100 protein-coding genes and 4 tRNA genes (2 of these 104 only partly in view) are annotated in these 115,343 nt (G+C 53.2%); 65 read left to right on the forward strand and 39 right to left on the reverse strand.

Translation table 11 applies throughout. The features are described from left to right. Both creC and creD read left to right on the forward strand, forming a co-directional pair. On the forward strand, nt 1-406 hold the end of the coding sequence (creC, locus tag AC2FC2_RS14365) for a two-component system sensor histidine kinase CreC (RefSeq protein WP_490659434.1). 1,013 nt of this gene lie to the left of the window's left edge; 406 of the gene's 1,419 nt are visible here — the last part of the coding sequence; the start codon falls outside the window, past its left edge; the stop codon is at nt 404-406. 84 nt (nt 407-490) lie between these two features. Further along, nucleotides 491-1,855 carry a cell envelope integrity protein CreD gene (creD, locus tag AC2FC2_RS14370; protein ID WP_209639634.1) on the forward strand — a complete coding sequence of 455 codons (1,365 nt, stop codon included), beginning with the start codon at nt 491-493 and terminating at the stop codon, nt 1,853-1,855. Between the two features lie 35 nt (nt 1,856-1,890). Here the strand turns inward: creD and fldB are convergent, their stop codons facing one another. Then, nucleotides 1,891-2,409: a flavodoxin FldB gene (fldB, locus tag AC2FC2_RS14375; RefSeq protein WP_265557021.1), complete on the reverse strand. Its 519-nt coding sequence runs from the start codon at nt 2,407-2,409 to the stop codon at nt 1,891-1,893. A 106-nt stretch (nt 2,410-2,515) separates the two neighbouring features. On the opposite strand from fldB, the gene xerD reads away from it, so the two are divergent. The 6 genes from xerD (at nt 2,516) to AC2FC2_RS14405 (ending at nt 8,997) form a co-directional block, all read left to right on the forward strand. After that, nucleotides 2,516-3,415, forward strand: a complete 900-nt coding sequence (gene xerD / locus AC2FC2_RS14380; RefSeq protein WP_490659435.1) for a site-specific tyrosine recombinase XerD — start codon at nt 2,516-2,518, stop codon at nt 3,413-3,415. Nucleotides 3,416-3,442: 27 nt separating this feature from the next. Then, on the forward strand, nt 3,443-4,159 hold the full coding sequence (gene dsbC / locus AC2FC2_RS14385; protein ID WP_209639641.1) for a bifunctional protein-disulfide isomerase/oxidoreductase DsbC: 717 nt from the start codon (nt 3,443-3,445) through the stop codon (nt 4,157-4,159). Between the two features lie 6 nt (nt 4,160-4,165). Beyond that, nucleotides 4,166-5,899 carry a single-stranded-DNA-specific exonuclease RecJ gene (gene recJ, locus AC2FC2_RS14390; protein WP_209639644.1) on the forward strand — a complete coding sequence of 578 codons (1,734 nt, stop codon included), beginning with the start codon at nt 4,166-4,168 and terminating at the stop codon, nt 5,897-5,899. Nucleotides 5,900-6,066: 167 nt separating this feature from the next. Beyond that, nucleotides 6,067-7,165, forward strand: a protein-coding gene (gene prfB, locus AC2FC2_RS14395) for a peptide chain release factor 2 (protein WP_115185178.1) whose coding sequence is annotated in 2 segments (ribosomal slippage) — nt 6,067-6,141 and nt 6,143-7,165 — 1,098 coding nt in all. Because the reading frame shifts where the segments join, the coding sequence is not laid out codon by codon here. A 9-nt stretch (nt 7,166-7,174) separates the two neighbouring features. Next, nucleotides 7,175-8,692 carry a lysine--tRNA ligase gene (gene lysS / locus AC2FC2_RS14400; RefSeq protein ID WP_209639646.1) on the forward strand — a complete coding sequence of 506 codons (1,518 nt, stop codon included), beginning with the start codon at nt 7,175-7,177 and terminating at the stop codon, nt 8,690-8,692. Nucleotides 8,693-8,923: 231 nt separating this feature from the next. Then, nucleotides 8,924-8,997: transfer RNA gene (locus tag AC2FC2_RS14405), tRNA-Gly, on the forward strand. Nucleotides 8,998-9,216: 219 nt separating this feature from the next. On the opposite strand, the gene AC2FC2_RS14410 is transcribed toward AC2FC2_RS14405, so the two are convergent. Continuing rightward, entirely contained in the window at nt 9,217-10,386 is a 1,170-nt protein-coding gene (locus AC2FC2_RS14410; protein WP_209639649.1) for an MFS transporter, read from the reverse strand. 732 nt (nt 10,387-11,118) lie between these two features. On the opposite strand from AC2FC2_RS14410, the gene AC2FC2_RS14415 reads away from it, so the two are divergent. The 4 genes from AC2FC2_RS14415 to AC2FC2_RS14430 all read left to right on the forward strand — a co-directional run bounded on the left by AC2FC2_RS14415 (nt 11,119) and on the right by AC2FC2_RS14430 (nt 15,151). Beyond that, entirely contained in the window at nt 11,119-12,132 is a 1,014-nt protein-coding gene (locus AC2FC2_RS14415; protein ID WP_265556527.1) for a TauD/TfdA family dioxygenase, read from the forward strand. 17 nt (nt 12,133-12,149) lie between these two features. Then, a complete protein-coding gene (locus AC2FC2_RS14420) occupies nt 12,150-13,373 on the forward strand; it encodes an aminotransferase class III-fold pyridoxal phosphate-dependent enzyme (RefSeq protein WP_265556526.1) in 1,224 nt (407 codons plus the stop codon). A 149-nt stretch (nt 13,374-13,522) separates the two neighbouring features. After that, nucleotides 13,523-14,065 (forward strand): NUDIX hydrolase, encoded by a 543-nt coding sequence (locus tag AC2FC2_RS14425; protein ID WP_209639658.1) that lies wholly within the window; start codon nt 13,523-13,525, stop codon nt 14,063-14,065. 264 nt (nt 14,066-14,329) lie between these two features. Continuing rightward, nucleotides 14,330-15,151 carry an inositol monophosphatase family protein gene (locus tag AC2FC2_RS14430; RefSeq protein WP_490659436.1) on the forward strand — a complete coding sequence of 274 codons (822 nt, stop codon included), beginning with the start codon at nt 14,330-14,332 and terminating at the stop codon, nt 15,149-15,151. Nucleotides 15,152-15,351: 200 nt separating this feature from the next. Here the strand turns inward: AC2FC2_RS14430 and AC2FC2_RS14435 are convergent, their stop codons facing one another. Both AC2FC2_RS14435 and AC2FC2_RS14440 read right to left on the reverse strand, forming a co-directional pair. Further along, nucleotides 15,352-16,581 (reverse strand): cysteine desulfurase-like protein, encoded by a 1,230-nt coding sequence (locus AC2FC2_RS14435; protein WP_490659437.1) that lies wholly within the window; start codon nt 16,579-16,581, stop codon nt 15,352-15,354. Further along, nucleotides 16,578-17,192 (reverse strand): 2OG-Fe dioxygenase family protein, encoded by a 615-nt coding sequence (locus AC2FC2_RS14440; RefSeq protein ID WP_490308780.1) that lies wholly within the window; start codon nt 17,190-17,192, stop codon nt 16,578-16,580. Before AC2FC2_RS14440 ends, AC2FC2_RS14435 begins: the two co-directional genes overlap by 4 nt. A 246-nt stretch (nt 17,193-17,438) precedes the next feature. Between AC2FC2_RS14440 and AC2FC2_RS14445 the strand changes: the two genes are divergently transcribed. Next, nucleotides 17,439-17,888, forward strand: a complete 450-nt coding sequence (locus AC2FC2_RS14445; RefSeq protein WP_265556521.1) for a GNAT family N-acetyltransferase — start codon at nt 17,439-17,441, stop codon at nt 17,886-17,888. Between the two features lie 142 nt (nt 17,889-18,030). On the opposite strand, the gene AC2FC2_RS14450 is transcribed toward AC2FC2_RS14445, so the two are convergent. After that, nucleotides 18,031-18,864 carry an oxidoreductase gene (locus tag AC2FC2_RS14450; protein ID WP_209639669.1) on the reverse strand — a complete coding sequence of 278 codons (834 nt, stop codon included), beginning with the start codon at nt 18,862-18,864 and terminating at the stop codon, nt 18,031-18,033. A 161-nt stretch (nt 18,865-19,025) separates the two neighbouring features. Here AC2FC2_RS14450 and AC2FC2_RS14455 point away from each other — a divergent pair, with 161 nt between their 5' ends. Together AC2FC2_RS14455 and AC2FC2_RS14460 are read left to right on the forward strand one after the other, a co-directional pair. Then, a complete protein-coding gene (locus AC2FC2_RS14455) occupies nt 19,026-19,967 on the forward strand; it encodes an AraC family transcriptional regulator (RefSeq protein ID WP_490659438.1) in 942 nt (313 codons plus the stop codon). Nucleotides 19,968-20,758: 791 nt separating this feature from the next. Continuing rightward, on the forward strand, nt 20,759-22,099 hold the full coding sequence (locus AC2FC2_RS14460; protein WP_265556519.1) for an anaerobic C4-dicarboxylate transporter: 1,341 nt from the start codon (nt 20,759-20,761) through the stop codon (nt 22,097-22,099). A gap of 974 nt (nt 22,100-23,073) precedes the next feature. Here the strand turns inward: AC2FC2_RS14460 and cbpM are convergent. The 3 genes from cbpM to AC2FC2_RS14475 form a co-directional block, all read right to left on the reverse strand. Next, the gene (cbpM, locus tag AC2FC2_RS14465) at nt 23,074-23,379 is read right to left on the reverse strand and encodes a chaperone modulator CbpM (protein WP_404760884.1); all 306 of its coding nucleotides are present in this window, start codon (nt 23,377-23,379) and stop codon (nt 23,074-23,076) included. Beyond that, complete coding sequence (gene cbpA / locus AC2FC2_RS14470) at nt 23,372-24,307, reverse strand: curved DNA-binding protein (protein WP_209639680.1); 936 nt, start codon at nt 24,305-24,307, stop codon at nt 23,372-23,374. Before cbpA ends, cbpM begins: the two co-directional genes overlap by 8 nt. 165 nt (nt 24,308-24,472) lie before the next feature. Then, nucleotides 24,473-25,042 (reverse strand): HdeD family acid-resistance protein, encoded by a 570-nt coding sequence (locus AC2FC2_RS14475; protein ID WP_490659439.1) that lies wholly within the window; start codon nt 25,040-25,042, stop codon nt 24,473-24,475. 212 nt (nt 25,043-25,254) lie between these two features. Between AC2FC2_RS14475 and AC2FC2_RS14480 the strand changes: the two genes are divergently transcribed. Beyond that, nucleotides 25,255-27,021 (forward strand): ABCB family ABC transporter ATP-binding protein/permease, encoded by a 1,767-nt coding sequence (locus tag AC2FC2_RS14480; protein WP_490659464.1) that lies wholly within the window; start codon nt 25,255-25,257, stop codon nt 27,019-27,021. A gap of 43 nt (nt 27,022-27,064) precedes the next feature. Here the strand turns inward: AC2FC2_RS14480 and AC2FC2_RS14485 are convergent, their stop codons facing one another. Further along, nucleotides 27,065-27,454, reverse strand: coding sequence for a tautomerase family protein (locus AC2FC2_RS14485; protein WP_490659440.1), 390 nt, complete (start codon nt 27,452-27,454; stop codon nt 27,065-27,067). Between the two features lie 147 nt (nt 27,455-27,601). On the opposite strand from AC2FC2_RS14485, the gene AC2FC2_RS14490 reads away from it, so the two are divergent. The 3 genes from AC2FC2_RS14490 to AC2FC2_RS14500 all read left to right on the forward strand — a co-directional run bounded on the left by AC2FC2_RS14490 (nt 27,602) and on the right by AC2FC2_RS14500 (nt 31,228). Next, the gene (locus AC2FC2_RS14490; protein WP_490659441.1) at nt 27,602-28,546 is read left to right on the forward strand and encodes a LysR family transcriptional regulator; all 945 of its coding nucleotides are present in this window, start codon (nt 27,602-27,604) and stop codon (nt 28,544-28,546) included. Between the two features lie 569 nt (nt 28,547-29,115). After that, on the forward strand, nt 29,116-30,381 hold the full coding sequence (locus tag AC2FC2_RS14495; protein ID WP_404760881.1) for an MFS transporter: 1,266 nt from the start codon (nt 29,116-29,118) through the stop codon (nt 30,379-30,381). Nucleotides 30,382-30,418: 37 nt separating this feature from the next. Beyond that, nucleotides 30,419-31,228: a MoaF C-terminal domain-containing protein gene (locus AC2FC2_RS14500; protein ID WP_404760880.1), complete on the forward strand. Its 810-nt coding sequence runs from the start codon at nt 30,419-30,421 to the stop codon at nt 31,226-31,228. Here the strand turns inward: AC2FC2_RS14500 and lldD are convergent, their stop codons facing one another. From lldD to AC2FC2_RS14515, 3 genes are all read right to left on the reverse strand, one after another. Then, entirely contained in the window at nt 31,229-32,368 is a 1,140-nt protein-coding gene (gene lldD / locus AC2FC2_RS14505) for an FMN-dependent L-lactate dehydrogenase LldD (RefSeq protein WP_209639701.1), read from the reverse strand. 34 nt (nt 32,369-32,402) lie between these two features. Further along, entirely contained in the window at nt 32,403-33,983 is a 1,581-nt protein-coding gene (locus AC2FC2_RS14510; protein ID WP_209639703.1) for an L-lactate permease, read from the reverse strand. A 334-nt stretch (nt 33,984-34,317) separates the two neighbouring features. Beyond that, entirely contained in the window at nt 34,318-35,238 is a 921-nt protein-coding gene (locus tag AC2FC2_RS14515; RefSeq protein ID WP_490659442.1) for a LysR family transcriptional regulator, read from the reverse strand. Between the two features lie 250 nt (nt 35,239-35,488). Here AC2FC2_RS14515 and AC2FC2_RS14520 point away from each other — a divergent pair, with 250 nt between their 5' ends. The 3 genes from AC2FC2_RS14520 (at nt 35,489) to AC2FC2_RS14530 (ending at nt 37,851) form a co-directional block, all read left to right on the forward strand. Next, a complete protein-coding gene (locus AC2FC2_RS14520; RefSeq protein ID WP_209639709.1) occupies nt 35,489-37,141 on the forward strand; it encodes a multidrug ABC transporter permease/ATP-binding protein in 1,653 nt (550 codons plus the stop codon). A 411-nt stretch (nt 37,142-37,552) separates the two neighbouring features. Continuing rightward, on the forward strand, nt 37,553-37,666 hold the full coding sequence (locus tag AC2FC2_RS14525) for a YmiA family putative membrane protein (protein WP_209639711.1): 114 nt from the start codon (nt 37,553-37,555) through the stop codon (nt 37,664-37,666). A gap of 11 nt (nt 37,667-37,677) precedes the next feature. After that, the gene (locus tag AC2FC2_RS14530) at nt 37,678-37,851 is read left to right on the forward strand and encodes a hypothetical protein (RefSeq protein ID WP_209639713.1); all 174 of its coding nucleotides are present in this window, start codon (nt 37,678-37,680) and stop codon (nt 37,849-37,851) included. Here AC2FC2_RS14530 and AC2FC2_RS14535 read toward each other — a convergent pair. Beyond that, nucleotides 37,841-39,061: a CynX/NimT family MFS transporter gene (locus tag AC2FC2_RS14535; protein ID WP_490659443.1), complete on the reverse strand. Its 1,221-nt coding sequence runs from the start codon at nt 39,059-39,061 to the stop codon at nt 37,841-37,843. The two genes, AC2FC2_RS14530 and AC2FC2_RS14535, sit on opposite strands and share 11 nt — an antisense overlap. Before the next feature lie 515 nt (nt 39,062-39,576). On the opposite strand from AC2FC2_RS14535, the gene agaR reads away from it, so the two are divergent. Genes agaR through agaF form a run of 6 tightly spaced genes read left to right on the forward strand, consistent with a single transcriptional unit; the run spans nt 39,577 to nt 44,257 of the window. Then, nucleotides 39,577-40,350, forward strand: coding sequence for a transcriptional repressor AgaR (gene agaR, locus AC2FC2_RS14540; RefSeq protein WP_037418365.1), 774 nt, complete (start codon nt 39,577-39,579; stop codon nt 40,348-40,350). A gap of 23 nt (nt 40,351-40,373) precedes the next feature. Next, nucleotides 40,374-41,657, forward strand: coding sequence for a D-tagatose-bisphosphate aldolase, class II, non-catalytic subunit (locus AC2FC2_RS14545; protein ID WP_209639719.1), 1,284 nt, complete (start codon nt 40,374-40,376; stop codon nt 41,655-41,657). Between the two features lies 1 nt (nt 41,658). After that, nucleotides 41,659-42,135 (forward strand): PTS N-acetylgalactosamine transporter subunit IIB, encoded by a 477-nt coding sequence (gene agaV, locus AC2FC2_RS14550; RefSeq protein ID WP_037418370.1) that lies wholly within the window; start codon nt 41,659-41,661, stop codon nt 42,133-42,135. 14 nt (nt 42,136-42,149) lie between these two features. Then, on the forward strand, nt 42,150-42,929 hold the full coding sequence (gene agaW / locus AC2FC2_RS14555) for a PTS N-acetylgalactosamine transporter subunit IIC (RefSeq protein WP_490659444.1): 780 nt from the start codon (nt 42,150-42,152) through the stop codon (nt 42,927-42,929). Next, complete coding sequence (locus tag AC2FC2_RS14560) at nt 42,919-43,812, forward strand: PTS system mannose/fructose/sorbose family transporter subunit IID (protein ID WP_490308774.1); 894 nt, start codon at nt 42,919-42,921, stop codon at nt 43,810-43,812. The genes agaW and AC2FC2_RS14560 overlap by 11 nt, the downstream gene beginning before the upstream one ends. A gap of 10 nt (nt 43,813-43,822) precedes the next feature. After that, the gene (gene agaF, locus AC2FC2_RS14565; protein WP_209639728.1) at nt 43,823-44,257 is read left to right on the forward strand and encodes a PTS galactosamine/N-acetylgalactosamine transporter subunit IIA; all 435 of its coding nucleotides are present in this window, start codon (nt 43,823-43,825) and stop codon (nt 44,255-44,257) included. A gap of 44 nt (nt 44,258-44,301) precedes the next feature. Here the strand turns inward: agaF and AC2FC2_RS14570 are convergent, their stop codons facing one another. Next, nucleotides 44,302-46,038 carry an ABC transporter ATP-binding protein/permease gene (locus AC2FC2_RS14570; protein ID WP_265556501.1) on the reverse strand — a complete coding sequence of 579 codons (1,737 nt, stop codon included), beginning with the start codon at nt 46,036-46,038 and terminating at the stop codon, nt 44,302-44,304. 191 nt (nt 46,039-46,229) lie between these two features. On the opposite strand from AC2FC2_RS14570, the gene AC2FC2_RS14575 reads away from it, so the two are divergent. After that, nucleotides 46,230-46,937: a tetratricopeptide repeat protein gene (locus AC2FC2_RS14575; protein WP_209639734.1), complete on the forward strand. Its 708-nt coding sequence runs from the start codon at nt 46,230-46,232 to the stop codon at nt 46,935-46,937. Between the two features lie 47 nt (nt 46,938-46,984). Here AC2FC2_RS14575 and AC2FC2_RS14580 read toward each other — a convergent pair whose 3' ends face one another. After that, nucleotides 46,985-47,635, reverse strand: coding sequence for a DsbA family protein (locus AC2FC2_RS14580; protein ID WP_265556499.1), 651 nt, complete (start codon nt 47,633-47,635; stop codon nt 46,985-46,987). A gap of 112 nt (nt 47,636-47,747) precedes the next feature. Further along, a complete protein-coding gene (locus AC2FC2_RS14585; RefSeq protein ID WP_404760877.1) occupies nt 47,748-48,632 on the reverse strand; it encodes an MBL fold metallo-hydrolase in 885 nt (294 codons plus the stop codon). Between the two features lie 108 nt (nt 48,633-48,740). On the opposite strand from AC2FC2_RS14585, the gene AC2FC2_RS14590 reads away from it, so the two are divergent. Next, on the forward strand, nt 48,741-49,649 hold the full coding sequence (locus AC2FC2_RS14590) for a LysR family transcriptional regulator (protein WP_209639743.1): 909 nt from the start codon (nt 48,741-48,743) through the stop codon (nt 49,647-49,649). A gap of 314 nt (nt 49,650-49,963) precedes the next feature. Continuing rightward, nucleotides 49,964-51,118 carry an MFS transporter gene (locus AC2FC2_RS14595; protein ID WP_209639745.1) on the forward strand — a complete coding sequence of 385 codons (1,155 nt, stop codon included), beginning with the start codon at nt 49,964-49,966 and terminating at the stop codon, nt 51,116-51,118. Here the strand turns inward: AC2FC2_RS14595 and AC2FC2_RS14600 are convergent. Continuing rightward, the gene (locus tag AC2FC2_RS14600; RefSeq protein ID WP_209639748.1) at nt 51,108-52,031 is read right to left on the reverse strand and encodes a LysR family transcriptional regulator; all 924 of its coding nucleotides are present in this window, start codon (nt 52,029-52,031) and stop codon (nt 51,108-51,110) included. The genes AC2FC2_RS14595 and AC2FC2_RS14600 overlap by 11 nt on opposite strands. Before the next feature lie 189 nt (nt 52,032-52,220). On the opposite strand from AC2FC2_RS14600, the gene lysA reads away from it, so the two are divergent. Next, nucleotides 52,221-53,483, forward strand: coding sequence for a diaminopimelate decarboxylase (lysA, locus tag AC2FC2_RS14605; protein WP_490659445.1), 1,263 nt, complete (start codon nt 52,221-52,223; stop codon nt 53,481-53,483). Nucleotides 53,484-53,513: 30 nt separating this feature from the next. Here the strand turns inward: lysA and AC2FC2_RS14610 are convergent, their stop codons facing one another. From AC2FC2_RS14610 to AC2FC2_RS14620, 3 genes are all read right to left on the reverse strand, one after another. Further along, complete coding sequence (locus AC2FC2_RS14610) at nt 53,514-53,816, reverse strand: helix-turn-helix domain-containing protein (protein ID WP_209639754.1); 303 nt, start codon at nt 53,814-53,816, stop codon at nt 53,514-53,516. A gap of 5 nt (nt 53,817-53,821) precedes the next feature. Further along, nucleotides 53,822-54,166: a type II toxin-antitoxin system RelE/ParE family toxin gene (locus AC2FC2_RS14615; protein WP_490659446.1), complete on the reverse strand. Its 345-nt coding sequence runs from the start codon at nt 54,164-54,166 to the stop codon at nt 53,822-53,824. Between the two features lie 139 nt (nt 54,167-54,305). Beyond that, on the reverse strand, nt 54,306-55,316 hold the full coding sequence (locus AC2FC2_RS14620) for a LacI family DNA-binding transcriptional regulator (RefSeq protein WP_265556489.1): 1,011 nt from the start codon (nt 55,314-55,316) through the stop codon (nt 54,306-54,308). Nucleotides 55,317-55,468: 152 nt separating this feature from the next. Between AC2FC2_RS14620 and AC2FC2_RS14625 the strand changes: the two genes are divergently transcribed. Then, on the forward strand, nt 55,469-55,924 hold the full coding sequence (locus AC2FC2_RS14625; RefSeq protein WP_209639763.1) for a GNAT family N-acetyltransferase: 456 nt from the start codon (nt 55,469-55,471) through the stop codon (nt 55,922-55,924). On the opposite strand, the gene galR is transcribed toward AC2FC2_RS14625, so the two are convergent. Beyond that, on the reverse strand, nt 55,921-56,940 hold the full coding sequence (gene galR / locus AC2FC2_RS14630) for an HTH-type transcriptional regulator GalR (RefSeq protein WP_265556487.1): 1,020 nt from the start codon (nt 56,938-56,940) through the stop codon (nt 55,921-55,923). The genes AC2FC2_RS14625 and galR overlap by 4 nt on opposite strands. A 219-nt stretch (nt 56,941-57,159) precedes the next feature. Between galR and AC2FC2_RS14635 the strand changes: the two genes are divergently transcribed. The 3 genes from AC2FC2_RS14635 (at nt 57,160) to lplT (ending at nt 63,402) form a co-directional block, all read left to right on the forward strand. Beyond that, a complete protein-coding gene (locus tag AC2FC2_RS14635; protein WP_265556486.1) occupies nt 57,160-59,418 on the forward strand; it encodes a molybdopterin guanine dinucleotide-containing S/N-oxide reductase in 2,259 nt (752 codons plus the stop codon). 634 nt (nt 59,419-60,052) lie between these two features. After that, nucleotides 60,053-62,206, forward strand: a complete 2,154-nt coding sequence (gene aas / locus AC2FC2_RS14640; protein WP_490659447.1) for a bifunctional acyl-ACP--phospholipid O-acyltransferase/long-chain-fatty-acid--ACP ligase — start codon at nt 60,053-60,055, stop codon at nt 62,204-62,206. Next, the gene (gene lplT / locus AC2FC2_RS14645; protein ID WP_490659448.1) at nt 62,206-63,402 is read left to right on the forward strand and encodes a lysophospholipid transporter LplT; all 1,197 of its coding nucleotides are present in this window, start codon (nt 62,206-62,208) and stop codon (nt 63,400-63,402) included. Before aas ends, lplT begins: the two co-directional genes overlap by 1 nt. 37 nt (nt 63,403-63,439) lie before the next feature. Here lplT and AC2FC2_RS14650 read toward each other — a convergent pair whose 3' ends face one another. From AC2FC2_RS14650 to mutH, 4 genes are all read right to left on the reverse strand, one after another. After that, the gene (locus AC2FC2_RS14650) at nt 63,440-64,480 is read right to left on the reverse strand and encodes an NADP(H)-dependent aldo-keto reductase (protein WP_130381893.1); all 1,041 of its coding nucleotides are present in this window, start codon (nt 64,478-64,480) and stop codon (nt 63,440-63,442) included. 336 nt (nt 64,481-64,816) lie between these two features. After that, nucleotides 64,817-65,035 (reverse strand): YgdI/YgdR family lipoprotein, encoded by a 219-nt coding sequence (locus AC2FC2_RS14655; RefSeq protein ID WP_135317776.1) that lies wholly within the window; start codon nt 65,033-65,035, stop codon nt 64,817-64,819. Between the two features lie 174 nt (nt 65,036-65,209). Beyond that, entirely contained in the window at nt 65,210-65,926 is a 717-nt protein-coding gene (locus tag AC2FC2_RS14660; RefSeq protein ID WP_209639780.1) for a TerC family protein, read from the reverse strand. Nucleotides 65,927-66,020: 94 nt separating this feature from the next. After that, the gene (gene mutH / locus AC2FC2_RS14665; protein ID WP_209639783.1) at nt 66,021-66,707 is read right to left on the reverse strand and encodes a DNA mismatch repair endonuclease MutH; all 687 of its coding nucleotides are present in this window, start codon (nt 66,705-66,707) and stop codon (nt 66,021-66,023) included. Between the two features lie 696 nt (nt 66,708-67,403). Between mutH and rppH the strand changes: the two genes are divergently transcribed. The 12 genes from rppH to recD all read left to right on the forward strand — a co-directional run bounded on the left by rppH (nt 67,404) and on the right by recD (nt 86,117). Next, the gene (rppH, locus tag AC2FC2_RS14670; protein ID WP_209639786.1) at nt 67,404-67,931 is read left to right on the forward strand and encodes an RNA pyrophosphohydrolase; all 528 of its coding nucleotides are present in this window, start codon (nt 67,404-67,406) and stop codon (nt 67,929-67,931) included. Between the two features lie 12 nt (nt 67,932-67,943). Further along, entirely contained in the window at nt 67,944-70,190 is a 2,247-nt protein-coding gene (gene ptsP, locus AC2FC2_RS14675) for a phosphoenolpyruvate--protein phosphotransferase (RefSeq protein ID WP_209639789.1), read from the forward strand. Between the two features lie 193 nt (nt 70,191-70,383). Then, nucleotides 70,384-71,256: a prolipoprotein diacylglyceryl transferase gene (gene lgt / locus AC2FC2_RS14680; protein WP_209639792.1), complete on the forward strand. Its 873-nt coding sequence runs from the start codon at nt 70,384-70,386 to the stop codon at nt 71,254-71,256. A gap of 7 nt (nt 71,257-71,263) precedes the next feature. Further along, nucleotides 71,264-72,058: a thymidylate synthase gene (thyA, locus tag AC2FC2_RS14685; RefSeq protein ID WP_490659449.1), complete on the forward strand. Its 795-nt coding sequence runs from the start codon at nt 71,264-71,266 to the stop codon at nt 72,056-72,058. A gap of 269 nt (nt 72,059-72,327) precedes the next feature. Further along, nucleotides 72,328-72,834, forward strand: a complete 507-nt coding sequence (locus AC2FC2_RS14690; protein ID WP_265556482.1) for a prepilin peptidase-dependent protein — start codon at nt 72,328-72,330, stop codon at nt 72,832-72,834. After that, nucleotides 72,822-73,400, forward strand: coding sequence for a prepilin peptidase-dependent protein (locus tag AC2FC2_RS14695; RefSeq protein ID WP_265556480.1), 579 nt, complete (start codon nt 72,822-72,824; stop codon nt 73,398-73,400). The genes AC2FC2_RS14690 and AC2FC2_RS14695 overlap by 13 nt, the downstream gene beginning before the upstream one ends. After that, on the forward strand, nt 73,397-73,843 hold the full coding sequence (locus tag AC2FC2_RS14700; protein WP_490659450.1) for a YgdB family protein: 447 nt from the start codon (nt 73,397-73,399) through the stop codon (nt 73,841-73,843). Before AC2FC2_RS14695 ends, AC2FC2_RS14700 begins: the two co-directional genes overlap by 4 nt. Nucleotides 73,844-73,871: 28 nt before the next feature. Next, entirely contained in the window at nt 73,872-74,174 is a 303-nt protein-coding gene (locus AC2FC2_RS14705; RefSeq protein WP_490659465.1) for a prepilin-type N-terminal cleavage/methylation domain-containing protein, read from the forward strand. A gap of 33 nt (nt 74,175-74,207) precedes the next feature. Then, complete coding sequence (gene recC / locus AC2FC2_RS14710) at nt 74,208-77,579, forward strand: exodeoxyribonuclease V subunit gamma (RefSeq protein WP_490659451.1); 3,372 nt, start codon at nt 74,208-74,210, stop codon at nt 77,577-77,579. A gap of 245 nt (nt 77,580-77,824) precedes the next feature. Beyond that, nucleotides 77,825-80,713, forward strand: a complete 2,889-nt coding sequence (gene ptrA / locus AC2FC2_RS14715; protein WP_404760917.1) for a pitrilysin — start codon at nt 77,825-77,827, stop codon at nt 80,711-80,713. Further along, entirely contained in the window at nt 80,710-84,270 is a 3,561-nt protein-coding gene (gene recB / locus AC2FC2_RS14720; protein ID WP_490659452.1) for an exodeoxyribonuclease V subunit beta, read from the forward strand. The genes ptrA and recB overlap by 4 nt, the downstream gene beginning before the upstream one ends. Then, nucleotides 84,267-86,117 (forward strand): exodeoxyribonuclease V subunit alpha, encoded by a 1,851-nt coding sequence (gene recD, locus AC2FC2_RS14725; RefSeq protein WP_404760867.1) that lies wholly within the window; start codon nt 84,267-84,269, stop codon nt 86,115-86,117. Before recB ends, recD begins: the two co-directional genes overlap by 4 nt. Nucleotides 86,118-86,148: 31 nt before the next feature. On the opposite strand, the gene argA is transcribed toward recD, so the two are convergent. Beyond that, the gene (gene argA / locus AC2FC2_RS14730) at nt 86,149-87,474 is read right to left on the reverse strand and encodes an amino-acid N-acetyltransferase (protein WP_209639819.1); all 1,326 of its coding nucleotides are present in this window, start codon (nt 87,472-87,474) and stop codon (nt 86,149-86,151) included. A gap of 240 nt (nt 87,475-87,714) precedes the next feature. Here argA and amiC point away from each other — a divergent pair, with 240 nt between their 5' ends. Next, nucleotides 87,715-88,968 carry an N-acetylmuramoyl-L-alanine amidase AmiC gene (gene amiC, locus AC2FC2_RS14735; protein ID WP_209639822.1) on the forward strand — a complete coding sequence of 418 codons (1,254 nt, stop codon included), beginning with the start codon at nt 87,715-87,717 and terminating at the stop codon, nt 88,966-88,968. A gap of 100 nt (nt 88,969-89,068) precedes the next feature. Here the strand turns inward: amiC and AC2FC2_RS14740 are convergent. The 3 genes from AC2FC2_RS14740 to AC2FC2_RS14750 form a co-directional block, all read right to left on the reverse strand. Beyond that, nucleotides 89,069-89,145 (reverse strand) — tRNA-Met (locus tag AC2FC2_RS14740). Between the two features lie 64 nt (nt 89,146-89,209). Further along, nucleotides 89,210-89,286, reverse strand: a tRNA-Met gene (locus AC2FC2_RS14745). A gap of 61 nt (nt 89,287-89,347) precedes the next feature. Next, a tRNA-Met gene (locus tag AC2FC2_RS14750) sits at nt 89,348-89,424 on the reverse strand. Between the two features lie 213 nt (nt 89,425-89,637). On the opposite strand from AC2FC2_RS14750, the gene mltA reads away from it, so the two are divergent. Both mltA and tcdA read left to right on the forward strand, forming a co-directional pair. Further along, nucleotides 89,638-90,780, forward strand: coding sequence for a murein transglycosylase A (mltA, locus tag AC2FC2_RS14755; protein ID WP_490659466.1), 1,143 nt, complete (start codon nt 89,638-89,640; stop codon nt 90,778-90,780). An 88-nt stretch (nt 90,781-90,868) separates the two neighbouring features. Next, on the forward strand, nt 90,869-91,669 hold the full coding sequence (gene tcdA, locus AC2FC2_RS14760) for a tRNA cyclic N6-threonylcarbamoyladenosine(37) synthase TcdA (RefSeq protein ID WP_490659453.1): 801 nt from the start codon (nt 90,869-90,871) through the stop codon (nt 91,667-91,669). On the opposite strand, the gene csdE is transcribed toward tcdA, so the two are convergent. Both csdE and csdA read right to left on the reverse strand, forming a co-directional pair. Continuing rightward, nucleotides 91,666-92,100, reverse strand: a complete 435-nt coding sequence (gene csdE, locus AC2FC2_RS14765; RefSeq protein WP_404760866.1) for a cysteine desulfurase sulfur acceptor subunit CsdE — start codon at nt 92,098-92,100, stop codon at nt 91,666-91,668. The genes tcdA and csdE overlap by 4 nt on opposite strands. An 18-nt stretch (nt 92,101-92,118) precedes the next feature. Then, nucleotides 92,119-93,324, reverse strand: a complete 1,206-nt coding sequence (gene csdA / locus AC2FC2_RS14770; RefSeq protein ID WP_404760915.1) for a cysteine desulfurase CsdA — start codon at nt 93,322-93,324, stop codon at nt 92,119-92,121. Between the two features lie 196 nt (nt 93,325-93,520). Here csdA and AC2FC2_RS14775 point away from each other — a divergent pair, with 196 nt between their 5' ends. The 4 genes from AC2FC2_RS14775 to rlmM all read left to right on the forward strand — a co-directional run bounded on the left by AC2FC2_RS14775 (nt 93,521) and on the right by rlmM (nt 96,599). Then, nucleotides 93,521-93,745 (forward strand): YgdI/YgdR family lipoprotein, encoded by a 225-nt coding sequence (locus AC2FC2_RS14775; RefSeq protein WP_209639831.1) that lies wholly within the window; start codon nt 93,521-93,523, stop codon nt 93,743-93,745. 391 nt (nt 93,746-94,136) lie between these two features. Continuing rightward, the gene (locus AC2FC2_RS14780) at nt 94,137-95,054 is read left to right on the forward strand and encodes a transcriptional regulator GcvA (RefSeq protein WP_020828381.1); all 918 of its coding nucleotides are present in this window, start codon (nt 94,137-94,139) and stop codon (nt 95,052-95,054) included. A gap of 53 nt (nt 95,055-95,107) precedes the next feature. Beyond that, nucleotides 95,108-95,503, forward strand: coding sequence for a DUF423 domain-containing protein (locus tag AC2FC2_RS14785; RefSeq protein WP_209639834.1), 396 nt, complete (start codon nt 95,108-95,110; stop codon nt 95,501-95,503). Next, nucleotides 95,496-96,599, forward strand: a complete 1,104-nt coding sequence (gene rlmM, locus AC2FC2_RS14790) for a 23S rRNA (cytidine(2498)-2'-O)-methyltransferase RlmM (RefSeq protein ID WP_037418444.1) — start codon at nt 95,496-95,498, stop codon at nt 96,597-96,599. The genes AC2FC2_RS14785 and rlmM overlap by 8 nt, the downstream gene beginning before the upstream one ends. Nucleotides 96,600-96,685: 86 nt before the next feature. On the opposite strand, the gene xni is transcribed toward rlmM, so the two are convergent. From xni to queF, 3 genes are all read right to left on the reverse strand, one after another. Next, the gene (gene xni, locus AC2FC2_RS14795; RefSeq protein ID WP_209639956.1) at nt 96,686-97,441 is read right to left on the reverse strand and encodes a flap endonuclease Xni; all 756 of its coding nucleotides are present in this window, start codon (nt 97,439-97,441) and stop codon (nt 96,686-96,688) included. A 156-nt stretch (nt 97,442-97,597) separates the two neighbouring features. After that, nucleotides 97,598-98,962, reverse strand: coding sequence for a nucleotide 5'-monophosphate nucleosidase PpnN (gene ppnN / locus AC2FC2_RS14800; protein WP_209639837.1), 1,365 nt, complete (start codon nt 98,960-98,962; stop codon nt 97,598-97,600). 190 nt (nt 98,963-99,152) lie between these two features. Further along, nucleotides 99,153-99,998, reverse strand: a complete 846-nt coding sequence (queF, locus tag AC2FC2_RS14805; RefSeq protein WP_490659454.1) for an NADPH-dependent 7-cyano-7-deazaguanine reductase QueF — start codon at nt 99,996-99,998, stop codon at nt 99,153-99,155. Between the two features lie 63 nt (nt 99,999-100,061). On the opposite strand from queF, the gene syd reads away from it, so the two are divergent. Then, on the forward strand, nt 100,062-100,613 hold the full coding sequence (gene syd / locus AC2FC2_RS14810; protein ID WP_490659455.1) for a SecY-interacting protein: 552 nt from the start codon (nt 100,062-100,064) through the stop codon (nt 100,611-100,613). Nucleotides 100,614-101,230: 617 nt separating this feature from the next. Here syd and AC2FC2_RS14815 read toward each other — a convergent pair. Next, nucleotides 101,231-102,469, reverse strand: a complete 1,239-nt coding sequence (locus tag AC2FC2_RS14815; protein ID WP_404760864.1) for an MFS transporter — start codon at nt 102,467-102,469, stop codon at nt 101,231-101,233. 183 nt (nt 102,470-102,652) lie between these two features. On the opposite strand from AC2FC2_RS14815, the gene AC2FC2_RS14820 reads away from it, so the two are divergent. From AC2FC2_RS14820 to AC2FC2_RS14830, 3 genes are read left to right on the forward strand one after another with little or no spacing between them, the layout of a single operon-like run. Further along, nucleotides 102,653-102,982, forward strand: coding sequence for a YqcC family protein (locus tag AC2FC2_RS14820; protein ID WP_490659456.1), 330 nt, complete (start codon nt 102,653-102,655; stop codon nt 102,980-102,982). Next, entirely contained in the window at nt 102,982-103,752 is a 771-nt protein-coding gene (truC, locus tag AC2FC2_RS14825; protein ID WP_209639851.1) for a tRNA pseudouridine(65) synthase TruC, read from the forward strand. The genes AC2FC2_RS14820 and truC overlap by 1 nt, the downstream gene beginning before the upstream one ends. Nucleotides 103,753-103,785: 33 nt before the next feature. Beyond that, complete coding sequence (locus AC2FC2_RS14830; protein ID WP_209639853.1) at nt 103,786-104,235, forward strand: flavodoxin; 450 nt, start codon at nt 103,786-103,788, stop codon at nt 104,233-104,235. An 81-nt stretch (nt 104,236-104,316) separates the two neighbouring features. Here the strand turns inward: AC2FC2_RS14830 and AC2FC2_RS14835 are convergent, their stop codons facing one another. From AC2FC2_RS14835 to map, 4 genes are all read right to left on the reverse strand, one after another. Further along, complete coding sequence (locus AC2FC2_RS14835) at nt 104,317-104,706, reverse strand: DUF3461 family protein (protein WP_006318690.1); 390 nt, start codon at nt 104,704-104,706, stop codon at nt 104,317-104,319. Between the two features lie 129 nt (nt 104,707-104,835). Continuing rightward, nucleotides 104,836-105,660, reverse strand: coding sequence for a 2,3,4,5-tetrahydropyridine-2,6-dicarboxylate N-succinyltransferase (gene dapD / locus AC2FC2_RS14840; protein ID WP_037418465.1), 825 nt, complete (start codon nt 105,658-105,660; stop codon nt 104,836-104,838). Nucleotides 105,661-105,703: 43 nt separating this feature from the next. After that, a complete protein-coding gene (glnD, locus tag AC2FC2_RS14845) occupies nt 105,704-108,331 on the reverse strand; it encodes a bifunctional uridylyltransferase/uridylyl-removing protein GlnD (protein WP_416221892.1) in 2,628 nt (875 codons plus the stop codon). Between the two features lie 181 nt (nt 108,332-108,512). Next, the gene (gene map, locus AC2FC2_RS14850) at nt 108,513-109,307 is read right to left on the reverse strand and encodes a type I methionyl aminopeptidase (protein WP_209639859.1); all 795 of its coding nucleotides are present in this window, start codon (nt 109,305-109,307) and stop codon (nt 108,513-108,515) included. Nucleotides 109,308-109,664: 357 nt separating this feature from the next. Here map and rpsB point away from each other — a divergent pair, with 357 nt between their 5' ends. From rpsB to ispU, 6 genes are all read left to right on the forward strand, one after another. Then, nucleotides 109,665-110,390 carry a 30S ribosomal protein S2 gene (gene rpsB / locus AC2FC2_RS14855; RefSeq protein ID WP_004952226.1) on the forward strand — a complete coding sequence of 242 codons (726 nt, stop codon included), beginning with the start codon at nt 109,665-109,667 and terminating at the stop codon, nt 110,388-110,390. 128 nt (nt 110,391-110,518) lie between these two features. Then, the gene (tsf, locus tag AC2FC2_RS14860) at nt 110,519-111,370 is read left to right on the forward strand and encodes a translation elongation factor Ts (RefSeq protein ID WP_209639862.1); all 852 of its coding nucleotides are present in this window, start codon (nt 110,519-110,521) and stop codon (nt 111,368-111,370) included. Between the two features lie 272 nt (nt 111,371-111,642). Next, the gene (gene pyrH, locus AC2FC2_RS14865) at nt 111,643-112,368 is read left to right on the forward strand and encodes a UMP kinase (RefSeq protein ID WP_004952223.1); all 726 of its coding nucleotides are present in this window, start codon (nt 111,643-111,645) and stop codon (nt 112,366-112,368) included. Nucleotides 112,369-112,491: 123 nt separating this feature from the next. Continuing rightward, a complete protein-coding gene (gene frr / locus AC2FC2_RS14870; RefSeq protein WP_209639865.1) occupies nt 112,492-113,049 on the forward strand; it encodes a ribosome recycling factor in 558 nt (185 codons plus the stop codon). Between the two features lie 157 nt (nt 113,050-113,206). Beyond that, entirely contained in the window at nt 113,207-114,403 is a 1,197-nt protein-coding gene (gene ispC / locus AC2FC2_RS14875) for a 1-deoxy-D-xylulose-5-phosphate reductoisomerase (RefSeq protein ID WP_265556466.1), read from the forward strand. Nucleotides 114,404-114,681: 278 nt separating this feature from the next. Continuing rightward, nucleotides 114,682-115,343: the 5' portion of a (2E,6E)-farnesyl-diphosphate-specific ditrans,polycis-undecaprenyl-diphosphate synthase gene (gene ispU / locus AC2FC2_RS14880; protein ID WP_209639871.1), read on the forward strand. It continues 97 nt past the right edge of the window; 662 of the gene's 759 nt are visible here — the first part of the coding sequence; it begins with the start codon at nt 114,682-114,684; the stop codon falls past the right edge of the window.

Raw genomic sequence — 115,343 nt, forward strand, 5'->3', positions numbered from 1 at the left:
GGCAGGTAAAGAGGCGCAGGCATCGCAGCGTAGCGTTTTGCTCCAGATTGAGGAGGTTGAGGAAATGACCTTGACCGGTGATGGGCTGCTGATCAGCCAGGCGCTGACCAACTTGCTCGACAATGCCTTGGACTTCACCCCACCGGGCGGTGCCATCAGCGTGTGCGGCAAACGGCAGGACAACCACTATTGCATCACCATCAGTGACGACGGCACGGGCATTCCCGATTATGCGCTGGACAAGGTGTTCGAACGTTTCTATTCACTGGCCCGGGCCGACAAGCCGAAAAGCAGTGGCCTGGGGCTGAGTTTCGTACAGGAAGTTGCGCGGTTACACCGTGGTGGTATTCGCTTGCATAATCGCCAGCCGCAGGGCGTGGCCGCTATTTTCACCTTATCTCTCTGACTTCACCGTCCCTTCACATAACCACATCCTGTATTCACCAGAGGCCTCTATCGTGGCGTAATAACCTACAAGGAGCGCGCGGCGATGATGAAATCGGTATTGTTTTGGAAGATAACCACTCTGCTGGGATTGATGATCTTAATGATCATTCCGGTGACACAGTTAATGAACGTGATTGAGGAACGCAGCGGTTACCGCCAGAGCGTAGTGGGGCAGGTCAGCGAAAGCACCAGCCGGGCACAGCGCATCTTGGGGCCGCTGATTGTCATTCCTTATAGCGAACGCGAAGAGAAGACGGATGACAAGGGGCAGAAAGTGGTGCAAATGGTCCGCCACCACCGTTATCTCCTGCCGGAGACGCTGCAGGTCAGCGGCAAACCGAATGTCGACGTGCGTAAGTTGGGCATCTACCAGACGCAAGTGTATCAAGGGCCGTTGAATTTTAAGGTGAAGTTTGGCCAGCCCGATCTGGCCGATTTGCAGCGCAGTAATGTGATTCTTGGCCAGCCGTTCTTGCTGGTATCACTGAGCGATTCACGCGGTATCAAAAGTATCTCACCGCTTATCGGCGCACAGACGCAGACAACCTTTGAGCCGGGTACTCAGGTCAGTGTGCTGCATCAAGGGGTTCACGCACCGCTGACGCTGAGCGAATTGCAGAAAACGGGGCTGGACGCTGAGTTTACCCTCACGCTGGCGGGTACCAGCAGTTTGTCATTGGTACCGCTTGGACGCAGCAGTGAATTGACACTGCAGAGTAATTGGCCGCATCCGAATTTCCTTGGCAACTTTTTGCCGGATGAACGTAAAGTGACGGAAAAAGGCTTCAGTGCTCGCTGGCGCAGCACCTGGTTTGCCAACAACATCAACAGCGCTTTCCATTACGACGACGAAATTCTCGGCGAAGAAAAATTGCCGACCTTCAGCACCAGCCTGATTGAACCGGTGGATCACTACCAACTGACCGAGCGCGCAGTGAAATATGCGGTGTTGTTTATCGGCCTGACGTTTATGGCGTTCTTCTTATTCGAAACCTTGACCGGTCTGCGAGTACACCCAATCCAGTATCTGTTGGTGGGGGCAGCATTAGTGCTTTTCTATCTGATCTTGTTGGCCTTTTCCGAGCATTTCGGTTTCGGCAAAGCCTATCTGTTGGCCAGCATTGCCTGCAGCGGGCTCATTGCCTTTTACCTCAGTGCGGTGCTGCGCGGCAGGCTACGCGGGGGGCTATTCGCCGTCAGTTTGTTGATGTTATACGGCGTGTTGTATCTGCTGCTGCAATCAGAAGATAACGCATTGGTACTCGGGGCCGGATTGTTGTTCGCAATTTTGGCGGGAATTATGCTGCTGACGCGTAAATTAGACTGGTATCAGGTGGCCGATCCGGCACGGTTGAGCGGTGAAACACCGGTTGATGAAGGGGAGAGCCGTTTCCGCTTGTGGAAGTAAAGATGGCGTGGGCGCGGTTACCGCGCCCATTGGCATTACAGCAGCGGTTCCATTTCCAACAGGATTTGTTCACACCATTGTTGCAGACGCTCGTCACTCATGTCGTATTGGTTCACATCATCCAGCGCTAGGCCGACGAAGTGTTTGCCGTCAGCGCTTAGCGGTTTCGGGCTGGTAAATTCGAAGCCGTCAATCGGCCAGAAGCCGATAAACTGTACGCCGAGTGGGGCAATGTGATCGTGTAGCATACCGAGCGCATCGAGGAACCATTCGCCATAACCGAGTTGATCGCCCATGCCATACATGGCGACAATTTTCCCCTGCAAATCCAGCGTGGTCAGCTGTGGCCAGATCGCTTCCCAATCTTCCTGCAGTTCACCGAAGTCCCAGGTTGGTATCCCGAGGATCAGGATGGAATACGCTTCCATCAGTGTGGGGGAGACGTCTTTCAGGTTATGCAGGTCGACCAGGTCTTCACCCAGAATCTCACGGATTTTTTCTGCCGCCATCTCGGTGTAGCAGGTGCTGGAGCCGTAAAACAGACCAATCTTCATGTGTAAACCGTTATATTGCCGTAGGTAGAATTGCGTCGAGTATACCCGATTTGTACCGGTTTAAGGCATAATGCCTGTGGCATAAACGCAACAAAGGGAGGACCGCGTGCAACAGCAAGATCATGCATTGATTGAGCAATTCCTGGATGCGCTGTGGCTCGAACGCAATCTGGCAGAAAATACGCTGGCCTCTTATCGGCTGGATCTGCAAGCGCTGGTCGCCTGGCTGAACCAACAAAATACTCCCCTGTTACAGGCGCAAGCGTTGGATCTGCAGGCCTTTCTCGCCGAACGGGTCGAAGGGGGCTACAAGGCCACCAGTTCTGCGCGTTTGTTGAGCGCCATGCGTCGCCTGTTCCAATACCTGTACCGCGAAAACATGCGCACCGACGATCCCACAGCGCTGCTTGCCTCGCCGAAGTTGCCGCAACGGTTGCCGAAAGATCTGAGCGAAGCGCAGGTCGATGCGTTACTGCTGGCGCCTTGCGTGGACCAACCGCTGGAACTGCGTGACAAAGCGATGCTGGAAGTGCTGTATGCCACCGGTCTTCGTGTTTCTGAATTAGTTGGGTTGACCATCAGCGACGTCAGCCTGCGCCAAGGCGTGGTGCGCGTGATCGGTAAAGGTAACAAGGAACGACTGGTACCGCTGGGCGAAGAGGCGGTGTACTGGATAGAAAATTACCTGGAGCATGGGCGTCCGTGGATGGTGAACGGCCAGGCACTGGATGTTTTGTTCCCGAGCAACCGTTGTCAGCAAATGACTCGACAGACGTTCTGGCATCGCATCAAACACTATGCGATCCTAGCGGGCATTGACAGTGAGCGGCTGTCGCCACACGTGTTACGTCATGCATTTGCCACCCATTTGCTGAACCATGGTGCCGATCTCCGTGTCGTACAGATGTTATTGGGGCATAGCGACCTCTCAACAACACAAATTTATACGCATGTAGCGACAGAAAGACTCAAACAGCTACATCAACAGCACCACCCGCGTGCCTGACACGCCGGGTTCAAAAGGATTGGAAGAATGAAGAAAGGTTTAATGCTGCTCTCCCTGCTGGTGGCGTCTGTGACTGGCGCGGCCCATGCCGACGATGCGGCAATCCAAAAAGCACTCGGCAGCCTGGGTATTCAGCAGGCAGACGTACAGCCTTCACCGGTTAATGGGTTGAAAACCGTGCTGACCGATAGCGGCGTTCTGTACGTGACTGAAGACGGCAAACACATTCTGCAAGGCCCATTGTACGACGTGAGTGGCAAAGAGCCCGTGAACGTCACTAACCAGCTGTTGACCACCAAGCTGGAAGCGTTGAAAGATCAAATGATCGTTTACAAAGCGCCGAAGCAAAAACACGTGATCACGGTGTTTACCGACATCACTTGCGGCTATTGCCACAAGCTGCATCAACAGATGAAAGAGTATAACGATCTGGGCATTACCGTGCGTTATTTGGCCTTCCCGCGTCAGGGGCTGAATTCCCAGGCCGAGAAAGACATGCAATCAATCTGGTGTACCGCCGACAAAGCCAAGGCTTTTGACCTGGCAATGAAAGGCGACGCAGTTTCACCAGCCACCTGTAAAACCGACATCAGCAAACACTATGCGCTTGGCGTGCAGTTCGGTATTCAGGGTACCCCGGCCATCATCCTGGAAAACGGCATGATGATCCCTGGCTATCAGGGGCCGAAAGAGATGGCCGCTATGCTGGACGCGCACCAGACCGCAACCAAAACCGGTGGTTAATCGCCGGTGAGCATCAAAACACAACTACGCCGCCGTGCGGTGACGGACGAGAGCCATTTGCCTGCCAGCCTGCATCCGCTGCTGCGCCGTTTATACGCGTTGCGCGGCGTTCAGGCTGAGCAGGAGTTGGAACGCAGCGTCAAAGGTATGCTGCCCTGGCAGCAGTTGGACGGCATTGACGCCGCTGTTGGCATTCTGCAACAGGCGCTGGCCGATCATCGTCGCATTATGGTGGTGGGCGATTTCGATGCCGATGGTGCCACCAGTACCGCGCTGACAGTGCTGGCGCTACGCAGCATGGGGGGCAGTGCGGTCGATTACCTGGTACCGAACCGCTTCGAAGACGGCTACGGCCTGAGTCCCGAAGTCGTGGAACAGGCAGATGCACGTGGTGCGGAATTGATCTTGACCGTGGATAACGGCATTTCTTCCCATGCGGGCGTCGAAGTGGCACACGCCAAGGGCATGCAGGTGCTGGTGACCGATCACCACCTGCCGGGGGAAACCCTGCCGGCGGCGGAAGCGATCGTCAACCCAAACCTGCGCGGCTGCGCGTTCCCGTCCAAGTCTTTGGCGGGGGTGGGGGTGGCTTTTTATTTGATGCTGGCACTGCGTGCACGGCTGCGTGACAGCGGTTGGTTTGAACAACGTGCACTGGCGATGCCGAATCTGGCAGAGCTGCTGGACCTGGTGGCGCTCGGCACGGTTGCCGATGTGGTGCCGCTCGACGCCAACAACCGCATTTTGGTGTATCAGGGCCTGAACCGTATTCGTGCCGGCAAGTGCCGGCCAGGTATCCGGGCACTGTTGGAAGTGGCTAACCGCGACGCGCGTCAATTGGCGGCGAGCGATCTCGGTTTTGCGTTGGGGCCGCGCCTCAATGCTGCCGGGCGTCTGGACGATATGTCGATCGGTGTGGCGTTGTTGCTGAGTGACGACATCGCGCAGGCTCGTATGTTGGCCAATGACCTCGATGCACTCAACCTGACACGACGTGAGATTGAACAGGGCATGCAGGTTGAAGCTCTGCAACTGTGTGACGAGCTTGAACGCAGCAGCACCACGTTGCCGTATGGGCTGGCGATGTATCACCCTGAGTGGCATCAGGGCGTGGTGGGCATTCTGGCATCGCGTATTAAAGAACGTTTTCACCGCCCGGTGATCGCGTTTGCGCCAGCGGGTGATGGCATACTGAAAGGTTCTGGGCGTTCGATAGCCGGTTTGCACATGCGGGATGCACTGGAACGGTTGGATACGCTGAATCCTGGGCTGATGATGAAGTTCGGTGGCCATGCGATGGCCGCTGGCCTGTCGCTTGAAGAGGCCAAGTTCGACGAGTTTCGCCAGCGCTTTGGTGAGCTGGTCGGCGAATGGCTAGATCCGGCAATGCTGGAAGGTGTGATCTGGTCTGACGGCGAATTGGCGATGCAGGAACTCTCACTGGAAACGGCTGAACTGCTACGTGAAGGCGGGCCTTGGGGGCAAGCATTCCCTGAGCCGACGTTTGACGGGACATTCCGCATTTTGCAGCAGCGGTTAGTGGGTGAGAAACACTTGAAGCTGATGGTTGAACCGATCGGCGGCGGCCCGCTGCTCGACGGTATCGCTTTCAATGTAGATACCACCCTGTGGCCGGACAGCAGCGTGCGCGAAGTGGAACTGGCATACAAACTGGACGTTAACGAGTTCCGCGGTAACCGCAACGTGCAGTTACTGATCCAACACCTCTGGCCACGTTAATTTACGGCGGCCTTAATCCGGGGTTTGCTCTGCCAAACCCCGGCATGTTTTCTTCCCCCCACAAAAACTAGCCAACTCGCTATAAACTGACGGCTGGATCCGCTAGAATTACCGGTTCTAATGGCATTTCGCCATCGACGCCATCAACGAAAAAGAACGCTAAAAACATGTTTGAAATTAACCCGGTAAAAAACCGAATTCAGGACCTGTCCGCGCGGACTGCCGTTCTTAGGGGGTATCTTTGACTATGATGCCAAGAAAGAACGCCTAGAAGAAGTCAACGCCGAGCTGGAACAGCCTGACGTTTGGAACGAACCTGAGCGCGCACAGGCGCTGGGTAAAGAGCGCGCTGCGCTCGAAGCCATTGTTGAAACCATCGATCAACTGGTACAGGGCGGCGAAGACGTCACTGGTCTGTTGGAATTGGCGATCGAAGCCGACGATGAAGAAACCTTTAACGAAGCGGTCGTTGAGCTTGATCAACTGTCTGCCAAGCTCGAGCAATTAGAATTTCGTCGTATGTTCTCTGGTGAATACGACAGTGCTGATTGCTACTTGGATATTCAGGCTGGCTCCGGCGGTACAGAGGCTCAGGACTGGGCCAGCATGTTGCTGCGCATGTACCTGCGCTGGGCTGAAGCCAAAGGCTTCAAGACCGAAGTGATTGAAGAGTCCGACGGCGACGTGGCAGGGCTGAAATCCGCCACCATCAAGATCATCGGCGACTACGCGTTCGGCTGGTTGCGTACTGAAACCGGCGTACATCGCCTGGTGCGCAAGAGCCCGTTCGATTCCGGCGGCCGTCGTCATACTTCGTTCAGTTCGGTGTTTATCTACCCGGAAGTGGACGATGATATTGATATCGACATCAACCCGGCGGACCTGCGTATCGACGTTTACCGCGCCTCGGGTGCGGGTGGTCAGCACGTGAACAAAACTGAGTCGGCGGTGCGTATTACCCACTTACCGACCAACATCGTAGTGCAGTGTCAGAACGACCGTTCTCAGCATAAGAACAAGGATCAAGCGTTTAAACAGCTGCGAGCCAAGCTGTACGAGTTTGAGATGCAAAAGAAAAATGCTGATAAACAGATGATGGAAGACAACAAGTCCGATATCGGTTGGGGTAGCCAAATCCGTTCTTACGTGTTGGATGACTCCCGTATCAAGGATTTGCGCACTAACGTTGAAACGCGCAACACGCAGGCCGTATTAGATGGCGACCTGGATAAATTCATTGAGGCAAGTTTGAAAGCCGGGTTATAAGGAACAGAAATGTCTGAGCAACAACCACAAGGCGCCGATCAGGCGCTGGATCTCAATAACGAGTTGCAGTCACGCCGTGAGAAATTGGCCGCGCTGCGCGAGAACGGCATTGCGTTCCCGAATGATTTCCGTCGTGACACCACGTCCGACAAGCTGCACGCTGCATACGGCGATAAAGACAATGAAGAGCTGGAAGCGCTGGGTGTAGAAGTCACCGTTGCCGGCCGTATGATGACCCGCCGTATCATGGGTAAAGCGTCATTCGTTACGCTGCAGGACGTTGGTGGCCGTATCCAGCTGTACGTCGCGCGCGACGATCTGGCGGAAGGCGTTTATAACGAAGAATTCAAGAAGTGGGATCTGGGTGACATCCTGGGTGCGCGCGGCAAGCTGTTCAAAACCAAGACCGGCGAATTGTCTATCCACTGTACCGAACTGCGTCTGCTGACCAAAGCCCTGCGCCCGTTGCCGGACAAGTTCCACGGTCTGGCGGATCAGGAAACCCGCTATCGCCAGCGTTACCTGGATTTGATCGCTAATGAAGAGTCGCGCAAGACGTTCAAGGTGCGTTCTCAGATCATGGCGGCAATGCGTAACTTCATGGTAGAACGCGGCTTCATGGAAGTCGAAACGCCTATGATGCAGGTGATCCCGGGTGGGGCTTCTGCGCGTCCATTCGTTACTCACCACAATGCGCTGGACATTGATATGTACCTGCGTATTGCACCAGAGCTGTACCTGAAGCGTCTGGTTGTTGGTGGCTTCGAGCGCGTATTCGAAATCAACCGTAACTTCCGTAACGAAGGCGTGTCTCCGCGTCATAACCCAGAGTTCACCATGATGGAACTCTATATGGCTTACGCGGATTACAAAGACCTGATTGAACTGACCGAGTCACTGTTCCGCACCCTGACCCAGAACGTGCTGGGCAATACTCAGGTGCAGTACGGTGATGAAGTGTTCGACTTCGGCAAGCCGTTTGCGAAGCTGACCATGACCGAGGCGATCAAAAAGTATCGTCCTGAGACCGATCTGGCCGATCTGGCCGATATGGGTAAAGCGGTTGCGATTGCTGAATCCATCGGTATCAAGGTTGAGAAGAGCTGGGGCCTGGGCCGTGTAGTGACCGAGATCTTCGAAGAAGTGGCGGAAAGCCATCTGATTCAGCCGACCTTCATCACGGAATATCCGGCAGAGGTTTCACCGCTGGCGCGCCGTAATGACGTTAACCCAGAAATCACTGACCGCTTCGAGTTCTTCATCGGTGGCCGCGAAATCGGTAACGGCTTCTCCGAGCTGAATGATGCGGAAGACCAGGCGCAGCGTTTTGCTGACCAGGCTAATGCGAAAGACGCTGGCGATGACGAAGCGATGTTCTACGACGAAGACTACGTGACTGCGCTGGAGCACGGCCTGCCACCGACCGCAGGTCTGGGTATCGGTATCGACCGTATGGTCATGCTGTTCACCAACAGCCACACCATTCGTGATGTGATCCTGTTCCCGGCAATGCGCCCGCAGAAATAAGGCCTTATACCTAAGAGATTTCAAACCGCAGGAAGGTATAGCCAACACCCCTGCGGATTGAAAGACAAAGGGTATTAATATCAGCCGGTACAGGTCACTGTGCCGGTTTTTTTTCGCCTGATGGGGGAGGAGAGAGGAAAGCTGCGCTAACTGCCTAAAACATCAGCAGTTACATGCTATCTCCGCTTGCCCAGCGGGGATAACCGGTTATAATGGCAGCCACACACCGATGCGGGTGTAGTTCAATGGTAGAACGGCAGCTTCCCAAGCTGCATACGAGGGTTCGATTCCCTTCACCCGCTCCAATCCAATCCAATCCAATCCAATCCAATCCAATCTGTTCCTTAAGTCTCTTTCGCTAACAACCCAAAAGTCATGACGTATTTGAACGTGTGTATGCCCACAACCGTATTGCGGGGAAGAGCTTCTGTGGTAGCGCTGTTTGGTATTATTACGCCTTCATATTGCTATGAAGGCGTTTTAGGGGACTCGACAGTGGGATATGCCTGGCAGGGCGGGAGCGTTTACTCCTGGAGACATTCCCGCTGGTTGGGTACAGAGACCAGCACGATGGTGTTAGCGATGCTGGAAAACAGTAACAGGAAAATCAGCATATTCACTGCGCTCACGCCCAGCATCCCCATTATCCAGATATAACCTGCCGAGAACGCGATCTGGCAAATGGCCAGCACGGAACTTGCCAAACCGGCATTTTGCTTAAACGGATTCAAGGCTTGGCTCATCAATATCCCGAAGCCCATAGCAAAACCGACACCGATCATGGCGAACCCGACGAGGTTTAAATAAGCATTCAGGCCCAGGGCTTGTGTGAGTGCAAAGATAACAGCACAGGTTAAAAATAGCGCTTGTGATAATAGCAGGAGCGTTTTTTGCCCAAATTTTGACAGGAGATAGGGCGTTAAAAATGAAGTGGCCATGCTAAAGCCAGCCAGCCCTGTCATTGATATTGAATACTGCCCTGTAGACAACCCCATCTGCCCCATTAATATGATTGGCGAGGTGTTTACATAGGTCAAAATTGCAGTGATAGACAAACAGGTAATAAATAGTCGGCTGATGAATAATGTTGATAATAAACTTTCGCCACTGATTATTTTACTGTTCGGCTGCGTCTCTTTATTATTATGGTAGGTTTCATCTAACCAGAATATACAGACTAAACATGAAATCCCAGCGAAGATGGCCATACCGGTGAAGAGGCTTGGCCATTCAAAGCTCATTAACAGTAAATACCCCAGAACCGGTGCAATAACAGGAACGATGCAAGTAATACCATTAATTACTGACAACACTTTTGAGCGTTTATCATCGTCCAGGGTATCTCTAAGAATGGCAAAGGTGACAACATAGCAGAAGCCGGCACCCACGCCTTGCCAAAATCGTGCAAAAAGAAATTGTTCGGCAGAAACCGTCAACGCGGCTCCGTATGACGCGCAGACAAAAATCAACGCACCCAATAATGCGATGGGTTTCCGGCCGAATCGGTCGGATACCAGTCCTGCGATAATCATGGTCGATGCCATGCCGGCCAAATAAATAGAAAAAGCAGTATGAAGGTCAACGGCAGAGGCATTTAAGTCTTTGGCAATGTCGGGTAAGCCAACAAGGTATAAGTCCACGCCCAGGGGGTAAATTAGCACTAACATAAAGCAACATGCGAGGTATTTGAACATACTGACTTCCTGCAGATTTCAGATCATAAAGTGATAAAAACGCCTAATCAACACAAACACATGCTCAAAAAGTATTTGCACAGAATGTCGCACATACCTTATGTATCAGTCGTTACGATGGCCGCTGCGCTTGTCAGACATCACATAAGATAAGTTACTTATTTTATCTTAATAATAGCCTTTTTCTTTGAAGATTAACGCTTAATGACGCTGAGCATGGTTCCAATTCATAGATAGATCAAGGTTTTTTTAAGTGATCATGAATATATATAACAAGCAAATAATGCTTATTGTTATAGTTGCCATTTAAAATAAAAAAAATAACTTTACATTAAGTTGCGCGTTTGTATACTTTGTTCGGAATTTGTAACATAAAGTAATGGGTTGTTTGGTTTTTATTGTCCGTTATTGAATAAGCACTTGTAATGACAACACGGATAGTGACTGTAATAAATTGATAGGGAGTGTTATTCCCCCATGTATCCATTTTCCATACCATATGCATGTTTTTAAATTTTTGACATGCGCACTTCAAGATACAGCTTTTATACACCTATCAGTAATGATCTGTCATCGCATGAAAAATTGAAATTAAATATGACGTGTCCTGGGTTTTTACAGCGTATATCAAATTACTTTGATATTGAGCGTAATAGTAATATACGAAATTATTTTGTTATTAACTAACCTCAAAGGAGATAATGTGTGAGGCATTTATCACGGAATGTTAAGTTGTCATCACTGGGACTATCAATTGATTTATCTGATTTTAATCTTAAAGACATTATCACTAAAAATAAATTCACCCTTTACAATCAAGAGATTAGTCCATATATCGTTAAAAGTATCGCTGAGGAAAATATTCGCAAACAGTTAGCCAATGATGTTGATGTTTACTCTGAGCTATCGTGGTTCTCAGAACGGCAGAAATATGGCTATCTATTAATGAGGAATTGTTTTTCAACCGATAAATTACCGCCGACGCCTTGCAATGATGAAGCACCCGATGCGAGTTTATGGATTGAACCAGCATCAACGCTAATGGCTATGTTAGGTGTCACAGGTCATACCGTTTCCTCTTATCTTAATGAAATGCAAGGCCGATTGGCGCATATGGTTATGCCCGCCAAGAATAATGAAAAATCCTGGTCTCGCTCTACAAAATCCCTTTCCCCGCATACAGAAGTCGTCAATGGCCATTGGTCGGAAATGCTTCCTGATGACACAAGAAATCAAGTCATTGCCCCCGAGGTTTTTGCCTTGGCCTGCCTAAGAAACCCGATTCAGGCAGCGACAACGGTTTGGTCACTGGATGATATTTTGAATAACTTAAGTTATTCAACGATAGAGCAGCTGATGAAGCCTGAATATATCGCCAGTAGCCAGTCCAGCTTTGATGTTGATTCAAAAATAGAAAATATCAGTGTGATTGGGGATATCAATGGTCGACTGGTCATAAGATACAGCCATTCTAAGCTTGTCGGGATCAATGACGAAGCAAATGAAGCATTGGAAAAACTAAAAACACACCTGTCCGATCCGAAATACATCAACAGAGTTGTCCTACAGCCCGGTGATGTTCTTATCATAAATAACAGGATTGCCTTGCATGGCAGAGATAACCTTTCAAGTTCTGCAAATTATGATGGCAACGATCGCTGGTTAATTAGAATGTATGGTTTTTCACATAACTCGTGGAAAAAGCTAAAACACCTTCCAGAAAAACAACATATTGCTTCGGCTTGAAAACAAGGATGATAGGCATGATTTCACCATTAGTTGGCAGCGACAGACTTTTAGACTCACATGGGCAACCTATTCAGTTTAGAAAGGGGAAAGGGTATCGCATAGAAGACAGTAACGGAAATCAGTACCTGGATTTTGTTTTGGGTATCGGGCCGGTTATTCTTGGTCACAGTCATCCAGAATTTAACAGAAGGCTGACTGACGCCTTAAGCTTGGGGTTGTCGTTCCCAGGATTTGGAGAGGTACATAGCCAGGTATCAGAGGTATTTGAAAACGTTTATGCCGGCTATAACGTTGTCTCTTTATTTAAAACCAGCTCCGAGGCAGTAACGGCTGCATTTAGATGCGCGATGATGCAAACAGAGCGAAAAAAAATCGTACGATGTGGTTTTTTGGGATGGCATGATGCCCAACTCTATATGTCGCCGAGCTGGCATGAAGCATTGGGCAGTGAGAAAAGAAACGATTTACGCTATTTGAATGGCATGCGCGGCGTCAGCGGTGAAGAGGCTGTTTTCAACTGGGTTAATGGCGACCTGACTGAGCTAGAACACATCTTGCAAGAACATGGAAATGATATTGCCATATTCGCATTGGACGTATACCAGCTGGCTTTCTTCTCAGAAGAGAAGATTAAAGCGGCAATCGCCATGTGCAAGAACTATGGCGTGAAGTTGTTATTAGACGAGACCAAGACTGCGGGGAGAACGAACCCGGGTGGCTATCTGGCGAATAACGCCTCTTTCGATCCTGATTACGTGGTTTTAGGTAAGGCGATCGGTAACGGTTTGCCCCTTGCAATCCTTATGGGTAAGCCTGATAGCATTGCTGTCTACCGTGAAGCCCGTATTGGCGGTACTCACACCAAAGAAATACTTTCCCCTCATGCCGCAATTGCTGTCGCAGAGATTATGGGGGAGTGTGACGGTTATAACCTGGTTTCCCAAGCGGGCAAGGCTATCGTCACGACGCTCAACCTGGCACTTAAAGAAGCGGGTGCAGATAATTATGTGAACGCCAAGGCGCTTTTCGACAATGCCTTGTTTGACTTGGTCTTTAGTCAAGAGATCGTCAACAATTATGCGTTAAGAAGCCGTTTCAAGGCTGAGCTTTTAAAGAATGGCTTATTGATTATGGAAGGGCATAACTCCTTCGTTAGCCTTGCACACTGTGATCTAAACCATGACGAGTTGTTTAGTTTAACTTATGCAGCAGCGAAAAGTTGGGTAGCAGCGATGTAGCCTATGGCGCAAACAGCACATCGGGATGGTATCGGGTGTTTTTTGATGCTGCACACCTCACCCTTTCACGGATTTAAAATATTGCCACGTGATGTGCGTGAGTATTTTATTGGTTTCATTATTTTATAATGCAAAGTGAGTATAACGTCATGAAAAATGAAATATCCAGTTTGTTAGAAGGCTATAAAACAAGCTATGCGAAAGAAGAAGAACATAAATGCAATATGCTGAATATTCTTCGTGAGCAAGATAATGTCTTCTATGAAGAGTCAAAGCAGGGGCACTTCACTGCCTCCGCATGGGTGCTCAATCATGATAAAACGAAGGTGCTCTTGACGCTTCACGCCAAGCTAAATCGATGGTTTCAGTTAGGTGGGCACATCGAACCGACTGATTTGTCGTTTTTAGATGCTTGCTTGAGAGAAGCGCAAGAAGAAAGTGGTATCCAAAGTATTAGTGCAGACGACGCTTTCGTCATTGATGTTGACATACATAAAATACCGGAAAACCCTAAAGCCTCTGCGCATCTCCATTATGATATAACCCTGTGTTTTGTTGCAGGCCAGAATGCTGAAATCAGTATGTCCAAAGAATCAAAAAAATTGGAATGGATCCCGGTTAATAAGGTTAAAGATATCACCGACGATCTTGCTGTTATCCGCATGGCAGAAAAAACGCTGCAATTGTTTTAATTGTTATCGTTAGTGAAAGAAGGGGGCTTTGACATGTCGCGGAAGCACAGCTGTTATGTAAGCAGCCGAGGGTTTTTTAACACCTTTGCGGGGTGTTTTTCGCGGCATGTTCAATGCACCTCTTGTGGGGATGCCGTCGGGGCATGTGTTAATATTAACGGCTTGACGTGACGGCCCCAAATATCTCAATGGAGGTGCTGCTATAAAATCCATTGTGGGGTTCGTTATCTTGAATTTTAAGCATGATTGATGTGGATATTAACAATGAACAAAATGGAACTCAGTGGCTTATTGCAAAACGTTAAAGAGATTGCTTTATCTTCCTTCTCCATTATTGAAAGCAGAAAAAATGAAGTAACATTTTTCGAAAAGAAAGACTTGAGCATTGTTAGTGAAGCAGATATTGAAACTGAAAGATATATCCGGGATAGCTTGCAGGCTCTGACCCCGCACATTCCTGTCTATGGTGAAGAACTGGGTTGTGACATTGCCGATGATTGCCAATTATATTGGCTTATCGACCCTATTGATGGCACCACATGGTACAAATTAGGCATGCCAGTATACGGTTCCCTGATTGCGCTAATCCAAAACGGTGAACCTATACTCGGCTCTATTGGGCTACCCGCAATAAATACGTTGGTATATGCAGGAAAAGATCTGGGGTGCTTTATGAGCGCCGGAAAAAACAATGCCAGGCAGTTGTTGAGTGAGCCAGCTCAAACCGCGCCAATAGGTGTAGAGCAAGCGACCATAACCTCCTCAGGGATGCATGGCACTTCCACATGGATTGAGAATGGCGATACGCCATGGCATCTGATTTCTGTTCTTGAGAGAGCAAAATTGTTTAAATTTTCCGCGGATTGTATCCAACACGTCTCAGTATTAAATGGGGCGTCAGATGCGGCTATTGATACCATAATGAAACCCTGGGATAGCGCGGCTATCATCATTTGCGCCAGAGAGGCAGGCTTAACCGTCATGGATCTCAATGGCAATCAGCACGGGATATTAAAAAGCGGTAACTTATTAACCGCCAAAAGCGAGCATTTAGCCAAATCGCTGGTTCAGTTATTAACGCCCTGATGATGAGCCACCCGGTTTATAGTTGGTCAACGAATACAGCAGGTGCCGTGCCGTAAAGGCCTTGAGTTTGTGCTCGCGCCTATCTCGTCGTAAAAAGCCCCTATTCTCGTAGGGGCTTTTTACTGACACTACGTGGGTGATGTGGATTTTGGTGATTCTGCTGCCCATTACCCAGAAGTCTCTTTGCGTATGATGCTCCGCTACCTTTCGCTGGCGAGCACTTCAAACAGCATGTCAATTTCTTGCTGGGTATTGTAATGCATCATCCCGACGCGCAGCACGCCGCCGCTGTCCTGCAGCCCCAACTGTTGAATTAAACCCAGCGCATAGAAGTGCCCGCTGCCGACGCAGATATTGTGTTGCCCTAAGCGGCGAGCAACCTGTTCCGGGGTATGTTCCTTGAAGGTCAACGCAAAGGTCGGCGTACGGCGTTGGGTATCCGCGGAAGGTGAACCATAGAGTTGGATACTGTCTATGTGCTGCAAACGCTGCAAAAAGTACCGGCACAGGCTCTCTTCATGTTGGTGATAACCGGCAAAGCTTTCTTGCAAGCGCTGCCTGAGTGGGGCCCCTGGCGTGCCCCATTGTGCCAGGTAGTCGATGGCTGCCGTCACGCCGGCGAGCCCTTCGAAGCTCTGTGTCCCCGTTTCAAAACGCCCTGGCCCGATGTCGGTGGCCGGCTCGACTTTATACGGCTGCAGACGCTGCAACCACTGGGGTGCGATATAGGCCATGCCGATATGCGGCCCGAAGAATTTATAGGCGGAACAGACTAAAAAGTCACAGCCAAGCGCTTGCACATCGATCAGGTTATGCGGAGCGTAGTGCACGGCGTCGACATACACCTGTGCGCCGACACGGTGGGCGGCGTCGGTAATGGTTTTAATGTCGGCGATGCTGCCGGTAACGTTGGACGCATAGCTGACGGCCACGAGTCTGGTCTTGGCGGTGATGCTTTCACACAGCCGGGCCGCGTTCAACGAGCAATCCGCGCGCTCCAGCGGTATTTGATGCACGGTGACCTGTTTGTCGGCTGCCGCCTGCTGCCAACAGGAGACGTTGGCGTAGTGATCTAACGCAGTGACGATAATCTCATCGCCGGCTTGCCAGTTACGGCTAATGATACGGCTGAGGTGGAACGTCAGCGAGGTCATGTTCATGCCAAAAACGACATTGTCGGGCGACGGCGCATTTAAAAAGGCACGTACCGATTCCCGTGCCTGGTTCATGACTTCGGTCGTCTTATGGCTGGAGAAATAGTGTCCGCCCAAATTGGCGTTATATTTCCCCAGATAATCCGTCATTTTTTCCAGCACGGCTTGCGAAACCTGAGATCCCCCTGGCCCATCGAAAAAGATCGCGGGTTTATCATCATAACGCTGGGATAGCGCACTAAATTGGGCTCGGGCGAGTTCGGGCGAAAAAGTCATGCTTTTTCTCCCCGAGCTGTCAGGACAAAGAGATCAAGATATCCTTCTTCTTCCGGGACAATGGTGCTGATCGGCGTAGCGTTATGCCATAGTTTACTGTCCGCCAGTAAAACGGCTTCGCCATCCGCCAGGGCTTTTTTAAAGAACGGCGGCTGGTGACTATCGGCGTATAGCATGATTTCGCCGCCGACAATGTTTTGCCTGTGGATAGCGATCATCGCGATATGGTCAAAACCATCTTGATGAATACCTTCCGGCGCTACCTGCGTTTCGTTATGAATGGCGACAACGCGCATCTGGTGAATTTCAATTTCGGCTCCTTCTGGCAGATCGTTGCTTTCTGCAAACAGATTACACATTTCCTCCAGCCCGGCGCTTTGCAGCACGGCACTGTCAATCGGCTCGAAGCGGCGTACCACGTTGCCCTGAAAATGGTTGATCTCATCAGACTGAACGAAATTGCGCGGTCCAATCTCGCTCACATGGCCATTGGCGTGCTTGACGACCGAATAGCGTCGTAAGCGGTACTTGCCGTCGGCGTGTTGTGTGTGGGGCAATGAAGAAAACGAGGGCATTAATTGTCGGGTGGCTTGATGGCTAAGTACAGTCATACTTATTACGTTTTCGTGTTTCTGCAACATAATCACCTCTAATATGAATCAATATTGTTTTTGTAGGGAGGTATTTCGATTGAATTGTAGTCGACACTATAGCCAGCGCAATTTTTAGTCGGTGTCGATCGCGGCCCTGCTGTTGCAGCTGTAAACCGCGGTGAACACAAAATGGGTATAATCCAAGAACAAGGGGCGCCGAATGACGAGCTCAGCTTCACAAAATGATAAATTTGAGACGGTTATATGATTGAGATACGTGAGATAGATCGCGAAAATGTTTTTGATGTTTGTGAACTGACGTCGAACAAAGATGGTGTCGGGACATTATTTGAAGCATTTATTTGCTGCAATGCGATCTCCATTTCTGAGGCGGCTTATTTTCCTGAATGCCACCCCAGAGCGCTGTACCGCGACGGGGAGTTAATCGGTTTTTTCCTGTACAAACGCTGGGCGAATCAACTGACCGATGCTGAGATCTGTCGCTATATGCTCGACCACAAATTTATCGGCCAGGGGCTGGGCCGCGCTTCCTTTGAGGCAATGCTGAGCTACTTCAAAAAGAACGGCGTTAAGCAGGTAACGCTGATGATTGATGAACACAACCTGGTTGCGCAAAAAATGTATCTCTCTTTTGGGTTCACCTTTACCGGCAAAGTCGACAAGGATGAACATTACTACAGCCTGAACATCTAGTGCGCTGTCATCTGGTGTCCTCACAATGCTCGCTCGACACGCGGATGGCAGCAACGGCATCGCCCCACCCAGTCAGCACTTACTGCCGGCAATACCGGCAGTAAGACTAATGCTGGTCCTTTATAAGGTAGGGAGAGGGGTATTAGCCATCGGTTGAGCGACTGACGGCTTCCCAGGCATTAATATCAGTGTTCATCTGATGCAGTTTTTCTCTGACATACATGACGGCGTCGCTGCCAAGCAGCAATGATGCCGGTGGCGCAGGGCTATCGAGGAGTTGCAGAATGGCTTTGGCGGCCTTAACCGGATCGCCAGGTTGATGGCCACTGCGTTTTTCGCGTGTCTCACGAATCGGCCCAAAACTCTGATCGTAATCACTGATGCTACGTGGTGAGCGCACCATTGAACGCCCAGCCCAGTCTGTCCGGAAAGATCCTGGTTGAATCGCGGTGACCGCAATATTAAAGGGTTTAAGCTCTTTGGTCAGGGTTTCGGAGATACCTTGCAAGGCGAATTTGCTGCCACAATAGTAGCTGATCCCCGGTAAGGTAATGAATCCACCCATTGAGGTAATATTGATAATATGGCCAGCGCGGCGTGTGCGGAAATAGGGCAGAAAAGCCTTAATAACGGCTATTGCACCAAACACGTTGACCTCAAATTGGTGAATGGCGTCACTGATGGGGGACTCCTCCATTATTCCTTCATGGCCATAGCCGGCATTATTTACCAGCACGTCAACGGCGCCAATCTCTTGTTCTACATCGGCAACCAGCGGACCGACGTCGGTAAAATTCGTGACATCAAGGATCCGACCGAAACAGCGGCCAGGTGCCAGAGCGTCGAATTCATCTTTGGCTTGCTGGTTGCGCAGTGTTCCTACTACGCGGTGACCTGCTTCCAGTGCTGCTTCTGCCAGTGCACGGCCAAAGCCGCTGCTGACGCCGGTGATAAAAAATAATTTTGATGAATGCATGACGTTATCCTCGGTAAGGGGGACAAGCAGCATAGGGCGGGTAGGGCAAAATCCGTAGCCATGATCCTCTCTGATGTTTGCCTATTCCTCTGAGCTCGCTGGACGCCCCCGTTACTGAGTGTCAAACTTACATTCCCTTCTACGTCGCTTTGCAGGTGTGTATGGCAATTTCTTCTTCTGGGGTTACCGGCCAGATGATCGCGCTGTTGGATAGGCTGACACCGCGTGAAGGCTACAACCTCACGGCTTTGGCTGACGTACGTTTTTTGCGTTCCAACCGTCCGTTGCTGCGCACGCCGGTATTATATGAGCCGGGGATCGTCATTGTTGTGCAGGGAAGAAAACGCGGCTTCTTGGGAAAGGATGTCTATTTATATGATGCACAACATTACCTGATGGTATCCATTCCTGTGCCGTTTACGATGGAAACGGATGCCAGTGCTTCAGAGCCTATGCTGGCTATTTATATGCGATTGGACTTCACCGTCGCGGCCGATCTGCTGTTGCACCTTGCCGATCGTGGGCAGAGCGTCAGCGCACCGCCTCGGAGTATGGTGTCGAGTCCGATGGATGATGCCATGAGCCATTCAGTTTTACGTTTCCTGCAGGTGATGGCGTCACCACTGGATGCCGAAATATTGGGGCAGGCGATGGTGCGGGAGATCTATTACCGTGTTCTGACGGGCGCTCAGGGGCAAACACTCCGCAGTGCACTGACCATGCAGGGGCAGTTTGGGAAAGTGGCTAAGGCGTTGCGCAAGCTGCATGCGGAATATGACTCGTATCTTGATGTGAATGCACTGGCAAAAGAGGCGGGCATGAGCCTGGCCACTTTTCATAGCCATTTTAAAACCATTACTGAGACATCCCCCATACAATACCTTAAGTCCACGCGATTGCATCAGGCCAGATTGCTGATGTTGCGGAATAATCTCACCGCTTCAGCGGCAAGTGCACGGGTCGGGTATGAAAGCGTTTCGCAATTCAGCCGTGAATTTAAGCGTTTGTTCGGGTTAACGCCGATCGGTGAAGTGGCTCGAATGAAACAGAACTTCTCATTGCCTGCACCGGTTACGCCTTCTGATTTTATTTCTTCTCACTGATTAGCTTGTGCGGATACGTCGAGTTTATCTTCGCTAATATCTTATCGATGAGATTATGGCGGAGCGCCTCTTTGCCGCGTGAGCGTATAACGCTCACGATATTGCGATTAAAATACCGATAATGCTTATTATTGCGACCCAAAACCATTTAGAGGTTTTTTCCGGTTTCCACTCTTCACCATACTCAACCTGATAGCCGGGTTTACGATCCTTATTGTTCATCCTATTCCTTGGGATCCTGCATCCATAAATATGCCGCATTTATTTTAAGATGATTCTTAACGCAATTGAATTGAATCTGCTTTTTTAGGTAAAAATCCTAATGATAGGTGTCGAGAACAGCCACTGAATGAGGGTGGCATAAGGCTGCGATAATTACCGCTGGATTACCAATGTACTGTTTTCTGTTTCAAGAGATAGAAAGCCTAGTTCGCGATATTGGCTCATGGTCAGCCTTTCCTCATGTTAAATCAATGCTGACTATTATTTAAAATATTGTGTCTAAAATATATTATTGCTGTCATTGTGGCTATTTCCTTTATTCCACACATTACGCCGTATAAGACGTTTATTAGGTCTTTTAATGATGTGCTTTTACATGAATGTATGGGTTTGGTAGCCATTCATTTACACGAAAAACATAATGATAACTTTAATAAAACAAACTGGTTTCCGCCTGATTTTATTGGGCTTTTTTAATGATGAAAACTAACTATCTGTGATCTTAATCCCTCAATGAAAATGAAAAGAAGTGAATTATTAATCATCTTAACAATAAAAATGAGGTTCACATGTTATTTACGATTCAACTTATTGTCATACTGATCTGCCTTTTTTACGGGGCCAGAAAGGGTGGTATTGCGCTGGGGTTACTTGGCGGTATCGGGTTAATTATACTGGTTTTCGTTTTTCACTTGCCGCCAGGGAAACCCCCTGTTGATGTGATGCTGGTTATCATCGCGGTAGTGGCAGCATCAGCGACGCTACAAGCATCAGGGGGACTTGATGTGATGTTGCAAATTGCAGAGCGTTTACTGCGACGTAACCCTAAGTATGTGTCCATTGTTGCGCCGTTTGTTACCTGCATTTTGACCATTCTCTGTGGTACTGGGCACGTGGTATACACGATATTGCCCATTATTTATGACGTGGCAATCAAGAACAATATTCGCCCGGAAAGGCCGATGGCTGCCAGCTCTATTGGTGCACAGATGGGGATTATTGCCAGCCCGGTATCCGTGGCCGTTGTATCGCTGGTCGCCATGTTGGGCAATTTTACCTTTAATGGTAAACATCTTGAGTTTCTCGATCTGCTGGCGATTACGATACCCTCTACCCTGTGCGGTATTCTTGCTATTGGTATCTTCAGTTGGTTCCGGGGTAAAGATCTGGATAAAGATGAGAAATTCCAGAGTTTCATTTCAGACCCGGAAAACTACAAATACGTATACGGTGATACAGCAACCTTATTGGATAAAAAGCTCCCAACCAGCAATTGGGTAGCGATGTGGATTTTCTTGGCGACCATCGTTATTGTCGCGCTATTAGGGGCTTTCTCTGAACTGCGTCCACTCATTAATGGCAAACCACTCTCTATGGTGTTGGTTATCCAGATGTTCATGTTGTGTTCTGGTGCGGTAATCATTATTGCTACCAAAACAAACCCAGCGTCTATCTCTAAAAACGAGGTTTTCCGTTCAGGGATGATTGCCATAGTGGCTGTTTACGGTATTGCCTGGATGGCTGAGACAATGTTCGGTGCTCATTTGAAAGAAATTGAGTCAGTGCTGGGCACCATTGTGAAAGAATATCCTTGGGCCTATGCCATCGTTTTGCTTATCGTTTCCAAGTTTGTTAATTCGCAGGCTGCTGCACTTGCAGCGATTGTTCCTGTGGCACTGGCCATCGGGGTTGATCCTGCTTACATCGTTGCTTCTGCACCGGCGTGTTATGGTTACTATATTCTACCGACCTACCCAAGCGATCTGGCTGCCATTCAGTTCGACCGTTCAGGAACGACAAATATCGGGCGGTTTGTGATTAACCACAGTTTCATCATGGTAGGTCTGATCGGGGTTTCTGTGTCGTGCGTGATGGGGTGGGTCTTGGCTGCCGCATACGGGTTCCTGTAACGGATCCGTCGCAGTGGTTGGTTATGCGGAGAGCAACCTCAGGGTCGATGAGATCGTGGGGTGGGAGCGGGGGCTCTTCTCTGCCCAGAGTGCTGCTTTCATCCCACATTACTGGCGTATGGATATAAAAGATAAAAGCCCTGACAATGTCTGCCAGGGCTTTTAAGGTACTATTGACTTCAAATTTAACATTAATGAACTTACTAATTTCTTACTGCTAAGGTTCTATCGTTAAATGTACAGGTTTAACACAGATAATATTGGGTTAACTCAATCCTCCCTCTATTTACCAGTTTAGACTTTAGGCCAATCTCAATACTCGAATATTTGGCATATTAAACAGGTACATCTCCCCTTGCGATATAGACTCTTTGATGCGTGGCCTCACTTCCGTTGCGATCTTGTTGCACTGTCTTGAAAAATGATCGCAAACAAATAACAATTAAAACATGGCCTTACATCATCGCGTTTTGGTTCACACCCTGCGATTGTAGATACTGACTACGTGGCCTTAAAGCGTCATATAATGAGAGTGTTGTTTTCTCTACATTAATGGCCCATACAAAAATCACTTCGTGGCCTTTATCGCAAAAATAACTTTATCAACTTAACTTTAATACTTTCACTATTAACAGCAAGCTATTGTTTCGCTGCTGATGATTACTAATCTACTTGTTTTGATAGGGGTGTCAATACTGTTTTTAATAACATGTTTTTAATGACATGTCTTTATTAACAGTATTCATATTAATCATCAGTTAAACATCGCCGAGTGCATATTTTTTATCAACATGATCTCTTCAGAGGGTATCGGTTATGTTGGTTTTCCGTGTGGAAGGAGGCAGCAGCAGAGGGATTTTCCCGTTCCGCCAGTGAGGAAGAATGAGGGCGGCAGAGGGGGGGATATTTCGACGATGAACGCTGTCGGCGTCTGACACAGCCCACTGCAGGTGCAACGGGCTGTTTTCACAACATCAGGGCTTGCTGATAAAGCGTGCCAGCCTTTGGTGTAACTGAGAGTTTTCTTTGCGTAGATGCTCGATCTCATCCAGCAACGTCAGCGTCACCGCAATGCCGGGCCAGTCGAGTGCCAGCTCGCGATGCAATTGCTCGGCGCGATGAAAAGTGATCAGTGCGCGATCGTCGAAGATCCACTCTTCAGTTGTGAGATCACGCGGTTGAATCATGCCTAACCCAACGATTTCCGTGAGTTCATCTTGTGTTACGCCGGTGTGCAGGCAAAACTCGGTTATGGTGAAAGTTACTTTTACGTTAGCCATTTTGCTTACTCCACTCTTTACGTGGATCAAAGGTCTTCTGAGCTTCTGCCAGCTGTTGCCACAGTGCAGCGCTTTTCTCGTCCGGTTTTGGTGGCATCATGACTTTGATCACTGCATATAAATCCCCGGTTTCTTTTTTCCCGACCAGGCCTTTTCCCTTGATGCGCAAACGCTGCCCGGTTTGGCTGCCGGCAGGGATGGTCAACAGAATACTGTCTTTTAGGGTCGGTACGGGGACCTTGGCACCTAAGGCCGCTTCCCAAGGCGTTACCGGCAGGACGATCTCAAGGTTGTGCCCGACAATGTCGAACAGCGGATGAGGAGCTATGCGGATAATCAGGTAGAGATCGCCGTTAGCGCCGCCGTCAGTGCCTGGTGCACCCTGGCCTTTCAGGCGAATACGCTCACCATCACCAACGCCGGCAGGGATTTTCACATTAAGGGTTTTAGGAATTTCCTGCTCTACCATGCCGAACGCGTTATACACCGGCAGGCTATAGCGAATAGTGCGGGTTTGCTCTGCCTGTGTTTCTTCCAGGAAGATAGCGACTTCCATTTCAATATCTTGGCCGCGCATGCCTTGGCGCCTTTGGCGATGTTGCTGAGCACGCGCATGTTCACCGAACATAGAGGAAAAGATATCGGAAAAGTCTTCAGCGCTGTGGGCATTGCCATGGCCATGCTGTGTCTGGCGGCCAAAGTTGGGGTCGTTACGGTGTTGCAGAAGTTGATCGTATTCAGCACGTCGTTCGTCGTCTTTCAGTACTTCATAGGCTTCGGCGACCAGTTTGAATTGTTCCTCGGCATTTGATTCGGTACTGACGTCGGGGTGATATTTTCGCGCCAGCCGGCGATAGGCGGTTTTGATTGCCTTAAGATCGTCTGACGGCTTAACCCCTAAAATGGCATAGTAGTCCTTGAATTCCATAGCGTTATCATCTCACTTCAATTTTTCGTCAGGGGAAATCGTTGAGCCTGCATTGGGTGAAACTTTACTTATAGTAGGGCAGTTGGCTGCCGAAGTACCAACCTAATTGTGTGGCTGGGCAGCCAAATGTCAGAGAAAGCGGAGCGGGGTAGCTCCGCTGAGAGATCATGCGCGTTTCAGCTGCCGGGCAACCTGGAATAAGCTGAACGAGCTGAACAGCATTTCGATACCCACAATGGTGGTGACCAGTACCACTGATGTCATTGGGTCAGCGCTGAACAACAGCCAGGCAATGGCCAGATCCAAAATGCCAATCACAAATTGCAGCCAGCTTCCCGGAAGCTCGCGCAGTTTATATCCGGCGATCAACCGTACGATCCCACCCAATGCAAACAAGACGGCGAGGTAAACCGCCATGGCGAAAATACCGACCGCAGGGTGGGTGATAAATACGTAGCCGATAATAAGATAAGCCATCCCGAGCAGAATGCCGCCGATCATCGGCCAGGTATTTTGCAGCCGGTTGGCAATCATACCGAAAATAAGTGCAAAGCCGCTTAGTAACAAGAAAATACCCACGACCACACTGATCGCCGCGCCGGAGGCAAAGGGGCTGAACAGGCAGAAAAGGCCGCCCAATAGCAACAATATTGAGATGATTAACAGCGGGGTACGTTGTTTCTTTAAACTCTGTTCATCGATAATCAACGAATGACGATGGCCCATGTTTAGCATGATAGAACTCCCTTATTTTGAATGTCCTGTACAGTTTTACTGACAATTATAGTGGAACACGCCACTTTGGGGATGATGCTTCGAAACGGCGTATTTTTGTCGGGATCCAAAAGAGCTGTGTGGGTGGATTCCATAAGGTTTTTCATGGCAGACGTGCCAGAATAGATAAAAGCCAATGCGGCTATGTTGACTGAGATAATAGATACCCAATGATAGACCGCTCCCGCTTACTGAAATTTTTGCTGCCTTATCTCTGGCCCAAAGATAATCTGAAGTTACGTTATTACTTGGTTATCGCCTTTGTTTTCATGGTGATATCTAAGGTAAGCACGACGTTAGTCCCCCTGGCGTACAAAGCCATGATCGACGCCTTGAGCGGCGAAACGGCCAAAATGCTGGCCATACCCATTGGTTTGATCCTGGCTTATGGCGTTGCGCGCGTTGGCGCGGCGTTATTTGAAGAGCTGCGCAACGTGATGTTTGTGCACGTCAGTCAGAATGCTACCCGGTTGTTAGGGCTGCGAGTGTTTAGGCAGTTGCATGCGCTGAGCCTACGCTTTCATCTGGAGCGCCAGACTGGCGGGCTATCGTTATCGATTGAACGGGGTACTCAGGCCGTAGCGACAGTGCTTTCGCGGCTGTTGTTTTCCATTTTCCCCATCCTGTTTGAAATCACCCTGGTGTCGGTGATTATGTGGCATTTGCTAAACGGCTGGTTTGCTCTGGCAATTTTAGCGACGGTCTGCTGCTATATTCTGTTCACCGTGATGGCGGTCAGTTGGCGTACGCGTTTTAGACGCGAACTCAACCAAGCCAATGCCGATGCCAATACCAAATCTATCGACAGCCTGCTCAATTATGAGACGGTCAAATACTTCGGTAACGAAGACTTTGAGGCAGACCGTTTCAACATGTCGCGCCGCTTGTATGAATACGCCGCGATTAAGAACCAGTTCAGTTTTACCGCCCTCAACCTCGGGCAAACCGCCATTATCTCTATCGGGTTGATCGTGATGATGGCGATGGCGGCACAGGGTATCGTGCAGGGGCGGATGACGGTCGGCGACTTTGTGTTGGTGAATGCCTATCTATTGCAACTCTATCAGCCGCTCAACTTTTTCGGCTTTATTTATGCTGAAGTCAGGCAGGCGTTGATCGATATGGAAAACATGTTCGATTTGCTGCAGGAAGAGCAGGAGATTGTCGATAAACCAGATGCAGCGGCGCTGCGGTTGAAAGCCGGTGAAGTGTGCTTTGATTCGGTCAGTTTTGGCTATGATGTGCGCCGTCCCATCCTGAAAAATGTCAGCTTTACCATTCCAGCGGGCCACACGGTGGCTGTGGTGGGGGCCTCGGGTGCCGGCAAGTCTACGCTGTCCCGGCTGTTGTTCCGTTTCTATGATGTGAACAATGGCACCATTTCGATTGACGGCCAGGATATCCGCAGTTTGAAGCAGGCCAGTCTGCGTGGGGCGATTGGCATCGTGCCGCAGGACACCGTGTTATTCAACGATACGCTGGGCTACAACATCGGCTACGGTAAAACGGGCTCAAGCCAGGCAGAGATCGAACGGGCAGCCAAATTGGCGCATATTCATGACTTTATCGTCAGTCTGCCCGACGGGTATGAAACCCGAGTGGGTGAGCGTGGGCTTAAGCTTTCCGGTGGGGAAAAACAGCGGGTAGCGATTGCTCGCACTATCCTGAAAAACCCCGCGATTCTGGTGTTTGATGAGGCAACCAGTGCACTGGATACCCAGACTGAACGCGAGATTCAGGCGCACTTGCGCGAGGTGAGCCGCGATCATACGACGCTGGTCATTGCGCACCGCCTGTCCACGGTCGTTGATGCTGATGAAATCATCGTGCTAGAGGCGGGGGAAATCGTCGAACGTGGGCGGCATGAGGCCTTGCTGGCCAGCAATGGCCGCTATGCCGCCATGTGGCAAAACCAATATAACGACGAACAGCAGCCCTGACGATACACATCCCCAGGCGGCTTAGCCTGGGGAATCACAAGGGTTAAAGATCGCCGGTCAGGTACTGTGCCACGCCATTACCGAAACTCCAGTCGCCCTTGCTGTTAGTGGTAATTGAGACCATCAAGTCATTGCCTTCAATCCCGCAGCTTTCCCGCAGTTCACGGCTGAGTTCAGCATAAAATCGCTGTTTCTGTTCTTCAGGCCGCGGGCTGGTGATCACCCGAATGACCACCAGATTACGAGTGCGGGTCAAATTAAGGCCCGTGTCTTCTATCACCAAATGGTGAGCTTTGTTTTCATGAACAATTTGGTAGCGATCGCGCTGCGGCACGTCGAAGGCGCTGAGTACGGCACGGTGGGCGGCGTCGAGCAGCGTTTTCAGTTCGGCTTCATTGCGGCCCTCGATAACGTCAAAGATAAGTAATGGCATTTTCATAATCCTGTCAGTGAGTTAATGATTTCATGGAGGTGCAGGGCAGCGTTTTATCATCGCCTTTGAGAGCCCATCTTAGCCATACACCCCTGTGGGAAGAAGCGCTATACTTGAATTCATTGTTTATATAACTGAACAGTCACGATGAAAAACCCTAAAATAGAAACCTTGTGGACCCATTTGCACTGGCTCACCGTATTGGCTGAACAGGGTAGCTTTACCCGGGCGGCAGAGCGGCTGGATGTCAGCAAAGCGGCAATGAGCCAAAAAATTAAAGAGATCGAAACGCTGGCCGGGGTGCCATTGGTACAGCGTACCACCCGCAGTGTCAGACTGACCGAGGCGGGATTGAGGTTGGTGGAAGAGCTACGCCAGCCTTTTGCGCAAATAAAGCAGAGTTTTTCTGGTATTTGTGATGCCGGCGGGCCACTACGTGGCACGGTTCGGGTGACAGCGCCGGTGGCGTTTTCTCGCCAGCAATTGGTACCGCGAATTACCGGTTTTCTGCATGCCAACCCTGAGGTGCGGGTCCAGCTTGAGGTTTCTGATCGACTGGTGTCATTAACCACCGAAGGGTTTGATTTGGCCATTCGCCACAGTGATAACTTGCCCGAAACGCATGTCGCCTGGCGCCTTTGTCAGACTGAAACGCTGGCGGTGGCGTCGGCAGACTATGTGAAACGTCAGGGGATGCCGCTATCGCCGAACGATCTGCAAGCGCATCAATGTCTTTATTACCCGCGTAAAGGGGAACAGCCCGGCTGGCGTTTTGTCACCAAACACCCACAGCAAGGCAACGCGGAAAAGGTTCACGTGCCCGTCAGTGGCCCGTTTGCGACCAATAACAGCGAATCGATACGGGATGCGGCCACTGAAGGCTTGGGGATTGCTTTGCTGCCGGACTTTAGCGCACAACAGGCGCTGACAGACGGAAGGCTAATAGAGGTACTGCCTGATTGGCGGCCGGTCAATGCCTTTGCAGACAGCCTTTATGTCGTACGGCCCTATGCGCCCCAGGTGTCGCGAGTGGTAACGGAATTCAGTCATTATTTGCGCGGCGCGTTTGCCGACGGATTTTTCATCCGTTGATAATTCAGCCGTGATAAATCGTCCCAATCACCCCTGCAAAGCATTGTGGTCGGGTGTATTGCTGTGATTCACGTCACGCTACAGGTATTTTTACGATTCAGTCACGTTAATGTAATGTCCGGTGAGTGGCTTACCCAATGGAGTTAATGAATAACGTTAATGCTGGGTAAATGGCATAAATTCAATAGATAAAAATGATTCGAAATATCGACGCGTTAAATTAAATAATAAACAAATCTAACATGTGAAACGTTAATATATTTATGAAAGTGACAAGTCAACGCAATTTGATGGCGTAAAGAGTACCGGTTGAGAGACGTAAATAGAGAAATAACAGTGCAGTAAAATAAACAATGTTAATAATAACCCACCTGTAATGTACCCACTTTCAAGATTTCCTGGCCGCCGCCATAGCCCAGTTGACAGCCCGCTCGCTTGCGATAAATTTAAATCGTTAACATATTAACAACAACCTCGAAAAAAGAATGGCCCGTTATTTTGGCTTGTCACTCAGGGGTTGCGAACAAGCAAATCGTCATTTATGAGCTTACTAACAGGCAGAGCACATCATGAAGAAATCGACGGGATATGGTTCGGGAGTCAATGAAGAAAACAGATTACTGGTGATTCTCTTTTTCGTTTTTGGCTGCGTTTTTGTTGATCGTTTAACCATATCTTTCTTATTCCCCATGATTGCTGCCGATTTGCAGCTGAGTAATGTGCACCTTGGCACGTTGTCTGCCGTATTGGCGCTGACCTGGGCACTGTCGGGAGCAGGATTAGGCGCGATTGCCGATCGTTTTAATATCCGCAAGCCCATGCTCATTGCCTCTATTGTGGTGTTTTCTCTCTTTTCTGCCTTGTCGGGGTGGGTTAACGGTTTCGCCATGTTGCTGATATTCCGTGCGTTGATGGGGATTGCTGAAGGGCCCGTATTGCCGATTGCACAGTCATTGATGGTAGAAAAATCACAACCGCAGCGGCGTGGATTCAATATGGGATTGATCCAGGGGGCCGCACCGGGGTTATTGGGGGGCATTATCGCGCCGCCGCTCATTATTTACCTGGCTCAAAAGTGGGGCTGGAGTATGGCTTTCCATCTGACAGCCTTACCGGGGATTATTCTGGCCTGGTTAATTTATAAATATGTCGACGGCAAAAAGAATCCGTCTTTTGTTGACGAACCCGCGGCAAAAGATCGGTTGGAAAAGGCTGCTTACACCGAGCTGTTCAAAATTAAAAACGTGGTGTTGTGCATCCTGATTTCTTGCGTATTCGTCACCTGGTTTATGGTCATTATTACTTTTACCCCCAGTTTCCTGGTGACCGCGCGTGGCTTCAGCGAAGGGGCAATGGGCGGCATCATGAGCGCTATCGGCGTGGCCTGGGTTTTCTGGGGCGTTGCGGTGCCGGCAATTTCAGACCGCATCGGCCGTAAACCGACATTAATTTTCTTCTCACTGCTGGCGATTTGCTGCCCACTATTTCTGAGTTACGTCGATAACCTGTGGCTTTTGGGTGGGTTGGTGTTTCTGTCGTATACCGGTTTGGGCTGCTTCACCTTGTTTATGGCGACGATCCCTTCAGAAACCGTATCAAAAGCCCGTATTGCCACCGCGCTGGGACTGGTGATGGGCATTGGTGAAGTCATTGGTGGCTGCCTGGCACCTTTTACCGCAGGTTTTATCGCCGATCGTTATGGCTTGGTCAGTGTGATGTGGCTGGCAGCCATTGGGGCTGCTTGCGCCGTGGTCTTAAGTTGTTTTCTCGATGAAACGGCACCCGCAGTGGTTAGCCGAAGAACGTTGAAAAGTCAGGGTGTCGCCGACGTCTGAAACAGTCTTTTGCCCCCTATACGCAAGGAGAACGAGCATGTCTTTAAATCCGTCAGTATTGAACCAGAACGCCGAGCCAGAGTGGAAGAACTATGACGATTTCGCCAGGGGGATTGATACCAACCGCCTGCCACCGACCCAAGACTGGCGTGGCAAAACGTTGCAGATGGTGTTTGAACAGGGTGAAGAGATGACGTTGCATTTCAGTGCCGATCAACCACGGCTGCACTGGACTTGGCAGGGAGAACAAGGGGAAGACGCTTACGAGGAGGTACGTACTTGCCCATCACAATACTTCTTTAATATTCCTTTGCAGAAACCGGGAAATGAATGCCTGACATTGGTGCTCAACGCGGATAGCGGGCGGGTGTTGATGGTGCGTAGCACGCTGTTGCCTGAACAACAGGTGACGAATGGTTCCCGGTTGGGCCAAACATTCAGTGTGGGTCATCGGGTGGATATTACGCCGAGCGGCTTGGCGCCGCACCTGACCCGTGAGCTGCTTGGCTACCGTACGTTGAATATTTACAGCCCCAACCATTATTACGAACATTTCTACGTGAATACTGAGCGCTATGCCTGGCAGAATCTGCGCGGTGAGCAGTTTGGTCACGGTGATATGGATTACGCCACATACTATAAATTTGCGGAAGAGCAGTATTTGTTCACCTTCCGAGAAAAGATTATCCCGGTTTGCTCGGTGTTCTTTTTCGACTTTACCCTTGGCCGCTGCACAGGGATATTTCTGGGTCTGGATGCCGCCGGCAAGGTGTTAGTGTCCCCCGCCGGCGCTTTCATTCACAAGATGAGTTACAACAGCTACCCCGACGGGGTACAACCGCTGTAATCAGCGGTTACTCACCAGAGAGTCGGCGTTAATGTCCGCGATGGTTTTCGCACCGATCAACGTCATGGCGACGCGCATTTCTTTATCGATCAGTTCGAGCAGGTTGGCGACACCCGCCTGCCCGGCTGCCGCGAGGGCATAGGCAAAGGCACGCCCCAGCAATACACCGTCTGCGCCCAGTGCAATCATGCGTACCACGTCCAGCCCATTGCGAATACCAGAGTCGGCGAGGAGTGTAATATCGCCTTTCACCGCGTCGGCAATAGCTGGCAATGCGTGGGCCGTCGATAACACGCCGTCGAGCTGTCGGCCACCGTGGTTGGAGACCACAATGCCATCGGCACCGAATCGCACTGCATCCTTGGCATCTTCGGGATCCAGAATACCCTTGATGATCATTGGGCCTTGCCAGAACTCACGGATCCAATCCAAATCCTTCCACGAGATAGAGGGATCGAAATTGGCGCCTAACCAGCCGATATAATCTTCGAGGTTGGTCGGTTTGCCGCGATATGCCGAGACGTTGCCCAAATCATGCGGCTTGCCGCACAGCCCGACATCCCAGGCCCATTGTGGATGCGTCACGGCCTGCAGTATGCGTCGCACGGCAGCATTGGGACCACTCATCCCTGAGTGTGCATCACGATAACGCGCGCCAGGCACGGGCATATCGACAGTAAATACCAGGGTTTTTACCCCTGCAGCTTTAGCGCGCTCCAGCGCATTGCGCATAAAACCCCGATCTTTCAATACATACAGCTGGAACCACATCGGTCGATCGATTGCCGGTGCCACTTCTTCAATGGGGCAGACTGAAACCGTAGACAGGGTGAAGGGAATGCCTTTCTGCGCCGCGGCTTTGGCTGCCTGCACTTCACCGCGGCGGGCGTACATTCCCGTCAGCCCGACGGGGCCGAGGATCACCGGCATTGCCAGTTTTTCACCAAACAGGCTGGTTTCCAGACTGAGGTCTGACATATTTCTCAGTATGCGCTGGCGCAGGGCAATACCTGCAAGATCTTCGGTATTGCGTCGTAGCGTATGCTCCGCGTAGGCTCCGCCGTCAATGTAATGGAACAGAAAAGGCGGAAGCTTAGCCTGTGCTGCGGCCCGGTAATCGGTTGATGCGGAGATGATCATATTTTTACCTTATTTCGATAACGTGCTTTTACATTCATAAAGTCAGGATCTGCGCCATAACGGCGGCGATCCCCCCGTACACCAGCAAGGGCAACACGGTCTTTCTAATAATTTTTCCTTCAGCATTGCTGATCCCAAGGATTGAGCAGACGGCGATAATATTGTTCAGGCACACCATGTTGCCCATGGCACCGCCAACGGATTGCAGAGCCAGCGTCAGATTGACGTTTAGCCCACTGCTCATGGCGATGGAATGCTGAATACCGCCAAATGTTAGATTGGACACGGTATTGGAACCTGAAAAGAACGAACCCAAGGCACCGAGGAACGAAGAGAACAGCAGCCAGCTTTCCCCCGTGAGCGAGGCCAGTGCTTTGCCAATGAGGATCACAGGCGCCTTGTCGCCACCCTGCATCATCAGATTGACCATTACCAAAGCGCCAAACAGGGCGATAAAGGGCTTGGCTATGCGCCCCCCGGTTTCTGTAAACATCTGTTTTACCTGTTTGCCGTTTAGCTTAAACAGGGGAATGCACAGCAAAACCACCAGTAAAAAAGGAATCAATGCAGGCACATACAGCGTTTTGTAGCTTGCGGCAGCAGACGTACCTAATACCTGTTGTAATTCAATGATCAGGGCATCACTGATGCGCAGCTCGCCCAAGCCGCCGAGTTTGCCATTCCATAAAGGTGCATTGCTGTTGAGCAGTGCCTTAATTCCCAACTGATGAATACGCGTGACTATCAAAATAGCAATCAGCAGCAGCGTTGGGGTCATTGCTTTGATGACCTGCACGAATGGCACAGGTTGAGAGGATGTTTTGCTTTCGCTGCGTGTCAGGCCAACCCCGGCGCGTGCCAATAGCACTGACAGCATCAAGCCAATCGCGCCGCCAACCAGTGCAGGAAATTCATAGTTAACCTGTGCCAACAGCAAGTAAGGCACAGTGCAACTCAAGACGCTGAGCAAAATAAAGGGCAGGTTGCGGCGAATCTCATGCCAGGACACGATAAAACGCAGTGCCAGCAACGGGATAACAAACCCAGCGACAAAGTGGATTAATGCGGTTTGGCGGCCAATGTCCAACAGGTCGGCATCGGGAAGCCCCAAATTGGCGAAACCGAACCAGGTGGGTGTGCCGACGGCACCGAACGACACGGGGACAGAGTTCATGACCAGCGTTAGCAGGGCTACGCGCAATGGGTTAAAGCCTAACCCGACGAGGATCGGGGCTGCAATGGCGGCGGGGGTACCAAAACCGCTGGCCCCCTCAATCATAAAGGCAAATGCCCAGCCGATGATCATCAACTGTGCGACCGGGTTAGGGCTGATATTTTCCAGCCAGTTCCGCACCACGTTTTCTGCCCCGCTGATCTGCATCAGCTTATTGAGCAAAATAGCGCCGGCAATGATGGTAATTGGCGTGAAAACCGAAACCAATGCGGTAATGATATTGGCATGCAACAGCAGCGGCAGGCTATCGAACCAAAACAGTTGTACGGCATACACGGCAGCCGCTGTCAGCGGTAGCGCAAAATAGGAGGGAACACCGTTCTTTTTGGTCATCATCCAGATCAGCAGGACGATGGGCGCAATACTGAAAAGCAGGGACATAAAAGCCTCAGGGTTATTATTGTTATTTGTGGCTGTATGTAGCCGAAAGGTTAATTACCGCAACATTTTCATTCTAATCACAACCTTGGGTGATGTTCCATTCAGCAATTATCCGGTATTGAAAAGAAGGGCAGCGTCATCACGTTATTGTTGGCGGTGTGCGTAGTGAGGATTTTTTTATTTGATTGAAAATCAATGCGATAGGTTTGTTTTTTATATGATGAATGTGCTGGCTCACATTAATTACACAATAATCATCAATAGATTATATTCAAAAGTGGCGTAATCCCTGGCGGGCGCTATCGGCCCGCTTGGAATAATTATGTGATCTGGTTCAAAAATAGTGGCTGATGCTTTGGTAAGACGCGATGATATGTTCAATCAGAAGTCGGGTTTTTAGCGGTAAATTACGGGTATAAGGATAGACAGCGTAAATGCCTAATACTTTGCCGCAGTGACCAGACAAAATTTCCACCAGTTTTCCATCCTGTAAATCCTCATACACCATACAGCGCGGCACCATGGCAATACCATAACCACCGATCACGGCCTTGCGGATTGCTCTGGCATTATTGGCGGACAGGTTGCCATTAACCTGTAACTCATAAATTTTGCTGCTGCCTGGCTGTTTCATCAACCAGTTGTCGGTCCCGCTTTCCTGATACGTGTAGGTCAGGCAATTATGCTGGAGTAGGTCATCGGCCGAGTGAGGCTCAGGATGCTGCTGCAAATAGCCTGGTGAGCAGACGATCACCCAGCGTGAATCCAGAATAGGGCGAGCAATCAGGCTTGAATCTGGCAGGGTGCCGGTACGGATAGCCAAATCAATGCCTTCATTAACCAGATCAACGAAGCGATTCTCGAGCCGCATCTCAACCTTCAGATTGGGATGGCGGGCGCAGAATTCTGCCACGCTCTCACTCAGCAGCAATTCCCCTGAAATCGTCGGGACCGACATGCGGATCACGCCGGTCAACTCGTCGCTTTTTTCACTGACAATGTTCAGGGCTTGCTGAATTTGAGCGCCAATCTCTTTGGCCTGATGGTATAGGCTTTGGCCGTTTTCCGTCAGCGTCAGGCTGCGGGTGGTGCGGTATAGCAGGCGTGCGCCAAGGGATTTTTCCAGTCGGCCGATACGTTTACTGACCACCGAGCTGGTGATGCCGGCCGTTTCAGCGGCTTTGCTGAAAGAACCGCAGTCAACTATCAGAGCAAACAGGATCAGGTCGTTGGCATATTCATGTGTGGGCAGCATCAGTTGGTGTTTTCCTCATCCCAGAGCAACGCTCAGTGTATACCCGTCATACTTGAAGCGGCATCTTTGTTGGCAAGTTTGTGCGCCTCGATCGACGCGTTATCTCTGCGCCTGAAACTCATCCTCCGCGGAGATGGGCATTTTTGCGGCCAGAGTGCCATCACTAGAGACAATATGAGAATTGTTATTGATATCACTTTTGTGCCGCTTACAATGCCTGCCATCTCAAGATTTAGGGTAAGGGTTCTTCATGGAGTTGCTACGGGTGGTGTACCACCAGTATCGCTGGCCGTTTTTGGCGGTAATGGCGTTAACCATGGCCAGCGCGGCGTTGGGCATAGGTATCATCGCCTTTATAAATTTGCGGCTGATGACGGTAGCGGGCAACCCTCTGGCCGTATTACCCGAATTCCTCGGTTTATTGGCATTGCTGATGGCGGTAACGCTGGGCTCACAGCTAGCGCTGACCACGCTCGGCCATCATTTCGTGTTCCGACTGCGTGGCCAACTGGTCAAGCGCATCCTGGATACGCATATTGAGCGGATAGAACAGCTGGGCAGCGCTTCGCTACTGGCAAGCCTGTCCAGTGATATTCGTAATATCACGATTGCTTTTGTGCGCTTGCCGGAGCTGGTGCAAGGGGTAGTCTTGACGTTGGGATCGGCGGCCTATCTGGGGTGGTTGTCACCGAAGATGTTGGTGGTCACCGCGATATGGGTTGCTGTAACGGTATTGGGTAGCGGCTGTTTAGTGTCTCGCGTGTATCGCCACCTGACCAACGTGCGTGAAGCGGAAGAACGCCTTTATGAACATTACCAATCTGCAATTGATGGCCGTAAAGAGCTGACGCTGAACCGCGATCGTGCAAAAGCGTTGTACCAGCAAGCCTACCAGCCCGATGCCGAAGATTATCGACACCATATTATCCGCGCGGATACTTACCATCTCAGCGCGGTAAATTGGTCGAATATCATGATGCTGGGCGCGATTGGCCTGGTGTTCTATATGGCAAATAGCCTGGGCTGGGCGGATACTGCGGTGGCGGCGACCTATTCACTGACGTTGTTGTTCCTGCGTACGCCGTTGTTGCAGGCGGTGGGGGCATTCCCGACGCTGATTGGCGCAGAGGTGGCTTTCGGTAAAGTCAAAGCGTTACAGCTTGCAGATTACCAACCCGCATTTCCTGCGGTGAGCCCCAAAGCCTGGCAGACCCTGGAACTGTGCGATGTGATGTTCCACTATGGCGCGACGGAGCAAAAAGCCGGGTTCGCCGTCGGGCCTATCAACCTGACGCTGCGCCGCGGTGAGCTGGTATTCCTGATTGGCGGCAATGGCAGTGGAAAATCGACGCTGGCAATGCTGTTAACCGGCTTATATCAACCGGTCAGCGGGAAAATTATGCTGGACGGTGTGCCACAGACCCCGGCAGATATGCATGATTATCGCCGTTTGTTCTCCGCTATTTTTACCGATTTCCACCCGTTCCACCACCTGCAGGGGCCAGAGGGGGAGCAACCGGATGCCGAATTGGTAGAACGTTGGCTTAATCGATTGAACATGAAAGACAAGCTGCAATTCGATGGTCTGCGGGTGACAAATCCGCAACTATCACAAGGCCAGCGTAAACGTCTGGCGTTACTGCTGGCCGTGGCGGAAAAGCGCGATGTGCTGCTGTTGGATGAATGGGCGGCGGATCAGGATCCGCAATTCCGCCGTATCTTCTACCGTGAGTTGCTTCCGCAGTTACGCGCACTGGGAAAAACGGTTTTTGCCATCAGCCATGATGACCATTACTTTGAACATGCCGATAGGTTGCTGCAAATGCGTGATGGGCATTTAAGCGAGCTGACCGGCAACGATCGTGAGCGCGCCAGCCGGGACTCGATTTCGCAGATTGACTGAGGCTTATCGTTCGGGCCGCATTGGCGGTCCGAATCGCCGTTGGTCAGCGTATGGCGCTATCCGATGAACACAGCATATAACGTCACTTCTCCAGCCAGCCCCAGTTTAACCTGCCGCAAATTCCCCTTACATAAAGTCAATTAATTGAGTATTGCTTTATTTACCGGTGGTTTAATTTTGATCTGTTGTGTTGTGTCACACTGCGCCATCGTTCACTAATGCAACACACATTCGCCGCCCATGACGCATTATCCAGACCCTTTCTCTATCCCTACCTCGCCTCAAGTGCATAGGTAGCAGATGTTTGTGAAATTACTAGGGCAACAAAACACTTTATTGATCACTTTATTGATCGTTTAAATAGATCAATAATCACGTTTTAATTGATTTAATATATTATACGGAGTGGCTGTGATAAGCAAGGATGATGCAAATATCAAACGTAAAGCTTGGCTATGCGTATTTATCGGCTGCGGGATGTTTTGGCTGGCCGTCGCCGCCGTGATTTATTGGCTGTTTATTTAGGAAATGTGTCGATGGACAAAAAACGCGTAAAGAAGACGGGGGGCGCCCGGGATGATAGCCCGGCCAAGATCCCCCCTTCCTGGCAGTTGACTCGTGAGCAACGTGAGTTTATCAACGACCTATGGCAAGACGACGCTGTAGAGCCTACATCGGAGCAACCCACGCGGCCCGGTGTTAATGAATAACCCGGTTGCGCCCGGCCAACATGCCGAACAGCACCTGCAGCAGCGTCAAACCCAGCAAAATGGCCAGTGGCAACTGCCAGCCTTGCGTTAGATCGTGTAGCAAACCGAATAGCGTGGGCCCCAATGCCGCCAAAAGATAGCCTACCGATTGCGCCATTCCCGACAATTGTGTTGCCTGGTGATGATGACTACTGCGTAGGCCAAAGAAGGACAATGCCAGCACCAAAGAACTTCCCGCCCCCAACCCGGCAAAAATCAGCCACACCAGCGAATTTTCAGGCCTCAGTAACAGGCCGGCTACCCCAGTAAAAATTAGCAGTGAACTGCACAGTGCGATAGTTCGCTGATCCCGCGCGCGCGGCAGAATAAATACCATGACGAAGTTAGCGGCGATCGCCACCAGTTGATAAATAAACAGCTCAAAACCCGCTTGCTGTGGCGAGGTGCCGTGGCTGGCGGCAAAGGCACTGAACCAGCCGATAATGGTGTAAAAGGTGATGGACTGTAAGCCCATAAACAGCGCGACCTGCCAACCGAGTGCACTGCCCCAGGGAGAGCGAGAGGGAATAGGTTGAACACCGGGTGCGGTACTGCTCACGGCAGTGGCGGGGCGTCGCAGCTGCGGCAGCCAGATAATCAATGCCAATAGGGCCGGAAGGCTCCAACACAGCAGAGAAAAACGCCAGCCTAGATCGTTCATCGCTGCCAGCGGTACGGCCAAGCCGGAGGCAGTCGCCGCGACCAGCGACATTACGGCGGCATAGCCTGCAATCATCGCCGCGGCACGCTGCGGAAAGTCGCGTTTGACCAGTGTCGGCAACACCACGTTGGCAAATGCGATGGCGGCGCCAATTAAAACGCTGCCCAGCCACAGCATGCCGTGTTGCGGCAGGGAGCGCAGCACAATGCCGATAACCAACAGTAATAGTGCCATACCCAGAGTGCGTTCAATGCCCATACGCTTGGCCAGGCCGGGAGTCACTGGCGATAGCACGGCAAACAGCAGCAGTGGCAGTGAGTTAAGCAGGCCGGCAGCGGTAGCGGACAGTGATAACTGCTGTTGGATTTGTTCAAGCAATGGGCCTACGCTGGTCAGCGCGGCGCGCAGGTTGGCCGCGACTAACATAATGCCGCTGATCAGCAATAATGGATGGCGTAACCGACGGCGTTTTATGGCGGCAGACGTTTGGGGTAAGGCAGAATGGGGCATGAGTTCCTCGCACCAGGGCATGCAGTCAATCAATGCTGCACAGCATGATGCGTTGATTGACGTTAACGCTTACGTACCGACCCTTGGCCGATATCTGCGCGCAGTGTAGGGGAAGATCCCCCGGCCTGACAAGAGGTCACTTGAACGCCGGCGACGCAATTCGGGCATTTGCGATGCCATGCTGGGGAAGCATAATTGCCAATATGTGATCCCGATCACCTGATGAATTAAAAGTCAGCCTGCCAGGCGGTTACACCGCCGCTTTCGTTTTCTGCCTATCATCCGGCTCCTCACCCCGGCAGCTACGCCCGCTCTGATATTTCACTTTGCTTTTTTCTGTGCTTATAAAATTTTCACTTCATTTCGATTCGAAAGGTTTTTAGCCAGTTTTTCTGCTAAAACAGCGCTGTAACCCCGATCACAATTTCATTGCTTTCGCTTTGCTGTAATGCCAGCGCAGTAGAGCGAAAGCCATCTTCTCCCCGGCCCGGCCGGAAAACTGAGGACCGCAGCTCATGCCAGTGAATACCGCAAAACGACGTGAACACATTATCGATCTGTTATGCGAGCACGGTAGCGTGCGCGTGGAGCAGCTCAGCAAGCAATTTGCAGTATCCACGGTAACGATCCGCAACGATCTGCGCTTTCTGGAACGAAAAGGGTGTGCGTTGCGGGCTTACGGCGGCGCCATGCTCAATCAACAATTTGCCTTCGATCGCCCGTTACATGACAAGGGGCGGTTAAACCGCGACGTGAAGTCGCAGATCGCGAGCGTAGCGGCAAGCTATGTGCGTGATGGTGACGCGTTGATTCTCGATTCCGGTTCCACCACCACTCAAATCGTGCCGTTCCTGAAAGGGCGACGCGATTTGGTGGTGATGACCAATGCGCTGAACATTGCTTATGAGCTTTCAGGCAACGATGGGGTGGAAGTGATGGTGCTGGGGGGCAGCGTGCGCCGCAACTCCTACTCGCTCTATGGTCCGGCTGCCGAACAGCAATTGCGCCAGTACCGTTTCGACAAACTGTTTTTGGGGGTCGACGGCTTCGATCTGGCTGCCGGTATCACCACGCCTCACCCCGGTGAGGCACACCTCAACCGTGTGATGTGTGAGGTGGCGCGCGAGATCATCGCCGTGGCGGATGCCAGCAAGTTTGGTCGCAAGAGCTTTTGCATGATTCGTGAAGCTGGACAAATTCATCGGCTGATTACCGACAGCCTTCTTCCGGACGATTACGAGCGGGCGTTAACCGAGTTGGGCGTGGAGGTTGTCATCGCCGATCGGTAGTACGGCGCCTGCGTGGGGGATTCATGCAGCAGTTGTTACAGCTTATTGAGCAGCACAAGGCCGGAAAACCGGTTGGGATATTTTCCGTTTGTTCCGCTCACCCCTGGGTGCTGAAAGCAGCCCTGCGGCAGGCCAAAGAGCGTGGTACACCCGTGCTGGTGGAAGCCACATCGAATCAGGTCAATCAGTTTGGCGGTTACACCGGCCAAACCGCGGCACAATTCCGCGATGCCCTGTGGCTGCTGGCCGATGACGTGGGGCTGGCACGGGATCGTCTCTGGTTAGGGGGCGATCATCTCGGCCCGAATGCCTGGCAGGATCGCCCGGCTGAAGAAGCGATGATGCTGGCAGAAAGGCTCATCGACGATTATGTCCGTGCCGGCTTTCGTAAAATCCACCTTGATTGCTCCATGTCTTGCGCTGGCGATCCCTTCCCTCTGAATGATGAAACGGTGGCCATCCGCGCTGCACGATTGTGTGCCGTCGCGGAACGCGCCTGGCAGGAAAGCGGCGGTGAGGCGCCGGTCTATGTCATCGGTACAGAAGTGCCGGTACCCGGTGGCGCTCAGGAAGCGCTGGAAGGCATGCAGGTCACTACGCCGCAGGCCGTACAGCAAACGCTGGACGTACACCGGCTGGCGTGGCAACGCGCTGAATTGGTCGATGCCTGGACGCGAACCATTGCGCTGGTGGTGCAGCCGGGTGTCGAGTTTGATCATCACAGCGTAGAACACTACCAGCCGCAACGAGCCCAAGCGCTGAGCCACTTTATCGAAAAGCAGCCGGGCATGGTCTACGAGGCACACTCAACGGATTACCAACCGCCCCAGGCTTACCGGCAATTGGTGGGCGATCACTTCGCTATCCTGAAAGTCGGCCCGGCGTTGACCTTTGCACTGCGCGAGGCGTTGTTCGCCCTTGACCATATCGAACGCGAATGGCTGGGCGAGCATCAGTCGGCGCAGCTTTGCGCCACGCTGGAACAGGTAATGCGCGAACAGCCGCAGCAGTGGAGTCGTTATTATCACGGCAACCCGCATCAACAGTATCTCGATCGCCACTACAGCCTGAGCGATCGGGTGCGTTACTACTGGCCGCAGCCGCAGGTTCAGCAGGCAGTGGAACACCTGGTCGACAATTTGCGCCGTCATCCGGTCCCGTTGGCGCTGTTGAGTCAATATCTGCCCGATCAGGCCCGTGCAATGAATGCGGGTGAATTGAGCCAGGATCCGCAGGATTGGGTGATGCACAAGGTGACGCAGGTGCTCGATGATTACCATGCCGCCTGTTACCCGGAGGTGCATTGAGATGCCAAATATCCTGATGACACGTATCGATAACCGCCTGGTGCATGGCCAAGTCGGTGTGACCTGGACCAATACTTTGGGGGCTAACCTGGTGGTGGTCGCCAACGACGAGGCCGCCGCCGATCCGGTGCAACAGAACCTGATGGACATGGTGGTGGCGGAAGGGGTACAGACGCGCTATTTCACGCTGCAGAAAACCATCGACGTGATCCACAAGGCGGCAGATCGGCAGAAGATCTTTTTGGTGTGTAAAACGCCGCAGGATGTGTTGCAGCTGGTGCAGGGCGGGGTGCCGATCCGTTTCGTGAACGTCGGCAATATGCATTTCGCCGAGGGGAAGCGACAGGTGCATAAAACGGTCTCACTGGATGACGATGACGTTGCCGCTTTTCGTGAGTTGGCAGCGCTGGGTGTCGAGTGTGAGGTACGCCGGGTGCCGGATGAAGCGGGTGAGGCGATCGGCAAACTGTTGTTTTGAGGTCGGGGGTAATCATGTTGACTGATGCGTTATTGATTGCACTATTGGCAGGATTGGCAGGGGTCGATCTGTTTGACGGTCTGACTCACTTCCATCGTCCGGTCGTGCTGGGGCCGCTGGTTGGTCTGATTCTGGGGGACGTTTACACCGGCCTGTTGGTCGGGGGCACATTGGAACTGGTGTGGATGGGCATGGTGCCGCTGGCGGGAGCTCAGCCCCCGAATGTGGTGATTGGCGGGGTGATTGGCACGGCATTCGCCATTCTGACCAAGGCTGACCCCAAGGTCGCGATCGGCGTTGCAGTGCCGTTTTCGATTGCAGTACAGGGCTGCATTACGCTGCTGTTTACGTTGTTTTCGCCGATGATGCACCGTTGCGACCGCATGGTGAAAGAACTGAACTGGCGCGGCATTGAACGGGTGAATTATCTCGGTATTACCATCCTGTTTGCGTTCTATTTTGTGGTGGCGTTTCTGCCGATTTATTTCGGTGCCGATGCGGCCAGCGCCATGGTGCAAAAAGCACCGGTTTGGCTCCTGGATGGCCTGGCGGTAGCGTGCGGTATGATGCCGGCGATTGGTTTCTCATTGCTGATGAAAGTGATGATGAAAAAAACCTACGTGGCCTATTTCATCCTCGGTTTCATTTCCGTCACCTTCCTGAAATTGCCCATTCTGGCCGTGGCGCTGGGTGCGCTGGCGATCGCACTGATCGATTTCTTTAACAGTCAACGGGCCGGTGCGGATTCGCTCAAACAGCCTGTACAACAGGAGGATGCTGAAGATGGCATTTAATGATTCCGACGACCTGCTGGCACAAAAAGCGGAACAGCGTTTAGCACAGGCGCTGGCCACCAGCCAGGTCGAGCAGGACGACTACGTCGATAGTCAACCCGCTGAGGCGTTGACCCGTGGAGATATCAACCGCATGGCCTGGCGCTCGTTGCTGTTGCAGGCGTCGTTTAACTATGAACGAATGCAGGCCGGTGGCTGGCTGTACCAACTGATCCCGGGTTTGCGCAAGATCCACCGCAATCCACAGGACCTGGCCAACTCGATGAAAATGCACATGGAGTTTATCAATGTGCACCCGTTTGACGTCACCTTCCTTTCCGGACTGGTGTTGGCAATGGAGCAAAACAAGGAGAAGATTTCCACCATTCGCGCAGTAAAAGTGGCGCTGATGGGCCCATTGGGCGGTATTGGCGACGCGTTGTTTTGGCTGACGCTGCTGCCGATTTGTGCCGGGATTGGGGCCTCGCTGGCGCTGGAAGGCAGCCTGTTCGGGCCGATCGTCTTCCTCTTGCTGTTTAACGTTTTCCACTTCGGTTTGCGTTTCGGGCTGGCGCACTACGGTTACCAGGCCGGCACCAGTGCGTTGGCGCTGCTGAAAACGCACACCCGACGAATATCCCACGCCGCATCGATTGTCGGCATGACGGTAATCGGTGCATTGGTGGCCTCATACGTTCACCTTTCTACCCCGCTGGTGATGCATGCCGGCAAGGCCAGTGTGGCGTTACAGACCGACGTGCTGGACAAGCTTATGCCCAACCTGTTGCCCCTGTGTTTTACGCTGCTGATTTTCTTCCTGATGAAGCGGGGTTTTTCACCCGTCAAATTGATTGGCGTGACAGTGGTGATTGGGGTCGTGGGCAAATTTATCGGTTTATTGTGAGGAAAGGGCTATGCCAGGCATTGTGATTACCGGCCATGGTGGCTTCGCCAGTGGGCTGTTGCAGGCGGTTGAGCAGGTCGTGGGGCCGCAAGAGAACTGCGTCGCGGTCAATTTTCCCGAACAGATGAGCACCGCCCAGTTAAATGTGGCGCTGGGTGCTGCGTTGGCTGAGGTGACGCAACCGGACGGTGTGGTGTTCCTGACTGACATGCTCGGTGGTTCACCGTTTCGCTGCGCCAGTGAACTGGCGGACTTGCATGGCGATTGTGAGGTGCTGACGGGGGTGAATATGCAGTTGGCGGCAGAAATGATGCTGGAGCGGGAAGGATTGAGTCTGGACGAGTTTCGTGAAGTGGCACTGGCATGCGGCAAGCGTGGCCTCACCAGCCTATGGCATGAAAGACGCCGGGTAAAATGCGAGGACGTGCAAACCGACGGTATTTGAGAGGAACCGGGCGCCGCCGTGGTAGGGGGCGCCCAGTCGGTCGGTTAGCCCGCGACAGGCAGTGGGCTCAGTGACATGCGGGCCGGTTGGTTTTCTTCCACACGGTTAAAACGCCAGCAGCTTTGATGGTATTTCGCTACGCTGTTGCGGTGCGCCACGCTGACTAAGGTCACCTGCGGTAACTCATCCACCAGTAAACAGTACATCAGTTGTTCTGTCTCGTCGTCCAGCGCACTGGTGGCTTCGTCGAGGAACAAAATGTCTGGGCGGGTCAGAATGGCGCGGGCGAATGCCAGCCGTTGTTGCTCACCCGGCGACAGGCGCTGACTCCAGTTGGCACTGGTATCCAGCCAGCGCTGCAGATGCTTCAGCCGGCAATTTTCCAACACCTTCAACAACTGCTCATCAGGGTATTCGGCTGCAAGATGCGGATAGCTCAGCGCTTCCCGCAGTGTACCGATCGGAATATAACTGCGCTGTGGCAAAAATAGGGTACTGCTGGCGGCGTCGCGCCCAATCGCACCAGAGCCATATGGCCAGATACCGGCGATAGCGCGTAGCAGCGTGGATTTACCGCAGCCCGATGGGCCGACAATCAGCACGCGTTCGCCGCGTTTCAGGGTCATCGACGTGGGATCCAGCAAAGGCTGGCCGTCTGGTAACTGCAGGCTGAGACGATCGAGGATCACCGGTTGGCCGTTTTCCTGCTGCAATTGAATGCCGCGTTGCTGATGGTGTACCTGATCCACGGCGGCGTTAAAACCGGCCAGACGGTTTACACAGGCTTTCCAGGTTGCCAAATCGCTGAAAGCGTCGATAAACCATGATAATGCGCCCTGGACCTGACCAAAGGCGGAAGAGATCTGCATGAGTCCCCCCATCTCGATGGCGCCAGAGAAGTAACGCGGCGCAGCCACCAGCATTGGGAAAACAATGGCGAATTGGCTGTAAAAGTTAGTGGCAATGTTGAGCCGTCGGGTGATGTGCATAATTGACCACCAGTTGGCGCGGATGGTATCAAAGCGGTCGCCCAACTGTTGTGCTTCGCGCGGTTCACCCTGATACAGGGCAATCGCGTCGTTGTTTTCACGGATGCGGATCAGGCCGAAACGAAAGTTTGCCTCATAGCGCTCCTGATTAAAGCCGAGCTGGACCAATGGCTTGCCGACCCACCAGATCAAGAGCGAACCCAGCACCGCATACAAGAGGGCGAACCACACCATGTAACCAGGCAGGGTGATGGCATGCTGGTGAATGATAAAGGTCATTGGCCCACTGACGTGCCAAAGAATGGTAATAAAAGAAAACAGTGTCACCAGACTGGAGAGCAGCCCGAGCGACAAAGAGAGTGTGTACTGTGTCAGGACGTTGAGATCTTCGGCGATACGCTGGTCCGGGTTATCAACGATCTGCTGTTGCTCGGTGTGGTAATAGGCCTGATGTGCCAGCCATTTGCCCATGAATTTCTCTGTCATCCAGCGCCGCCAACGCATTTGCAGGCCTTGTGTCAGATAAATTTTATACACCGCCAGCACGATGAAAATGAGTGCCAAATAGGTAAAGCGCCACAGCTGTGCCTTGAATACCGGGTAGTTTTTGTTTTGCAGCGCGTCATAGAACACTTGGTTCCATTGGTTGATCAATACGCTGATATACACCAACCCGAGCGACAGGACGATGATGGCGATCAGCATCGACCAGGCCCGCCATTTTTCTTCCGAAACCCAGAATGGCTTTATCAATTGCCAGACGGCATGTTTGGAGGTAGGGGTTGTGTTCATGGGATCCCATAAATTATGCATTTTCTTCAGCATGGGCCGGGGGCAAGTAACAAACAAACCTGGACTGTAAGCAGTTTTAACGCAGCTAACCGTTTGAAATATTGCGACTGAATCGTCAGGGGTGATGCCATGCCCGATGGCGGTTATACTGGCGCCGAAATTGGGTTTTTTTATTGCGGAAAGGATAAGTGATGAAGGCGTTGGTCCCCTTGCTGTTGGCCTATGGCGTGCTCGTTAGCGATCAGGCTATGGCACAGATTGATGAGCCGGATATTAATGCCGATTGTCACAAAGTGGCGAGCTACGCTGAACTGGGGAACAGTGCCTATAAGCGCGGCGACTATTCGCATGCCGCCGATATTTTCCGCGATCAGGCTGCCTGGAGCGAGTTTTGTGGTCTGGACGAACAGGCGACAGCCACGGCCTACAATAACGTGGCGTTGGCCCTGATGCATGCAGGTGAATTGCTCAAGGCTCGGGCTTATTTAGAGCTGGCGCCGCAAGACAGTAAATCTCGGCATAATCTAACGCTGTTGCAGCAGCGGTTAGCGAAGCAGCCACCGTTGGACGGGCCCGGCGGTGTCTACTGGCAATATGCCGGACGTGGCGTATGGAGCGAAGTGGACATCAAACCGCAGGATGGGCACTGGCTGATAAGCTATTCCGGCTATTACATGCCGCAGATGGGCCTGTATTACGGACCGAATATGGGGGAGTTCGCCGAAGTGCTGCCGATTGAACATGGCAAAGCGGTGTACCATCAACGGGAACCGGAGGACGCAACGACCTGTGATGTGTCCATGCAGTTCAGGGCTGATTCGCTGGACATGCGCACCCATGGCGACTGCGGTTTTGGCTTTAACGTGCGGGCTGAAGGGCGCTTTGTGCGGGTTGAATAGTGAGCCCCGGGCATTCAATCGCATGAACACCCGGTGCTGTGGCCGCTTTAAGCCCAGGTGGTGGCACCACTGAGCAACTCTTTCCAGGCCTCGACATTGCCCAGATAGTTACCCACAGGGAGTTGGCGCAAACGACCTTCGCTGTCTTCCAACGCAAAGGTCGGGAACCCTTGACCGTGAATTTTGGCCAAAAGCGCCCGGCTTTGCGCAATGTGCTGGGCGGTCGGCGCACCGGCGTTAAAACGCATTTCGGCGATGAACGGCGCAGAGGCTAAGCCTAACTCCTTCGCCAAGGCTTCCAACACCGGCGTGTCGGCGATACGTCGGCCTTCCTTATAATGCGCCTCTTGAATGCGATGCAGCATATCCAGCCCACGCCCTGCCAGCGCTTGGGCCGCCAGTATTGCAGTAATTGGCGGCTCAGAGTCCATGACTGCGGTGGTGTCACGCAGTAGCCCGTTGAAATAGGCCTCACCGAAAGGTTGCCCGGTTAACTCCGCAATACGTTTATCGTGCGGAATGACATAGTTGCGCCATTCGTCCGTGATCTGACGGCGATTGTTGCCGGTCATCATGCCGCCAGCGTGCAGGGCGATGGTCAGCCCTGGAATAGTTTTGGCCGCTTTTACCAGTGGGGCAGCGCCATAGCACCAGCCACACAGCGGATCGAAAATGTAATGCAGAGTCGTGCCGGTCATCTTTATTCCTCGTTATACCTCTTGTCTTCCAGGCGGCAGCATTGCCACCTGGAAGAGGTCAGGTACCTATCTGTGCAATCAATAACGCCTTAGCCTGCTTTTTGTTGCACGCTTATTGAGGCCACTTCATTTCGCCTTTCAGCACCTTGGCGCTCAGTTCCAGACTCGATTCGTCTTTCAGGTTCGGGTAATGCTTTTTCATCGCCGCAATCAGTTCTGCAGAGTTTTTGGTCTTCGGCAGCTCAGCTTCCAGCGTGGTCAGGTAATTCTGGGTAAAGGTGACGGACTTAAGCGTCTGATCGGCACCCGGCAGGAAGTGACCAGGAACAACGACGTTTGGCTTCAATGCTTTGATGCCTTCCAGCGTTTGTTGCCAGTGTGCACGTGATTCAACCGTTTGGTTATCGGCGACCCACGGGTGGATATTGTCACCGGCAACGGGAACACCGCCCACGACAGCCTTCAGCGCGGGGATCCACACATAGGTGCGCTCTGGTGTTGGGCCCGTCAGGCCTTTCACTTCCACTTTCTGGCCGTCAACGGTGAAACTGTCACCCTGCAACGCCTGAGGTACAACGACCGCTTTTGGTGCGTTATCTTTCAGGATCGGGCCCCAGTACGCGACTTTGCCGTCTTTGGTTGCGTTGATTTCTTTGATCGTGCCGGGTGACGCGATGATTTTTGCCTGTGGGAAAGCGGCCTTAATGACGTCCAGACCGAAGTAGAAATCAGGATCTGAATGGCTGATATAGACGGTGGTCAGTTTTTTACCGGTCGCTTTGATCTTTTTCACCAGTTCTTCCGCGTCGTTGCGCTGGAACTGGGCATCGATCAAGGCCACTTCGTGTTTGCCGCTGATGATTTCAGATGACACAGGGAACACGCTTTTCTCGCCTGGATTGTACACTTCCATGGTCAGGGTATTGGCCGCAGTGGCGTAGGCACTGAAGGTCGTGATGCCGGCGAAGGCCAGAGTCAATAATGATTTGTTAAACATGGTTAGAGATCCTTGAGTCGCGATTAATGTTGTACAGATGTTAGGTTGCATAAAGCGATAGAAAAACCGGATAATAAGCAATTATTCATTGCGTAAATCGGACGAATCATGGATCGCATTACCGCAGCTGAGGTTTTTATCACCATTGTTGACCGTGGCAGCATGATTGCCGCCGCAGAAACGTTGGAAATGTCGCGAGCGATGGTGACCCGTTATCTCGCCCAGATGGAGCAATGGGCCGGCGCACGTTTACTGCACCGTACTACCCGTAAGCTTAGTCTGACTGACGCCGGAGAGCGCACATTGGAGCGTTGCCGACAAATGCTGGCGCTGGCAGGTGAGATTGATCTGGTTGAAAGTGAACAGAGCGACGAACTGCGTGGCTTGCTGCGCATCACCTGTTCGCAGTCCTTGGGTCAGACGGTGCTGGTGGGGGCGGTTGCGCAATACCTCAAGCGCCACCCGCAGGTTGCGGTGGATCTGCAAATGAATAATCGCACGGTGAATTTGGTGGAAGAGCGCATTGATTTGGCATTGCGTATCACGAATGAACTGGATCCCAATTTAATCGCTCGGCCATTGTCATCCTGTGCATCCGTAGTCTGTGCGTCTCCGGCTTATCTGGCGGCGCAGGGTACGCCACGTCACCCACAAGATCTGGCATTGCACAACTGTCTGACGTATTCCTACTTCGGTAAAAGCCTGTGGCATTTTGATCACCAAGGGGTGAAATCGGCGGTCGCGGTGAGCGGTAATCTCAGTGCCAATGAATCCGTGGTGTTGATGGCGGGGACCGTACAGGGGGCCGGTATTTCCATGCAGCCTTATTATTCGGCAGCGCCGTTGTTGGCCAGTGGCGAGCTGATTGAGCTGATGCCGGATTACCAGCCCCAATCTATGGGGATTTACGGTATTTACACCTCACGCCGGCAAATGCCGGCCACTTTGCGCACCATGTTGGATTTTCTGGTGGAGTGGTTTGCCAATGATGCCGACTGGCGGGCGACGCTGCGCTGATATCGTTAACAACACGGTAATATTTGTACACATTTTTCATCATCAGCGCATTCAAGCGGTTAGACGGCTGAGGGGATCTTTTTGTGCCCTGTCACGGCCCGGTCACTGGTTCTCATACTGACCATCATGTTATTCCTGTCGTGTGAGAAGGGTGAATAAGACTTAATAATTATAGGGTTAAGCAGCTTCCCTGGCTCTTTGAACGCCATTTCTGATTCTTCACGGGCAACCTGTCAGGCTGCCCGGCGATTTTTTGTGTTTTTATCTGCCTCGTGCGACTGCCGCCGGGGCTTTGTTGATTGGGAGCGTTACACATGCCTGTTTCTCTGCTCGCACTGGCATTAAGTGCATTTGCCATCGGCACGACCGAGTTCGTTATTATGGGGTTGCTGCCTGAAGTTGCCAGGGATCTGCAGGTCTCTATTCCTTCCGCCGGTTGGTTGATCAGCGGCTATGCGCTGGGTGTGGCTATCGGCGCGCCGATCATGGCGCTGCTGACCGCCAGGCTGCCGCGTAAAAAAACCTTGTTGCTGCTGATGGTGATTTTTATCTTTGGCAACATTATGTGCGCCCTGGGTTACAGCTACGATTTCCTGATGCTGGCGCGCATTATCACTGCACTGTGTCACGGTGCGTTTTTCGGTATTGGTGCCGTTGTGGCGGCTAACCTGGTGGCACCTAACCGTCGTGCCTCTGCGGTCGCGCTGATGTTCACCGGCCTGACGCTGGCTAACGTGTTGGGTGTGCCACTCGGCACCGCATTGGGGCAGGCATTGGGGTGGCGCTCGACGTTCTGGGCGGTGGCCGTGATCGGCGTATTATCCTTGATGGCGCTGTACAGCAAGCTGCCAACGGTGAAGGATGAAACACCGACCGATCTGAAAAAAGAGTTGGCGGCGCTGCGCGGCGGCGGTATCTGGCTTTCGCTACTGATGACGGTGGCTTTTGCCGCATCGATGTTCGCGCTGTTTACTTATATCGCCCCCTTGTTGACTGAAGTGACCGGCGTTTCGTCGCACGGCGTGAGTTGGACGCTGCTGCTGATGGGCGTGGGCCTGACGCTGGGCAATATCCTTGGCGGCCGTCTGGCTGACTGGCGTTTGCCGCTGACGTTGACCTGCACTTTCCTGGTGATTGCCTGCTTCGCTGCGCTATTTAGCTGGACCAGCCATGCTATGGTGCAGGCAGAAATCACGCTGTTCCTGTGGGCGGCGGCGGCATTTGCTGCGGTACCCGCACTGCAAATCAACGTGGTGACTTACGGTAAGAAAGCCCCCAATCTGGTGTCCACGCTGAACATTGCCGCGTTTAATGTCGGCAATGCTATTGGTGCCTGGGTAGGTGGAGTCGTGATCGCGCAAGGACTGGGATTGACCAGCGTACCTCTGGCCGCTGCGGGGATCGCATTGCTGGGGTTGGTTCTGTGCCTGATCACCTTCAGCCGTGCCAAGCGCCCGGCTAGCGCGTAATTACCGCGGCCAAGCGGGCGGGGAGCGTCTCCGCCTGCTGTTGCAAATGCTCGGTAAAGGCGGTGACCAGTGCCGAGGCCGGACGATGCAACGGCCGGATCAAACTGACGGTGAAGGGGACGTCAACGCTGAATGGGCGGATGTGAACGCCGCTGTGGGCGTAGTCAAGCGCCGTTAACGGGTTGACGATCGACACCCCGACCCCGGCTTTAACCATTGCGCAGACTGATGCGGCGCTGTGGGTTTCCATCACCAGACGGCGGTTCACCCCTTCCTCACTGAACAGCGAGTCCAGCAGTTGGCGGTAACTGTCGGTGTTTGACAGGCTGACGAAGTGTTGATCAGCAAAGTCCTGCGGTGTCAGCACCGTTTTTGCCAGCAGTGGGTGCCCTGCCGGTAGCACACACACTTCGTTCAACGTCATCAGCGTCATGCGCTCGGTGCCTGCCGGTGTCAGGGTATTTTCCGTCAGGCCCAAATCGTGGCGCTGTGCCGACAACCATTCTTCCAGCAACGGTGACTCCTGCGGGATGACGCTGAAGCTCACTTCTGGATAGCGATCAATAAAGGGTTTGCACACGGCGGGTAACAGCGACTGCGAGAACACCGGCAGGCAAGCGATCGAAAGCTGTGCTTGCTGAAACTGGCGGATGCCCGCGGCGGCGTTAACGATGCGATCCAGGCCATAATAAGAGCGTTGAACCTCCTCCAACAGCCTCAAGCCTTGAACCGTTGGGGACAAACGGCCCCGCACCCGCTCGAATAATTGCAATTGAATCAGTTTCTCAAAGCGTGCCAGCTCGCGGCTGACGGTGGGCTGAGAGGTTTGCAGCAGTGCAGCGGCCTCGGTCAGATTGCCGGTCGTCATCACCGCATAGAAGATTTCAATCTGGCGCAGGGTTATCGCGTGCATCGAGAGGGTCCTTAACGAGCAAAGCCATATCATAAATGAATAGACTCTGGCTAAATAGATATTTTCCACCCGAGAAAGAGTGCGGCAATATTAAGGTCATTAACCAGCCCTAGGGATTTCCAATCGCAGTTAACAGCGCCGCGATGTGAAATACGACGGCCAGACCACTTTCGAACCGGGGACATCACCATGCCACGCGCTTTGCACGACACTTCGACGGCTCTTAATGCCGCTAACCTGCTGGCTTTGCCGCAGCGTTTTGGTTGCCCTGTATGGGCTTATGATGCTGCTATCATCAGTGAGCGCATTAGCCAACTGCGTCATTTTGATGTGATCCGCTTCGCCCAGAAGGCGTGTTCGAATATCCATATTTTGCGCCTGATGCGTGAGCAGGGCGTTAAAGTGGATTCAGTGTCGCTCGGTGAGATCGAACGTGCATTGCAAGCAGGGTTTCAGCCGGGCGGCGAGCCAAGTGAAATCGTGTTTACTGCCGACGTGCTGGACCATGCAACGCTGGCACGCGTCAGTGAGCTGAAAATCCCGGTCAATGTCGGGTCGATCGACATGTTGGAGCAACTGGGTCAGGTGTCTGCAGAGCATCCCGTGTGGCTGCGTATCAACCCAGGCTTTGGGCATGGTCACAGTCAGAAAACCAATACCGGCGGCGAGAACAGCAAGCACGGCATTTGGTATGCCGATTTGCCGCAGGCAGTAAAAAAAATTCAACAATATGGCCTGAAGCTGATCGGCGTGCATATGCATATCGGCTCGGGTGTTGATTACCAACACCTGGAGCGCGTGTGTGACGCCATGGTGCAGCAGGTCATTGACCTCGGTCAGGATATCAGCGCCATCTCAGCCGGCGGCGGCCTGTCTATCCCGTATCAATACGGTGAAGAGGCGATTGATACCGAACACTATTTTGGCCTGTGGAACCGCGCCCGTGAGCGTATTGCCGCCCATTTGGGCCACCCGATAAGCCTGGAGATTGAACCGGGCCGTTTCCTGATGGCGGAAGCCGGGGTGCTGGTCGCTGAGGTGCGCGCGGTGAAAGATATGGGTAGCCGCCACTTTGTGCTGGTGGATGCCGGTTTTAACGATTTGATGCGTCCGGCGATGTACGGCAGCTACCACCATATTTCTTTGTTACCGGCCGATGGCCGCGATACTGCCAACCAGCCATTGCGCGATACCGTGATCGCCGGGCCGCTGTGCGAATCGGGTGATGTCTTTACCCAGCAGGCCGGTGGCGGTATTGAAACCCGCGAACTGCCGCCAGTGCAGGTTGGCGATTATCTGGTATTCCATGATACCGGGGCGTATGGCGCCTCAATGTCATCGAACTACAACAGCCGTCCGCTGCTGCCGGAGGTGCTGTTTGAGAACGGTGAACCGCGCTTGATCCGTCGTCGACAGACGATTGAAGAGTTGATAGCGCTGGAATTGCTCTGATTGTTTTGGGCGCAACCTGCTGCGCCCGTTTCACAGCGTCATGCGTCGATGTTGGCCGTTGGGGAGTTGGACGTCCAGCGACAGCGTGCCTCCCATTGCTTCAATGTAGCGCTTCAGCGAAGAGAGTTTGATTTCGCTGCCGCGTTTCTCCAAATTGGCAACCGAAGGCTGGCTGATACCCAGCCGCTTGGCCAGTTCTGCCTGGGACACGGCCAGTTCTTCTCGCAGCATTGCCAGCCGTAGTTCAAAAATCTCGTTGTCCGCTTTTTGTCGTGCCGCTTCAACGACGTTTGGGTCGAGTTTATCGATCAGATTTGATAATGGCTTGGCCATATACGTTACCTCAGGGTTGCCAGATAATATGAAAATTCTCTCACGGCGATGGGCAACATTTGCTGATAGAAGCGTTTATTGCCGGTTTTATCGCCACCACATAGCAGGACGGCCTGCCGTTGTGGGTCGAAGGCGAAGAAAACCCGAAATGGGCGCCCACGGTGCTGAATACGCAATTCTTTCAAATGCTGTATTTTGCCATGGTGATGCAGCGTGTCGGCATGCGGACGTGCCAGCAAAGGGCCAAACTCCCGCAGTTTAAAAATGCCCACTAAGAGGCTTTCTTGTTCATCCCCGTTTAATGATAAAAACCAGCTGTCGAATCGTTCGACGGTCACAACCTGCCACATGTCACGCTCCGAATATAGCTTCAGAGCTATATAGTGTAAAGGCTATCGTGGTGACAATATGCTGCCAAGTTGCAGGTAAGGGAAATTGCAGTGGAAGAAATGCGGCGCGGTGCGCAACCGACGACAACGCCAGTGGGAATCAATCAGCGTATGGCCCTGGAATCACTGATTCACGTAGCCGTAATTCACCGGTAAAAGGCGGGAGCGGCTGGATGTCTTCTCGGTTGATCAAGCGGAAAGCCTGGCTGATGGCGGCTTCGATCATGACATCGATCGGCAGATAAACCGTGGAGAGCGCAGGTTGTAAATAGGCGGCGCTGGGTTCGTCGTCAAAGCCGAACAGTGAGACATCCTGTGGCAGGCGTTTGCCGGCATCGTGCAGCGCCTTCATCGCGCCCACCGCCATATCGTCGTTGCAGGCGAACAGTGCGCTGAAATTGCTATTCTCGTCCAGTAAACGCTGTACCCCCTGATAACCACTTTGTACGCTGCTGTCGCCATAGGCCACTCGGGAGGCATCGAAGGCAATCTGATGGTGCTCAAGCGCCTGTTGGTAACCTGCCAGCCGCGCCTGAGCGGTAGGCGTCCTGATGGGGCCGGTAATGCAGGCGATCTCGCGGTGCCCTTGTTGAATCAGATAATCAACCGCATGGAAGGCAGCCTTTTGTTGTTCGAAGAACACGCAGCGTGCTCGCGCTTGCGGCAAATCGCGGTTGATCACCATAATCGGTACCGGCAGGCTGTCCAGCAAATCCATCAGTGCAGATTCGGACATGAAGCGAGTATAGAGAATAATGGCATCACAGCGCCGATCGGCCAACAGCTGCACTGCCTGGAGCTCATCTTCCGGTGTGTCGTGGCCGTCGGTGACAATCAAGTGCTTGCCGCTGGCTTCAATCAGCTTAGCTGCACGGCGGAGCAGTCGCCCGAAGTAGGGGCCGTCGAAATTGGACACGACCAACCCGATGCTGTTGGAGCTTTTGTTCGCCAACGATTGGGCAAGGAAATTCGGGCGGTAACCCAATTCGTCCATCGCTTTGAACACGGCTTCTCGGGTACTCTTTTTCACCTGGCCGGTGCCATTTAACACGCGTGAAACTGTGGCTTTAGATACCCCCGCGCGAATGGAAACATCCAACATGGTGATCATCAGTGGCTTACCCCTTTCAACATCCGCTGGTGGCAAATAATGCTCAGTCTAGCATAGGGTTAGCTGTTGGCTGTGCGGCTTTTTATCGTGGTGACGGTGTCGCGGGCAAACGCGTGTAGATGAGAATCAAGCAATGAAAAAAGGGCGGTAGAATGACAAGTATTGTGCTGTTGGCTGACTTTCCTCAGTACCGTGAGCAGGTGATTGACTGGCAATGGCGGGCGTTCGGCAGCGAGAGCAGCCGGGCATTTTTCGCCAGTGTGGTAGACAGCGGCCTGCGTGGGGCGGATTTGCCCGTCACCTTTATCGCTCTGCTGGGGGATAAACTGGTTGGCACTGTCGGCTTATGGCGCTGTGATCTGATTAGCCGCCAAGATTTGACGCCTTGGCTGGCGGCGTTGTACATCGACGAAAGCCAGCGTGGCACTGGCCTGGGCCTGCAGTTGCAGCAGCATGTGCAGGATTACAGCCGGCAGCTTGGTTTCAGCGAGCTGTATCTTTACGCTGACTTCAGCGGTTATTACGAACGCCATGGCTGGCACTATATCGGTGACGCGCTGGATTATCCTGACCGCCCGGTGCGGCTGTATCACCGGGCGTTAGGCTAGTTCTGCTCGTACACGTTATTGATGCTGGACACCGAATGGCGGCGCACCAGCGTCGGGCTAAACATGTTGGTAATTTCGGGCCGCGGCAGGTTATTGGCCAGCGCCAGTGCCAATTCAGCCGCCTGGGTCGCCATGGCCACGACAGGATAGCGAATGGTTGTCAGGCGTGGTCGCAGGTAGCGTGAAATCAGCACGTCATCAAAGCCAATCAACGACATCTGTCCCGGCACGTCGACGCTGTTATCGCTGAGTACCGATAACGCGCCCGCAGCCATAGAATCGTTGTAGCAGGTCACTGCGGTAAAGTTTTTTCCCCGGCCAAGCAACTCGGTCATGGCGTGCTCACCCCCAATTTCGTCGGGTTCGCCGTAGGCAATCAGCTTTTCATCCACCGGGATGCCATGTTCCTGCAATGCATCGAGATAGCCTTGCAGACGGTCTGCTGCGTCAGAAATCTGGTGGGTGGAACAAATAATGGCAATACGCTGATGCCCTTGCTGGATCAAATGGCGGGTTGCCAGCCAGGCACCGTAACGGTCGTCAAGTGCGACGCAGCGAGATTCAAAACCTGGGAGCGTACGGTTAATCAGCACCATGCCAGGGATTTGCTGCATCCAGCCGCTTAATTCACGATCGGTCAGTTTTTTGGCATGCACCACCAGCGCAGCACAGCGATGGCGCACCAGTTGTTCGATCGCCTGACGTTCTTTTTCCGCATCGTGGTACCCGTTGCCGATCAGCAGAAAATTGTGGGTCGCGTAGGACACCTGTTCCACCGCTTTGACCATGGCGCCAAAGAAAGGATCGGACACGTCAGAGACAATCAATCCGAGCGTTTCGGTCGATTGCTGCGCCAGCGCGCGGGCGTTAGCGTTGGGGTGATATTGCAATTGTTCCATCGCGGCTTGCACGGCGGTGCGTGAGCCTTCGCTGGCTTTTGGGGAGTTATTTATTACACGGGATACCGTGGCCACGGAAACACCCGCCAGCCTGGCAACATCCTTTATGGTAGCCATATCTGTCATACATCCTGGGTAATCGCTTACATTCCTCAGTTTTGCGGAAAAAGTCCGGTGCTGCAAGCGCTGGCGATCGCAACTTGTGGTGGCTGTTGCAGATATGTGCGATTTATCGTGCGCTTAGACTTACCGGACGCATTAATAGCGCAATTTGTGCTTTGGTTCCGGGCACTGGCTGATGTTACTTTTGTGCATCTTTTCTTGTTCGAGAACCGCATGTCGATTAAACGTTATCCGCAACTCGCGCATTGGGGGGCTTATACCGCCGTGGTTGAAGACGGCAGGCTTATCCGTTGTGAGCCTTTTGCCGATGATCCGGATCCTTCTCCATTGCTCGACTCCATTGCGCCAATGGCCTATTCCGATAAGCGTATCCGCAAGCCGGCGGTGCGTCGTTCCTGGCTGCAAAAACGTGAAGGCAGTGACCGCACGCTGCGTGGTCGTGAGGATTTTGTTGAGGTTGACTGGGAGCTTGCACTTGATCTGGTGGCGGAAGAAAACCGGCGCGTGCGCGATCGTTACGGTCCTTCAGGCCTGTTTACCGGTTCCTACGGCTGGTCGTCCGCCGGCCGTTTGCATCATGCGCGTTCGTTGGTGCGGCGTTTTTATTTCAGTGGCGGTGGCGGCGTTGATCAGTTGGGTAACTACAGCTGGGGTTCGGCGCAGTTTTTCCTGCCGTATGTGATCGGCACCTTCACCCCATTGACCGGACGTGTCACCAGTTGGCCCAGTGTGATCGCGCACTGTGAGCTGTTTGTGGCCTTCGGTGGGCTGGCGTTGAAGAATGCCCAAGTGTCTTCTGGCGGGGCTGCTGAACATTCACTCAAGCCCTGGTTGCAAAAACTGGTTCAGAAAGGCACCCCGGTTATCAACATCAGCCCGATGCGCGATGACTGCCCGGCATTTGTTAATGCCGAATGGATCCCGATCCGTCCGAACACCGACGTGGCGTTGATGTTAGCGTTAGCGTACGAAATTCAACGCCAAGGGGCGCAGGACGAAGCCTTCCTTTATAGCCATTGTACCGGTTACGACCAACTGGCGAATTATCTGCGTGGCGTGGATGACGGCGTGGCGAAAACGCCAGAATGGGCCAGCGCAATTACCGGCATTCCGGCGGCGCGCATTGCGTTGTTGGCGCAGCAACTGATTGGTGTACGCAGTTTTCTCACCTGTTCCTATTCAGTTCAGCGCGCCCACCGCGGCGAACAGCCCTACTGGATGATGATAGCGCTGTCGGCGATGCTTGGTCAGGTTGGGCTACCCGGCGGCGGTTTCTCGTTTGGCCATGGTTCGATGAATGGCGTTGGCAATCCGCGCGTGGACACGCCAGGGCCAATGATGTCGGTGGGGGAGAACCCATGCGGGTTGGCTATTCCCGTGGCGCGTATCTGCGACATGTTGCTGCACCCCGGCGAACCCTATCAGTTCCGCGGTGAAACCTTGCACTATCCGGATATCCATCTGGTGCATTGGGCCGGTGGCAACCCGTTCCATCACCATCAGCAGTTAAATCGACTGGTGGAGGGCTGGCAGAAGCCGGATACGGTGATTGTGCAGGATATCTGGTGGACGCCGGCGGCAAAGATGGCAGATATCGTTCTGCCAGTCACGACCTCGCTGGAACGTAACGACATTGGCGGTTCATCACGCGATCGCTACGTGTTGGCGATGCATCAGGCCATTGCACCACAGCATCAAGCGCGCAACGATTTTGATATTTTTGCCGACTTGGCGGAGCGATTGGGTTATCGCGAGCAATTCACCGAAAACCGCAATGAACGTGCCTGGATCGAATCTATTTACCAACAGTGTGGGCAGGCGCAGGCGGGCACCGGGGTGGAATGGCCCGAATTTGACGATTTCTGGCGTAAAGGCTACGTCGAGTTGCCGGCACCGGCGAAGGAATTTGTGTTCTTTGACGACTTTCGTGCCAATCCAAAGGCTAACCCGCTGCAAACGCCGAGTGGCAAAATTGAGCTGTTCAGCGAGAAAATCGCCCGTTATCGCTATCCCGATTTTGCACCCCATCCGCAGTGGCAGCCGCCGGTTGAGTGGCTGGGGGCTCCACAGGCAAAAACGTGGCCGCTGCACCTGATTTCTATTCAGCCGAGCGACCGTTTGCATAGCCAGATGGATCCTGCACCACTGGCGCAAGGCAATAAAACCGCGGGTCGTGAGACTCTGTATATGCACCCTGAGGATGCAGAAAAACGGGGTATTGCCAATGGCGCCGAAGTGCAGGTTAGCAATGCGCGTGGTCACTGCCTGGCGGGCGTTGCTATTACCGATGGGGTCACACGTGGTGTGGTACTGATGGCGACCGGAGCCTGGTTTGATCCGGGGGTGGGTGACCAACAGTTACCGGTAGAGCAGTCCGGCAACCCCAATGTATTAACGCTGGATATCGGCACCTCGCCGCTAACCCAGGGGCCGAACGCCATGAGCTGCCTGGTAGAGGTGAGCACCCGATAAATAGCTGGTTACACTTTGCGCCCTAATGTTGCGATAGCCTGCTGACTGGTATTTGGCAGCACGGGGTAAGTTTAACGTCCCAGAGGTATTGATTGGTGAGTTTCAACAACGTGTTTGTTGAACCCATATTAATTTGCACCAACCTACGCAGATGCGTAGGTTTTTTTTCCTGAAGCCCAGCTAACCCGCCTGCACAAAATCACATTTTGTATTTATCTTGCCCAGGATTGTTTAGCTTTCATTGAGTTATTTCCGCCAAACGTGGGAAATTTACAGCTGGTTGCATTTAGAGCAAAACTCTTGCGATTGATCGGTAGTTTCTTAATCCACTCCTCTCTAGAGTAGGTGATCCCAGAGGTATTGATTGGTGAGAAATCAACATACTCTGTATGTTGAAGCCATTTTCAATTGCACCAACCTACGCGGATGCGTAGGTTTTTTTTTGCCTGCTATCTGCCATATAGTATTCTTTTCCCAACAACCATTTATCCCCTTTACCTTTCAAGGCGCTGGTGTGTTGGCTGCGCCCCAATGACTTACTTCTGTAAGCGCTAGGGGGCCCGTATGCTGGCGGCCATCCCGCTCCTTGAGATCGATTGGGGATACACTCATTTTGGGCCAAAGGGAGAAGGGCATGATCTTTTCTATGCTGCGGGTGTTGTTCCGCCTGTTGTACCGGGTACGTGTCGAAGGTGACGCCCGGCATTTTGATCAGCCAAAGTTGCTGATTACACCCAATCATATCTCCTTCCTTGATGGCATTCTGTTGGCGCTGTTCTTACCGATCAAACCGGTGTTTGCCGTTTATGCCAGCATTGGCGATCGTTGGTTTATGCGTTGGCTGCGGCCCTATATCGATTTTGTCTCACTCGACCCAACAAAACCGATGGCCATCAAGCAGCTGGTGCGCAGGGTGGAACAGGGACGACCGATTGTGGTTTTTCCTGAAGGGCGGATTACCGTTACCGGATCCTTGATGAAGGTTTACGATGGCGCTGCATTTATTGCCGCTAAATCGGGGGCGACCCTGGTGCCCATTCGGCTCGATGGTGCTGAATTCAGCCCCTTTGGCCGTATGGCTGGGGTGTTCAAGATCCGCTGGTTTCCACAGATCAGCATCCGGATCTTACCCCCAACGTCACTGCCGATGCCGATTGCCCCCCGTGCCCGCGATCGCCGTGCGCTTGCCGGGGACCGTTTGCATCAGATCATGATGCAGGCACGTATGGATACCCGCGAACCACAGACCTTGTTTCAAGCCCTGCTGGCAGCACAGCACCGTTACGGCAGCCGTAAGCCGTGCATCGAGGATATTAACTTTAAGGAAGACAGCTACCAGACGTTGATCAAAAAGGCTCTGGGTGTCAGCCGTATCCTGCAACGCTTTACTGCCGAGGGTGAGCATGTCGGCATGCTATTGCCGAATGCCACTATCACTGTCGCAGTGATTTTTGGCGCTTCGCTGCGTAACCGTATTCCGGCGATGCTCAATTACACCGCCGGATCCAATGGCCTGAAAAGCGCCATGACCGCCGCCAGTATCAAAACCATTGTCACTTCGCGCCAGTTTCTGGAGAAGGGCAAATTGACGCATTTACCGCAGCAGGTACCTGAAGCTAACTGGGTCTATCTGGAGGATTTGAAAGATACCGTTACTTTGACGGACAAATTGTGGATCCTTCGCCATTTGTTGCAACCTGCGCGGGCAATGCTGCCACAGCGGCCTGACGATGCTGCGTTGATCCTGTTTACCTCGGGCTCGGAAGGTAATCCAAAAGGCGTGGTGCATTCTCACGCCAGTTTATTGGCCAATGTTGAGCAGATCCGTACCATTGCTGATTTCACGCCACGTGATCGCTTTATGTCATCGCTACCCTTGTTCCACTCATTTGGCCTGACGGTCGGGCTGTTGACGCCGCTGATGACCGGTAGCCGTATTTTCCTCTATCCCAGTCCGCTCCATTACCGCGTGGTACCGGAGCTGGTGTATGACCGCAACTGCACCGTGTTGTTTGGTACTGCTACCTTCCTTAATAACTATGCACGCTTTGCCCATCCTTATGATTTTGCCCGTTTACGCTATGTCGTGGCTGGCGCGGAAAAGCTGGCAGACAGCACCAAACAAATTTATCAGGACAAATATGGCATTCGCATCCTCGAAGGCTATGGCGTAACAGAATGTGCACCTGTGGTGTCGATCAACGTACCGCTGGCGGCTAAGGTCGGTACGGTGGGGCGCATTATGCCGAAGATGGAGGCGCGGCTGATCGCGGTACCAGGCATTGATAACGGCGGGCGTCTGCAGTTGAAAGGGCCGAATATCATGAAGGGCTATTTGCGGGTGGAGCGTCCGGGCGAGTTGGAACCACCGGCGGCAGAGGATGCACAGGGTAACCTGCAACCGGGCTGGTATGATACCGGCGATATCGTCACATTAGACGAACAGGGATACTGTGTGATCCGTGGTCGAGTGAAGCGCTTTGCCAAACTGGCGGGTGAAATGGTTTCGCTAGAGAGTGTTGAGCTGTTGGCACAACGTGCAGCGCCAGAAGGGCAGCACGCTGCTACGGTGAAAAGCGATAGCAGCAAGGGCGAGGCGCTGGTGCTGTTTACCACGGCAGCAGGCATGAGCCGTGAAGCGTTGCTACGGGTCGCTCGTGAGTTGGGCAGCCCCGAGCTGACAGTGCCGCGTGATATTCGCATTTTGAAAACCTTGCCGGTGCTTGGCAGCGGTAAGCCGGACTTTGTGACCCTGCGTAACATGGCTGAACAGCCGGAGACAGTCTGATGAGCTCGACGTTGAATACTGATTCACCTCTGCTTTCACGCAGTATGATCGCCGTGATCTGTGCGCAGTTCCTGTCCGCTTTTGGCGATAATGCGTTGCTGTTCGCCACGCTGGCGCTGATCAAACAACAACTCTACCCGGACTGGAGTCAGCCGATTTTGCAAATGGCTTTTGTCGCGACCTACATCGTTCTAGCTCCCTTTGTCGGTCAGGTCGCCGACAGTTTCGCCAAGGGGCGAGTGATGATGGTGTCCAATGGATTGAAGCTGGCTGGCGCACTGGTCATCTGTTTTGGGCTCAATCCGTTCCTTGGTTATAGCCTGGTGGGTGTCGGCGCCGCAGCCTATTCGCCGGCAAAATACGGCATTCTGGGGGAGATCACCGGCGGTGAAAAACTGGTCAAGGCCAACGGCCTGATGGAGGCTTCCACTATTGCTGCGATCCTGATTGGCTCTGTGGCCGGTGGTATATTGGCCGATTGGCATATCGTGGCGGCGCTGGCGGTGTGTGCATTGGTCTATGCGGCTGCGGTGATCGCCAACCTGTATATTCCGCGCTTGCCGGCGGCGCATCCGGCGGTTTCCTGGACGCCGCGTGCCATGACTCGCGCTTTCTTCAACGCTTGCGTGGTGCTGTGGCGCGATGGTCAGACACGTTTTTCATTGATTGGTACCAGCCTGTTCTGGGGCGCAGGGGTCACACTGCGTTTTCTGCTGGTGCTGTGGGTACCCGTGGCGCTCGGTATCACGGATAACGCCACGCCAACGCTACTCAATGCGATGGTGGCGGTTGGGATTGTGGTGGGGACCGGTGCCGCCGCGCGCTTTGTCACGTTGGAGACGGTGAAACGCTGCATGCCTGCCGGGATTTTGATCGGTGTCGCTGTGGCGGTATTTGCACTGCAAACGACCCTGTTTAACGCCTATGTGGTGTTGTTGATTATCGGCGTGTTGGGCGGCTTCTTTGTGGTACCGCTGAATGCCTTATTACAGGAACGGGGCAAAAACTCGGTGGGGGCAGGCAATGCGATCGCGGTGCAAAACCTGGGAGAGAACACCGCAATGTTGCTGATGCTCGGGCTGTATTCTCTGGCGGTGAAAGTCAGCGTGCCGGTGGTTGGCGTAGGAATTGGTTTTGGCGTGGTGTTTGCGCTGGCGATAAGCGCACTGTGGTTGTCGCAGCGGCGGGCAAAATAACAGATGGGGCGCGGTTCATTTACGCGCCCCACATGATTTATGGTGCAGGAATAGTAAAGCGGGTATGGATTTCTTCCAGCCCTTGAAGAACGTCTTCATTCAACACCACGTCGAAACTGTCGATGTTGGTTTTCAGTTGCTCTAACGTGGTGGCGCCCAGCAGGGTACTGGCAACGAAAGGTTGCTGACGTACAAAGGCCAGCGCCATTTGTGACGGATCCAGCCCGTGTTTTTTGGCTAATGCGACATATTCTGCAATGGCCAGCTGCGTTTGCGGCGCAGAGTAGCGGTTAAAGCGGCTAAATAGCGTATTACGCGCTCCGGCAGGCTTGGCACCGTTCAGGTATTTGCCACTGAGCGTACCGAACGCCAGGCTGGAATAGGCCAGCAGTTCGACGCCCTCATGCTGGCTGATCTCGGCCAGGGCTATTTCAAAACTGCGGTTCAGCAGGCTGTAGGGGTTCTGAATAGAGACGATGCGCGGTAACTCGTGCTTTTCAGCCAATTGCAGATAACGCATCACGCCCCATGGCGTTTCATTAGACACCCCGATATAGCGGATTTTACCGGCACGTACCTGTTCGGTCAGGGCTTCCAGCGTTTCCAGCAGGGTGACGGTGGCTTTATCGTCGGTGTATTGATAATTAAGCTTGCCGAAGAAATTGGTCGCTCGCTGCGGCCAGTGCAGCTGGTAGAGATCGAGATAATCGGTGTTTAGTCGCTTCAGGCTGGCATCCAGAGCTGCGCGGATATTTTTGCGGTCTAATGCCTGCTGCGGGCGGATGCTGCTATCGGTGCCACGCACCGGTCCGGCGATCTTGCTGGCCAGCACGATCTTCTCACGATTGCCGCGTGCCTTGATCCAACTGCCGATGTATTGCTCAGTCAACCCCTGGGTTTCTGGACGGGGCGGTACCGGGTACATCTCTGCGGTGTCGATCAGGTTGACGCCAGCGGCTAATGCATAGTCGAGTTGCGCGTGGGCATCGGCTTCACTGTTCTGTTCGCCAAAGGTCATGGTGCCCAGTCCCAGCACGCTCACTTCTAAAGAACTGTGGGGAATACGGTGGTATTGCATTAACGGCCTTCCTTTCATGTTAGCGCTACGGGCTGTACCGCCCGGTGAAACAGGAGCCAAAGGGCAGGCTGCGGCAAACAGCCTGCAAGGCGGTATATCGCCTTTCTCGACTATAACCAAGCGGAGAAGATGGGGGAAGAGGATTCAGTGCGAGAGGCGGCTATCGTGTATCACAGAGGCGGTCTTTCAAGCTGCGGCGATCAAATAGGTTCCCGGCAGATTTGTCACTGACTTCAGCGACTGTAGGGACGAATAAACTCGTCCCTACAATATTTGGGTACAAACGAGCTGGGGGCCTGGCTGCAACGTGAAAGCTATAGGGTATAGTCAGGGTGTTTAACGCTCGATAACCTGTGAAACCTGATCACCGTTGATTTGGCGACTGTTACCTTTTTCATCTTTATAGCTGATCAGGCCGGTATCTTTGTCGATTTCCGGTTTGCCCTGGGTCAGGATCATATTGCCGTCTTTAGTCGCCATAACGTAATCGCTGGAACATCCCGCCAACCCGGCGGCGATAACCAGTGCCGAAACTGCCATTACCCACTTTTTCATCCTGCCGATCCTCGTTTATGTATGCAGAAAAGAAGTCTCTTCTTAGATTAGCAAACTCTAGATGCGCCGTGTTTCGGATAAGTCCTTATCTCTGTAAGAGAAAGTGGGATCGAGCAGCGTTGGGAACGGCGGACAATATTGCGGGAGCGGCTTTTGCACACTCCCGCAGAGGCATTACTCAGAGACCTGCTTTTTCTTGCTGCGCATCAAGTTGAGCGCTTCAACCGACATTGAGAAGAACATCGCAAAGTAAATGTAGCCTTTTGGTACATGTACCTGGAAGCTTTCCAACATCAGTGTGAAGCCGACCAGGATCAGGAATGCCAGCGCCAGCATTTTCACCGAAGGGTGGCGGTTAACAAACTCGCCAATCGGGCGGGCGGCAAACATCATGACGCCAACGGCAATGACCACAGCGGCCATCATGATAAACAGGTGGTCAGACAGACCTACTGCGGTGATCACCGAGTCCAGGCTGAAAATGATATCCAGCAGCATAATTTGTACGATGGCGCCAAAGAAACTGTGCACTTTCGTGTTGTGTTCTTCCTCTGAGCCTTCGATGGTTTCATGAATCTCTTTGCTGGCTTTCCAAATCAGGAACAACCCGCCCAGAAGCAGGATCAGATCGCGTGCGGAAATGCTGTGTTCCATCACGGTAAACAGCGGGTGGGTCAGACGGATCACCCAGGCGATAGAGGCCAACAGCCCCAGGCGCATTAACATTGCACCCGCCAACCCGAGACGGCGCGCTTTATTCTGTTGCGCTTTCGGCAGTTTGGACACCACCAGGGAAAGGAAAATAATGTTATCAATACCCAGAACGATCTCAAGAATGGTCAGCGTACCTAACGCTAACCAGGCATTGGGATCCACAATCCACTCGAACATTGCCCAGCACACCTTAATAAAAAGCCAAGGCTGAATTATACCCGTTTATTGATACGGCGACACCGTTAGCTAAACGTGACCTAAACAAACGCGATCAGATGAGAAAATGTCTTGCCAATAGCGCGCCGGTAAAACTTTTCTTCAGATAAAAGCCGCGCGGCAAGGTGAGGATCGGCTGCCCCTGTTCACCGATGGCTTCCGTTAGCGCTTTACTGTTGGCGGCCTTGGGCCGAAGTTGCAGTACTTCACCGTGTCGAGCCGTGATCTGTTCGACGTGGCCGAGCACGATCAAATCCATCAATTCTTCCCAGTCGCGGCGCAGCATTTCTTCTTCAACCGCGTTAGGGCTCCATAACAACGGAGAACCGATGCGACGTTGCGCCAGCGGGATTTGCCGTTCACCTTCAACCGGGATCCACAATACACGCGCCAGTTTATAGCGCACGTGGCTGCTGGCCCAGGTTACACCGCTATTGCCGGTTAAGGGGGCAACGCAGACGAAGGTGGTTTCCAGTGGTTTACCGGCGGCGTCTATCGGAATCGTTTTTAACTCGATACCCAATTCGGGGAAATCCTGCTCCGGTTTGCTGCCTGCCATGGCGCCAAGATATTGTTCCAACAGCATGCCAACCCAGCCTTTATCGCGCTTCAGGTCCTTAGGGATAGCCAACTGTGCGCGTTCGGCCAGCTCACCCAGGCTGCAACCGGCAAGCTGTTGCGCCCGTTCAAACAGCTGTTGCTCGTTTTTGGGAGGAGCGGGCAGAGGAGATAAAAACGCCATAATACAAGCCTGTTAGATTTGGTTGAAAAACGTACTGCATTTGTACACAGATAACTTTTGCCGGAAGTGGCTGGGGAAAAGAATAATAGTAGCATGATTTTTCATGACTTTTTTTCTGACACATGGCGGGGAGAAAATTCCTGACGACGCTTGTGCACCAGAAGCCACCGACAATAAACAGGATCTTACACCTATTTATCCACAGATTTATGGGATAACCCAAATTTTTACCGATCACTGGTTCGATTTACAGCCTTGACGTGGGCACCTTTTTGCGAAATTGTCCGTTTTGTGCGTAACTTACACGAATAATCTGTGGATAAAAACGACGTTGGTGGATCTTTCACCAGGCCAGGATCCTTAACGGACATAGATCACATTTTTGCTCTGTACATGTCTGTTGATAAATCCATAACTTCTTATTTTAAAGGTATTAATTTGGTTTTCGTTTTTTATGGGTTTTTGAGCTTGTCAGAGTTTTACCGGCTTATCCCTTGAGTTCTTCACACACCTATCCACAGAAAAAGTGAATAAAACCGCGGTGAAATTGCCCTGCATGTTTATAACTTTGCCATTATCTGTGAGTTATCCCAATGTTATCCGGTTTGCAGGGCCGCAAAGCAGTGGTTTACCGCCTGTAGCTTGTGTGAAACAATCAGGGTATCTATGCGAATTTAAGCTTATCGAGGTAGTCCGGTGATCGATGATGATGGCTACCGCCCGAATGTTGGTATCGTAATCTGTAATCGTCAGGGGCAAGTCCTGTGGGCTCGCCGTTACGGTCAACACTCCTGGCAGTTTCCCCAAGGTGGGATTAACCCTGGTGAAACCGCAGAACAGGCAATGTACCGTGAGCTGTTCGAAGAAGTGGGGCTGAGTAAAAAGGATGTGCGTATCCTGGCCTCAACCCGCAACTGGTTGCGCTATAAATTGCCAAAACGTTTGGTGCGTTGGGACACAAAGCCGGTTTGTATCGGCCAAAAGCAGAAATGGTTTCTGTTGCAGTTAATGTGCAATGACGCTGATATCAATATGCAACGCAGCAGCACGCCGGAGTTTGACGGTTGGCGCTGGGTGAGTTTTTGGTATCCGGTGCGCCAGGTGGTGTCGTTCAAACGTGACGTATACCGCCGGGTGATGAAAGAATTCGCCGTGACCGTGATGCCAATGCAGGAGCAGGCAGCACAGCGGCAGATCCCCGCTTATCGCCGGAAGAGAGGTTAAGTTAAGCCGACTATGCTCACGCGCTTGCGAGAAATTGTTGAGAAGGTGGCCGCGGCGGCCAGTCTGACAGATGCGCTGGATCTTTTGGTTAATGAAACCTGTCTGGCAATGGATACGGAGGTCTGTTCCATCTATCTGGCGGACAACGACCGCCGCTGCTACTACCTGATGGCGACACGCGGGTTAAAAAAACCGCGTGGGCGTGTCATCGCGTTGGCATTTGATGAAGGTGTCGTCGGGTTGGTCGGGCGCCGTGCGGAGCCTATTAACCTGGCGGATGCGCAAAGTCACCCCAGCTTCAAATACATTCCTCAGGTGAAGGAGGATCGTTTCCGATCCTTCCTCGGCGTGCCGATCATTCATCGCCGCCAATTGCTGGGCGTGTTGGTGGTGCAGCAGCGTGAGCTACGTCAGTTTGACGAAAGCGAAGAATCCTTCATGGTGACGCTTGCCACGCAGATGGCCGGGATCCTCTCGCAGTCACAGCTTAACGCCATTTTCGGTCAATACCGACAGACGCGTATTCGCGCACTGGCGGCCTCACCGGGCGTTGCGGTGGCGGAGGGCTGGCAGGACAGCAGCCAGCCTTCACTCGATCAAGTTTATAAGGCCTCGACGCTCGATACCGCGAGCGAGCGGGAACGCCTGACTCAGGCGCTTGAAGAAGCCGGGGCGGAATTCCGTCGCTTCAGCAAGCGCTTTGCCGCCAGCTCGCAAAAAGAGAGCGCGGCGATCTTCGATCTCTATTCTCACCTGTTGAACGACGCCCGTCTTAAACGCGAATTGTTTGCCGAGATTGATGCCGGTTCTGTGGCTGAATGGGCGGTTAAACAGGTGATTGAAGTCTTTGCCGCGCAGTTCGCCAGCCTGCAAGACACCTACATGCGCGAGCGTGCAAGCGATCTGCGTGCGCTTGGCCAACGCCTTTTGTTCCACCTCGACGACACCACCCAAGGTGCGACTCAGTGGCCAGCGCGTTTTGTACTGGTGGCCGATGAGCTGACTGCCACACTGCTGGCCGAAATGCCGCAGGACAGGCTGGTCGGTGTTGTTGTGCGTGACGGTGCTGCCAACTCCCATGCGGCGATATTGGTGCGTGCGATGGGCGTGCCGACGGTGATGGGGGCAGATATTCAGCCTGCGCTGCTCAGTCAGCGGCTGTTGATTGTCGATGGTTATCGCGGTGAACTGCTGGTGGATCCTGAGCCGGTACTGGTTCAGGAATACCAGCGGCTGATCAGCGAAGAACAAGAATTAAGCAAGCTGGCTGAGGACGACGTTGAGCAGCCGGCCCAACTCAAAAGTGGCGAGCGTGTTCAGGTCATGCTCAATGCTGGCCTTAGCCCGGAACACGAACAATTGCTGGGTGGGCGGGTCGACGGCGTTGGCCTGTACCGTACTGAAATCCCCTTCATGCTGCAAAGCGGTTTTCCTTCTGAAGAAGAACAAGTCGCGCAGTATCAAGGCATGCTTCAACTGTATCCGAATAAGCCAGTGACGCTGCGTACGCTGGATATCGGCGCCGATAAGCAACTGCCGTATATGCCGATCAGCGAAGAAAACCCCTGCTTGGGCTGGCGCGGTATCCGTATCACGCTGGATCAACCGGAAATATTCTTGATTCAGGTGCGGGCCATGCTCCGTGCCAATGCGGGCACGGGCAATCTGGGTATTCTGCTGCCGATGATCACCAGCCTGGAAGAGATCGACGAGGCTCGGCGTTTGATCGACCGCGCAGGGCGAGAAGTGGAAGAGGTTCTCGGGTATGAAATCCCGAAACCGAAGCTGGGCATCATGCTGGAAGTGCCGTCGATGATCTTCATGATCCCGCATCTGGCCGGGCGCGTTGAGTTTATTTCGGTGGGCACCAACGACCTGACGCAATATCTGCTGGCGGTAGATCGCAATAATACCCGGGTAGCGTCGCTGTATGACAGCCTGCATCCTTCCATGTTGCAGGTGTTGAAGTTGATTGCCGTTCAGGCCAAGGCCGTCGGGCTACAGGTCAGCTTGTGCGGTGAATTGGCTGGCGACGCAATGGGCGCGCTGTTGCTGGTGGGCATGGGGTATCGCAATCTGAGCATGAACGGCCGCAGCGTGGCGCGCATCAAATATCTGTTGCGACATATCGAACTATCCGACGCCGAAGTGTTGACGCAGCGGGTACTGAACGCACAAATGACCACCGAAGTACGCCATCAGGTTGCCGCGTTTATGGAGCGGCGTGGCATGGGCGGTTTGATCCGCGGCGGTAAGTAAGGTCACGGGCTGACTGATTTTTTTACAGAACTTTTCCCAGCAGGCCAGACCGGAGGGGGTTAAGCTTATGCTATTATCCGCCTCCTCAACTGCGTTGAAAGCAACGGAAAAAGAGTGTTCCTGCTGTGTTTCACCGCGTTTGGCACCTGCCGCCCCCGGATGGGGAAGAATAATAGACATGTTGTGGTGATAGATGACCAATAGCTATCTGGCGTTTCCTAAATTTGATCCGGTGATTTTCTCTATCGGCCCGGTTTCTCTGCATTGGTACGGTCTGATGTACCTGGTTGGCTTCGTTTTTGCCATGTGGCTGGCGGTGCGCCGTGCCAACAAGCCAGGCAGCGGTTGGACCAAGGATGAAGTAGAGAACCTGCTGTATGCCGGTTTCCTCGGTGTGTTCGTCGGTGGCCGCGTTGGCTATGTGCTGTTCTACAACCTGCCGCTGTTCCTGGATAACCCGCTCTATCTGTTTAAAGTCTGGGATGGCGGCATGTCGTTCCACGGCGGTTTGATGGGGGTGATCCTGGTGATGTTCTGGTTCGCTCGTCGCACCAAACGCACCTTCTTCCAGGTTTCCGATTTTATTGCCCCGCTGATCCCATTCGGTTTGGGTGCCGGCCGCTTGGGCAACTTTATCAACGGCGAACTCTGGGGCCGTGTGACGACCGATACCCCATGGGCGATGCTGTTCCCAAGTTCGCGCAGCGAAGACGTGGCGCTTGCCGCCGCCGACCCGCAGCTGTTGCCGATCCTGAACCAATACGGAGTGTTGCCGCGTCACCCGTCCCAGCTGTATGAATTGCTGCTGGAAGGCGTGGTGCTGTTTATCATTCTGAACCTGTTTATCCGCAAACCGCGGCCAATGGGCGCCGTCTCCGGCCTGTTCCTGATTGGTTATGGTGCATTCCGTATTATTGTCGAAGCTTTCCGTCAGCCGGATGCCCAGCTCGGCCTGTTCGACGGCGTAATCAGCATGGGGCAGATCCTGTCCATTCCTATGGTGGTGGCCGGTATTATTATGATGATTTGGGCGTATCGTCGTCGCCCGCAGCAACAACTGTCGTGAGGAACAAATGAAACAGTATCTGGATTTGATGAACAAAGTGCTCGCCGAGGGCACCCCTAAAGCCGACCGTACCGGCACTGGCACGTTGTCGATTTTCGGCCACCAGATGCGTTTCAATTTGCAGGAAGGGTTTCCCCTGGTTACCACCAAAAAATGTCACCTGCGTTCAATTATTCATGAACTGCTGTGGTTCCTGAACGGTGACACCAACGTGGCTTACTTACGGGAAAACAACGTCAGCATTTGGGATGAATGGGCTGACGAAAACGGCGATCTTGGCCCGGTGTACGGCAAGCAATGGCGAGCCTGGGGGGCAGCGGACGGTCGTCAGATCGATCAATTGACCACCGTGCTGAACCAATTGAAACAGGATCCGGATTCGCGCCGTATCATCGTTTCTGCCTGGAACGTGGGTGAGCTGGATCAGATGGCATTGGCACCGTGCCACGCGTTCTTCCAGTTCTATGTGGCAGACGGGAAATTGTCTTGCCAGCTGTATCAGCGTTCTTGTGATGTGTTCCTGGGCCTGCCGTTCAACATTGCCAGCTATGCGTTGCTGGTGCATATGATGGCGCAGCAATGCGATCTGGAAGTGGGTGATTTCGTCTGGACAGGTGGCGACACGCATCTGTACAGCAACCATATGGAACAAACCCAGCTTCAGTTGACCCGCGAACCGCGTGCATTGCCAAAACTTCTGATCAAACGCAAACCGGCATCGCTGTTCGATTACCGTTTCGACGATTTTGAAATCGTAGGTTACGATCCGCACCCTGCCATCAAGGCACCGGTTGCCATTTAATTTTTCTTGCCATAAATTATTGCTAAGGGCGCACGGGTTGCGCCCTTACTTTTTTCTAACTCTGCCTCTGCCTCTGCCTCTGCCTCTGCCTCTGCCTCTGCCTCTGCCTCTGCCTCTGCCTCTGCCTCTGCCTCTGCCTTGTTTACCTTTGCGTTCTGCTTCGCATTTTTTTAGGCTTTTCCACTCGTTACATCCAAAGGTTGCGTGGCGTAATTCATGTCGGCTAACGGGCGCTTTATCCCGCGGCATACTGGCTTACACTGGCCGCTATGAATGATGAGACGACGTTTAACTTTACAGGCCAACGTGGCATGACACTCATTGAACTGTTGGTGGTTATGACCCTGGCCGGTGTGCTAACCGGCGCAGGGATCAGCCATTGGCGTGATTACCAGCAGGCTTTGCGGTTGGAGCATACCGCCCAACAGTTGCTGGCCTTTCTCACACGGATGCAAGCGGACGCTAACTGGCGCAATCGCACGGCATTGCTGGGTTTTAAAACCGGCGTCCCCTGGTGCATCAGCAGCGGGCAAGCCCCTGCCGATTGCAACGCGCTCGGCGATGACGTGTTCACCCCGCACTACACGGATGTGCAACTGGTGGGTTATACCCAAAAAGAGATGGGCTTCTATGGCCTGCGTAACAATGCACAAGCCGGGCATATTGTATTGAGCAATGGGGCTGGTAGCCTTCGGCTCGTGTTGTCCGGCAAGGGGCGGCTCCGACTATGCAGTGAAGGGCAAAGCATACGGGGGATTCCATTATGTCAGTCTTAGAGCGTGGTTTTACTTTGCCGGAGGTGATGCTGGCACTCACATTCGGCAGCCTGATTGCGCTTGCTGCCGCTAAGACCTACCCGGTGCTGCGTCAGCACAGTGTTGATGTCGGCCGCTATTATCGGTTGGAGTCGGTGCTGCGGCAGTTGGCTTTTGGTATAGAGAAAGATCTACGCCGTGCCGGTTTCTGTGCGGGTCAGTGCCCCGGAAAGCCTCTGCTGATTAGCCATGCCAGCGGTGAGGCGGCGGGCAGCTGCGTGATTGTGGCCTACGACGTCTCTCGCAACGGTCAGTGGGCAGACACCGGCACTGATGCTGATTACTTTGGTTATCGTCTTCGACAGGGCATGCTGGAAGGGCAGCGTGGTGTGAGACACTGCAATGGCACGGGATGGGAACGCCTACTCGATAGCGACGAAGTGCGCATTGAAACTTTTGACGTCAAAGCCAACGCGGGGGATGGGGGCAAAACCTGGGTTTCGCTGGCATTGACCGGTCGCTCGAAAGCCAATAGCGGTATACGGCGCAGTTTGCATTGGGCAGTTAATATGGCCTCGCTGCCATGAATGCGTGCAAGCAACGAGGGGGCAGTACCTTGGCGGCGGTGATGATGCTGTTGGTGATGGGGCTGATGTTACTGAATGCTCAGCATCGCCAACTGGACAGTGCCTTACTGGTGGCGGCCGACGAGCAGCGCTACTTACAGGCTTATAACCAGGCTATTTCGGCACTCAGTTGGGGTGTGGCACAATCCTGGCCACGCGACCGCCTTGCCACCAATGGGTGGTGGTGCCAGAAAACCGCTGCATTGCGTGCCTGCGCAAAATTGTCCGCTCAGACGGGTATTGTGCTGGTGCGAGGTGAAGCCGACATGAATCATGGAGAGCCGCTGCGGATATATCAACGGACGAAGCCTGACGGGGCGGAAAGTTCGATCGTGCTGGTTGCAGAGGCGGGGGGCTGGCTGGATTTTTGCCCGGAAAAAAAACAGGTGGACTGTGCAGAGTAAGCAGCAAGGTTTCAGTCTGCCAGAGGTGATGATTGCTGCGTTGCTGTTCGCGGTGTCACTACTGGGATTGTTACAGTATCATCAGGTGCTGTTGCAGTCGTTCCAGCGTCAGTGGCAGTATCGGCAAGCTTGGTCGTTAGCGCACCAGCAATTAGACGTTTTCGCCGCAACTGGGCGTGTGGATGCCGGACTGCCGCTACCTGCGCCGGAGTGGCTGCTTGATACTGAGCTGAGCACTCCGCAGGCGTTCTGCCAAAGGCTGACGGTAAAAATACAAACGCCCCAACGACAGTGGGCGAAACTCAGCCGTTGGTACTGCAAACGCCAGTAATCCGGCAGTCATTTTGTTTTAAGGGAGCTCCCAATGTTTAGGGTTTATCATTCCAATCAGTTGGATTTGCTGAAAACGTTGACCAGCGCGTTGATAGCCAGAGAGCCATTGGCCGATCCTTTTCAACAGGAAGTGGTATTGGTGCAGAGCCCCGGTATGGCGCAGTGGCTACAGATGCAACTGGCCGAACAGTTTGGCATCGCCGCCAATATCGCTTTCCCACTGCCTGCAACCTTCATCTGGGAGATGTTTACGCGAGTTTTGCCGGGTATTCCGAAAGAGAGTGCCTTTAGCAAAGACGCCATGACCTGGAAGCTGATGTGGCTGCTGCCCGATCTGCTCACCCAACCTGAATTTGCCCCGTTGCAGCATTACCTCACCGACGACGGCGACAAACGTAAAATTCACCAGCTTGCTGGCCGGGTGGCAGACCTGTTCGACCAATATTTGGTGTACCGCCCGCAATGGCTGGAAAGTTGGCAGAAAGGCGAACGCGTAGACGGACTGGCGGAAGCACAGCAATGGCAGGCTCCGCTGTGGGCGCGGCTGGTCGAATACACTCAGGCGTTGGGGCAACCGGAATGGCACCGTGCCAATTTGTACCGTCGCTTTATCAAGGCACTGGAAAGTGCGGATCAGCCGCCGGTGGGATTGCCGCCACGGGTATTTATCTGCGGCATTTCCGCATTACCGCCGGTATACCTGGAAGCGCTGCAGGCATTGGGAAAGCACATTGATATTCACCTGATGTTCACCAATCCGTGCCGTTACTATTGGGGCGATATCCAGAGCCCGTCATTCCTGGCGAAGTTACAGAGCCGTAAACGGCAGCACTATCGCGATAAAACGGAATATGCATTGTTCAGGGATCCGGATAATGCCGCTTCGCTGTTCAATGAAGAGGGTGAACAAGACTTGCCGAACCCGTTACTGGCCTCATGGGGCAAGCTGGGGCGGGATCATCACTTTTTACTTTCGCAGATTGAATCCTCACAAGAGGTTTTTGCTTTCGTTGATGTCCCTGCGGACAATCTGCTGCATGCCATTCAACACGATATGCTGGAGTTGAAGAACAGCGCAGTGATCGGCACCACACCGGAAACGTTGGAAAGTAGCGCCACTAAACGCCAGCTTGATCCCGACGATCGCTCCATTAGTCTGCATGCCTGCCACAGCCCACAACGTGAAGTTGAAATATTGCACGACCAGCTGTTGAGTATGCTGGCGGACGATCCCACGCTGACGCCTCGCGATATCATTGTGATGGTGGCGGATATCGACAGCTACACGCCTTATATTCAGGCGGTGTTCGGCAACGCCTCACCTGAACGTTATTTGCCGTTTGCCATTTCTGACCGAAAGGCCAGCCAGGCGCATCCTGCGTTGCAGGCGTTTATCTCGCTGTTGGATCTACCCCAGAGTCGCTTTACGTCAGAACAAGTGCTGGCTCTGTTGGAAGTCCCGGCGCTGGCTGCGCGTTTCTCCATTCGTGAGGAAGGGCTGCGCCTGCTGCGCCACTGGGTCGGCGAGTCTGGCGTGCGCTGGGGCCTGGATGACGACAACGTACGCGAGTTGGACTTGCCCGCGACCGGTCAGCACACCTGGCAATTCGGGATTACCCGTATGCTGCTGGGTTACGCCATGGACAGCAACGCCGGTGATTGGCAGGGCGTATTACCTTACGACGAATCGAGCGGGTTAGTTGCTGAACTGGCTGGCCAACTGGCGGAACTGCTGGCTGCATTGAGCCGCTGGCGGCAACGATTGGGGCAGGCACGCTCCCTGACCGAATGGCAACCGCTGTGTCGACAACTGCTTGAGACCTTCTTCGAGCAGGATGACGAAACCGAAGTGGTGTTGGCACTGATAGAGCGGGAGTGGAACAAAGTGTTCGAGTTCGGGTTGGCGGCGCGCTATCCCGATGACGTGCCGCTGTCTATATTGCGTGACGAGCTGGCCGCGCGCCTTGATCAAGAACGCATCAGTCAACGCTTCCTCGCCGGGCAAATCAATTTTTGCACCCTGATGCCGATGCGTTCCATTCCGTTCGACGTGGTTTGCCTGCTGGGCATGAACGACGGGGTTTACCCGCGCACTCTGCCACCGCTGGGTTTTGACTTGATGGCGCAACAGATGAAGCGTGGCGACCGTAGTCGCCGTGATGATGACCGTTATCTTTTCCTGGAAGCGATTCTGTCGGCACAGAAACGGCTCTATATCAGCTTTATTGGCCGTTCTATCCAGGATAACAGCGAGCGTTACCCCTCGGTATTGGTGACTGAATTGTTGGAGTACCTGGAGCAAAGCTATTGCTTGCCGGGCGATGAAAAGCTGGACGCCGATGGCAGCGCTCGGCGCGTGGGTCAACATTTGCTCAACTGGCATTCACGCATGCCGTTTGCCGCAGAGAACTTTCTGCCCGGCAGCGAAGATCAAAGCTATGCGGCAGAGTGGTTACCTGCCGCCGATAGGCGCGGTGCGGCACATCCGCCGTTTAATCAGCCGTTATTGCCAGAGCCGCAAACGCAGATCTCGTTGGATGATTTGCTGCGGTTCTACCGTCACCCTGTCCGTGCGTTCTTCCAACTGAGGTTGGGCGTCAGTTTCATTCTGGAAGAAACCGAATTACCGGATGAAGAACCCTTTACCCTGGATAACCTCAGCCGCTATCAGTTCAACAGCCAATTGCTGAACACCTTGATTGATGGCGAGGACGCTACGCGCCTGTTTCAGCGGGTACGTGCCGCTGGCGGTTTGCCTTTTGGCCCCTTCGGCGAAATTTATTGGCAGAAGCAGCAGGAAGAGATGACCGAACTTGCCGAACAGGTGCGTGCTGAACGACGAGAGGGACATAGCCTGGAACTGGATATCGATATTGCCGGGGTGAATATCAGTGGGTGGTTGCATCAGGTTCAAGACGATGGGCTGCTGCGCTGGCGGCCGTCAACGTTGTCGGCGGTTGATGGGATATTGTTGTGGCTGGAACATCTGGTGTATTGCTGCGTCGGTGGCACGGGAGAAAGCCGTATTTACGGGCGTAAGGGGGCAGCCTGGCGTTTTGCCGCGTTAAGCGCACAAGAGGCACACGAGCACTTGGCTGAGCTGGTAGCGGGTTACCAGCGCGGCCTGTGTCAACCGTTACTCTTGCTGAACAAAAGTGGTTGGGCGTGGCTGAGCCAGTGCTACCAGCCTGAAACGCAGCAGATTGATTGGGATGACGAAGTACAAACCAAGGCTCGGGCGAAACTGCTGCAAGCCTGGCAGGGCGATCAGCGTATTCCTGGCGAGGGTGAAGATCCCTATGTACAGCGGGTGTTCCGCCAATTGGATAATATTTATTTAGCGCAAATTCTGGCCGAAACAGAGCGTTATCTTCTGCCGGTGGCAAGGCATAACCTTGGGTAACAATCCCCCAGTGGTACTGATTGCCTTGTGGTGGTAAAAATAATCAGGGTTATATTCAACTATCGGGGTTAGCTCTGGTCGTACATAACGTACAAGCATATAGACTCGCCGCTTTTCAAACTGCAGCCGTTGTTAACTGCAGCTTGAAATTCAAAGGGTACAGACTTTGAGTGTGTTGTTTTGATGTACGTCGTCAACGTCAGGGATTTGCCGTGACGGCGTCAGAATAGGGGTTCATTTTGGATATACGCAGACAGTTGGCCCGCATCACCGGGTTAGTATTATTGGTTATGTTTTGGGCACCGTTGAGTTGGGCTGCACAGGGATGGCAACCGCTGGCGGAGAAGATCAACAAAAGCGATCACGATCCCCGTCAATATCAGGCGATCAAGTTGGCGAACGGTATGACCGTGCTGCTGGTTTCAGATCCTCAGGCACCTAAATCGCTGGCGGCGTTGGCGCTGCCGGTGGGGTCGTTGGAGGATCCAAATAGCCAGCTTGGGTTAGCGCACTACCTGGAACACATGGTTCTCATGGGGTCAAAGCGCTACCCGCAGCCAGAAAACCTCTCGGAGTTCCTGAAGAAGCATGGCGGTAGCCATAACGCCAGCACGGCGTCTTATCGCACCGCATTCTATCTGGAAGTGGAAAACGACGCCTTGGCCCCGGCGGTAGACCGCATGGCGGACGCCATCGCCGAACCGCTGCTGGATCCGGGTAATGCCGATCGTGAGCGTAATGCAGTCAATGCCGAGTTGACCATGGCACGTTCACGCGACGGTATGCGGATGGCGCAGGTCGGGGCAGAGACGCTGAACCCGGCTCACCCGAGCGCGCGTTTCTCCGGTGGCAACCTCGATACCCTGAAAGATAAGCCAGGCAGCAAATTGCACGACGAGCTGACGGCATTCTACCAACGTTATTATTCCGCTAATTTGATGATGGGGGTGCTTTACAGCAACCAACCATTGCCTGAGTTGGCTGAACTGGCGGCCAAAACCTTTGGCCGCGTGCCTAACCGTAACGCCACTGTACCGCCGATAGATGTCCCGGCAGTGACCCCTGAACAGCAGGGCATCATTATTCACTATGTGCCGGCTCAACCGCGTAAGCAGTTGAAAGTAGAGTTCCGCATTGACAATAACAGCGCTGAATTCCGCAGTAAGACCGACACCTATATCGGCTACCTGATTGGTAACCGTAGTCAAAATACCTTGTCTGACTGGCTGCAAAAGCAAGGGTTGGCGGATGCCATTAATGCCGGTGCTGATCCGATGGTGGATCGCAATGGCGGCGTATTCTCGATCAGTGTATCGCTGACGGATAAAGGCTTGGCCAAGCGTGACGAAGTCGTTGCCGCGATTTTCAACTACTTGAAAATGCTGCGTACAGAAGGCATCAAGCAAAGCTATTTTGATGAGATCTCCCACGTACTGAATCTGGATTTCCGCTATCCGTCGATCACCCGTGATATGGATTACATCGAATGGCTGGTGGATACCATGGTGCGGGTACCGGTAGAGCATACGCTCGATGCCCCTTACCTGGCCGACCGCTATGACGCCAAGGCAATTGCCGAGCGCCTGGACGCCATGACGCCGCAAAATGCGCGTATCTGGTTTGTCAGCCCGAATGAGCCACATAACAAAATGGCTTACTTCGTCAATGCGCCTTATCAGGTGGATAAAATTACCCCGCAGCGTTTTGAGCAGTGGCAGCAATTGGGTAAAGGGATCAGCCTGTCGTTACCTGCTTTGAACCCGTATATTCCGGATGATTTCAGCCTGAACAAGCCTTCGCACGAGTTTAAAAAACCGGAGATGGTGGTCAACCAACCGGGGCTGCGGGTGTTGTATATGCCAAGCCGCTACTTTGCCGACGAGCCAAAGGCCGACGTCACGGTGGCGTTCCGCAATGCGAAAACCATGGATTCAGCACGCAATCAGGTGCTGTTCTCTTTGACCGACTATCTGGCGGGGATTTCGCTGGATCAGCTGAGTTATCAGGCTTCGGTTGGCGGGCTGAGTTTCTCGACTTCGCCAAACAACGGGCTGATGTTTAACGCCAACGGTTTTACCCAGCGCTTGCCACAGTTGCTGACTTCGCTGATCGAAGGGTATTCAAGCTTCACGCCGACGGAAGACCAACTGACGCAAGCCAAATCCTGGTATCTGGAGCAGTTGGATTCGGCGGAGAAGGGCAAAGCCTTTGAACTGGCCATTCAACCGGTGCAGATGGTCTCTCGTGTTCCTTACTCCGAACGCAGCGAGCGCCGTGAGGTGCTGAAAACCCTGACGCTGAAGGACGTATTGGCTTACCGCGACAGCCTGTTGGCGGATGCAACGCCAGAACTGCTGGTGGTGGGGAATATGAGTAAGCAACAGGTGGATACCCTGGCCTCAACGCTGAAGCATCGCTTGGGGTGTACCGGCGTTGAATGGTGGCATGGCGAAGACGTTGAAGTGGCAAAAAAACAGTTGGCCAATCTGCAACGTGCGGGCAGCAGCACTGACTCAGCGCTGGCAGCGGTGTATGTACCGACCGGCTACGATGAAGTGACAGGTATGGCATACAGTTCACTGTTAGGCCAAATTATACAGCCCTGGTTCTACAGCCAACTGCGCACTCAGGAACAACTGGGTTATGCCGTCTTTGCCTTCCCAACGTCAGTGGGCCGGCAATGGGGGATCGGTTTCCTGCTGCAAAGCAACAGCAAGCAGCCAGCATACCTTTACCAGCGCTATCAGGATTTCTATCCGAAAACCGAGAAACGCCTGCGTGAGATGAAAGAAGCCGACTTCGAACAGTACAAGCAGGCGATGATCAACGAGCTTAAACAGCGCCCGCAAACGCTGAGCGAAGAGGCTGGCCGTTTTGCCAATGACTTTGACCGCGGCAACTTTGCGTTTGATACCCGCCATAAGCTGATTGAGCAGATCAAACAATTGACGCCGACTAAACTTGCAGATTACTTCCATCAAGCGGTGATCCAGCCGCAAGGCTTGGCTGTGCTGTCGCAGGTCAGCGGCAGCGGTCAAGAAAAAGCGGATTACGCGGTCCAGCCGGATTGGGTAACTTATCCCAATGCGTCTGCATTGCAGAAAACCTTACCGCGTAAGGTGGCGACACCATGACTGAGACGGCCCCGCAGCGGCTTGACCCACTCACGTTGCCGCTGTTTGGCGAGCGACTGATAGAAGCGTCGGCGGGGACCGGCAAGACCTTTACCATTGGTGCGCTGTATCTGCGCCTGCTGCTTGGCCTGGGCCAGGCAGCGGCCTTTCCGCGCCCATTGACGGTTGAAGAAATCCTGGTGGTAACCTTTACCGAGGCGGCCACCGAAGAATTACGCGGACGTATTCGCAATAACATCCATGGGCTGCGCATAGCCTGTGTGCGCGGTAAAGGCGCTAAATGTGACAACCCATTGTTTGTCTCATTGATGGAAGAAATTGAAAATCTTCCGGATGCCGCCGCGCAATTGCTGGCTGCCGAACGTCAGATGGACGAAGCAGCGATCTACACCATCCACGGTTTTTGTCAGCGTATGCTGGCCCACAATGCTTTCGAGTCCGGCATTCTGTTTGAGCAAACTCTGGTGCAGGATGAGCTGCCGCTGCGCCGCCAGGCCTGTGCGGACTTTTGGCGTCGCCACTGTTATCCGTTACCGCTGGGCGTCGCGCGTGCGGTGAGCCAGGAGTGGAGTGGGCCGGAAGCCTTACTGGCCGATCTTTCCGGCTATCTGCACGGTGAAGCGCCAATGCTGCGCCGACCGCCGAAAGATGACGAAACGGTGCTGGCGCGTCATGAACACATTGTCGCGCGCATTGATGCCATCAAAGCGCAGTGGCTGGCAGCTGCAGGCGACTTGGAGGCATTAATCAGCCAGTCCGGCGTTGATAAACGCAGTTACAGCAGTAAACACCTGCCTAACTGGTTGCACAAAGTCGGTGAATGGGTCGTGCTGGAAACCCAGGACTATCAACTGCCGAAAGAGCTGGATAAATTCCGTCAGTCGGTACTGCTGGAGAAAACCAAAAAAGGCGAGCCGCCGCGCCATGCCTTGTTCGTGGCGATCGACGAACTGTTCGATGAACCCCTGACGCTGCGTGATTTGATCATGGCGCGGGCGCTCAGTGAGATACGTCAGTCTATCCAGCAAGAAAAACGCCAGCGTGCCGAGCTGGGGTTCGACGACTTGCTAAGCCGCCTGGATAGCGCATTGTGCAGCGAAGGCGGCGATCGGCTAGCGCAAGCAATACGCCAGCGTTACCCGGTAGCGATGATCGATGAGTTCCAGGATACCGACCCACAGCAATACCGCATCTTCCAAAAACTCTATGTTGGCAGGCCGGAATGCGGCCTGTTGCTGATCGGTGACCCGAAGCAGGCGATTTATGCCTTCCGCGGTGCCGACATTTTTACCTATATGCGTGCTCGTTCAGAGGTAAGTGCCCACTACACCCTTGAAACCAACTGGCGTTCGTCACCGGCGATGGTGAACAGCGTTAACCATCTGTTTACTCAGGTGGAAAAACCTTTCCTGTTTGGCCAAATTCCCTTTATCGAGGTTGCCGCCGCTGAGAAAAATCGGGGGTTGGCATTTGAGCTACAAAACCAGGTTCAGCCGGCGATGCAGTTCTGGCTGCAACAGGGGGAAGGTGTTGGCGTTAGTGAGTACCAACAACTAATGGCGCGCCTGTGCGCGACGCAAATCCGTGACTGGCTCAGTGCCGGGCAAAACGAACAGGCCTGGTTGGTGAAGGGCGATAAACGGCGTACGGTGCAGGCATCGGATATTACCGTGCTGGTGCGTAGCCGCAATGAGGCGGCGTTAGTTCGCGATGCGCTCAGCGCACTGGCGATTCCCTCGGTGTATCTGTCCAACCGCGACAGCGTGTTTGATACACCAGAGGCCAAAGACTTGCTGTGGCTATTGCAAGCGGTGTTGGCTCCTGAACAGGAGCGCACGCTGCGCAGCGCCATGGCGACTGGGCTGATGGGGCTGGATGCTCCGGCGCTGGACGGTTTGAACCACGACGAACGCGCCTGGGATAAATTGGTTGATGAGTTTGATGAATACCGCTCGCTCTGGCTACGCCGGGGCGTGTTGCCGATGCTGCGTGAGGTGATGAAACGGCGTCATTTGGCAGAGAACTTGCTGGCCAGTCTCGGTGGTGAGCGCCGTTTGACCGACGTTATGCATTTGGGCGAACTGTTGCAAGAGGCCTCCGCACAGCTCGACAGCGAACATGCGCTGGTGCGTTGGTTGGCGCAGCAGATTGCTCAACCCAATCGCCAATCTGACAACCAGCAGTTGCGGCTGGAAAGCGACCGGCATCTGGTTCAGGTGATCACCATCCATAAATCCAAAGGGCTGGAGTTTGATCTGGTGTGGTTGCCGTTTGTCGGTAATTTCCGCCAGCAGCAGCAGGTGTTGTACCACGATCGCCAAAGCTTCCAGGCTTTGCTTGACCTTGATGCCAATGAAGAGAGTATCGAATGGGCAGAGGAAGAGCGGCTGGCGGAAGATTTACGCTTGCTATACGTAGCGCTGACCCGTTCGGTGTACCACTGCAGCATCGGCATTGCACCTTTGATTCAGGGCACGCGTAAGAAACAGGGCGATACCGATTTACACCGCAGTGCGCTGGGTTATCTGGTACAAGCCGGTCAGGCCGGTGATGCGGACTATTTACAGCGATGTTTGCAACGGCTTGCCGGGGACGGTGTCGCGTTGTCGTTGGTCGGCACCTTGGATGAACAGCCCTGGCAGCCGCAAACGGTGGCCTTGAGCGAACTGGCGGCTAAGGATTTCTCACGTCAGGTACAGGATTTCTGGCGGGTAACCAGTTATACCGGTTTACAGCAACATGGCGCGGGCCTGATGCAGGATTTATTGCCACGGTTGGATGTCGATGCCGCAGGAGAGCAAGCGCAAAGCGGTGAGCCAGCGCTCACACCGCACACCTTCCCACGTGGTGCTACCCCCGGGACTTTCCTGCACAGCCTGTTCGAAACCCTCGATTTCACCCAACCGCTTGATGAACAGTGGTTGCTTGAACAACTGCAACAGCAGGGCTTTGCCGAACATTGGCAGCCGATACTGCTGGCGTGGATGCAAGTGTTGTTGAACACCCCACTTAATGATGCCGGTGTCGCACTGTCGGCGCTGGCACCCCAGCATAAACAGGCAGAACTGCAGTTTTATCTGCCGATCGAGCAGCTGTTGCAGGCGCGTGAGTTGGATAAGCTGGTGAAAAGTTATGACCCGCTTTCTGCCCGCTGTCCTGAGTTGGACTTTCAACAGGTGCAGGGGATGCTGAAAGGGTTTATCGACCTGGTATTCTGCTGGCAGGGGAGATATTACCTGCTGGACTATAAATCCAACTGGCTGGGTGAAGACAGCAGTGCCTATACCCAGCCAGCAATGGCGCAGGCGATGGCGGAACATCGTTACGACTTGCAGTACCAGCTATACACGCTGGCGCTGCATCGCTATCTGCGCCATCGATTGCCGGATTATGACTATCAGCGTCATTTCGGAGGGGTGATTTATTTATTCCTTCGCGGTGTAGATGCGCAGCATCCAGGCAATGGGATTTTCGCCTGCCGCCCGGAGGCGAAATTGGTGGAAGGTATGGACCTGTTATTCCGCGGCGAAACCATTGCGGCGGAGGATGCATCATGATCACGTTATTGGAGCAGGCGCAGGCGCTTGGCGTGTTGCGCCCGCTTGACCTGCAGTTTGCCCGAGTGGTGGCAGGGGACGATGAGCCGGATATTCTGCTGGCTGCCGCCTGCCTCAGTGCAGAGGCCGGGTCTGGGCATGTTTGTCTGATGCTGGAGCAACTGCTGCCGGAAAATCTTTTTGACGGGCGGCAGCCTGAATTGGCACAGGCCGTGTGGCTGGCGGCAGGTCAGTTGGATATTGTCGGTTGGCAACGGCGCCTCTCTGCCTGTGGCGCCGTGGGTGATGGCACTACTGCAATGCCGATGGTGTTGCAGCAGCAGCGCTTGTACCTTCAGCGGATGTGGCAGAACGAAGGTGAGGTTGCTGCGTTTATCAGCAGCGATAGCCTCCATCAGCCCGTTGAAGAAGCAGAGCTGCGCACCATTCTTGACCGCCTGTTCGGCGAGGCGACAGATGAACCGGACTGGCAGAAAATTGCTGCTGCCGTGGCGGCAACACGGCGCATCGCGGTCATATCCGGCGGGCCGGGCACCGGTAAGACCACCACGGTCGCCAAACTACTGGCGGCACTGGTGCAACTCGCCGAGGGGCGTCGTTTGCGTATCCAGCTGGCGGCGCCCACCGGTAAAGCGGCGGCTCGTCTTACTGAGTCGCTCGGCAGTGCCAGCAGGCAATTAATGCTAACCCCAGAGCAGCGTGCCCTGTTCCCCACAGAAGCCTCTACGCTTCATCGCCTGTTAGGCGCTCAGCCCAACAGTCAGCGCATGCGTTATCATCGTGGTAACCCCCTGCATTTGGATGTGCTGGTCGTCGATGAGGCCTCAATGGTCGATTTGCCCATGATGGCACGTTTGATAGCCGCTTTACCTGCCCAGGCACAGGTGATTTTTTTGGGTGACCGTGACCAGCTCGCCTCGGTAGAGGCCGGGGCGGTTCTGGGGGATATTTGTCGTTTTGCCGAACAAGGTTACAGCGTTCCGCGAGCCGAACAACTTTCGCGCCTGACCGGCTGTTTATTACAGGGGCAAAGTGCTCAAGCTGAGGCGGCAGTGCGCGACAGCTTGTGCCTGCTGCGCAAAAGCTACCGCTTTGATGCCAACTCGGGTATTGGCCAATTGGCGTTTGCGGTGAACTCGGGTGACGGTAAACGTGCGTTGGCTACGCTCGGCGGCAGTTTCAGCGACGTTATCGGGTATCCGTTGGCGGAAACACAAGACTACCCGCTGTTACTGGATGCCTGCGTAGCAGGTTACCGTGATTACCTGCGGCAGGTCACCGAAGGCGCAGATGCCGTGGCAGTGCTTGCAGCTTTTGGCCGTTTTCAGGTTTTGTGCGCGCTGCGAGAAGGGCCATTTGGTATTACCGGATTGAACGAACGGATTGAGACAGGATTGCAACGCGCCGGTCTGATTCGCCGTAAACCCGGTGCCGCGGGGCGCTGGTATCCGGGGCGTCCGGTGATGATTGGCCGTAATGACAGTGCGTTAGGGCTGTTTAACGGTGATATTGGTATTGCCTTACGGGATGTTAACGGCGAACTTCGCGTTCACTTCCAACTGCCAGATGGCAGTATTAAGTCGGTACAACCGAGCCGTTTACCGGCACATGAAACCGCCTATGCGATGACGGTACATAAGTCCCAGGGCTCGGAATTTGACCACACAGTGCTGGTGCTGCCTAATCACTTTATGCCGGTATTGACGCGTGAATTGGTCTATACCGCGATAACCCGCGCACGCAGGCAACTTTCGTTATATGCCACCGATGCGGTTCTGACACGGGCGATCCGCACGCCAACACAGCGCCGCAGTGGGTTGGCTGAACGGTTGCAGATCAGGGTGTAAATGGGGCGCAGCATGCTGCGCCCACAAAGGATTACAGATCCGCCAGTAGGATCTTGGAGCGGCGCTGGTAGTTGTATAGCGCCTGTTTCTCGACGGGCAGCACGTCGACGTCTGCCGGCGTGAAGCCTCTCTCCTGGAACCAGTGAATGCTGCGCGTGGTTAGCACAAACAGTTTATGTAAGCCCATCTGCCGTGCCTGGCTTTCCACTCGCTGTAGTAACATTTCACCGCGCGATGAGCTGCGATAATCGGGGTGAACCGCAACGCAGGCCATTTCACCGATCTTTTCTTCAGGGAATGGGTATAGCGCAGCGCAGGCGATGGTCAGGTTATCGCGTTCGATAATGGTGAACTTGTCGATCTCCATCTCTAATTGCTCACGTGAGCGACGAACCAAAATACCTTGCTGTTCAAGCGGGCGGATGAGCTCGAGGATGCCGCCGATATCGTTAATTGTCGCCCGGCGTACCTGTTCAGCACTCTCCATGACGATCTGGGTACCGATACCGTCGCGCGAGAACAGCTCTTGCACCAGTGCACCGTCTTCCTGATAACTGATCAGGTGGCTGCGACGCACGCCGCTGCGGCAGGCTTTTACTGCGCCACGCAGGAAGCGCACGGTGCCGGAATGGTAGTCACCAGTCTCTTCAAGTTCTTCGATGCGTTTCTGCGCATCATTGGGGAACAGTTCGGACAGGATATTGCCTTGTTGATCGGTGACCCCTTGAGAAGAGCAGAAGCCGATCATTTTCTCGGCCTTCAGTTTGATGGCTAACTGGGTTGCCACTTCTTCTGACGTCAGATTAAAGCTTTCGCCGGTGACGGAAACGGCGACCGGGCCAATCAGCACGATAGCGTTGCTGTCGAGCTGACGGTGAATGGCCTCTTCATCAATACGACGGATACGACCGCTGTGGCAGTAGTCTACGCCGTCATCAATTCCCAGTGGTTGGGCAATGATAAAATTACCGCTAACCACGTTAATATGCGCACCCTGGAGCGGCGTGTTGTTAAGGCTCATCGACAACCGGGCGGTGATGTCCAACTGCAACAGGCCTGCAGCCTGTTTCACCAACTCAAGCGTGTGAGCGTCGGTGACACGGGTATGCTTGTGATAAATCGGTTCTAGATTATGCTGCGCGAGGTTGGCATCGATCTGCGGTCGTGCACCATAAACCACCACCAAACGAATACCAAGGCTATGCAGCAGCCCGATATCGTTGACGATGTTGGAAAAGTTCTCATGTTCTATGGCTTCCCCGCCAAGCATGACGACAAACGTCTTGCCGCGGTGGGCGTTGATATAGGGAACTGAGTGACGGAATCCTTGGACCAGCTCTGTACTACGTTCCTTCACGGCCAAACCTCATTTGCATATTTATACGATATTTTTGTATTTTTATTCTTTTCTGGTCCTGATGGCAAGTACGAAATTGTCTCTCTTTCTTTGCTAAGGGCGCTGAATCGTTAATAAATTGAAAAACCATAAAAAGATTTTCTGATGACAGCGCCGGAATGATTGGTTAAAGTTTTCGGCATTCCCGTTTTACTGGTGTTTTTTTCATCTGTTTTAATCTGTTATCACTGCTGGAGTCGCATGCCAAACTCAAATCACAATCTGGGCCGCCGTCGTTTATTACAGGGGGTTGCCGCAAGCTGGTTGCTGAGTGTGAGTCGCGTAGGTATCGCTGCTTCATCGCACGTCATTGCCGTACGCGTCTGGCCTTCCTCCACCTATACCCGGGTGACGCTCGAATCTAACGTTGAATTGAAATACAAACAGTTTGCGCTGACCAATCCCGATCGCGTGGTGGTGGATATTGAAGGCGTGCAACTCAACAGCGTGTTGAAGGGTATTGTCGGTCAAGTGCGTGACGACGATCCCTACCTGAAGCAGGCGCGTGTTGGGCAGTTCGATCAAAATACCGTCCGCTTGGTGCTGGAGCTAAAACAGAGCGTTAGCCCTCATATGTTTACGCTGGCACCGGTACCGGAATATCGCAATCGTCTGGTAATGGATTTGTATCCGAGTAAGGGCGGTAGCGGTGAAGACTATGATCCACTGCTGGCGTTACTGGAAGATTACAATAAGGGCGATCTTGAGCGTACTTTGCCGGCGGAGGCACCACAGGCCGGTAAGGCAGGGCGTGACCGGCCTATTGTCATTATGCTGGATCCTGGGCATGGGGGGGAAGATCCCGGTGCCATTGGCAAATTCAAGACGCGTGAAAAAGACATCGTGTTGCAGATTGCGCGGCGACTGAGCACGTTAATCAAACGCGAGCCGAATATGAAAGTCTTTATGACGCGCAATGAAGATGTCTTTATTCCGCTGAAGGTGAGGGTGGCTAAGGCGCGTAAGCAGCGTGCTGACCTGTTTGTGTCAATCCACGCAGATGCTTTTACCAGCCGCGCCGCACGCGGCTCGTCAGTCTTTGCTCTGTCGACCAAGGGGGCAACCAGCTCGGCGGCGAAGTTCCTGGCACAAACCCAGAATGAATCGGACCAAATCGGTGGGGTAAGTAAAAGTGGTGACCGCTACCTGGATCACACCATGTTTGATCTAATCCAAACCGCGACCATCAATGACAGTTTGAAATTCGGCAAGGAAGTGCTGAACCGGATGGGGAAAATTAACCGTTTGCATAAGAATCGTGTCGATCAGGCCGGTTTTGCCGTATTAAAGGCACCGGATATCCCATCGATCCTGGTTGAGACCGCGTTTATCAGCAACATAGAAGAAGAGCGTAAGCTGCGTACCACCCATTTCCAGCAGCAGGTGGCGGAATCTATTCTTGCGGGCATCAAGGCCTATTTTGCCAACGGTGGGGCGGTAGCGCGCAGAGGATAACCTAAAAGCAGAAACGGCTGGGCTGATGCCCGGTCGGTTTTTAGCGGATTTTAGATACAAAAAAACACCCGTTAAGGTGCTTATCTGTAGTCATTAAGATTGGTTGCGGAGGCCGGATTTGAACCGACGACCTTCGGGTTATGAGCCCGACGAGCTACCAGGCTGCTCCACCCCGCGTCCGTCTTAATGCTTGTATTATCGAAACCAACATTTCATAAGATACCGCTGGTACAGTATCTGTTGGTTGCGGGGGCCGGATTTGAACCGACGACCTTCGGGTTATGAGCCCGACGAGCTACCAGGCTGCTCCACCCCGCGTCCGTATAATACTTTTTCATCGAATCCAACACTTAATTGATACTGCTCTTGCAGTATCTGTTGGTTGCGGAGGCCGGATTTGAACCGACGACCTTCGGGTTATGAGCCCGACGAGCTACCAGGCTGCTCCACCCCGCGTCCGATGGAAGCGCACTATACTCTCCGTGCATTTTGTTGCAACCCTTTTTGCATTTAATTGAACTAAAACGGCCTTTCTGGTGGATTAGTCCGCAATTTGCGGTCTTTTTCATCGTTATCCGCCGTGGGGCTTTTTTTATTTGCAGCGATTCCTTTATCTATGGGCGTTTGTTATCGTTCGCCGGTAGATCATATCAGTTGAGAGTGTGCGTGATGAAAGGACGTTGGGGCAAATACCTGCTGGGCGGGTTAGTGGTAGCGGTACTGGCAGGCTGTTCGTCTAAGCCGACTGACCGGGGACAGCAATATAAAGATGGCCGTCTGGATCAGTCTCTGGAGCTGGTGAACCAACCTAACGCCAAGGGCGTACCGGTGAATGCCAGGGATTACGCAGATCAACTGATGGAGATTAAAAACGCCTCTCCTTCACTTTTCAATCGCAACAACACGACGTTTCAGGCCGTACAACGTTGGATGGCCTCTGGCGCTGACACGCGCAGCCTGAACCAATACGGCCTCAGCGCCTACCAAATGGAGGGCGTGGACAACTACGGTAATGTGCAGTTTACCGGTTACTACACCCCGGTATTGCAGGCGCGCTATACCCAACAGGGCGAGTTCCGCTACCCGCTGTACCGCATGCCGCCAAAAGGAAAAGGCCGCTTGCCCGATCGCGCAGGCATTTATTCAGGTGCGCTGGATGACCGCTATATTGTGGCGTACACCAACTCACTGATGGACAACTTTATGATGGAAGTCCAGGGCAGTGGCTATGTGGATTACGGCAATGGTCAGCCGTTGGTGTTCTTCGGCTATGGTGGCAAGAACGGCCATGCTTACCGCAGCATTGGTAAAGTGCTGATTGACCGCGGCGAAGTGGCGAAGGCGGATATGTCGATGCAGGCGATTCGTCAGTGGGCGGATACCCACAGCGCAGCAGAAGTGCGTGAGTTGCTGGAGCAAAACCCTTCCTTTGTCTTCTTCCGTCCGGAGGCCTTTGCGCCGGTTAGGGGTGCCAGTGCTGTGCCACTGATTGCCAAAGCCTCGGTGGCGTCCGACCGTTCGTTGATCCCTGCGGGCACCACGCTGCTGGCAGAAGTGCCGCTGCTGGACAACAAGGGTAAATTCACGGGAAAATATGAGATGCGCCTGATGGTGGCTCTGGATGTGGGTGGGGCGATTAAAGGCCAGCACTTTGACATGTACCAGGGCATCGGGCCAGATGCCGGTCACTCGGCAGGTTTTTACAACCACTATGGCCGCGTTTGGGTGTTGAAAGGCGCCAATGTTAACGCGCCGTTGTTTACCAGCCAGAGCGGTTCCTCGTCCGGTGGCTCGCTGTTAGTCACCCGCTAACGGCTCTGGGTGATACAGAAATAGATTGACCCGCAAGGGCCGGACATTCCGGCCCTTATCATTTGCAATGTTAAGGTATTGAAGCGTTATGAGCACAGCCTATTCTGAAGCCTACCTGCAGCGTTTTGGCGGCACGGCACGTTTGTACGGTCAGCAGGCATTGGCACTGTTTGCCCAGGCACACATTTGCGTGATTGGCATCGGCGGCGTGGGCTCTTGGGCGGCAGAAGCACTGGCGCGCACCGGAATCGGTGCCATTACACTGATTGATATGGATGATGTCTGCGTCACCAACACTAACCGCCAGATTCATGCGCTACGCCAGCATGTCGGTCAGTCAAAAACGGAAGTGATGGCGGAACGTATTTTGGCGATCAACCCAGAGTGTCGGGTGACGTGCATTGACGACTTTATTACTGCCGACAATGTCGCAGAGTTGCTGAATAACAATTTTAGCTATGTCATCGATGCGATTGACAGCGTGCGGCCGAAGGCGGCACTGCTGGCCTATTGTCGCCGTTACAAGATCCCCGTGGTCACTACCGGTGGTGCTGGTGGCCAGATAGATCCTACCCAGATTGCGGTAGTCGACTTGGCGAAAACCATTCAGGATCCGTTAGCCGCCAAATTGCGTGAACGGCTGAAAAATGACTTCAACGTGGTGAAGAACAGCAAGGGTAAGCTGGGTATTGACTGCGTGTTTTCGAGTGAGCCACTGGTTTACCCGCAGCCGGATGGCAGCGTTTGCGCGTCGCGGAGTACCGCGGAAGGGCCAAAAAGAATGGATTGCAGTGCAGGGTTTGGTGCGGCAACGATGGTGACCGCCACCTTTGGCTTTGTCGCTGTTTCCCATGCCCTGAAGAAGATGGTAGCAAAAGCCGCGCGTTAGGCGTAGCGAGCGGCCATCGTCTTCACGGCGCCAGCCAGAGCCTCCAACCCGCTGGCGCGGGTGGCGCTGAGCTGGGAACGCAGTGCAAGCTGCTCAAACAGCGCCAAGGGATCCATTGCCACGATTTGCTGTGGCGTTTTTCCTTCGACCGCCGTCAACAGCACCGCCAGCAGGCCGCGTACGATGCGGCCTTCGCTATCACCATAAAAGTGCATGGTGCCGTCCGCCAATAGCTGATGCCCCAGCCAGACCCGGTTCTCACAGCCACTCAATTCCATTTCCGCTGCACGTAATGCTTCTGGCAGCGGCGGTAATTGCTTCGCCAGCATGATCAGTTGGCGATAGCGATCTTCCCACTGTTTCAGCGCGGTAAACTTCTCGGTTAATGCCTCGGCGGTTATTTCATGGCCAAAGGGATGGGGGGCAAGCATAGTCTCTCCGGGAGTCATTTAGTCGGCCAGCAGGTCGATGGCGCTCTGCAGTGCGGCCACCAGGGCATCGACGTCTTCCTGGGTGTTGTAAGGCGCAAAAGAGGCACGTAGCGTCCCGCTGACCCCCAATGCCGCCATGAGCGGCTGAGCGCAGTGCTGACCTGCACGCACCGCGATGCCTTGTTCTGCCAGTAAGGTGACGATATCGCTGTGATGGATACCGGCAATATCAAACGCCAACAGGCTGGAGCCAGAACAACGGAAGCTGCGGAACCCCGGCAGTTGCGCCAACTGTTTCTCTGCCAGATCGGCCAGTTCGCGGCTGTAGTGCTCAGCTGCCGCCATATCCTGATTGCCCAGCCATTCCAGCGCTGCGGCCAGCCCTAACACACCCGCGATATTTGGCGTACCGGCTTCAAAACAGTGTGGGGGTTTTTGCGGCGTGAAACCGTCGAATGACGCCAGCGTTAACATCTTGCCGCCCCCTTGCCAGGGGGCCATCTGCGCCAATAATTCACTTTTACCGTACAGTGCGCCAATGCCGGTAGGGCCATAGAGCTTATGCCCAGAGAAGGCGTAAAAATCTATGTTAAGTTGCTGAACGTCGGCCGGGCAGTGCACGATACCTTGTGCACCGTCGATCATCACGCGTGCGCCGACGCTGTGGGCCAAATCTATGGCGTGTGCCAAATCCGGGCAACCGCCAGTGACGTTGGACATCTGTCCCAGAGCCAGCAGGCGGGTTTTATCGCTGAGCAGGCTCGGCAATTGTGCAAGATCGGGTAACGAGTCTGCGCCAAGCGGCAATTTCACCACGCGTGCGCCGGTTTGTTCAGCCACCATGAGCCAGGGAATCAGGTTGGCGTGGTGTTCGGCCTCACTCACCAGGATTTCGTCACCCGGCTGCAAGCGCGGGCGCGCATAACTTTGCGCCACCAAATTGATGGCTTCAGTCGTACCCCGGGTCCAAATAATGTCATCGGCTGACGGAGCATTCACAAGCTTAGCGACTTGCTGACGAGCCTGTTCGAAACGCAGGGTCAGATCTTGCGCCGCGCGATGTTGGCTGCGGTGCACGGTGGCAGCGTCGTCACGGTAGAACTGCTGCGTAGCGTTGATGACCGCCAAGGGTTTCAACGCGGTGGCGGCGCTATCAAGATAAATCCCCGCTTGTTGCAAAGCAGGAAACTGATTACGAAAAGCGATGGGGTTAAAAGGTGTCATACCCTGATTGTCACTGGCTTGAGTCAATGGTTGATCCTGTCTTATTTTATCGCCAGAGACAAGCTATCCCGCATATTAGGATTCATCGGCTGGAAATTATGGGTAAGTTTGTTATGCTGTTAGGTGCGCACTAAGTCATGACGTTAAATAATATAAAAGGTTTTTTACAGCATTTAAAACTACAAAGGAGTCCACAATGAAGAAAACAGCCGCAGTTATCTCTGCCCTGATGCTAACGTTTACCCTGGCAGCCTGTTCCAGCAACTACGTGATGCAGACCAATGATGGACGTACCATTGTCGCTAAAGGAAAGCCCGCGTTGGATAATGATACAGGCATGATCCGCTATAAAGACGCCAATGGCGTTGAGCAGCAGATCAACCGTTCAGACGTGAAGGAAATGGTTGAAAGCGACCAGTAACGTCGGTCAAAAGCGGGTAAAAAAAAGCACCGCAAAGATTGCGGTGCTGCATAAAATCACTATGGACAGACAGGGTAAATGTACAGGAAGTGAAAAAACAGTAGCTTAGCTACCACGTCTGGATTGCCAGACAATTTGCAAACACAACATCACAACCACAAGCCAAAAGTTCATCGATGTCCTCGACACCCAATTCCTTTTCGTTCCGGCCCGGGAAGTGCCGCCACTATAGGTATTTGCTGGCGCATGCTCAACGGACAATTTATAATGGCTCGGATTAAAAAAACTAATGGTAGCGCTTTGCTGTCCTGTGCCTATTGCACGGCAGACAACGCCGCTTGATTTTTTATGCCGAATCATTCGGAATATTGTTACACAAAAGTAGCTAATAATGTCTAAACGCTTACCACCTCTTAATGCGCTGCGGGTCTTTGACGCGGCTGCCCGTCACCTGAGTTTTACCAAAGCGGCTGAAGAGTTGTTTGTCACCCAGGCTGCGGTGAGCCACCAGATCAAGTCGCTGGAGGACTTCCTTGGCCTGAAGCTGTTTCGGCGTCGTAATCGCTCTCTATTGCTGACGGAAGAAGGGCAAAGTTATTACCTGGATATCAAGGAAATCTTCTCCTCAATCAATGAGGCGACGCGTAAGTTGCAGGCGCGTAGCGCCAAGGGCGCATTAACCGTCAGTTTGCCCCCGAGTTTTGCTATTCAGTGGTTGGTGCCACGACTGTCTGGCTTTAACTCAGCTTATCCGGGAATCGATGTGCGAATCCAGGCGGTGGACCGCGAAGAAGACAAGTTGGCGGATGATGTCGACGTAGCGATTTTCTATGGTCGTGGCAACTGGACGGGGTTACGTGCCGAACGTTTATACGCGGAATACCTGCTGCCGGTATGTTCACCGAGCTTACTGACTGGGGAACATGCATTAAAAGTGACGAGCGATCTGGCTTATCACACGCTACTGCATGATACTTCCCGCCGCGATTGGTTGGCATATACGCGCCAACTGGGGTTACAACACATTAATGTGCAACAAGGCCCGATTTTCAGCCACAGCGCCATGGTGGTTCAGGCGGCAGTACATGGGCAGGGGATTGCGCTGGTAAATAACGTGATGGCGCAGACCGAGATTGAAGCCGGAAGGTTGGTTTGCCCGTTTAACGATGTTTTAGTCAGTAAAAATGCTTTTTATCTGGTATGTCATGACAGCCAGGCAGAACTGGGTAAAATAGCCGCCTTTCGTCAGTGGATCCTGGCACGCGCAGCCAGCGAACAAGAAAAGTTCCGCTTTCGCTACGAACAATAAGGCAGGCCGCCATTTTATTGCTGCCCGCTTTCTTTAAATAAAGGTAAATAACGATGAGCAGTCGTTCAATGCTGATTTTTGCCGCTATCAGTGGCTTTGTATTTGTTGCTCTGGGCGCGTTTGGCGCACACGTATTAAGTGGCACGTTAGGCGCTAACGAGATGGTTTGGATCCGTACCGGTCTGGACTACCAAGGGTTCCACACTCTGGCGATCCTGGCGTTGGCCGTGGCGATGCAACGCCGCGTTAGCCTGTGGTTTTATTGGAGCGGGGCGCTCTTGGCGCTCGGCACTGTACTGTTCAGCGGCAGCCTGTACTGTCTGGCGCTGTCACACCTGAAGGTCTGGGTTTATATCACGCCGGTTGGCGGCATGTGTTTCCTGATCGGCTGGGCATTGATGTTGATTGGCGCTTTGCGTCTGAGGAAAAAGGCCGAGCGCCATGAATAGACTTGCGTTGTATTGCCGTCAAGGCTTTGAAAAAGAGTGCGCGGCGGAAATTACCGCCAAGGCAGCTGAACTGGAAGTGTTTGGCTTTGCCAGAGTAAAAGATAATAGCGGCTACGTGCTGTTTGAATGTTATCAACCGGATGACGCCGATCGCCTGGCACGGGAAATTCCGTTCCGCGAACTGATCTTTGCCCGCCAGATGCTGGTGGTTGGCGAGTTGCTGCGTGATTTGCCGCCGGAAGATCGCGTATCACCGATTGTTGGCATGCTGATCGGTGTGGTTGACCGTGGTGGTGAGCTACGTGTTGAAGTCCCTGACACCAACGAAAGCAAAGAACTGTTGAAGTTTTGCCGCAAGTTGACGGTACCGTTGCGTTCTGCAATGCGTGAACAGAAGGTGTTGATGGCGCGTGAAAACGCAACCCGCCCCGTGGTCCACGTGTTCTTTATTGCGCCGGGTTGCTGCTATGTCGGCTATTCCTTCAGCAATAATAATTCACCGTTCTACATGGGGATCCCACGTCTTAAGTTCCCATCCGATGCGCCAAGCCGTTCTACGCTGAAGCTGGAAGAGGCATTCCACGTATTTATCCCTGCCGATGAGTGGGATGAACGTTTGGCCAGCGGCATGCATGCGGTCGATCTGGGCGCCTGTCCGGGCGGTTGGACCTATCAATTGGTGCAGCGTAGCATGATGGTACATGCGGTAGATAATGGCCCAATGGCGCCGAGCCTGATGGATACCGGTCAGGTAACGCACCACCGCGCCGATGGCTTCCGGTATGAGCCTTCCAGCAGCAAGATTTACTGGCTGGTGTGCGACATGGTGGAGAAGCCGGCGAAGGTGACGAGCTTGATGATTCAGTGGCTGGTGAAAGGGTGGTGCCGTGAGGCAATCTTCAACCTTAAACTGCCGATGAAAAAACGCTACGAAGAGGTGTCGCAGAACCTGTTGTCCATCAAAGAAGCCTTGGACTCGGCGGGTATCAGCTCAGAAATCCATGCCAAGCAGCTGTACCACGATCGTGAAGAGGTTACGGTGCACGTTCGCCGCATGTGGTCAGCCGTGGCTGGCCGTCGCGACGAGCGTGAATAAGAACGCTGCCGACACTAATCTTATACCCTAAATCATTCGAGTTGCAGGATCTAATACCCCTGCAGTTTGAAGTATGACGGGTATCGTTAAACCGGTAACCGCAGTTGCTGCAGGTTGCCGGTTAACACCAGATCGGTTCGTAGCGTCGCCACCTTTTTACTGATATAAGCCATTTCGCGGTGCTGCTGCAGTTTACCGCGCCATTTCTCCGGCACCTGTTCCAGACTCTGATATAACCCATCAAGCGAACCTGCCTGCTGTAACAGCAATACCGCCGTTTTCGGTCCGATGCCGGCTACGCCAGGGATCTTGCTGCTGCTGATCCCCGCCAATCCCCAGTAATCTGACAGCTGCTGTGGCGATACCCCAAACTCCTGTTGCACAAATGGCATATCCAACCAGCGTTTTTGGAAGTAGTCACGGATTTGCACACTTGGTGCCAACAGTTGGCAATAACCTTTGTCGGTGGACACAATAGTTACCTGATGACCGCCGCCAGCGATCTTGGCCGTCAGGGTTGCCGCCAGGTCGTCGGCTTCATTGCCGGGCGAGTGCCAACAGGCGACGCCAAGGGCGGCGAACGCCTGACGAAGCTGCGGCATTTCCTGCTGTAAATCCGCCGGCATCGGCGAACGGCCTGCCTTATAGTCGGGCAGGATTTGGTGACGCCAGCTTTCACTACGATCGTCTTCGTCGAACACCGCGACCGCGTGGGTTGGGCGGCTGTGCTGGATCAACTGTTGCAACGCATGTTGGCAGGCAGTCACGCAGGGGGAACCCTGCACGGCGTGAATGCGGCGGATGAGGTTTAGGGCGTCGACAATCAGTAGGTGTATATACACGTTATCCTTCACGCTGGTTCTTTGTTGGCTGCCTTCACTCACCCCGGTCACACAGTTATCTATGCTCCCGGGGATTCACTCTGTTGCCGCCTCGACGCAGCTTAAATGATTTCGTGTATCGGCAGTGTTTGCGGTTAAAAATGAGGCCTGGTTGAACTAGGCGACGATTTCGTAGCAGGGAACATAAGCGGTGCCGGGAAGCTTCATGCGATGTTGGGCGACAAAGCCCTGCAGCAGGCTGTCCATTTGCTTCATCATCTGCGGTTCGCCGTGTAGCTTGTACGGGCCAAACTGCTCAATAGCATGAATGCCATTTTCCTTCACGTTACCGGCTACAATACCGGAAAATGCGCGGCGTAGCGCAGCTGCCAATTGTTCGGCTGGCTGATCCGGGTACAGGTTGAGATTGGCCATATTTTCGTGGCTCGGCTCAAACGGCAATTGCAGATCGGGTGCGATACGGATTGACCAGTTAAAGCTGTAGGCATCGCCGGTATTACGGCGGTTCTCTTTCACCAATGGCATGGCTTTCTTCATCTGACGTGCGACCTCGGCCGGATCGTCGATGATGATGGTGTAATGGCGGCGAGCTTCTTCGCCTAAGGTGTTCTTGATGAACTCGTCCAGCACACGGAAATAGTCGGCGCTTTCTTTCGGCCCGGTGAGGATCAGTGGCAATACCTGCTCGCTGTTCTCCGGGTTCATCAAGATCCCCAGAAGATACAGCAGTTCTTCCGCCGTGCCGACGCCGCCCGGGAAGATGATAATACCGTGAGCGATACGCACAAAGGCTTCCAGACGTTTTTCAATGTCTGGCATGATCACCAGTTCATTAACCAGCGGATTAGGCGGTTCGGCGGCGATGATTGAGGGTTCGGTCATGCCGATAAAGCGGCTGTTATAGTAGCGTTGTTGTGCATGGCCTACCGCGGCGCCTTTCATCGGTGCTTCCATGGCGCCCGGTCCGCAACCCGTGCAGATGTTCAGCTCGCGAAGGCCGAGTTGGCTACCCACTTTACGTGCGTACAGGTATTCGTTTTCGTTGATCGAATGGCCACCCCAGCACACCACCATATTAGGATCTTCATCGAGATGCAGCGCACGGGCGTTGCGCAAGATAGAGAACACCAGGTTGGTAATATGGGCCGAATTTTCCAGGTTCAGATGCTGGAAACGGCCAGCGCTATCTATTTGTCCGTGAACGAACAAGATGTCACGCAGTACCGCAAACAGGTTGGCTTGCAGTGACCGGATAATTCTGCCATCAACAAAGGCTTCTTCCGGTGGATTCACCAGCTCAAGTTTGACGCCGCGCTCACGGCGCAGCACGTTAATATCAAAGCTTTCGTAACGCGACAGCAGCTGTTTGCTGTTGTCGGTCTGGCTGCCGGAATTCAAGACGGCCAGCGAACAGTTGCGGAATAGGCGGTAAAGATCGCTGCTGGCGGTGCGCTTTAGCATGTCCACTTCCAGCTGCGACAGCAAATCCATAGAGCCAAGTGGGCTGATGTGTGTAATCAAGGTAACTCCTTTGCTCCCGGAATGGGGCAGTAGTAATCCATACGCAGCAGAACAGCATTTCGTTATTGTTAGCGCACTGTGGCAAGACCCGACCGGAATGCCCGGTGCTCCTGATTTAACCTTACCGCCGTCCCTTATTTTTTACCAATACAAACCGCTCGTTAGCTCAGTTGTTGAGCAATGTTCCGCACTATTGGCGTGCCAGGCGGCCATGTGAAGGGACAAAGTCAGTGTTACTGCGCCATGGATTGATGTCCAACCCGCCACGACGGGTATAGCGTGCGTAAACGGTCAGGCTCTGCGGTTGGCAGTAGCGCATCAAATCGTTAAAAATACGTTCTACACACTGTTCGTGGAATTCATTGTGGTGACGGAAAGACACCAGATAACGTAGTAGCGCCTCACGGTCGATTTGCGCCCCTCGATAATGGATTTGTACTGAACCCCAATCGGGTTGGTTGGTGATCAGGCAATTGGATTTCAGCAGGTGGCTGACAAGTTGCTCTTCGACCTGTTGCGTGCCGACGGCATTTTTCAGGTAATCCGCGTTGAACGTGTAATCATCGATGCGAATGTCCTGGTGATCGATACATTCGCCGTCTAACCGGGCGATCTGGCTCCCTTCCAATTGATCGACGCGGAACAATGAGACGCTGACTTCACCTTGCGCGCAAAGAGAAAGATCGCGTTGTAAGGTAGTGCGTACGGTCTCCCAGTCGCTAAACGGCGTCTGGTTAAAACTGTTGAGATACAGTTTGAAGCTTTTGGACTCAATCAGGTTGGTGCTGTCGGCGTTGAGGCTAATCTCACCGACTGCGACCTGCGGCAGGCCGTTGTCGTTCAGCCAAGAGAGTTCGTACAGCGTCCAAATATCGGCACCGTGAAACGGCAGGTTGCCGGGATACAAACCCAGTGGCTCGCGGTTCATGCTGCGTGGCACCGCCTGCAGCAGCGTGGCGTCGTAGCGATCGCAATACGCGGTAGCTTTGCCTAGCGGCAATGCCGAAAGGGCATGATGATCTTGATATGAGGACATCTGCTGTCACCTTGGTCATAGATAGGTACAATGGATGCCAGTTTACCGTATGCGAGAAAAAATATGGACCATGATGTACCGCACGCCCTGCGTGAATTCACCCAGCGCTATGTTGATCTTTGGCAGCAAGAACGCGGTCATGCGCCAGCAAGTCAAGATCTATACGGCGTGCCGTCGCCTTGCCTCGTAGAAAATCGGGATAACGAGGCGCTATGGTTGCCGCAGCCGTTTACCCCAGCAGCGACGCTGGAAAAGGTAGCGACTGCGCTTGATCTGCGTCTGCAACCCGACATCAATCTGTTTTATACCCAACAGTATGCGGGGGATATGACCGCGCAGTTCGGTGAGCATGATGTGACACTGCTGCAGGTGTGGAGCGAGGATGATTTTATTCGCCTGCAAGAAAACCTGATCGGCCATCTGGTGACGCAAAAACGCCTAAAACTGTCGCCAACGTTATTCCTGGCCACCACAGAATCAGAAATGACCCTGGTCTCGTTGTGCAACGTGAGTGGTAACGTGGTGCTGGAACAGTTTGGGAGTGATAAACGTACGTTGTTGGCGGCTTCGTTGGGGAATTTCCTCGACGCATTGCGCCCTCGACTGGGCGTTTGACGCTAATTTCACCGTAATCCGTGTGAGAGATCTCTCACACGGGCTGTGAGAGATCGCTTTTAATTTTTCCCTGCCACTGGCTTAGACAGATTTTATTGTTATCCAGATCAATTGGTTAGAATTTCTTTAGGATAACTCTTAGTATTAATTTCCTGTCAACCAACCAGTAAGCCCTTGTGAACCAGAGATAATTAAGCGATCTTATGTTTACCGGAAGGGACGCTGTGGAGCTGGAAAGCATCAGGATGATGCAGCTTCAGGACGAAGAAAGGGATGCGCTCAGTGAAGAGCGAAGGATGGCGTCAGGAGATGCCCAGGATGTTTCAGGATTGAAACCAGGGACACCTCCAGGACGGAGATTGAGAGCCGGCACAGGATGGTTGGCGGGCCATGAAGGCTGAGGAACCGCATCAGGACGATGTTAGAGGATAGCGCCAGGACGGTTTGGTCAGGATGGCCGCAGGAAAAGTTTTCAAGGATTGAGCAGGGAGCACACTGTGTAGCAGGACTGCTATAAAACGAACCGAGGGCACTGTTAGCGCAGTGCCCTCAACTTTTATATTGGTTATGCTTTAAGCATCAAAGATGCTTGTCCCTGTTCACATTCATCTCAGCTGTTAACCAATTGCCCCCAGCGTATCGCCATGACCCTGTTTTTTCGGTAGCAGGAATAATGTGGCGTAAATATCCAGCAGGTAAATCGCTGCCAGCAGGCTGATTGCCGCAGTGAAGGATACCTGGGTCACCAAGGCGCCGATGACCAATGGCCCCAAACCGCCAATGCCGCGCCCCAGATTAAACAGGATGTTCTGCGCGGTAGCGCGCGCTTGAACGGGGTAGGTATCCGAGATCAACGCGCCGTAGCCACCAATCATGCCATTAACGAACAATCCCATCAGCGCCCCGGCAAACAACATTAGCGTTGGGTCGCTAAGCTGCGCGTAGACAATCACCATCACTACGGCGCCAATCTGATAGCTGACGAAAATCTTCCAGCGGGTGAAGCGATCGGCCAAGACGCCAAATAGCCAAATGCCGAATGTCATGCCAATCACCGTGACCGCGGTCCACAAACCAGACTTGGTCAGCGAAAAACCGAAGTTTTTTGCCAGATATGTTGGCATCCAAATCATCAGTCCGTAATAACCGAAATTCTGCACCGAGCACAGAATAAAAATACCGATGCTGGCTTTGCTGGTGGCTCGGTCCTTGAACAGCAGCCTAATACGTTGAGTGAAGGACAATGTCTCACCGGTACGTTGCTGGTGGACGAATTCCTCCGGCTCACCCAAGGTGCGGCGGATCAGGAATGAAACCAACGCCGGGAGCAACCCAACCAGGAACATACCGCGCCAGCCAATATGGGTCAGCAGTAACGGCGTGAGAAACGCGGCTGCCAGCACCCCAAGTTGCCATCCCATGCCCACATAAGCGGAGGCGCGATTACGTTTTTCCGCTGGCCAGGCTTCGGCGATCAGCGCCATGCCGATACCAAACTCACCGCCTAGTCCGATCCCCGCCAGTGTGCGGTAGGCGAGTAAATCCCAGTATCCCTGCGCCAGGGCGCACAGACCCGTAAATAACGAAAACATCAGGATAGTGAGGGTCAATACCCGAATGCGTCCAAAGCGATCGCTGAGGTGGCCGAAAATCACGCCTCCCAGTACGGCGCCGATCAGCGTCCAGGTGACCAGTGAACCGGCGGCGGAAGAACTCAGCCCCATTTCGATACTGATAGCGGGCAGCATAAAGCCGAGGATCAGCAAGTCGAAGCCGTCCATCGCGTAGCCGGTGACTGAGGCAAGCATGGCTTTGCCGGGTGTGGCGTGATTTTTTATCGGTGTAGTTGCGGGCATCTGTCTAATCTGCGTGGTTTATTTGGTGAGTATATTGTGCCGTGCGGTGCTGTAGGCTACCAGTTCAAATGCTCGAAGGTTATCCACTCAGCTGGATTTGGGCTATAAAAAGTAAAATGCTATGCTTTGCCGCCTTTCAGCCGCGCCGCTGAATATCATGGTTTAAACGGATCGAGAATGCAGATGAGTATACAAAATCAGGTTCGCCTTAGTTTGCAGGCGATTGAACAGTTAATGCGAGAGTTGGCGCTGTGGCAGGCCACGCCGCCAGAGCCTGAAGCCTTCGCCAGCCCCGAGCCGTTTTGCATAGGCAGCATGTCGGCAGAAGCGTGGTTGCAATGGGTCTTTCTACCACGTATGTACGCGTTGTTGGACGCCGGTTCGCCTCTCCCGACGCGTTTCGCTATTGCGCCTTACTTTGAAGAGGCGCTGAAAGATAGCGAACCTAACTGCATGCCGCTGCTGGTACAGTTGCAGCGTCTGGATCTCATGCTGAATAAAGAGCCTCAATAATGCTTGAGATCCTTTATCAGGATGAGTACTTGGTGGCGGTGAACAAGCCTTCCGGGTGGTTGGTGCACCGCAGTTGGTTGGATCGCCATGAAACCCAATTTGTCATGCAGACCGTGCGCGATCAGATCGGCCAGCATGTGTTTACCGTACATCGGCTCGATCGCCCTACCTCCGGTGTGCTGCTGATGGCACTCTCCAGCGACGTCGCGCGGCTGCTATCGCAGCAGTTTGAACAACATCAAATGCAAAAAACCTACCACGCGGTAGTGCGTGGTTTTGTGCCAGAAGGCGATACTATCGATTATCCGCTGACGGAAGAGCTGGATAAAATTGCGGACAAATTTGCCTCGAAGGACAAAGGCCCACAACCAGCAGTGACGCATTATCGATCACTGGCGCAGGTAGAGATGCCGGTGGCCATTGGGCGTTACGACAGTGCGCGCTATAGCCTGGTCGAACTGAAGCCGGAAAATGGCCGCAAGCACCAGCTGCGCCGCCATATGGTGCATATCCGTCATCCGATCATCGGTGACAGTAAACACGGCGACCTGCGTCAGAACCGGGGTATGGCTCAGCATTTCGGCTGTTCACGCCTGATGCTCCACGCCAGCCATTTACAACTGAATCATCCGGTGACCGGTGAGCCGTTGCTTCTTTCTGCGCGTTGGGATGAGCCTTGGCAGGGTGTCATGTCACAATTTGGCTGGGCAGAGAGTATCCCTGAGCTTGCCAGGGTTGAGTTTCCCCTGACGAGCGGTCAGGATAGTTGATCATTTTCAAAGGTATGTAAGGGAGTAGGGGCAATGGCTCAGGTTGGAATCTTCGTGGGAACGGTCTACGGTAATTCGCTGTTAGTGGCAGAAGAAGCGGAAAATATCCTCAGCGAACAGGGCCATGAGGTCAAACTGTTTGAAGAGGGCACGCTTGAGGCTTGGCAGTTTTACCGTCAACACTACGCATTGGTGATTACCTCCACGACGGGTCAAGGCGATTTGCCGGACAGTATTGCACCCTTGTTCCATGCGATCCGTGATCAGGTCGGTTACCAACCGGAACTGCGTTATGGGCTGATCGCGCTGGGTGACAGCAGCTATGACAATTTCTGCGGCGCTGGGCGGGCATTTGATGCACTGCTTCAGGAACAGGGGGCAACCCGTGTAGGTGAAGTGCTGGAAATTGATGCGATGGAACAGCCTGAGCCGGAAGTGGTTTCTTGCCCGTGGGTCGAGCAGTGGGGCACATTGCTGAAATAGCATTACCCGTCGCCTGTAGGGTGCGAATACATTCGCACCGATTGATGCGGGCGCAGCATGCTGCGCCCCTACAGTTACAGCTTATTTACCGCGGGTCAGTTTTTCCAGATCGGATTCGATCTCGGCAATTTTGTGTGAGACCACACCTTCCAGATGACGCAGGTCATCAAGAATTTTGCGTTTCAGATCCACTTCCACCTGATCGCGTTGGCATAGCTGATCCAGCTCATCAATGACGTAGCGCAGGTTCGGGTTTATCTCGTGGATTTCTTTATAACCCTGACCGGCGTTGTCTGCTACCACAGTTTTACGTTGGCGCGGATATTTGAATTTCACGCTCTTGGCAAAGAACTCGCCTTTGTCCTTGCGGAAATAAATCTTAAGAATGTCGTTATTGGCCTCCTGACGCAGGCTATAGCGATCGACATCTTCCGGTTGATTGATTCCTAAGCTTTTCAGGTTGTCATACATAATAGCGCCACCTTATAAATAGACTTTATTCCACGGTCTGGGATTATGGCGAATAACCACGCCAGAGACTGTGACAGCTCACGTAATGAAGACAAAAAAATGGCGGGTTAATCACCCGCCATATCTATTTTAGTCGATGGTACGCAATAGCTCATTAATACCGACTTTACCGCGCGTTTTGGCATCGACTTTCTTGACGATGACCGCGCAATACAGGCTGTAAGAGCCATCTTTGGATGGCAGGTTACCGGAAACCACCACGGAACCTGCTGGGACACGACCGTAATGCACTTCACCGGTTTCACGGTCGTAAATGCGGGTGCTTTGGCCCAGATATACGCCCATGGAGATCACCGAGCCCTCTTCCACGATCACGCCCTCAACCACTTCTGAGCGTGCGCCGATGAAACAGTTGTCTTCGATGATGGTTGGGTTAGCTTGCAGGGGCTCCAGAACGCCACCGATGCCCACGCCGCCTGACAGGTGTACGTTTTTACCGATCTGCGCGCAAGAACCGACGGTGGCCCAGGTATCCACCATGCTGCCTTCGTCAACGTAAGCACCGATATTCACGTAGGAAGGCATCAGAACCGTGTTGCGTGCAATAAATGCACCTTGGCGAACCGTGGCTGGTGGTACGACGCGGAAGCCTTCTTTCTGGAAGCGCGCTTCATCGTAATCAGCGAACTTCATTGGCACCTTGTCGTAATAACGGGTTTCTGCACCGTCCATCACTTTGTTGTCATTAATGCGGAAAGAAAGCAGCACGGCCTTTTTTAGCCACTGATGCGTTACCCACTGACCGTCAATCTTCTCGGCAACGCGCAGGGCGCCGCTGTCCAGCAGGCCGATCACCTGGTTTACCGCTTCGCGCGTTACGGTGTCTGCGTTCGCCGGAGTGATTTCTGCACGGCGTTCGAAGGCGCTTTCAATAACGTTTTGTAATTGCTGCATGCTGTTCTCTGTCCTGATGTTGTCTACGAAAAAGTTACTTGTATCACAATTTATCGTTTGGATTGAGGGCCTCTGTCAACCGTTGTTCCAACTTTCTGCGTGTTTCCGGGTTAAGGGCGCGTCGATCGCTGTCGGCAAGAATAAATAAATCTTCCACCCGCTCCCCAATGGTGGAGATGCGTGCGCCGTGCAGAGACAGACCGAGATCGGCAAATACTTCGCCTACCCGGGCCAGCAGGCCGGGTTGATCCAGTGCGGTCAGTTCCAGATAGCTCCGGCGGTCAGTATGGGTTGGCAAGAAACTGACCTCGGTCGGCACGCTGAAATGACGCAGCTTGGAGGACGGCCTGCGCACGCGCGGCGGTTGATACTCTCGTTGAGTAATGGCCTGTACCAGTGCGTGGCGGATCGCCGCGTGACGGTCCTGGGCGAGTGGACTGCCATCGGGTTCCAGCACAATAAAGGTATCCATTGCCATGCCGTCGCGGTTCGTGAAGATTTGTGCGTCATGAACACTGAGGTTACGCCGGTCCATTTCGCCGGCTACGGCGGCAAACAGATACGGACGGTCAGGGCTCCAAATGAAAATTTCAGTGCCCCCACGCGTCGCTTGCCTGCTGACCAATACCAGCGGTTTGGTGGAGTCATGGGCCAACAAGTGGCGCGCGTGCCAGGCCAACTGATTAGGCGAGTGGCGCAGGAAGTAATCGGCACGGCAGCGGCTCCAGATACGGTGCAGCGCTTCTTCATCGATATTATCCATACGTAACAGGGCCAAGGCCTGCAGGCGGTGATGGCGCACGCGCTCACGCAGATCCGGGCTGTTTTGCATGCCACGGCGCAGCTGTTTCTCGGTGGCAAAGTACAGTTCACGCAACAGGCTCTGTTTCCAGCTGTTCCACAGGGTTTCGTTGGTGGCACAGATGTCCGCAACGGTCAGACAAACCAGGTAACGCAGACGGGTTTCGCTCTGTACTTCTGCGCTAAACTGCTGAATAACCGTCGGATCCTGAATATCACGGCGTTGTGCGGTTACCGACATCAACAGGTGGCAACGCACCAGCCAGACAACCAATTGGGTCTCTCTGGAGTTCAAACCGTGCAATTCAGCGAACTCCAACACGTCTTGTGCACCCAGGATAGAGTGGTCGCCGCCACGTCCTTTAGCGATATCGTGGAACAAGGCGGCCAACAACAACAACTCTGGATTTGGCAGACGCGGATACAGCTCCACACACAGCGGGTGGCGTGGCCGGGTTTCCGCATCGGCAAAGCTTTCCAACTTTTGCAGGACGCGAATGGTGTGCTCATCAACGGTATAGGCATGAAACAGATCGAACTGCATTTGCCCGACAATTTTGCCCCACTGCGGCATATAGGCCCACAGCACGCTGTGGCGATGCATCGGCACCAGCGCCCGTGATACCGCGCCTGGGTGGCGCAAAATGGCCATAAACAGTTCGCGAGCCTCTGGAATGTTGCACAGTGGCTGCTTTAGGTGCCGACGCGCGTGGCGGAGTTGACGCACCGTGGTGGAGTAAATGCCTTTGATATCGCGGTTGCGTACCATCAGGTAGAACATCCGCATGATGGATTCAGGTTGGCGGATAAACAATGTTTCGTCACGCAGGTCGATAAGATCGCCGCGCAGTTGAAAATCATCATTCAGCGGGCGCGGCTTTTCTGTCGCGTCCAGTGCGAGGATGGCTTCGTCGAACAGTTGCAGCAGCATGTGATTCAATTCGCCCACGCGGCGCGTCATGCGATAAAAGTCTTTCATCATGCGTTCAACGGGCTCGTTGCCTTCCCCCTCGTAGCGCAACAGCTGCGCTACACTGAGTTGGCGATCGAACAGCAGCCGGTTGTCATAGCGCGGCAGCACCAGATGCAGGGCAAAGCGGATGCGCCACAGGAAGCTTTGGCACTCGTTGAGTTCGTTGCGCTCGGCCTGCGTGAGGAAACCGAAACCGACCATCTCATCCAGTGAGGTAGCCCCGAAGTGACGGCGAGCGACCCACAATAGCGTGTGAATATCGCGCAACCCGCCGGGACTGCTTTTGATGTCTGGCTCAAGGTTGTAACTTGTGCCGTGATAACGCTGATGGCGTTCCTGTTGCTCAACCAATTTCGCGTGGAAAAATTTGGGGGATGGCCAGAAGCCATCGCTGAAGATGTGTTTCTGCATTTGCAAGAATAGGGCGACATCACCGCAGATCATTCGCGATTCAATCAGGTTGGTGGCAACGGTCAGGTCTGCCAGCCCTTCCAACAGGCACTCCTCCAGCGTTCGCACGCTGTGGCCCACTTCGAGCTTCAGGTCCCATAGCAGGGTGATAAATTCCCCTACACGCTGTGATTGCTGCTCATTCAGGCGGCTCTGACTCAGCACCAGCACGTCAATGTCCGAAAGCGGGTGCAATTCGCCACGACCATAGCCACCAACCGCCACCAGTGCGGTTTCAGGGATATCTTTAAAGCCGTAGAAGGCCCACAGGCGGCGTAGCAGACGGTCGATAAAGTCGCTACGGGCGGCGACCAGGCTTTCCGCGCTGGAGCCGGCATTAAATGCCGCGGCGAGCCAGAGTTGGAACTGCTCAAGGCGCTGTTTCAGCGCGATGCAGTTAATCTCCTCATCGCCGTAGGCGTTGGGATATTCAGGCTGCTCTGGCATGGCCTGTTGTGGAATGACCGAGGTGTCGTGTTGGCGGAAGTTTTCAGACATAGTACGCAGCCCATAAAAAAGGCCGGTAATCCCCTTCATCTTTCCCGTTGCTACCTTGCCGCAACTGGAAATCCCTCGGGTTAATACCAGCCTATCTATATAACGAGCTGCAGTGACGCAGTTGCAGCTCTTACATTTCGTGCGTAATGATGTTGGGGATGGTGTCATCCTTGCGCAACGTCATTATCTCGCAGCCGTTATCTGTGACCACAATAGTATGCTCATACTGTGCCGACAAGCTGCGATCTTTAGTTTTTACCGTCCAACCGTCTTTCATGGTACGAATGCGGTAATCACCGGCGTTAACCATAGGTTCGATCGTGAAGGCCATACCGGCCTGCAACACCACGCCGCCGTCATCGGCGTCATAGTGCAGTACCTGCGGTTCTTCATGGAAGACCTCGCCAATACCGTGGCCGCAGTACTCACGTACCACGGAAAAGTTTTCGGCTTCGACGAACTTCTGGATCTCTTTGCCCAGCGTGCGCAGGCGGATGCCCGGCTTCACCATTTTCAGTGACAAATACAGGCTTTCTTGCGTGATGCGGCACAGGCGCTCACCCAGAATGGTCGGCTTGCCAACAATGAACATCTTGGAGGTATCGCCATGGAAACCGTCTTTGATCACGGTGACGTCGATATTCACGATGTCGCCATCTTTCAAGACTTTGTCATCGCTCGGGATACCGTGGCAGACCACTTCGTTGACCGAAATACAGACGGACTTCGGAAAACCGTGGTAGCCAAGACAAGCAGAAATGGCCTGCTGTTGGTTGGTGATGTGATCGTGACAGATACGATCCAGTTCGCCGGTGGTCACGCCAGGTTTGACGTGCGGCTCGATGATTTCCAGCACTTCGGCGGCCAATCGGCCAGCCACGCGCATTTTTTGGATGTCATCAGGTGTTTTAATTGAGATTGCCATGAAATTCGTCCGCAGGTGTCGTGCTCGACGACAACAGAAAGAAATAAGAAGCAGTCTCTTATGGTACCAGCCCGGCCAGAGGCTGCCAAATTTGATTTCTTTGGCAGCCTCTGGCCGGTAACAAAAGTTGGTGTCGGGGGCGGGTTTATGGTATAAAGCGCGCCGGCAGATCCGCTCTTCGTCCTTGTGATAATGACGGAAAAGGCCGAAAATACTTTAACTGCACTCACTTTGTGTAAATAACACACACGTATCGGCACATCCGCCGGGGTGCCCTGAGGTGATTTATCACCGCCAGGGTCGGCGTTATGGGATACGTGGAGGCATAACCCCAACTAACTCTATAGAGGTTTAATCATGGCAACTGTTTCCATGCGCGACATGCTCCAGGCCGGTGTACACTTTGGTCACCAGACCCGTTACTGGAACCCGAAAATGAAGCCTTTCATCTTCGGCGCACGTAACAAGGTTCACATCATCAACCTGGAAAAAACTGTACCAATGGCCAACGCAGCACTGGCTGAACTGACCAAGATCTCTTCCCGTAAAGGTAAGATCCTGTTCGTTGGTACTAAGCGCGCAGCAAGCGAAGCGGTAAAAGAATATGCTAACAACTGCGATCAGTTCTTCGTGAACCATCGCTGGTTGGGCGGCATGCTGACTAACTGGAAAACCGTTCGTCAGTCAATCAAGCGTTTGAAAGATCTGGAAATCCAGTCTCAAGATGGCACCTTTGACAAGCTGACCAAGAAAGAGGCGCTGATGCGTACTCGCGAACTGGCTAAGCTGGAAAACTCCCTGGGTGGTATCAAGGACATGGGTGGTCTGCCTGACGCTCTGTTCGTAATCGATGCTGATCACGAACACATCGCGATCAAAGAAGCCAACAACCTGGGTATCCCGGTATTCTCTATCGTTGATACCAACTCCGATCCAGACGGCGTTGACTTCATCATCCCTGGTAACGACGATGCAATCCGTGCAATCAAATTGTACCTGACTGCCGTTGCTGCCGCCGTCCGTGAAGGTCGTTCTCAAGATCTGGCCGTTCAAGCGGAAGAAAGCTTCGTAGAAGCTGAATAATAAGGCAAGCTCGTCACTGAGCCCTTATTAACCAGGTATTGAATATGTTGGTTAGGGGGGCCTTTATAGGCCCCCTTTGCTTATCTGAATGAGAACTGTCTCTACGCGAGATAACCGAGGAAAAAGAAATGGCTGATATTACCGCTGCTCTGGTAAAAGAACTGCGCGAACGTACTGGCGCTGGCATGATGGATTGTAAGAAAGCGCTGGTTGAGTCCAACGGCGACATCGAGCTGGCAATCGAAAACATGCGCAAATCTGGTGCGATCAAAGCGGCGAAAAAAGCAGGCAACGTAGCTGCTGACGGCGTGATCAAAACCAAGATCGAAGGCAACTACGGCGTGATCCTGGAAGTTAACTGCCAGACTGACTTCGTTGCTAAAGATGCCGGTTTCCAGGCATTCGCTGACAAAGTGCTGGACGCTGCTGTTGCAGGCAAAATCACTGATGTTGAAGTGTTGAAAGCACAGTTCGAAGAAGAACGTGTAGCGCTGGTTGCCAAAATCGGTGAAAACATCAACATCCGTCGCGTGGCTTCCCTGGAAGGCGACGTGCTGGGCAGCTACCTGCACGGCGCGCGTATCGGCGTTCTGATCGCGGCTAAAGGCGCTGATGAAGAGCTGGTTAAGCAAATCGCTATGCACGTTGCGGCAAGCAAGCCAGAATTCGTTAAGCCTGAAGATGTGTCTGCTGAAGTAGTAGAAAAAGAGTACCAGGTTCAGTTGGACATCGCCATGCAGTCTGGCAAGCCGAAAGAAATCGCTGAGAAAATGGTTGAAGGCCGCATGAAGAAATTCACCGGCGAAGTTTCTCTGACCGGTCAGCCTTTCGTTATCGAACCAAGCAAAACCGTTGGCCAGGTGCTGAAAGAGCACAACGCTGACGTTGTTAACTTCATCCGCTTCGAAGTGGGCGAAGGCATCGAAAAAGCGGCAAATGACTTTGCTGCTGAAGTTGCAGCAATGAGCAAACAGTCTTAATGACTGTATACCCGATAGATTTCGCGGTGCGGCAAGGCGGCAACTGAGCGAACTCCCAGAAGCCTGGTTTACCAGGTGACTGGGGTAAGTGACGGCAGCCAACGCAGCGGCAACGTGAAAGATGAAGGGTATAATGGAGCCGCCGTCAGGCGGTTCCATTCTATCCAGCCAGAATTACACCGGTGGCAAGCCCTGTGGCATTATACTCAACACAGGCGCGTTTCATCGGCTGAAATCCCCAATACTAATACTGCTTCTTAGGACAGAACTCCATGGCAACCAATGCAAAACCCGTATATCAGCGTATTCTGCTTAAACTGAGTGGCGAAGCCCTGCAAGGCGCAGAAGGTTTTGGTATCGACGCTAGCGTTTTGGATCGCATGGCTCAGGAAGTTAAAGAGCTGGTCGAACTGGGAATTCAGGTCGGTGTAGTTATTGGCGGCGGTAACCTGTTCCGCGGCGCGGGCCTGGCGCAAGCTGGCATGAACCGCGTAGTGGGCGACCACATGGGAATGCTGGCTACCGTGATGAACGGCCTGGCTATGCGTGATGCACTGCACCGTGCCTATGTGAACGCCCGCCTGATGTCGGCAATTCCGTTGAACGGCGTGTGCGATAACTACAGTTGGGCAGAAGCAATCAGCCTGCTGCGTAATAACCGCGTGGTGATCTTCTCCGCCGGTACCGGCAACCCGTTCTTCACCACCGATTCAGCTGCGTGTCTGCGCGGGATCGAGATCGAAGCGGATGTGGTATTGAAAGCGACCAAAGTGGATGGTGTATACTCCGCTGACCCGGTTAAAAACCCGGATGCAACACTGTATGAGCATATTACCTATCAAGACGTGTTGGAGCGTGAGCTGAAAGTGATGGATCTGGCGGCATTTACGCTGGCTCGCGATCACGGTTTGCCAATCCGCGTATTTAACATGAACAAACCGGGTGCGCTGCGCCGGGTGGTGATGGGTGAGAACGAAGGTACGCTGATCAGCAAATAAGGCTGTTCTGCCAAATTTAGTGGGAGCGGGTAACGCTATGCGTTGTGCGCTCTCCTTGAGTAAAATTCACGGGCTATACTGTGGTATAGCCTGCCAAGTATCCAGCTTCCAAGGGTTCGCAACGTGATTAATGAAATCAGAAAAGATGCTGATTCACGCATGGAAAAAAGCGTAGAAGCATTCAAAAACCAAATCAATAAAATCCGTACCGGTCGTGCTTCTCCAAGCATCCTGGACGGCATCATGGTGGAATACTATGGTTCCGCTACGCCACTGCGTCAGTTGGCTAACGTGACCGTTGAAGACTCCCGCACCCTGGCAATCAACCTGTTTGATCGCTCTTTGGGTTCTGCGGTAGAAAAAGCCATCATGTCTTCTGACCTGGGTCTGAACCCAAGCTCAGCGGGTAGCGTGATCCGCGTTCCATTGCCTCCTTTGACCGAAGAGCGTCGTAAAGACCTGATCAAAATCGTACGCAATGAAGCAGAGCAGGGCCGTGTGGCTGTACGTAACGTTCGCCGTGACGCCAACGATAAAGTTAAAGCGCTGCTGAAAGACAAAGAAATCAGCGAAGACGAAGATCGTCGCTCACAGGACGATGTTCAGAAACTGACCGATGCGTACATCAAACTTCTGGATGCCGCGCTAGCGGATAAAGAAAAAGAGCTGATGGAATTCTAATCAGCATCGCGCAGAAAAAAAGCGTCGCCTGGGCGGCGCTTTGTTTTTTGTGGCGCAGATCCCGTTTCATCGTACTGATTGATCATGGACAAGTGGTGGCCAAGGTTACACACTGGATCACCTCCGATCTCATCAGACAGTTATTCAGAGTGAGCTCATGAAGCAACTGACTATTCTTGGCTCTACCGGCTCAGTGGGGACAAGTACCCTGGCCGTGGTTAGGGAAAATCCCGACCGTTTCGCGATTAAAGCGCTGGTTGCCGGCCGCAATGTAGCGGTCATGGCGCAACAGTGCATGGAATTTCGTCCAGCCTATGCAGCGATGGCGGATGAAGGCGCTGCACGTGAGCTGCGCATCCTGCTGGCGGAGAACGGCATTGCCACCGAGGTGATGTCAGGTGAACAGGCTGCCTGTGAATTGGCGGCGCTGGACGATGTCGATCAGGTGACGGCGGCCATTGTTGGCGCTGCCGGGCTGCTGCCGACGTTGGCGGCCATTCGTGCTGGCAAACAGGTACTGTTGGCGAATAAAGAGTCGCTGGTGACCTGCGGACGCCTGTTCATGGATGCGGTTCAAAAGAGCCAGACGCAGTTGTTGCCGTTGGATAGCGAGCATAACGCGATTTTTCAGAGTTTGCCTGAGAGCATTCAGCGTCAGTTGGGATACTCTTCATTAGACAGTCATGGTGTTTCGCGCATCGTGCTTACCGGTTCAGGTGGCCCATTCCGTACTACGCCAATGGAACAGTTCGCCACGATGACGCCGGATCAAGCCTGCGCTCACCCTAATTGGTCGATGGGGCGCAAGATTTCGGTAGATTCCGCCACCATGATGAATAAAGGACTGGAATATATTGAGGCCCGTTGGCTGTTTAATGCCTCGGCCGAACAAATGGAAGTGATTCTGCATCCGCAGTCGGTGATCCACTCAATGGTGCGTTACGCTGATGGCAGCGTGCTGGCTCAGTTGGGTACGCCAGATATGCGTACTCCTATCGCCCATGCGATGGCATATCCGCAGCGTATCAGTTCAGGCGTAGAAGCCCTGGATTTCTGTCGTATTGGCTCACTGACCTTTGCTGAACCTGAGCGGGAGCGCTACCCCTGCCTGTATCTGGCTATTGACGCTTTTGATGCGGGTCAGGCAGCAACAACAGCGCTGAATGCAGCTAACGAAGTGGCTGTGGCGGCTTTCCTGCAGGAGCAGATTCGCTTTACCGATATTGCGGCAGTGAACCAAAAAGTGGTCGAGCGGCTATCCGTGCAGGAACCGACGTGCATTGATGCGGTCTTAGAAATAGATCGTCAGGCACGTGAGGTTGCCGTTGGATACGTTAAATCACTGCGGAACTGATACCGGCAATTATCCTATTTTGTTCGCAAATTACGCGTGCCGCAGTGGGGCCGTTTGTTCAGGCCCGGTTGAGGTGGTATAGTCTGCGCCACCTGTCAGCGGTTATACCGTTGAATTATGGCCTGATTGACATCTCGAATGCCGATGGCGCAGCAGATATTCCCTGCTGTTGCTGGGCAGACTGAAAAGCCGTGTCGGGCACACGGCTTTTTTTGCGCGTAAGGGTCTGATGTTCCGGAAGGGCAGTTGTATTTCTATTGAGGAAATAAGTACGAGTTATGTCGTCCGCAAATCAACAAGAGGCTAATCCGTCCACTCTGGGGCCACGACATGTCGCCATTATTATGGACGGCAACGGACGCTGGGCTAAACGTCAGGGTAAGTTACGTGTCTTCGGTCATAAAGCAGGGGTGAAATCGGTTCGGCGTGCTGTCAGCTTTGCCGCCAATAACCATTTAGATGCGCTCACGCTTTATGCCTTCAGCAGCGAGAACTGGAACCGTCCGGTGCAGGAAGTCTCCGCCCTAATGGAGCTTTTTGTCCGTGCCCTGGATAGCGAAGTGAAAAGCCTGCATAAACATAACGTCAGATTGCGGGTGATCGGCGACATCAGCCGTTTCAGTACGCGTTTGCAAGAGCGGATCCATCGCTCTGAGCAACTGACAGAAAATAACGATGGCCTGACGCTCAACATTGCTGCCAACTATGGCGGTCGTTGGGATATTATTCAGGGAGTAAGGGAACTGGCTGAGCAGGTGAAGGATGGTGTACTGCATCCCGATCAAATTAGCGAAGAGTTACTGGGTGAGCGGGTCTGCATGAATGACCTGTCACCGGTGGATCTGGTGATCCGCACTGGTGGTGAACATCGCATCAGTAACTTTTTGCTGTGGCAAATTGCTTATGCTGAACTTTACTTTACTGATGTACTCTGGCCTGA

It is taken from the genome of Serratia sp. CoH_122_TC_1 (assembly GCF_058191755.1).

Coding starts and splice junctions, on each gene's coding strand:
- AC2FC2_RS14445 (WP_265556521.1), top strand. CDS start 17,439: ATGATTGAGATACGTGAGATAGATCGCGAAAATGTTTTTGATGTTTGT.
- AC2FC2_RS14610 (WP_209639754.1), bottom strand. CDS start 53,816: ATGGCCAAGCCATTATCAAATCTGATCGATAAACTCGACCCAAACGTC.
- AC2FC2_RS14635 (WP_265556486.1), top strand. CDS start 57,160: ATGTCGATTAAACGTTATCCGCAACTCGCGCATTGGGGGGCTTATACC.
- AC2FC2_RS14440 (WP_490308780.1), bottom strand. CDS start 17,192: ATGACTGTACTTAGCCATCAAGCCACCCGACAATTAATGCCCTCGTTT.
- lgt (WP_209639792.1), top strand. CDS start 70,384: ATGACCAATAGCTATCTGGCGTTTCCTAAATTTGATCCGGTGATTTTC.
- syd (WP_490659455.1), top strand. CDS start 100,062: ATGGACCATGATGTACCGCACGCCCTGCGTGAATTCACCCAGCGCTAT.
- AC2FC2_RS14535 (WP_490659443.1), bottom strand. CDS start 39,061: ATGCCCCATTCTGCCTTACCCCAAACGTCTGCCGCCATAAAACGCCGT.
- AC2FC2_RS14650 (WP_130381893.1), bottom strand. CDS start 64,480: ATGCAATACCACCGTATTCCCCACAGTTCTTTAGAAGTGAGCGTGCTG.
- AC2FC2_RS14595 (WP_209639745.1), top strand. CDS start 49,964: ATGCCTGTTTCTCTGCTCGCACTGGCATTAAGTGCATTTGCCATCGGC.
- tcdA (WP_490659453.1), top strand. CDS start 90,869: ATGAGCACAGCCTATTCTGAAGCCTACCTGCAGCGTTTTGGCGGCACG.
- AC2FC2_RS14615 (WP_490659446.1), bottom strand. CDS start 54,166: ATGTGGCAGGTTGTGACCGTCGAACGATTCGACAGCTGGTTTTTATCA.
- AC2FC2_RS14820 (WP_490659456.1), top strand. CDS start 102,653: ATGAGTATACAAAATCAGGTTCGCCTTAGTTTGCAGGCGATTGAACAG.
- AC2FC2_RS14775 (WP_209639831.1), top strand. CDS start 93,521: ATGAAGAAAACAGCCGCAGTTATCTCTGCCCTGATGCTAACGTTTACC.
- tsf (WP_209639862.1), top strand. CDS start 110,519: ATGGCTGATATTACCGCTGCTCTGGTAAAAGAACTGCGCGAACGTACT.
- AC2FC2_RS14815 (WP_404760864.1), bottom strand. CDS start 102,469: ATGCCCGCAACTACACCGATAAAAAATCACGCCACACCCGGCAAAGCC.
- AC2FC2_RS14835 (WP_006318690.1), bottom strand. CDS start 104,706: ATGTATGACAACCTGAAAAGCTTAGGAATCAATCAACCGGAAGATGTC.
- AC2FC2_RS14625 (WP_209639763.1), top strand. CDS start 55,469: ATGACAAGTATTGTGCTGTTGGCTGACTTTCCTCAGTACCGTGAGCAG.
- dapD (WP_037418465.1), bottom strand. CDS start 105,660: ATGCAGCAATTACAAAACGTTATTGAAAGCGCCTTCGAACGCCGTGCA.
- AC2FC2_RS14435 (WP_490659437.1), bottom strand. CDS start 16,581: ATGACTTTTTCGCCCGAACTCGCCCGAGCCCAATTTAGTGCGCTATCC.
- AC2FC2_RS14700 (WP_490659450.1), top strand. CDS start 73,397: ATGAATGCGTGCAAGCAACGAGGGGGCAGTACCTTGGCGGCGGTGATG.
- dsbC (WP_209639641.1), top strand. CDS start 3,443: ATGAAGAAAGGTTTAATGCTGCTCTCCCTGCTGGTGGCGTCTGTGACT.
- rpsB (WP_004952226.1), top strand. CDS start 109,665: ATGGCAACTGTTTCCATGCGCGACATGCTCCAGGCCGGTGTACACTTT.
- AC2FC2_RS14490 (WP_490659441.1), top strand. CDS start 27,602: ATGAAAAACCCTAAAATAGAAACCTTGTGGACCCATTTGCACTGGCTC.
- map (WP_209639859.1), bottom strand. CDS start 109,307: ATGGCAATCTCAATTAAAACACCTGATGACATCCAAAAAATGCGCGTG.
- AC2FC2_RS14660 (WP_209639780.1), bottom strand. CDS start 65,926: ATGTTCGAGTGGATTGTGGATCCCAATGCCTGGTTAGCGTTAGGTACG.
- fldB (WP_265557021.1), bottom strand. CDS start 2,409: ATGAAGATTGGTCTGTTTTACGGCTCCAGCACCTGCTACACCGAGATG.
- AC2FC2_RS14570 (WP_265556501.1), bottom strand. CDS start 46,038: ATGAACACAACCCCTACCTCCAAACATGCCGTCTGGCAATTGATAAAG.
- AC2FC2_RS14455 (WP_490659438.1), top strand. CDS start 19,026: ATGGCAATTTCTTCTTCTGGGGTTACCGGCCAGATGATCGCGCTGTTG.
- AC2FC2_RS14460 (WP_265556519.1), top strand. CDS start 20,759: ATGTTATTTACGATTCAACTTATTGTCATACTGATCTGCCTTTTTTAC.
- truC (WP_209639851.1), top strand. CDS start 102,982: ATGCTTGAGATCCTTTATCAGGATGAGTACTTGGTGGCGGTGAACAAG.
- AC2FC2_RS14520 (WP_209639709.1), top strand. CDS start 35,489: ATGGAGTTGCTACGGGTGGTGTACCACCAGTATCGCTGGCCGTTTTTG.
- creD (WP_209639634.1), top strand. CDS start 491: ATGATGAAATCGGTATTGTTTTGGAAGATAACCACTCTGCTGGGATTG.
- thyA (WP_490659449.1), top strand. CDS start 71,264: ATGAAACAGTATCTGGATTTGATGAACAAAGTGCTCGCCGAGGGCACC.
- rlmM (WP_037418444.1), top strand. CDS start 95,496: ATGAATAGACTTGCGTTGTATTGCCGTCAAGGCTTTGAAAAAGAGTGC.
- AC2FC2_RS14580 (WP_265556499.1), bottom strand. CDS start 47,635: ATGACCGGCACGACTCTGCATTACATTTTCGATCCGCTGTGTGGCTGG.
- AC2FC2_RS14485 (WP_490659440.1), bottom strand. CDS start 27,454: ATGCCATTACTTATCTTTGACGTTATCGAGGGCCGCAATGAAGCCGAA.
- galR (WP_265556487.1), bottom strand. CDS start 56,940: ATGGCTACCATAAAGGATGTTGCCAGGCTGGCGGGTGTTTCCGTGGCC.
- pyrH (WP_004952223.1), top strand. CDS start 111,643: ATGGCAACCAATGCAAAACCCGTATATCAGCGTATTCTGCTTAAACTG.
- lysA (WP_490659445.1), top strand. CDS start 52,221: ATGCCACGCGCTTTGCACGACACTTCGACGGCTCTTAATGCCGCTAAC.
- AC2FC2_RS14500 (WP_404760880.1), top strand. CDS start 30,419: ATGTCTTTAAATCCGTCAGTATTGAACCAGAACGCCGAGCCAGAGTGG.
- AC2FC2_RS14655 (WP_135317776.1), bottom strand. CDS start 65,035: ATGAAAAAGTGGGTAATGGCAGTTTCGGCACTGGTTATCGCCGCCGGG.
- AC2FC2_RS14410 (WP_209639649.1), bottom strand. CDS start 10,386: ATGTTCAAATACCTCGCATGTTGCTTTATGTTAGTGCTAATTTACCCC.
- queF (WP_490659454.1), bottom strand. CDS start 99,998: ATGTCCTCATATCAAGATCATCATGCCCTTTCGGCATTGCCGCTAGGC.
- AC2FC2_RS14515 (WP_490659442.1), bottom strand. CDS start 35,238: ATGCTGCCCACACATGAATATGCCAACGACCTGATCCTGTTTGCTCTG.
- agaW (WP_490659444.1), top strand. CDS start 42,150: ATGTTGACTGATGCGTTATTGATTGCACTATTGGCAGGATTGGCAGGG.
- lplT (WP_490659448.1), top strand. CDS start 62,206: ATGAGCTCGACGTTGAATACTGATTCACCTCTGCTTTCACGCAGTATG.
- AC2FC2_RS14600 (WP_209639748.1), bottom strand. CDS start 52,031: ATGCACGCGATAACCCTGCGCCAGATTGAAATCTTCTATGCGGTGATG.
- lldD (WP_209639701.1), bottom strand. CDS start 32,368: ATGATCATCTCCGCATCAACCGATTACCGGGCCGCAGCACAGGCTAAG.
- AC2FC2_RS14420 (WP_265556526.1), top strand. CDS start 12,150: ATGATTTCACCATTAGTTGGCAGCGACAGACTTTTAGACTCACATGGG.
- AC2FC2_RS14695 (WP_265556480.1), top strand. CDS start 72,822: ATGTCAGTCTTAGAGCGTGGTTTTACTTTGCCGGAGGTGATGCTGGCA.
- AC2FC2_RS14575 (WP_209639734.1), top strand. CDS start 46,230: ATGAAGGCGTTGGTCCCCTTGCTGTTGGCCTATGGCGTGCTCGTTAGC.
- cbpA (WP_209639680.1), bottom strand. CDS start 24,307: ATGGAATTCAAGGACTACTATGCCATTTTAGGGGTTAAGCCGTCAGAC.
- AC2FC2_RS14510 (WP_209639703.1), bottom strand. CDS start 33,983: ATGTCCCTGCTTTTCAGTATTGCGCCCATCGTCCTGCTGATCTGGATG.
- recB (WP_490659452.1), top strand. CDS start 80,710: ATGACTGAGACGGCCCCGCAGCGGCTTGACCCACTCACGTTGCCGCTG.
- AC2FC2_RS14830 (WP_209639853.1), top strand. CDS start 103,786: ATGGCTCAGGTTGGAATCTTCGTGGGAACGGTCTACGGTAATTCGCTG.
- AC2FC2_RS14450 (WP_209639669.1), bottom strand. CDS start 18,864: ATGCATTCATCAAAATTATTTTTTATCACCGGCGTCAGCAGCGGCTTT.
- AC2FC2_RS14560 (WP_490308774.1), top strand. CDS start 42,919: ATGGCATTTAATGATTCCGACGACCTGCTGGCACAAAAAGCGGAACAG.
- recC (WP_490659451.1), top strand. CDS start 74,208: ATGTTTAGGGTTTATCATTCCAATCAGTTGGATTTGCTGAAAACGTTG.
- AC2FC2_RS14785 (WP_209639834.1), top strand. CDS start 95,108: ATGAGCAGTCGTTCAATGCTGATTTTTGCCGCTATCAGTGGCTTTGTA.
- recD (WP_404760867.1), top strand. CDS start 84,267: ATGATCACGTTATTGGAGCAGGCGCAGGCGCTTGGCGTGTTGCGCCCG.
- AC2FC2_RS14620 (WP_265556489.1), bottom strand. CDS start 55,316: ATGATCACCATGTTGGATGTTTCCATTCGCGCGGGGGTATCTAAAGCC.
- AC2FC2_RS14475 (WP_490659439.1), bottom strand. CDS start 25,042: ATGCTAAACATGGGCCATCGTCATTCGTTGATTATCGATGAACAGAGT.
- lysS (WP_209639646.1), top strand. CDS start 7,175: ATGTCTGAGCAACAACCACAAGGCGCCGATCAGGCGCTGGATCTCAAT.
- ispC (WP_265556466.1), top strand. CDS start 113,207: ATGAAGCAACTGACTATTCTTGGCTCTACCGGCTCAGTGGGGACAAGT.
- amiC (WP_209639822.1), top strand. CDS start 87,715: ATGCCAAACTCAAATCACAATCTGGGCCGCCGTCGTTTATTACAGGGG.
- csdA (WP_404760915.1), bottom strand. CDS start 93,324: ATGACACCTTTTAACCCCATCGCTTTTCGTAATCAGTTTCCTGCTTTG.
- csdE (WP_404760866.1), bottom strand. CDS start 92,100: ATGCTTGCCCCCCATCCCTTTGGCCATGAAATAACCGCCGAGGCATTA.
- AC2FC2_RS14590 (WP_209639743.1), top strand. CDS start 48,741: ATGGATCGCATTACCGCAGCTGAGGTTTTTATCACCATTGTTGACCGT.
- agaF (WP_209639728.1), top strand. CDS start 43,823: ATGCCAGGCATTGTGATTACCGGCCATGGTGGCTTCGCCAGTGGGCTG.
- ptsP (WP_209639789.1), top strand. CDS start 67,944: ATGCTCACGCGCTTGCGAGAAATTGTTGAGAAGGTGGCCGCGGCGGCC.
- agaR (WP_037418365.1), top strand. CDS start 39,577: ATGCCAGTGAATACCGCAAAACGACGTGAACACATTATCGATCTGTTA.
- AC2FC2_RS14545 (WP_209639719.1), top strand. CDS start 40,374: ATGCAGCAGTTGTTACAGCTTATTGAGCAGCACAAGGCCGGAAAACCG.
- mltA (WP_490659466.1), top strand. CDS start 89,638: ATGAAAGGACGTTGGGGCAAATACCTGCTGGGCGGGTTAGTGGTAGCG.
- AC2FC2_RS14585 (WP_404760877.1), bottom strand. CDS start 48,632: ATGTTTAACAAATCATTATTGACTCTGGCCTTCGCCGGCATCACGACC.
- AC2FC2_RS14495 (WP_404760881.1), top strand. CDS start 29,116: ATGAAGAAATCGACGGGATATGGTTCGGGAGTCAATGAAGAAAACAGA.
- glnD (WP_416221892.1), bottom strand. CDS start 108,331: ATGCCAGAGCAGCCTGAATATCCCAACGCCTACGGCGATGAGGAGATT.
- AC2FC2_RS14530 (WP_209639713.1), top strand. CDS start 37,678: ATGGACAAAAAACGCGTAAAGAAGACGGGGGGCGCCCGGGATGATAGC.
- AC2FC2_RS14780 (WP_020828381.1), top strand. CDS start 94,137: ATGTCTAAACGCTTACCACCTCTTAATGCGCTGCGGGTCTTTGACGCG.
- aas (WP_490659447.1), top strand. CDS start 60,053: ATGATCTTTTCTATGCTGCGGGTGTTGTTCCGCCTGTTGTACCGGGTA.
- AC2FC2_RS14430 (WP_490659436.1), top strand. CDS start 14,330: ATGAACAAAATGGAACTCAGTGGCTTATTGCAAAACGTTAAAGAGATT.
- AC2FC2_RS14690 (WP_265556482.1), top strand. CDS start 72,328: ATGAATGATGAGACGACGTTTAACTTTACAGGCCAACGTGGCATGACA.
- AC2FC2_RS14425 (WP_209639658.1), top strand. CDS start 13,523: ATGAAAAATGAAATATCCAGTTTGTTAGAAGGCTATAAAACAAGCTAT.
- AC2FC2_RS14705 (WP_490659465.1), top strand. CDS start 73,872: ATGATTGCTGCGTTGCTGTTCGCGGTGTCACTACTGGGATTGTTACAG.
- cbpM (WP_404760884.1), bottom strand. CDS start 23,379: ATGGCTAACGTAAAAGTAACTTTCACCATAACCGAGTTTTGCCTGCAC.
- mutH (WP_209639783.1), bottom strand. CDS start 66,707: ATGGCGTTTTTATCTCCTCTGCCCGCTCCTCCCAAAAACGAGCAACAG.
- agaV (WP_037418370.1), top strand. CDS start 41,659: ATGCCAAATATCCTGATGACACGTATCGATAACCGCCTGGTGCATGGC.